At 57.8% G+C, this 115343-nt stretch carries 90 protein-coding genes and 1 pseudogene (1 of these 91 only partly in view); 23 read left to right on the top strand and 68 right to left on the bottom strand.

Annotated features, from left to right (window positions below; translation table 11 throughout):
* Positions 1 to 959: 959 nt before the first annotated feature.
* Positions 960 to 1397 (bottom strand): hypothetical protein, encoded by a 438-nt coding sequence (locus UB31_RS41715; protein WP_156175597.1) that lies wholly within the window; start codon positions 1395 to 1397, stop codon positions 960 to 962.
* A 719-nt stretch (positions 1398 to 2116) separates the two neighbouring features.
* Between UB31_RS41715 and UB31_RS28615 the strand changes: the two genes are divergently transcribed.
* Together UB31_RS28615 and UB31_RS28610 are read left to right on the top strand one after the other, a co-directional pair.
* Positions 2117 to 3457, top strand: a complete 1341-nt coding sequence (locus UB31_RS28615; RefSeq protein WP_156175596.1) for a GGDEF domain-containing protein — start codon at positions 2117 to 2119, stop codon at positions 3455 to 3457.
* 228 nt (positions 3458 to 3685) lie between these two features.
* Complete coding sequence (locus UB31_RS28610) at positions 3686 to 4060, top strand: EAL domain-containing protein (protein WP_045013288.1); 375 nt, start codon at positions 3686 to 3688, stop codon at positions 4058 to 4060.
* A gap of 293 nt (positions 4061 to 4353) precedes the next feature.
* On the opposite strand, the gene UB31_RS28605 is transcribed toward UB31_RS28610, so the two are convergent.
* The 4 genes from UB31_RS28605 to UB31_RS28590 form a co-directional block, all read right to left on the bottom strand.
* The gene (locus tag UB31_RS28605) at positions 4354 to 6438 is read right to left on the bottom strand and encodes a methyl-accepting chemotaxis protein (protein ID WP_045013287.1); all 2085 of its coding nucleotides are present in this window, start codon (positions 6436 to 6438) and stop codon (positions 4354 to 4356) included.
* A 534-nt stretch (positions 6439 to 6972) separates the two neighbouring features.
* Positions 6973 to 7905, bottom strand: a complete 933-nt coding sequence (locus tag UB31_RS28600; protein ID WP_045003288.1) for a LysR substrate-binding domain-containing protein — start codon at positions 7903 to 7905, stop codon at positions 6973 to 6975.
* A gap of 88 nt (positions 7906 to 7993) precedes the next feature.
* Positions 7994 to 8869, bottom strand: a complete 876-nt coding sequence (locus UB31_RS28595) for an alpha/beta fold hydrolase (protein ID WP_045013286.1) — start codon at positions 8867 to 8869, stop codon at positions 7994 to 7996.
* A gap of 80 nt (positions 8870 to 8949) precedes the next feature.
* A complete protein-coding gene (locus tag UB31_RS28590; protein ID WP_045013330.1) occupies positions 8950 to 10080 on the bottom strand; it encodes an FAD-dependent monooxygenase in 1131 nt (376 codons plus the stop codon).
* A gap of 369 nt (positions 10081 to 10449) precedes the next feature.
* On the opposite strand from UB31_RS28590, the gene UB31_RS28585 reads away from it, so the two are divergent.
* Entirely contained in the window at positions 10450 to 10854 is a 405-nt protein-coding gene (locus tag UB31_RS28585; RefSeq protein WP_045013285.1) for a carboxymuconolactone decarboxylase family protein, read from the top strand.
* 151 nt (positions 10855 to 11005) lie between these two features.
* On the opposite strand, the gene UB31_RS28580 is transcribed toward UB31_RS28585, so the two are convergent.
* The 9 genes from UB31_RS28580 to UB31_RS28540 all read right to left on the bottom strand — a co-directional run bounded on the left by UB31_RS28580 (position 11006) and on the right by UB31_RS28540 (position 21358).
* Positions 11006 to 11803: an IclR family transcriptional regulator gene (locus UB31_RS28580; RefSeq protein WP_045013284.1), complete on the bottom strand. Its 798-nt coding sequence runs from the start codon at positions 11801 to 11803 to the stop codon at positions 11006 to 11008.
* A gap of 188 nt (positions 11804 to 11991) precedes the next feature.
* The gene (locus tag UB31_RS28575) at positions 11992 to 14400 is read right to left on the bottom strand and encodes a xanthine dehydrogenase family protein molybdopterin-binding subunit (RefSeq protein WP_045013283.1); all 2409 of its coding nucleotides are present in this window, start codon (positions 14398 to 14400) and stop codon (positions 11992 to 11994) included.
* Positions 14401 to 14403: 3 nt separating this feature from the next.
* A complete protein-coding gene (locus UB31_RS28570) occupies positions 14404 to 14889 on the bottom strand; it encodes a (2Fe-2S)-binding protein (protein ID WP_045003294.1) in 486 nt (161 codons plus the stop codon).
* On the bottom strand, positions 14886 to 15773 hold the full coding sequence (locus tag UB31_RS28565) for an FAD binding domain-containing protein (protein WP_045013282.1): 888 nt from the start codon (positions 15771 to 15773) through the stop codon (positions 14886 to 14888). Before UB31_RS28565 ends, UB31_RS28570 begins: the two co-directional genes overlap by 4 nt.
* Before the next feature lie 31 nt (positions 15774 to 15804).
* The gene (locus UB31_RS28560) at positions 15805 to 16500 is read right to left on the bottom strand and encodes an SDR family NAD(P)-dependent oxidoreductase (protein WP_045013281.1); all 696 of its coding nucleotides are present in this window, start codon (positions 16498 to 16500) and stop codon (positions 15805 to 15807) included.
* Positions 16501 to 16760: 260 nt separating this feature from the next.
* Positions 16761 to 18128: an MFS transporter gene (locus UB31_RS28555; RefSeq protein WP_045013280.1), complete on the bottom strand. Its 1368-nt coding sequence runs from the start codon at positions 18126 to 18128 to the stop codon at positions 16761 to 16763.
* 309 nt (positions 18129 to 18437) lie between these two features.
* Positions 18438 to 19712 carry a M24 family metallopeptidase gene (locus UB31_RS28550; protein ID WP_045013279.1) on the bottom strand — a complete coding sequence of 425 codons (1275 nt, stop codon included), beginning with the start codon at positions 19710 to 19712 and terminating at the stop codon, positions 18438 to 18440.
* Between the two features lie 83 nt (positions 19713 to 19795).
* Positions 19796 to 21058, bottom strand: a complete 1263-nt coding sequence (locus UB31_RS28545) for a cytochrome P450 (RefSeq protein ID WP_082078663.1) — start codon at positions 21056 to 21058, stop codon at positions 19796 to 19798.
* Positions 21059 to 21163: 105 nt separating this feature from the next.
* Positions 21164 to 21358 carry a ferredoxin gene (locus UB31_RS28540; protein ID WP_045013278.1) on the bottom strand — a complete coding sequence of 65 codons (195 nt, stop codon included), beginning with the start codon at positions 21356 to 21358 and terminating at the stop codon, positions 21164 to 21166.
* A gap of 336 nt (positions 21359 to 21694) precedes the next feature.
* Between UB31_RS28540 and UB31_RS28535 the strand changes: the two genes are divergently transcribed.
* Positions 21695 to 22921, top strand: coding sequence for an ABC transporter substrate-binding protein (locus UB31_RS28535; RefSeq protein WP_050044874.1), 1227 nt, complete (start codon positions 21695 to 21697; stop codon positions 22919 to 22921).
* Positions 22922 to 23234: 313 nt separating this feature from the next.
* Here UB31_RS28535 and UB31_RS28530 read toward each other — a convergent pair whose 3' ends face one another.
* The 10 genes and pseudogenes from UB31_RS28530 to UB31_RS28485 form a co-directional block, all read right to left on the bottom strand.
* Positions 23235 to 24029, bottom strand: a complete 795-nt coding sequence (locus UB31_RS28530) for an SDR family NAD(P)-dependent oxidoreductase (protein ID WP_045013276.1) — start codon at positions 24027 to 24029, stop codon at positions 23235 to 23237.
* Between the two features lie 368 nt (positions 24030 to 24397).
* Positions 24398 to 24832 (bottom strand): annotated as a pseudogene (locus UB31_RS42960) (SRPBCC family protein); the annotation flags it as partial.
* A 1057-nt stretch (positions 24833 to 25889) separates the two neighbouring features.
* The gene (locus UB31_RS28520; protein WP_045013275.1) at positions 25890 to 26720 is read right to left on the bottom strand and encodes an alpha/beta fold hydrolase; all 831 of its coding nucleotides are present in this window, start codon (positions 26718 to 26720) and stop codon (positions 25890 to 25892) included.
* A gap of 14 nt (positions 26721 to 26734) precedes the next feature.
* Positions 26735 to 27145, bottom strand: a complete 411-nt coding sequence (locus UB31_RS28515; protein WP_245306089.1) for a RidA family protein — start codon at positions 27143 to 27145, stop codon at positions 26735 to 26737.
* A gap of 28 nt (positions 27146 to 27173) precedes the next feature.
* Complete coding sequence (locus UB31_RS28510) at positions 27174 to 28061, bottom strand: fumarylacetoacetate hydrolase family protein (RefSeq protein WP_045013273.1); 888 nt, start codon at positions 28059 to 28061, stop codon at positions 27174 to 27176.
* Positions 28062 to 28100: 39 nt separating this feature from the next.
* The gene (locus UB31_RS28505; protein WP_050044867.1) at positions 28101 to 29111 is read right to left on the bottom strand and encodes a VOC family protein; all 1011 of its coding nucleotides are present in this window, start codon (positions 29109 to 29111) and stop codon (positions 28101 to 28103) included.
* A 10-nt stretch (positions 29112 to 29121) separates the two neighbouring features.
* A complete protein-coding gene (locus UB31_RS28500) occupies positions 29122 to 30303 on the bottom strand; it encodes an FAD-dependent oxidoreductase (protein ID WP_045013272.1) in 1182 nt (393 codons plus the stop codon).
* Positions 30304 to 30373: 70 nt separating this feature from the next.
* Entirely contained in the window at positions 30374 to 31219 is an 846-nt protein-coding gene (locus tag UB31_RS28495; protein ID WP_082078661.1) for an ABC transporter permease, read from the bottom strand.
* Between the two features lie 20 nt (positions 31220 to 31239).
* On the bottom strand, positions 31240 to 32028 hold the full coding sequence (locus UB31_RS28490; protein ID WP_245306088.1) for an ABC transporter ATP-binding protein: 789 nt from the start codon (positions 32026 to 32028) through the stop codon (positions 31240 to 31242).
* 90 nt (positions 32029 to 32118) lie between these two features.
* On the bottom strand, positions 32119 to 33129 hold the full coding sequence (locus UB31_RS28485; protein ID WP_082078660.1) for an ABC transporter substrate-binding protein: 1011 nt from the start codon (positions 33127 to 33129) through the stop codon (positions 32119 to 32121).
* A 307-nt stretch (positions 33130 to 33436) separates the two neighbouring features.
* On the opposite strand from UB31_RS28485, the gene UB31_RS28480 reads away from it, so the two are divergent.
* A complete protein-coding gene (locus UB31_RS28480; protein ID WP_156175595.1) occupies positions 33437 to 34114 on the top strand; it encodes a GntR family transcriptional regulator in 678 nt (225 codons plus the stop codon).
* A 467-nt stretch (positions 34115 to 34581) separates the two neighbouring features.
* Here UB31_RS28480 and UB31_RS28475 read toward each other — a convergent pair whose 3' ends face one another.
* The 6 genes from UB31_RS28475 to UB31_RS28450 form a co-directional block, all read right to left on the bottom strand.
* Positions 34582 to 34905, bottom strand: a complete 324-nt coding sequence (locus tag UB31_RS28475) for a hypothetical protein (RefSeq protein ID WP_045013269.1) — start codon at positions 34903 to 34905, stop codon at positions 34582 to 34584.
* Between the two features lie 235 nt (positions 34906 to 35140).
* Positions 35141 to 36820 carry a methyl-accepting chemotaxis protein gene (locus tag UB31_RS28470; protein ID WP_045013268.1) on the bottom strand — a complete coding sequence of 560 codons (1680 nt, stop codon included), beginning with the start codon at positions 36818 to 36820 and terminating at the stop codon, positions 35141 to 35143.
* A 727-nt stretch (positions 36821 to 37547) separates the two neighbouring features.
* Positions 37548 to 38582, bottom strand: coding sequence for a PAS domain-containing protein (locus tag UB31_RS28465; RefSeq protein WP_245306087.1), 1035 nt, complete (start codon positions 38580 to 38582; stop codon positions 37548 to 37550).
* 743 nt (positions 38583 to 39325) lie between these two features.
* Positions 39326 to 40594, bottom strand: a complete 1269-nt coding sequence (locus UB31_RS28460) for an ABC transporter substrate-binding protein (protein WP_082078659.1) — start codon at positions 40592 to 40594, stop codon at positions 39326 to 39328.
* 115 nt (positions 40595 to 40709) lie between these two features.
* Positions 40710 to 41135, bottom strand: coding sequence for a Zn-ribbon domain-containing OB-fold protein (locus tag UB31_RS28455; protein WP_045013267.1), 426 nt, complete (start codon positions 41133 to 41135; stop codon positions 40710 to 40712).
* Between the two features lie 10 nt (positions 41136 to 41145).
* A complete protein-coding gene (locus UB31_RS28450; RefSeq protein WP_045013266.1) occupies positions 41146 to 42318 on the bottom strand; it encodes a thiolase family protein in 1173 nt (390 codons plus the stop codon).
* A gap of 499 nt (positions 42319 to 42817) precedes the next feature.
* On the opposite strand from UB31_RS28450, the gene UB31_RS28445 reads away from it, so the two are divergent.
* The 3 genes from UB31_RS28445 (at position 42818) to UB31_RS28435 (ending at position 46914) form a co-directional block, all read left to right on the top strand.
* Positions 42818 to 43534 (top strand): alpha/beta fold hydrolase, encoded by a 717-nt coding sequence (locus UB31_RS28445; protein ID WP_045013265.1) that lies wholly within the window; start codon positions 42818 to 42820, stop codon positions 43532 to 43534.
* A 285-nt stretch (positions 43535 to 43819) separates the two neighbouring features.
* Complete coding sequence (locus UB31_RS28440; RefSeq protein ID WP_045013264.1) at positions 43820 to 46177, top strand: xanthine dehydrogenase family protein molybdopterin-binding subunit; 2358 nt, start codon at positions 43820 to 43822, stop codon at positions 46175 to 46177.
* Between the two features lie 14 nt (positions 46178 to 46191).
* Positions 46192 to 46914, top strand: coding sequence for an enoyl-CoA hydratase/isomerase family protein (locus UB31_RS28435; protein WP_045003313.1), 723 nt, complete (start codon positions 46192 to 46194; stop codon positions 46912 to 46914).
* Positions 46915 to 46939: 25 nt separating this feature from the next.
* Here UB31_RS28435 and UB31_RS28430 read toward each other — a convergent pair whose 3' ends face one another.
* The gene (locus UB31_RS28430; RefSeq protein WP_050031651.1) at positions 46940 to 47737 is read right to left on the bottom strand and encodes an IclR family transcriptional regulator; all 798 of its coding nucleotides are present in this window, start codon (positions 47735 to 47737) and stop codon (positions 46940 to 46942) included.
* Positions 47738 to 48647: 910 nt separating this feature from the next.
* Here UB31_RS28430 and UB31_RS28425 point away from each other — a divergent pair.
* Positions 48648 to 49637, top strand: a complete 990-nt coding sequence (locus UB31_RS28425) for a Bug family tripartite tricarboxylate transporter substrate binding protein (RefSeq protein WP_197090870.1) — start codon at positions 48648 to 48650, stop codon at positions 49635 to 49637.
* A 222-nt stretch (positions 49638 to 49859) separates the two neighbouring features.
* Here the strand turns inward: UB31_RS28425 and UB31_RS28420 are convergent, their stop codons facing one another.
* From UB31_RS28420 to UB31_RS28400, 5 genes are all read right to left on the bottom strand, one after another.
* Positions 49860 to 50609, bottom strand: a complete 750-nt coding sequence (locus UB31_RS28420) for an SDR family NAD(P)-dependent oxidoreductase (RefSeq protein WP_045013263.1) — start codon at positions 50607 to 50609, stop codon at positions 49860 to 49862.
* 277 nt (positions 50610 to 50886) lie between these two features.
* Positions 50887 to 52158: a M24 family metallopeptidase gene (locus UB31_RS28415; RefSeq protein WP_045013262.1), complete on the bottom strand. Its 1272-nt coding sequence runs from the start codon at positions 52156 to 52158 to the stop codon at positions 50887 to 50889.
* Between the two features lie 318 nt (positions 52159 to 52476).
* The gene (locus UB31_RS28410) at positions 52477 to 54909 is read right to left on the bottom strand and encodes a xanthine dehydrogenase family protein molybdopterin-binding subunit (RefSeq protein ID WP_045013261.1); all 2433 of its coding nucleotides are present in this window, start codon (positions 54907 to 54909) and stop codon (positions 52477 to 52479) included.
* Complete coding sequence (locus UB31_RS28405; RefSeq protein ID WP_045013260.1) at positions 54906 to 55379, bottom strand: (2Fe-2S)-binding protein; 474 nt, start codon at positions 55377 to 55379, stop codon at positions 54906 to 54908. Before UB31_RS28405 ends, UB31_RS28410 begins: the two co-directional genes overlap by 4 nt.
* Positions 55376 to 56263 carry an FAD binding domain-containing protein gene (locus tag UB31_RS28400; protein ID WP_045013259.1) on the bottom strand — a complete coding sequence of 296 codons (888 nt, stop codon included), beginning with the start codon at positions 56261 to 56263 and terminating at the stop codon, positions 55376 to 55378. Before UB31_RS28400 ends, UB31_RS28405 begins: the two co-directional genes overlap by 4 nt.
* A 789-nt stretch (positions 56264 to 57052) precedes the next feature.
* Here UB31_RS28400 and UB31_RS43055 point away from each other — a divergent pair.
* Positions 57053 to 57319 carry an FAD-dependent oxidoreductase gene (locus UB31_RS43055; RefSeq protein WP_197090869.1) on the top strand — a complete coding sequence of 89 codons (267 nt, stop codon included), beginning with the start codon at positions 57053 to 57055 and terminating at the stop codon, positions 57317 to 57319.
* A gap of 35 nt (positions 57320 to 57354) precedes the next feature.
* A complete protein-coding gene (locus UB31_RS28390) occupies positions 57355 to 57675 on the top strand; it encodes a 2Fe-2S iron-sulfur cluster-binding protein (protein WP_045013257.1) in 321 nt (106 codons plus the stop codon).
* A gap of 217 nt (positions 57676 to 57892) precedes the next feature.
* Here UB31_RS28390 and UB31_RS28385 read toward each other — a convergent pair whose 3' ends face one another.
* Positions 57893 to 59095, bottom strand: a complete 1203-nt coding sequence (locus UB31_RS28385) for a cytochrome P450 (protein ID WP_050044861.1) — start codon at positions 59093 to 59095, stop codon at positions 57893 to 57895.
* A gap of 258 nt (positions 59096 to 59353) precedes the next feature.
* Positions 59354 to 60604 carry an ABC transporter substrate-binding protein gene (locus tag UB31_RS28380; RefSeq protein ID WP_082078656.1) on the bottom strand — a complete coding sequence of 417 codons (1251 nt, stop codon included), beginning with the start codon at positions 60602 to 60604 and terminating at the stop codon, positions 59354 to 59356.
* 637 nt (positions 60605 to 61241) lie between these two features.
* On the opposite strand from UB31_RS28380, the gene UB31_RS28375 reads away from it, so the two are divergent.
* Complete coding sequence (locus UB31_RS28375) at positions 61242 to 62207, top strand: SDR family NAD(P)-dependent oxidoreductase (RefSeq protein WP_045013256.1); 966 nt, start codon at positions 61242 to 61244, stop codon at positions 62205 to 62207.
* Positions 62208 to 62497: 290 nt separating this feature from the next.
* On the opposite strand, the gene UB31_RS40765 is transcribed toward UB31_RS28375, so the two are convergent.
* From UB31_RS40765 to UB31_RS28345, 6 genes are all read right to left on the bottom strand, one after another.
* On the bottom strand, positions 62498 to 62812 hold the full coding sequence (locus UB31_RS40765) for an SRPBCC family protein (protein WP_082078655.1): 315 nt from the start codon (positions 62810 to 62812) through the stop codon (positions 62498 to 62500).
* On the bottom strand, positions 62813 to 63607 hold the full coding sequence (locus UB31_RS28365; protein WP_045003332.1) for an FAD binding domain-containing protein: 795 nt from the start codon (positions 63605 to 63607) through the stop codon (positions 62813 to 62815). It lies immediately after the preceding gene.
* A gap of 12 nt (positions 63608 to 63619) precedes the next feature.
* A complete protein-coding gene (locus UB31_RS28360; protein WP_045013319.1) occupies positions 63620 to 64126 on the bottom strand; it encodes a (2Fe-2S)-binding protein in 507 nt (168 codons plus the stop codon).
* Positions 64127 to 64222: 96 nt separating this feature from the next.
* Positions 64223 to 65920, bottom strand: coding sequence for an FAD-dependent oxidoreductase (locus tag UB31_RS28355; RefSeq protein WP_197090868.1), 1698 nt, complete (start codon positions 65918 to 65920; stop codon positions 64223 to 64225).
* Positions 65921 to 65938: 18 nt separating this feature from the next.
* Positions 65939 to 66958, bottom strand: a complete 1020-nt coding sequence (locus UB31_RS28350) for a cupin domain-containing protein (RefSeq protein ID WP_045013253.1) — start codon at positions 66956 to 66958, stop codon at positions 65939 to 65941.
* Positions 66955 to 67824, bottom strand: a complete 870-nt coding sequence (locus UB31_RS28345) for a fumarylacetoacetate hydrolase family protein (protein ID WP_045013252.1) — start codon at positions 67822 to 67824, stop codon at positions 66955 to 66957. Before UB31_RS28345 ends, UB31_RS28350 begins: the two co-directional genes overlap by 4 nt.
* A gap of 603 nt (positions 67825 to 68427) precedes the next feature.
* Here UB31_RS28345 and UB31_RS28335 point away from each other — a divergent pair.
* Entirely contained in the window at positions 68428 to 69423 is a 996-nt protein-coding gene (locus UB31_RS28335; protein ID WP_156175594.1) for a Bug family tripartite tricarboxylate transporter substrate binding protein, read from the top strand.
* Positions 69424 to 69527: 104 nt separating this feature from the next.
* On the top strand, positions 69528 to 71012 hold the full coding sequence (locus tag UB31_RS28330; protein ID WP_045013250.1) for an FAD-dependent oxidoreductase: 1485 nt from the start codon (positions 69528 to 69530) through the stop codon (positions 71010 to 71012).
* Between the two features lie 275 nt (positions 71013 to 71287).
* On the opposite strand, the gene UB31_RS28325 is transcribed toward UB31_RS28330, so the two are convergent.
* From UB31_RS28325 to UB31_RS28275, 11 genes are all read right to left on the bottom strand, one after another.
* On the bottom strand, positions 71288 to 72094 hold the full coding sequence (locus tag UB31_RS28325) for a crotonase/enoyl-CoA hydratase family protein (RefSeq protein WP_045013249.1): 807 nt from the start codon (positions 72092 to 72094) through the stop codon (positions 71288 to 71290).
* 16 nt (positions 72095 to 72110) lie between these two features.
* The gene (locus UB31_RS28320) at positions 72111 to 74249 is read right to left on the bottom strand and encodes an acetate--CoA ligase family protein (RefSeq protein ID WP_045013248.1); all 2139 of its coding nucleotides are present in this window, start codon (positions 74247 to 74249) and stop codon (positions 72111 to 72113) included.
* A gap of 65 nt (positions 74250 to 74314) precedes the next feature.
* Positions 74315 to 75658, bottom strand: coding sequence for an MFS transporter (locus UB31_RS28315; protein ID WP_045013247.1), 1344 nt, complete (start codon positions 75656 to 75658; stop codon positions 74315 to 74317).
* Between the two features lie 339 nt (positions 75659 to 75997).
* A complete protein-coding gene (locus UB31_RS28310) occupies positions 75998 to 77188 on the bottom strand; it encodes a CaiB/BaiF CoA transferase family protein (RefSeq protein ID WP_045013246.1) in 1191 nt (396 codons plus the stop codon).
* A 35-nt stretch (positions 77189 to 77223) separates the two neighbouring features.
* Positions 77224 to 78369 carry an acyl-CoA dehydrogenase family protein gene (locus UB31_RS28305; RefSeq protein WP_045013245.1) on the bottom strand — a complete coding sequence of 382 codons (1146 nt, stop codon included), beginning with the start codon at positions 78367 to 78369 and terminating at the stop codon, positions 77224 to 77226.
* A gap of 93 nt (positions 78370 to 78462) precedes the next feature.
* On the bottom strand, positions 78463 to 79863 hold the full coding sequence (locus UB31_RS28300; RefSeq protein WP_197090867.1) for an MFS transporter: 1401 nt from the start codon (positions 79861 to 79863) through the stop codon (positions 78463 to 78465).
* A 208-nt stretch (positions 79864 to 80071) separates the two neighbouring features.
* On the bottom strand, positions 80072 to 81268 hold the full coding sequence (locus UB31_RS28295; RefSeq protein WP_245306093.1) for an ABC transporter substrate-binding protein: 1197 nt from the start codon (positions 81266 to 81268) through the stop codon (positions 80072 to 80074).
* A 65-nt stretch (positions 81269 to 81333) separates the two neighbouring features.
* Positions 81334 to 82887, bottom strand: coding sequence for an AMP-binding protein (locus tag UB31_RS28290; RefSeq protein ID WP_050044859.1), 1554 nt, complete (start codon positions 82885 to 82887; stop codon positions 81334 to 81336).
* A 1-nt stretch (position 82888) separates the two neighbouring features.
* The gene (locus UB31_RS28285) at positions 82889 to 83890 is read right to left on the bottom strand and encodes an NAD(P)H-dependent flavin oxidoreductase (RefSeq protein WP_045013241.1); all 1002 of its coding nucleotides are present in this window, start codon (positions 83888 to 83890) and stop codon (positions 82889 to 82891) included.
* Positions 83887 to 84882, bottom strand: a complete 996-nt coding sequence (locus UB31_RS28280; protein ID WP_045013240.1) for an NAD(P)H-dependent flavin oxidoreductase — start codon at positions 84880 to 84882, stop codon at positions 83887 to 83889. The genes UB31_RS28285 and UB31_RS28280 overlap by 4 nt, the downstream gene beginning before the upstream one ends.
* 30 nt (positions 84883 to 84912) lie before the next feature.
* On the bottom strand, positions 84913 to 85857 hold the full coding sequence (locus UB31_RS28275) for a LysR family transcriptional regulator (protein ID WP_050044858.1): 945 nt from the start codon (positions 85855 to 85857) through the stop codon (positions 84913 to 84915).
* A gap of 250 nt (positions 85858 to 86107) precedes the next feature.
* Here UB31_RS28275 and UB31_RS28270 point away from each other — a divergent pair, with 250 nt between their 5' ends.
* Positions 86108 to 87796: a methyl-accepting chemotaxis protein gene (locus UB31_RS28270; protein ID WP_082078654.1), complete on the top strand. Its 1689-nt coding sequence runs from the start codon at positions 86108 to 86110 to the stop codon at positions 87794 to 87796.
* Positions 87797 to 88547: 751 nt separating this feature from the next.
* Here UB31_RS28270 and UB31_RS28265 read toward each other — a convergent pair.
* The 5 genes from UB31_RS28265 to UB31_RS28245 form a co-directional block, all read right to left on the bottom strand.
* On the bottom strand, positions 88548 to 90236 hold the full coding sequence (locus tag UB31_RS28265) for a methyl-accepting chemotaxis protein (protein ID WP_045013239.1): 1689 nt from the start codon (positions 90234 to 90236) through the stop codon (positions 88548 to 88550).
* A 115-nt stretch (positions 90237 to 90351) separates the two neighbouring features.
* Positions 90352 to 92034 (bottom strand): methyl-accepting chemotaxis protein, encoded by a 1683-nt coding sequence (locus UB31_RS28260; protein ID WP_045013238.1) that lies wholly within the window; start codon positions 92032 to 92034, stop codon positions 90352 to 90354.
* Positions 92035 to 92638: 604 nt separating this feature from the next.
* Positions 92639 to 93550 carry an AraC family transcriptional regulator gene (locus tag UB31_RS28255; protein ID WP_210168183.1) on the bottom strand — a complete coding sequence of 304 codons (912 nt, stop codon included), beginning with the start codon at positions 93548 to 93550 and terminating at the stop codon, positions 92639 to 92641.
* A 400-nt stretch (positions 93551 to 93950) separates the two neighbouring features.
* Positions 93951 to 95303: an omega-aminotransferase AptA gene (aptA, locus tag UB31_RS28250; RefSeq protein WP_245306086.1), complete on the bottom strand. Its 1353-nt coding sequence runs from the start codon at positions 95301 to 95303 to the stop codon at positions 93951 to 93953.
* 66 nt (positions 95304 to 95369) lie between these two features.
* Positions 95370 to 96254 (bottom strand): GntR family transcriptional regulator, encoded by an 885-nt coding sequence (locus UB31_RS28245; RefSeq protein WP_045013314.1) that lies wholly within the window; start codon positions 96252 to 96254, stop codon positions 95370 to 95372.
* A gap of 84 nt (positions 96255 to 96338) precedes the next feature.
* Here UB31_RS28245 and UB31_RS28240 point away from each other — a divergent pair, with 84 nt between their 5' ends.
* Genes UB31_RS28240 through UB31_RS28230 form a run of 3 tightly spaced genes read left to right on the top strand, consistent with a single transcriptional unit; the run spans position 96339 to position 100261 of the window.
* Positions 96339 to 97820, top strand: coding sequence for an amidase (locus UB31_RS28240; RefSeq protein WP_082078653.1), 1482 nt, complete (start codon positions 96339 to 96341; stop codon positions 97818 to 97820).
* Between the two features lie 12 nt (positions 97821 to 97832).
* Positions 97833 to 98717 carry an alpha/beta hydrolase family protein gene (locus tag UB31_RS28235; protein WP_045013236.1) on the top strand — a complete coding sequence of 295 codons (885 nt, stop codon included), beginning with the start codon at positions 97833 to 97835 and terminating at the stop codon, positions 98715 to 98717.
* The gene (locus UB31_RS28230) at positions 98717 to 100261 is read left to right on the top strand and encodes an ABC transporter substrate-binding protein (protein ID WP_045013235.1); all 1545 of its coding nucleotides are present in this window, start codon (positions 98717 to 98719) and stop codon (positions 100259 to 100261) included. Before UB31_RS28235 ends, UB31_RS28230 begins: the two co-directional genes overlap by 1 nt.
* 64 nt (positions 100262 to 100325) lie before the next feature.
* On the opposite strand, the gene UB31_RS28225 is transcribed toward UB31_RS28230, so the two are convergent.
* Positions 100326 to 101318 carry a GntR family transcriptional regulator gene (locus UB31_RS28225; protein ID WP_245306085.1) on the bottom strand — a complete coding sequence of 331 codons (993 nt, stop codon included), beginning with the start codon at positions 101316 to 101318 and terminating at the stop codon, positions 100326 to 100328.
* A gap of 20 nt (positions 101319 to 101338) precedes the next feature.
* Between UB31_RS28225 and UB31_RS28220 the strand changes: the two genes are divergently transcribed.
* The 5 genes from UB31_RS28220 to UB31_RS28200 are packed head-to-tail and all read left to right on the top strand — an operon-like array spanning position 101339 to position 107471.
* Positions 101339 to 102502, top strand: a complete 1164-nt coding sequence (locus UB31_RS28220; protein WP_045013233.1) for a C45 family autoproteolytic acyltransferase/hydrolase — start codon at positions 101339 to 101341, stop codon at positions 102500 to 102502.
* Positions 102502 to 104085, top strand: coding sequence for an ABC transporter substrate-binding protein (locus UB31_RS28215; protein WP_245306084.1), 1584 nt, complete (start codon positions 102502 to 102504; stop codon positions 104083 to 104085). Before UB31_RS28220 ends, UB31_RS28215 begins: the two co-directional genes overlap by 1 nt.
* A 22-nt stretch (positions 104086 to 104107) precedes the next feature.
* Positions 104108 to 105052 carry an ABC transporter permease gene (locus UB31_RS28210; protein WP_045013311.1) on the top strand — a complete coding sequence of 315 codons (945 nt, stop codon included), beginning with the start codon at positions 104108 to 104110 and terminating at the stop codon, positions 105050 to 105052.
* A complete protein-coding gene (locus UB31_RS28205; RefSeq protein ID WP_045013232.1) occupies positions 105049 to 105861 on the top strand; it encodes an ABC transporter permease in 813 nt (270 codons plus the stop codon). The genes UB31_RS28210 and UB31_RS28205 overlap by 4 nt, the downstream gene beginning before the upstream one ends.
* Positions 105858 to 107471, top strand: coding sequence for an ABC transporter ATP-binding protein (locus UB31_RS28200; protein ID WP_045013231.1), 1614 nt, complete (start codon positions 105858 to 105860; stop codon positions 107469 to 107471). Before UB31_RS28205 ends, UB31_RS28200 begins: the two co-directional genes overlap by 4 nt.
* A gap of 200 nt (positions 107472 to 107671) precedes the next feature.
* Here the strand turns inward: UB31_RS28200 and serA are convergent, their stop codons facing one another.
* The 7 genes from serA to UB31_RS28165 form a co-directional block, all read right to left on the bottom strand.
* Positions 107672 to 108934 carry a phosphoglycerate dehydrogenase gene (gene serA, locus UB31_RS28195; protein WP_045013230.1) on the bottom strand — a complete coding sequence of 421 codons (1263 nt, stop codon included), beginning with the start codon at positions 108932 to 108934 and terminating at the stop codon, positions 107672 to 107674.
* A gap of 202 nt (positions 108935 to 109136) precedes the next feature.
* The gene (locus tag UB31_RS28190) at positions 109137 to 110573 is read right to left on the bottom strand and encodes an amidase family protein (protein WP_050044854.1); all 1437 of its coding nucleotides are present in this window, start codon (positions 110571 to 110573) and stop codon (positions 109137 to 109139) included.
* Positions 110573 to 111958, bottom strand: coding sequence for a glutamine synthetase family protein (locus UB31_RS28185; RefSeq protein WP_045013229.1), 1386 nt, complete (start codon positions 111956 to 111958; stop codon positions 110573 to 110575). Before UB31_RS28185 ends, UB31_RS28190 begins: the two co-directional genes overlap by 1 nt.
* 34 nt (positions 111959 to 111992) lie before the next feature.
* Complete coding sequence (locus tag UB31_RS28180) at positions 111993 to 112730, bottom strand: type 1 glutamine amidotransferase (RefSeq protein ID WP_045013228.1); 738 nt, start codon at positions 112728 to 112730, stop codon at positions 111993 to 111995.
* Positions 112731 to 112916: 186 nt separating this feature from the next.
* Entirely contained in the window at positions 112917 to 114011 is a 1095-nt protein-coding gene (locus UB31_RS28175) for an ABC transporter ATP-binding protein (RefSeq protein ID WP_045013227.1), read from the bottom strand.
* Between the two features lie 35 nt (positions 114012 to 114046).
* Entirely contained in the window at positions 114047 to 115144 is a 1098-nt protein-coding gene (locus UB31_RS28170) for an ABC transporter ATP-binding protein (protein ID WP_045013226.1), read from the bottom strand.
* Positions 115141 to 115343, bottom strand: the final stretch of a protein-coding gene (locus UB31_RS28165; protein WP_045013225.1) for a carbohydrate ABC transporter permease. It continues 658 nt past the right edge of the window; only the last 203 of its 861 coding nucleotides appear in the window; its start codon lies off the right edge, out of view; the stop codon is at positions 115141 to 115143. Before UB31_RS28165 ends, UB31_RS28170 begins: the two co-directional genes overlap by 4 nt.

Here is a 115343-nt window from a genome sequence, read left to right as displayed (position 1 = left end):
GACAGAAACGAACGATCGGATCATTGACATGATGCCGCCGACAGCAGCTGAAGATTCTCCCATCTATCGAAAGGTAGCCCAACTTGGCTAGGGACGCGCCGTCTGGATAATCCGCCCTAGAGCAGTCGCTTGTGCGCGATCAATGTCGTTGCAGCCGTTCAAAATACTTGAGGCGCGATGCCGTTAAGTCAGCCGACCGTGACTGGACTGCGCCGCTTTTCCAAACGCGCGCTAAGATTTAGGGCTTACGGGAGTTTGTGCGCAGCGATATCGGCGCTTTAAGCCTCGTTTAGGCCACAACGCATGGACCCGCCGAATGGCGGAATCAAAGTCAGCTTGATTATTCAATGATTCTAACGCGCATTTGGAAAAAAGCGCAAAATTGCGCCCCAGCAATATCAATAGCTTGGCAGTTGTTTCCAAATGAAAGAAGAGCTTCCGAGACGATCGAATATCTATCCGCAACGGCACCGTTCGGGAGCGATCCATCAGCGACAGGCAATGTCTCGGCGTAGGTTCAAATCCAGGAGGCGCAACCACCGACACCGACAATCGCTGGTGGTGGCCATTTGATGTGGGATTGGCCCCGCTCGCTGCAGAAGCGCCAGTTTCAACCGTTGGACGGAAGAATCCGAACCATGGTGGAGATCAAAATCGACCCGGATCATCGATGATTTCAATGCGAACAAAGTAGCGAACTCCACCTGAGACAAATCTTAATGTCGGTGACCGCTAAAACTGCGAATCCTTCCATCATCGAAATTGCGTCATCATTTCAAACCGAGGAGACTGATGGCAGCCGCCGTCACGCTAGGTCGTCTCACCGAGGGTGGGCGATGAAATCAAGAAGGGCCGAGCCGAACTCTTCTTCCGCGGTATTGATGTGGGCGATTGTGGATATGTGATTGTGCCCGCGCAACCAAATCACCGGTGGGCAACGCCCCTTCGCCTGTGAGATTCTATGTACGAGTTCGGCGCAGTGCACGTCTATGATGAGGATTCTCGTATTCACCCCAGGCAACGAGCGTCGGAATGGAATCCGGCCCGACGTGCGAAACCGGTGAAAGACGATCGAGCTCCTCAGGACTGGTCGTTCCGTAATAAGTTTCGACCCGCTTCGCGTTTGGATTGCCTGCCCGATTCTCCATCCTCACCCGGCCGCTGACGACGATGAGCCCCGCGAGACCAGAGCCCTCCTCGGCACCTGCCGCAGCCGCGTGGCTACAATCGACCGTGATTGCGCAACGCCGAATGCGAATAGGCAGTAAGAGTTGGTGCCGAACTGATTGAAGGCTCCACGGCGACATTTTGATCTGCGGAACTGAAAACATTGACAAAATTGGAAAGGTATTCAACGTGGTTGCCTTAATGAGATCGATCGCGCGCTGCTCGTCCATCGCACGGTACTCCTCCGCCACGTCGGCGATCCGTGCATGCACTGCATCGACACCTGCGTGCGGCCGCCGATTGTTACCGGCGCGGTGGCAACTGCTGGCGCACGCACATGGTGAAACTATCGTTGCAATCTCTGTCCTTCTCTCGCCCGCTGAGGTAACGCATGCAGCGTTCCACCGCGGCAAGATAGGCGGTCTCAAGGTAGGGATTCTATCCCTTATTAGACGCTTTGATCCAGACTTCCTTGCGGCTTTGCTGACGCGTTTGAATTGCGCGCTAAAGATTCGCCGCGGCTGGGGTCGTTCCAGAATCCCCTGCATTCTGGAAGGGCTTGCGTCTCAACGATGGACGTCATTGCGAGGAGCCGGCGGGTCGCGCGAATGCGCGCCGGATGAGAGGCTCTGAAGCAATCCAGGCTTCCTGTTGTCCGATGAATTGCGTCGCTTCTCTCGCAATGACGGCGATCGAGCTGTTTGAAATTCGAATCGGGAAATTGAGGAGCGATCACGCACCGTCGAGATCGCGCGGGTCGGCGGACGGATGGAAGATCGTCGGCAAGATGCGCGGCTGTCGATCCGTGATCGTTTACAGGTACTCTAGAACCCCTCATTCATCCCCCACCCCGTAGACTCACTGGTCTCGCCACAAGGGAAATTTAGCATTTTAGGCTCTTAATCTGGACCCTGCGGCAAGGAGCGACGCCCCAAGGGAGAAACAGGTCTTGAGATCGGCTGCCAGTAGCTTGAACCCGACGCAGCCCGACGACGCAGCGAACGTCTCAGTGACGCCTGCACTCGAAGCCGAGACGGAGCGCTTGCTGTCACAACGCACGCGCGACATCCAGTTTTCCCCCGAGATGGTTCGGGCGTATCGCGAAAAGGACTGGCCACAGCGAAGCAAAATTGCGCGCTCGTGGATGGTCTGGGTCGCGCTGATGAGCATGGCCTTCGTACCGGTCAGCCACCTTCTCGCTCCCGACTTCCTCGCGCTCGCCATCGCCATCGGCGGGTTGTTGGTTCCCGCGCTGCACGCCTGTGCCTATCTGGTCTGGCGGAAACCCCGCAGCGCGGCTGTCGAAGGCCTCTCGCTGGTGCTGCTGATGAGCAGCGTCATGATTGCCTACGGCTTCCTCGCCGTCGCGGTCGGAGGGAGCAACTATGAGCGCTTGCTCATCTGCATCATGTACATGAACACGATCGCGATCGTCGTCTTCAATGTCGACCAAGTCTGGTCGCTGTCCCTGATGCTCTGCTCCACGGGGATATTCTTTGGTTTTGAAATCGCTAATCCTGCGATCGACCTCAAGGATGCGATCGGGACGTCGATCTTTTATGCGATTGGAATCTATTCGGCGACCATCGCGCACAAGACCCAGACGATCCTCGGTCAAAAAAGCTTCCTGTTGTCCCTGCGCAACCAGTATCACAGCACCGCGCTGGAAAACGCTAACCGTCTGCTGGAAATACTCGCAACACGAGACCCACTGACCGGACTCGGCAACCGCCGTTCGGCTACCGATCTGGTCGAGAGGCTCTGGGGCGATCCCTCGATCCCGAAGGCCTGTATCGCGTTCATCATGGCCGATATCGACTTCTTCAAGCGGCTGAACGATACCGCGGGCCATGCCGCTGGCGACGAGTGCATCAGACGGGTCGCGAAAACCATCGAGGTATCGGTACGCACCGATGAAGATTCCGTCTTTCGCTATGGCGGCGAAGAATTCCTTGTCGTTCTCGCCCACGCCACGCCCGATCTTGCCTGGACGATCGCGGAACGTATCCGCGGGTCGGTCGAAGCGCTTGGTATCGTCAATCCCGGCAGGCATCCGGTGGATGGTTCCGCCGGGGTGGTGACGATCAGCTTGGGCGTCGCCTTCGCGCATGGAGATGCCGCGCCGGAGACAGTCGCAAAATGGGCCGACGACGCGCTTTACGATGCCAAGCATTCTGGCAGGAACCTCGTGTTCTTGTCGAACGCTCATGCAACCGCCGATGACACGCGTCACTCGCAGCAGCATAGCCCGGGCGATTCGACGACAACTTGTGTCAGAGTTGTCGCCTAGGCCGCCGTCTGGGCATCCAGTGAAAGCGCTTCGAAAGCCGTCATGATTCCTGTCATACAACCTCCCGCGGATTTAGCGGGTGCGCTTGGCCGTGCGCCCGCCAAACGCGTTACATGGATCACCGTCGTGAGGTCAATTGCGCCAGATAAGCCGCGACAGACCTCGATGAACATATTGTTCGCTAGGCACGCTCCGGAGCGCCCTGGGTCGACTTGGTAATTCTGAAGTTTGAGGGCGCCAAAATCTATCCGCTACTATTGCGAACCCGCTCGTCCGCGCTCCTCCCAAACTCATTCGTCGCATACCCTCAAGATCGACCGTTCCTTCGTTCGGGACCTGCCGCGGGATTCAGACGACAAGGCCATCGCCGACGCCATCATCAGCCCCGGCAAGGCGCTGGGGCTCACCATCATCGCCGAAGGCGTGGAAACTGCCGAACAGGAAACCTTCCTGCGCGAGCACGCTTGCGATGAAATGCAGGGCTTCCTGTTCAGCAAGGCGGTGCGGTCCGAAGACATCGCCGACCTACTCCGGCTTCCGCACCTGGCAGCCCCGACGCTTCAACCGGAACCTGGCGTCTCATCGGAACGGTCCGTGGCATAAGCAACGCCGCGCCGGAAATTGAACGCCGCGCCTTTACGGGACAATGCTCGGCTAGATCTGAGCAGAAATCCGAAACCCCGGCAGCTTTCACTCCGGGTTCGTCGGTTTCGGTGGTTGCGAGGATAGGGTTTGAACCTATGACCTTCATGTGAGGCTGAAGATTAGCCTCACAAAGGTTGCAGAGAGCCATGAAAGTTGCTGGGCGCCGAGGTATGAACAGCCGTCGGCTGACCATCGATTTTTAACAGAACTATCCACGTCCAGTTGGCTCTGCGTGGACGGGGGCTCGCAATTTAGGCCGCGCGGATCTTACCAAGGAAATCGTCGACTTGGCCGCGCAGTTGCTGGGTCTGAGCGCCCAGCGTCTCCGAGGCTGTCTTCACATTCTGCGCAGCGGCGCCGGCCGCATCGGCGCCGGCGCTGACGCCTACGATGTTGTCGGACACGTTCTTAGTGCCTTCCGCAGCCTGCTGAGTACTGCGGGTGATCTCCTGGGTCGCGGCACCCTGCTCTTCGACGGCTGCAGCGATCGCTGTGGCGACTTCGTTGACTTCGCCGATGATGCCGCCGATCGCCTTGATCGCCTCAATGGCCTCACCCGCGACCTTCTGGATGTCGGCGATCTGCTCCGAGATATCGTCGGTCGCCTTCGCCGTCTGGCTCGCCAGCGATTTGACTTCGGCAGCGACCACGGCAAAGCCGCGGCCGGCTTCGCCGGCACGGGCTGCCTCGATGGTCGCATTCAGCGCCAGGAGATTGGTCTGCGATGCGATGTCGTTGATCAGGCCGACCACTTCGCCGATCTTGTTGGCGGTGACCGCAAGCCCCTGCACAGTACTGTCGGTCTCGCGGGCTTGGTTGACGGCGCGGCTGGCGATCCCGGCAGCATGCGCGGCCTGCCTCGAGATGTCGCCGATCGACGCGCTCAGCTGTTCCGATGCCGATGCCACGCTTTGCACGTTCATCGAGGCCTCATCCGACGCCTTTGCGGCGATCTGCACGCTGGCATTGGTCTGGCTGGAGACCTTCGACATGCCATCCGAGGTGGCTCGCATGGCGTTGGATGCGTCGCCGAGTTGGCTCAGCGTCTGGCGCACCTGATTCTCGAATTCTCCGATATAGGCTTCGATGACCTGCTGGCGACTCGCCGCGCCGGCATTTCGCTCGCGCTCCTGCTGTTCGATCCGCGCTTTCTCGACCGCCTGCTGCTTGAACGTGGCCAGCGCACCGGCCAGCGCGCCGATCTCGTCACGGCGCTCGGTGTAGCCGGTATCCACCGTGAGGTCACCCGCGGCTACTTTCAGCATGCCATCGCGGATGGCGTGCAGCGGCTTGATGGCGCGGCGGCCCACCAGCATCATGCTTCCGGTCGCCAGCGCAAGGGCAGCGGCAAGCAACATCATATTCAGGATTAGCGATTGCCGCGCCGAAGACCACCGCATCGCGGTGTGACGCTTGGCTTCGTCGAGCGCGCGCTCGGCAACCGTGACAGCAGTGCCCAGACGCCTGATCACATCAGTCCCCCACTGACCTCCGTCCGGTTTCTCGCCGGCAATCGTCGCATTCAGCAACTGGTCGGAGGTCGCCATAAATTGCGGGTCGAAATAGGCTGCTTTGGCCGCTGTCATCGCCTCGAGCAGGCTGGCCGGTAATTGCGCCCCCGCCACCATGGTTTCCAGCGCCTTCCAAACGAACTTCGTGCCGGTGACGAATTCTGAATAGTTTTGACGCGCTTCTGGCGCCAGGCGCCCGGTGGCGAGACCGTTCGATAGCAGCAAGGCCGCTTGACCGCCGGTATCGCGGACCAGCCAGGCGAGTTGCTTGATCGCCAGCAATTGATCGACCACAGGATCGGTGTTGTCCACGGCCGCCGCGAGCTGCGTGGACAACTTATCCAACGTCAACAGCAGTGCAGTGGCGGTCTCGACATATTCCTTGGCGAGTCCAGGCCGACGCAACGCCTTCGGCTTGCTGATCGCCTCCATGCTTTCAGCTTGCAGAGCTTTGAGCGTCTCGATCTGCCGGATCAGCGCGGGAAGCAGCGCCTTTTGATCGGCGAATTCGACCATTGCGGCGAGATCCGCGATCGGTCGCAACGCCGAGTTCTCGGCCTCGCGATAGGTGGCGATATTTTTCTCCGCATCGGGAGCCAACACGTCAGCGTTCAGAGCCTGGTTCGTCGTTGCGCGGTCGGTGCGCAAATTATGCATCGCCTTGAATGCATTCGCCGAAGCCTCCGCGATGATCGATATTCGTCCGGTGGCCTGCAGCCGACCCCAGGACTCCCAGGCGGTCATGACAAGAAAGGCCACTATACAGGTGGCCATGACGGCAATCACCGACTTGAGCATCGCCGAAATGGTCAAACGATTCAGCATGGCTCCCCCCCACTATTCCGACAGTTTGGGCTCGAACGGTAAATATTCAATCTTTGAGCTGCTACGTTAAACTACGGGATTGCCGGTTTCATGCCGCCATGTGTATCGGGGAATCCCCTGGAACGAGATCGACGACGGCAGCCTTGTCAAAATGCTTGCTCGATCCTCGATCGGTTCCGAAAAGCGTATCGAACGGCTCGCGCCCACCTCGGTATGGCGCTGTGGGGACAGCCCGGAAATCCGTCAGGATAGCTTGTCTCAGACTGTACGATTCCCTGCGAGACGCTTTTTCCGATTGCTCTGAGATCCAACGCATGCAGGCAGCGCTATGTCGCAAGCAAATCGGAGCGCCGAATGTACGCGGTGAAGAACGAAGTAACCGCACGACCGATCAAGCATTACGTTCAAGGTCATCGAAACCCGTGATCTGTCCGGCAATGGCGCTCGCAGCCACCGTGTGCGGGCCGGTTCTCGTTTCAGAGCTTTGCTCTTGTTTTCAGAACGCAAAAAGTCGCGTGGAGTAGCTCGCTGCAGCTAGGGATTGGCTGTTCCCGACTTCATCGACAGCGACCAGTCGGCCATCGACCGCTCGGTATCGCGGCCTTCGCGGAGCAGCCATTCATAAAACGCCTCGACGGTCGGTGTCGGATGAACCGCATTGGCAAAATACTGACGCTGTTTGGCCGCGAGCACGCCGAACGGCATGCACAGGCTGCCTGTAATGATGTCATCGATCGCAAGGAAAAGCGGAACAAGCACGACGCCGAGTCCGTCTACCGCCGCCTGCAATGCAAAATACATTTGCTCGAATTTGAGTGAGCCGCGTGGTTTGATATCCGGGACATCCGCAGCCTGCAACCAATCGGACCACGAATAGGGCTCAGTCGCATAGCTGATCAGAGTCTGCCCCGCCAGATCCTGCGGTTTGCACATCTGTCCACCGTCGAGGAGATCGATATGGCAGACGGGAACGATCAGTTCGGTCATGAAAGGCTGCGAGACGTAGCCTGACAGAGGCTCCTGCGCTCCACGTATCGCGATGTCGTAGGCGTTGTCGTGGAAATTCACTGGAGCGGTGGACGTCGTCAGCCGGATTTCGACATCGGGACGCCTACGCTGAAAGCCGGAAATTCGCGACAGCAACCAGCGCATCGCAAAGGTCGGCGGAGCATTGATCCTGAGCACCGTCGGCGCTGTCCTATCCAGCATCTGCATCGAGGCGACCGCCAGCCGGTCCAGCATCGAGGTGACTTCAGCGAGGTAAATGCGACCAGCTTCTGTCAACGCCAGATGCGACGCGCTGCGCAGAAACAGCGGAGTTCCCAGCCAGCTCTCCAACAATCCGACCTGCCGGCTGATCGCACCATGAGTGACGTTGAGTTCGGCCGCAGCTTTAGTAAAGCTCACATGCCGGCCTGCCGCTTCAAAGGCGCGTATTGCGTTTAAAGGGGGAAGTTTCCGCACCATAGGCGATGTGTATGGGCCAAGGCCCAAGGTCGTGGCAAGTCAGTTTTTCTTACCGCGGCCGCGGCCAGACTGGTGCCGGCTAGAATAGTCAACACTCGGCTTTGTTTGCATACATATGATCGAACAGCAACTTATTGAATTTATTGGTGTCATCGAACTGCGGCAAGTGGCCGGCGTTCGCGATCGTCTCGAGACGCGCACCTTTGATGGCCTCGTGAAGTACATGCATCGGCTGCAGCATTCCGGCATCATTCTGTCCGACGATGAGCAGCGTCGGAGCGATGACCTTGCCTGAATCGCCGAGAAAATCCAGTTTCTGAATCGCCTGCGCGCCTCCGACGAAACCTTCTATAGAGGTGTCCTGGATCATTTGCGCTATCAGTCCGTAAGCGGGATGACTAACGTAGTTCGCGCCAAGCCAGCGCTCGCAGGTGGATTGCACCAGCGCACCAGTCCCCAGTTTCGTCGCCAAGGCAATTCGCTCATCCCAGCCAGCCGCGAAAGCCGCCGGTGCGTCCCCACGTGTCGCGCACAGAGTCAGGCTCTGGATTCGGTCGGGATGCAAGATACCAAAGCCCAATCCAACCATCCCGCCCATTGACACGCCGACGAGATGCGCCCGGTCGATGTTCAGCTCGTCGAAGATGGAGATGTTGTCAGCGATCAACCCCTGCATAGTATAGGGCGGCGAAAACGGTGACGAGGCGCCGTGGCCGCGGAAATCAACGCAAACAACCCGGTAGCCCAGCGCCAAGGCGCGAGCGGCTTGGTCCGTCCAGACCCGGCTGTCGGTGAGAATTGAGGTGTTGAATAGAACTGCCTCGGCATCCTCAGGCCCAGCGACATAGGCCGCCAGATACTTGCCGTTCTCCGTACCGTCGAGCCTGATGCGAGAAAAGCCGGCAGCAAGCCGGTCTTGCGCGACGACGGGTTTGTCTCCGTTTGCGGTTGTCGCGGTGGTCATATACAGCCTCCTTCAAGCACTCATTCGCAAACGTCAAAATGATAAACAGCGGCATTGCCTGGCTGCTCGGTGTGCTGCGACTATGCCGCCAGTGGCGTGGTCCAGGCATTGTAGGCGTAGACCCAGTCAGTGTCGGTCTTGTCTTTCAGCCAGGTGTTGGTGCGCGAGGTTCCCTGGACGCGGGATGTGCGCTCCTTGCGGGTCGCTTCGAAGCGGCGGAACGCATCCGCGACACCCTCCCGTTCGACGCCCTCGAGGCAGCGTGACAGCACCGCCGAGTCCTCGATCGCCATGGCCGCGCCCTGGGCCATATAGGGCGTCATCGGATGGCAGGAATCACCGAGCAGGGTCACATTGCCGGCAGACCAGCTCGGAAGTGGATCGCGGTCGACCAGCGCCCATTTGTGCACCGCCGGGCAGGCGTTGAGCACATGTTGGACCTGAGGGTGAAACCCTTCGAACGCCGCGCGCAACACTTTGACGTCACCCTTGGCTGACCATGACTCGGTGTGGAAGTCCGGCTCCGGCTGGCTGGTCACGAAGTAGACCTCACTGCGATCCGGCTTCACATAGTAGATCACGATATGCCGGTCTTCGCCCCACCACTTGGTGCATTCGTCGATCTCGAATCCGTTCAGCAGCCTGGCCGGGAACGTGGTGCGGTAGGCGATACGGCCGGTGAAGTTCGGTTCCGTTGCGCCGAACAGGATCTTCTTGACGATGGAATGGACGCCGTCCGCGCCAATCACAGCGTCGGCCACGGCGGTCGATCCATTAGCAAATGTCAGCTTTACGCCGTCGGCCCCTTCTTCCAAGCCGGTCAGCTTGTGGTTCAGCTTGATACATTCGTCTGGAACGGCGCTGGCCAGCGCCGAATGCAGATCGCCGCGATGCGCTAGAAGATATGGTGCGCCAAATTTTTTCTCGGCGGCTTCACCGAAGATCATGTCGAAGCGGATCTCGCCGGTGCGCCAGTCCTTGTTGTTCCAGGAGCGCGGATAAAACGCCTCCGAGCGCAGCTTGTTCTCGAGGCCCAGCACACGCAGGACCTGCATCGCATTACATCCAATCTGGATGCCCGCGCCCAGCCGGCTGAACTGCGCCGCTTGCTCGTAGACGGTGACGCCGACACCTGCGCGCCGAAGCGATGCAGCGGATGCCAAGCCGCCCATACCCGCACCGATAATGGCAACCGACAGTTCCTTCTTCATGGCCAACATCTTTCTTTTTCAAGGCACCATTCAGATTCGCTGGGTCAGCAGTTCACGGCGCATTGCAAAATTGATGGACCCGCGGTCGCACAAAATATCCGCTCCGTGCAATCCGATACAGGCCGACAAGACGCAACTCATGTCTTAGCCGGCAGGAACAACGCAATTCAAATAAGCTGACGCTGTGTGAGAAAAGCTGACGGTGTCCCGCAACAGCACGCCAAGCAGGTCGATCGCGCTTGAACTCCCGAGAGACCTTTGATTTTGTGACAGTCGCATCCCGAGGCGATGAAATATTGATCGGCTCAGGCCGATACTAGGGCGGCCACACCCGGCAATCGGACCCATCTAACAAAAAGGGAGAGTAAGATGAGTTACGACCAGACGATCACGCTCGGCGGTCTTTTCGATAAAGGCCTTGAGTTACGCCGTGAAGTTCTCGGCGCGTCCTATGTCGACAAGTCGATCGAGACCACCAATGATTTCATGATGGCATTTCAGCACATCACTACCGAATGGTGCTGGGGCTATGCCTGGACCAGACCGGGTCTGGATCGCAAGACTCGCAGCATGCTGAACCTCGCGATGCTGACGGCGCTCAACCGCGCGCCGGAAATCAAGCTGCACACGCGTGGCGCGATCAGCAACGGCCTCACCGTCGAGGAAATCAAGGAAGTGCTTTTGCACGCTACTGTCTATTGCGGCATTCCGGCAGGCCTCGATGCCTTCAAGGCCGCCAACGAAGTACTCAAGGAAATGGGTAAAGTTGATTGAGGATTGCGGTCCGACGACCAACGCTATCCTGGCGGCATTCCCCGCCCTTGTGCGGTTACTGGATCGGCAAGGCGGAACGCCGGGGAGCAGCACTTTCTCGCATTGGCCCGATACGTAGGCACCGAGGGCAAACCGGCCGTCTCAGGAGCGATCAAGTCACCCGTTGGAAAGAAAGAAGCGGTGCGAGCTTTGCGGCGAGCAGCTTTAGTTCCGACCCAAGCCGGGCCAGCTTGTCGCCGTGGAATATCTCGCTGATGCCAGCCGAACTGAGCGATAGGATGACTGAACCGTCAGGAGATTTGACCGGGACAGCGACGGCGTTAATCCGCGCGTTCGACGATCCCTTGCTGACAACATAACCTTGCTTCGCAAATTGGCGAAGCGCGGCGGCAAGCCTTGGTTCGATCACGGACCACTGCGTGCCCAGCGAGGCGCTCAATTCCGCAATCAACTTGTTGCGTGCGACGGTATCCAGCGCGGCGAGATAGGCCCAGCCCGTTGCCGACGTTGCAATCGGAATGCGTGACCCTACTCTTAGATCGGCCACTAAGATCGCGGATCCTTGGCACCGCTGCAAAAAGAGCATGCTCAATCCGTCACGCGCACCCAGAGAGACAGCCCCCTCATGACGGCTGGCCATCGACTGCATATCAGTCAGTGCGAGCTCGCCAATGGGCAGTCCCGACAAAACCGCTTGCCCCAGGCCAAGAAGTGAAATTCCTGGACGCATCGTCTGCCTGCCGGGGACCACGACCAGAAAACCAAGCTGGATAAGCGTGGAGCAAAGCCGCCAAACCGTCGGCTGTGGCATCCCAGTCATGCGGGCAATTTCACTTGAACCTAGTTCTGGCGTCGAAGGACTGAAACATTGAAGCACCCCGAGCCCTTTCGCCAGCGCCGCGACGAACTGCCCTTCCTTTGGATGTATGCTCTTGCCGTCTCTTGCCATTAGGGATCTAGCTGACTGCGTGAAACTGAAGTGAGATATTCGGCTGACGAATTAGTCAAGCGCGAAAGGCGAGCGCGGTGGCAAAATGAAGTTAAGGGGTGTCTCGCTTGCATAAGCTGCCTTATGACCTGATACGAGGGGAGTTCGCCACACCCATCCATCAGATGCTCGATTGGGCTAAAGCCGGACTACGCCTGTTGATCGTCGCGTAGTGCAACGTCCATCCTATGAAACAGAGGGCCCGGACGGACCGGAAGGTCCGTTATTTCGATTCCGAGAGGACGCAGCGCATCGCTAATCGCGTTGCCGAGCGCGCCCGGCACCGGCGCAATGCAACCCTCGCCGATGCCTCGCGTGCCGAGCGGATTGGTTGGATTTGGCGTCCCGGCGTCATGGTATATTTCGATACGTGGGACATCAGACGCCTTGGCGATCTTGTAGCTTTCGAGCGTCGACGTCATCTGCTGTCCCTCGTCGTTGTACACATACTCCTCGAAAAAGAAGTTCGAGATACCTTGAATGACGCCGCCTTGTATTTGCCCTTCCACAATCAGGGGGTTGATGACAACGCCGGCGTCGTCTGAGGTGACATATCTCGTAATCTTGACGCGGCCGGTTTCCGGCGAGACCTCCACAAAGGCGGCGTGCGCACTGAAGCAGACGTTTCCTCTTGTGGCCTCGAAGACTGCTCTTTGCTCCAATCCACCCGTGTCACCCGGCGGAAGATCGACAGCACCAATCACAATGCGATGAGCAAGTTCGGCGAAGCTGCGCCTCAGATTGCTGTTACCACAGTAGGTTATGTAGCCATCTGCAAAACTGAACTCCTCGTCCCCTGCAACCATGGAGGCGTCATTCGCGACAACACGAACTATCTTCTTCTTAAGATCGCGGCATGCCAGCGCCACGGCCGGCAAAACCATCGAGGCGCCACGTCCAGAGACCGTCCCAGGACTATACGTTGTCGTAAGGGTATCGCCTGACAAGACAGTGACGTTTTGGGGATCTATGCCAAGCTCCTCGGCAACGACCTGAGCGATCGTCGTCTGGGAGCCCTGACCGGTTGGTCCATCACCATAGGCAACAGTTACGTGACCTTCGGAATCCACTCGCAAATCAACCGTCGCGTAGCTCGGCCCACCCGTTGCCGTAAGGTATGATAAATTGTCGACGCCGGAGACCTCGACACCCGTGGAGATCCCCAGGCCAATATAGCGGCCCAGACTCAATGCCTCTTTTTGACGCCTGCGGAATTCCGGAATATCGACCAATTCTACCAGTCTGTCGAAGGTCTTGACAAAGTCGCCGCTGCTGTAACCCAGGCCGGTCGACAGACGCGCTGGAAACGTCGTGATGAAATTCTTCCGCAAGAGTTCCGCCGGCTCAACACCGATCTTCCGGGCAAGCATATCCAGCGCGCGCTCGAGCGCGAATCGCGGAGCGAAAATCCCGAAACCGCGTGCCGGGCATAACGAGGCCTTGTTGGTTACCGCGACTCGCAACTGAATATCGCAGAACGGGAGAATGTAGGCATTTGGAAGTCGCATTCCTCCCACCATCGGCATGGCGTAACCCCAAGTACCTCCCAGACATCCGTCGCCGGCGTCGGTTTGGATTTTGTCACGTAAGGCAACCAGCCTTCCGTTGGCGTCGGCCGCCAGCTCGATATCATGTATCTGATCCCGGCCCTGACCTGCAGCCATCAGATTCTCCTCGCGGGTTTCCAGCCACCGTACCGGGCGGCGAAGGTGCCGCGCGAGATAGGCTACGAGCAACGGTTCGCGGTAGACTGACCCCTTCATCCCGAAACCGCCGCCCTGATCGCGCGGCGCAATGACCCGAACTTTGGCCTGCGGCAACTTGAGGACTTCCGCCAGGCTCAACCGCTGCAGGTGCGGACGCTGGGTCGTCATCCACGCCGTTATCCCTTCGGTCGCGTCCCAAACAGCAAGCGCTCCCCGCGGTTCAAGCGCGGTAATTCCGCAGCGATGTGTCCGAAAACGTTGCCTCACAACAAACGGTGCTTCCGCGATCCGACGCTTCGCTTCTTCTATGTGGGCCGCGTGTTCATCGGCTGAGCGGGTCGCGCGAAAATTGGACTTGAAGATCTCGTTGTCATTCCAATCCTCGTGGACGCGGGGCGACGACGGATCAAGCGCCGCCTCCATGTCACCTACATAGGGCAATGGCTCGTATTCCACGAAGATCGCTTCGAGCGCATCCTCCGCCAAATACGGCGTCTCTGCTACGACTGCCGCAACCGGCTCGCCGTGAAACTTCACCTTTTCGACGGCGAGAGGCCAGAATTTGGGCTTCCGTCCCGGTAGCCCGCCTCCGACGCTAGGCTGAGGCAAAGGCAACATTTCATTTCGGATCATTTCGCCGGTGATCACGGCGACGACTCCGGGCAATTCCTCGGCGGCTGACACATCGATCGACAGAATGCGCGCGTGAGCGTGCGGCGAACGCAAGAACATCACGTGAAGCTGGCCGGCAATTGAGATATCGGCGAAGTAGCGCCCCTCTCCCCTCAGAATCGGGATGTCTTCCTTGCGAGGAAGGCGCGCGCCGATCCCGCCGGCATGAAGTTCTTTCAAAGACTATACCTCCTCCTCATGTGTCCTCGCACGGGCCACGCTAAGGATCGCATCCACGATGTTGGAATAGCCGGCGCACCTGCAGAGGTTGCCCGTTATACCGTGACGGACTTTTTCCTCGTTTAATTCCGAATCTTTCTCAATGAGGTCGACGCCAGTCATCAACAGCCCGCTCGTGCAATAGCCGCACTGTAGGGCATGATGTTCGTTGAAGGCGATTTGCAGCGGATGCAACTCGCTACCCTCCGCTAACCCCTCCACCGTTGTGATCCAACGACCATCACACTGGACGGCCAGAACGAGACAGGATTTGATCGCATCGCCATCGAGATGGACGGTGCATGCGCCGCAGGCTCCCTCGAATGTACATCCGACATGAGTGCCGGTGAGTCCCGCTTCATACCGAATGAAATCCACCAGCAGCATTCTGATGGGGATGCTACGTTCGTAAGCGATGCCATTTATCGTGATCGAAACTGACGTATTCATTCCCGATTACCCAGCGCGCGCATAAACGCCCTAGTGACGACGTCCCGGCCCAAGTGGCGGAATAGCACCCTTCGGTATTCCGCGTCGGCCTCCTCGTCCGAGTGAGTATCGAGTGAGGTCGAACTGTCGTTCAACGCCTCCTCGATCCCCTTTGTGTTTGAATGCGAGACGCCAATTAACGCGCGCTCCGCCGTCAGGACTCGGATAGGCCCACTTTCAAGCCCGGTAACCGAGATCCGTGCCGAAGAACAGGAACCCACGTCGTCCAGTTGCAGGAAAGCGCCGACGCCGATTACGGGAAGCCCGTCGGTCATCAGGCTCCATTTTCGATAAGCACTGCCGGCTCGCCCAACGATTTGCGGCAGCTCCACCGACAGCAAGAGCTCGCCTTCCTGGCGGCTCGTTTCCAGCGGCGCGCCGAGAAAGTCCTCAATATCGATCGCTCGCGTTTGCCCAGACAAAGAGGCCAAAGTCAGCTGCGATCCGATCGCGAGGTTAACTGCCGGCATGCAGGCCGATATATAGTTCCAGCACAGGCTGCCACCGATCGTACCGCGGTGACGAACCTGACGGTCGCCAACGTGGCCCGCGCCGTCAACCAACGCGGCGAAGGGGCCTTCCAAAAGTTCGCTATCGGCGATGTCGCAGTAGCGGGTCATCGCGCCAATACGAATGCTGGCGGGCTCCTGATGGATGCCCTGGATTACATCGATCTTCTGCAAATCCACCAGACATTTTGGCCGGACCATACGTGACTTGATGGCCTGCATGAGACTTTGGCCGCCAGCAATGTAGTGGGTTTCCTCCCCCCAGCGCGCAAACGCGGCCACGGCTTCATCCACCGTGGTCGGCGCGACGTAACCCTCGATCGGAGATGGGTACATTTATGTCCCCGCCCTGCGGTTGTTCGACATTTCAATAATAGGTTCGTCCACCATCGACCGGCAGAATGATTCCTGTCACGTAGGAGGCATCCGTCCCTAACAGAAACGCGATGGCGGTTGCGACTTCCTCGGGACGTGCGATCCGCTTGAGCGCATAGAGATCGCCGTTCAACCGGCTTGCATTTTTTATCATCGGCGTATCGACTGCGCCCGGACAGACCACGTTGACCCGGATGCGCGGCGCTAGTTCCATCGCCCAGGTCTGAGTAAGACTGAGAACGGCCCGCTTGGAAGCCGCATAGGCACCCAGTCCGGGAAACGGGTTAAGCGCGACCCCGGAAGAGACATTCACGATGCTGGCCTCTTCAGCCTGACGAAGAAACGGCAGGGCCGCGCGCGCGACATTGAGGGTGCCTGTGAGGTTGACTGCGAAGACGCGATCCCACTGAGCCATATCCGTGCTTTCGAGCGGGCGCCCGCCCGTCACGCCCGCGACATTGACGAGTCCGTCTATTCCGCTCATGCGACTGGCCGCTTCTGCGACTGCCCGCTCAACAGCAGAAAAGTCGGTGACGTCTGCTTGCGAGAAGTCCTGATTGTTTGCATCTGGCGAAGAAGCGGCATCGATAATGTATGCCTGCGCTCCACGGTCGCGGATGACGGCAACTGTGGCCGCGCCAATTCCGGAGCCGCCTCCCGTAACCAGTATCTTGCGTCCTCCGAGCATCCTTCCTCACTATCTGCACGCGGTGTGGCGGCTTCGTTCCCTGCCGCTCATTCGTTCCAATCCACACCGAAGCGCACCCTGCGCGCCCACCGATGGTGGCTATTCGCACTACAAATATTCTATTCAACGATATCCAATGCTGTGCGGCGGTTGTCAAGCTTTCAGAACGGCGAGGCGTTATTCGCGCATCGACTCGCCAACTTCGATATTCCCATAAGCGAAGTCTATTGCGTGCGCCCGGCCTGCAGCCCACAAGATCTTCAACTGACGGGTAATTCCATCGCTGTTGCCAGCTTTGAACCATCGTCATCGGCCGACCGCTGGCGGAGGAAACCAACGCCGACGATGCAGATCGCCGCCACTGTTGCCGGGATGATCGGCAACAGGAGAATCTGGGGCGCCTTCCATCCGGCGGCCAGTGCGATGCCGACGACCCAGGGACTCAGCATCGATCCGAACCGTCCTATCCCGGACGCATATCCCACGCCGGTGGCGCGAATCTCGGGCGGGTAATATTTGGTCACCAAGGCCGTCAGAGCCGACCAGGCGCCAAACGCGAACATGCCGGCTAGAAACGACGCCGGGTATAGCAGCATTAGATTGGTTCCCGAAAATGAGAGTGCCGCGCTCGCTATCGCGACGAAAGCATAGCTTGCCGACAAGGTGAGATGCGGCCCGATTCTTTCGGATATTGGTCCAAGCACCAGGGATCCCACCAACCCGCCCAAGGGGAATAAGGCTGAAGCGAAAATTGCGACTTCGATGGGATTGCCGCTCTCGCGGACCAGCGTGGGCTGCCAGAGCGCGAAGATATAGACCATCACGAACTGGTTGACCATCGACAGCCAAAGAAGGCACGTCACGGGTGCGCGGCCGGCGGCAAACAGTCGGGACAAGGAGGCCCGCCTTTCCTGGCCTATGTGGGCGATAAATATTGCATCGGCGCTTGCAACCGTCTTTGGCGAGATTCGCTTCAATATATGTCCGACGCGCGGATCGGAGGAATTGCGGGTCGCCAAAAACAACGGCGACTCCGGAAGAAGAACCTGACAAACAAGCGCCATGACCAGGCTACTCAATCCCCCGATGATGAAGATCAAGCGCCAACCGAACACCGGAATCATATGACTGGCGAGGATTCCGCCGAGAGACGCCCCAGCCGCGATAGCCCCGATAACGATCATGATGGCCGTCCTCCGCCGATGCTCGGGCGCATAATCCGCAACTATTGTCGTTATGTTAGGTAAAACACCGCCCAGGCCGACACCTCCGACCAGTCGAACCCAGAAGAGATCGTCCACATCTCGAACAAAGGCGATGGCAAGTGTACTGATGCCAAAGATGATGGTAGCGGCAATTGTCATCGGCTTGCGGCCGATCTTGTCACCGAGCTGACCCATCGCCATGGCGCCTATCATGAGTCCCAATAGGCCGGCCGTAAGCGCAGGTGCAAACGCCTGCGGCTTGACCTTCCAATCCGCGGCAATCGAGCTCAAGGCAAACGAAATGGATGAGGTGTCGAATCCGTCAATCAGCGCAACTACGACTCCCAGCGAAAGCACAAGGATCTGAATCGGACTGATTGGGGAGCGATTGATGATGTCGCCTACGTTCACATGCTGCCCCATGGCCTGTCGCCTCCCAATTTTATCTGTTTTCCTGATTACTTATTCGTAGTGGGAGAAAGGTGGGACTTCTTGTCCGGCGCCCTTCCCCTTTCCCTTCCCGACCGTCGATCCTTATCGCCCCCGGCCTCGGAAGCAGTTGAGTAACGATCTGCATCGGCGTGACACCCCGCGACGTGCGCTCGCCCGAGCGAGAAGCAAATTTCTGGAGCTGGATCGCGTCCCTCCAAGGCGGCCTAATTCAATTTAGCCACACTCGCCAACGGGCTTGTCGGGTCTGGATCCTGCGTACGATCGACCGGCGTTGCACGCTCACACCTCGACGACATGATTGGCAATTGCATTCAGTTCGACCGGCCCAGACTGCGTCACCAACACCGTGCCGCCAATGTTGATCCGGCGGTCTCCGAAGTGGCAGTTAGGCTCCATGGCAAAGGTCATGCCCGCCTGAAGGACTATTTCCTTATTTCTTGCGGCCTTTGGTGGGATGGGCGCGTAAGTGCCCGCATCCGAGAAATTCTCCATTCCAAATGTTGATAAGCCTGACAAGACTGAAATGGGATTGAGTGAGTGGATCTGCGGCGTGACAAACCAACCACCGGCCCGCTTAACAACATCGGTCATGGCGTCGTCGACTTCCCCGAAGGTGGTCCCAACGCGCATCTTTTCCAAGCCTACATCATAAGCTTCTCGGGCTACTTCGGCGGCCTTTTGGTGGACGGGATGCATCTTTCCCAACGAAACGCAGACTTGTTGCTGCGTCTCCATTAGCCCGTAGGTAGGAAACAGTTCGGACTGGACGAGGTCGCCTCGGTCCAACGTGCGGGACCGCACCGGACGCACCAACCAATCGGGAAAGCCCCACGCTGGATTGTCGGGTCCGCTTTGAATGATCAGGGCGGCCGAGTTGGCTCCGCCGATGAAAGCCGCCGCCATAGCCTGCGCATAAACGCCAGCTTCAGTCATCCCGGGCCTCGCCGCAGCCACAAATGCCTCGGACATCTTCTCCCCCGCGTTGGCACAGTGTCTGATGACTTCGATTTCTTCCTGACTCTTGACCAGCATCATGCGTGCGAGACGCCGCCAGACGTGGACGAATTTGACATTTGGGAGCTCGGCCGACACGCTTTCCCACGCAGAGTGCGACAAGAAGCTTTCTTGCCTGGGACCAGCCGGCTCCAAGCCAATGATGCCGACGCGCGCCGACATCAGACCGTTTGCTTCGAAAGCCTTCTTGACCATGGCGGCATCTCTGCCCAGCCAATGATGATCCGGTCGAATCCACGGCGTCATCCCACGCTTCGACTCAACCGCTTGACAGATGAGGTGTAATCCGGACCAGGAAAGTAAAATAGGCTCGCCTTCCCGCGGGAACACCAGCCAGCCGCCAGCGCGGTCGTTTGAGAGATAGACGTCGGGCGCAACGTTCGGGGCGCCGCGGTTTGCTTGGCCAGTCACCAGCAGTCCGTCCAAGCCCTCATCGTCCATGAGCTTTCGCGCCAGCGCCCAGCGGCGGTCCCGCTCCTTCATCGAATAACCGGGAAACGAGAGTTGTAGTTCTGATTTTGTATTCAATTCGGAATTCATTGGTTCCCCCTCGTGCCGGACCCAGCAAAACGCCGCGACTGACTGTGCTTCTGGACGAAGTTGTTCGTACGGAGCGGCAGGGGCTACCAGGTGACCGGCACGTGCTCGACGCCGTAGACCAACATGTCGTCCTTGAATTTCAACGTTTCGATCGGGGCAGCGAGCGCCAGGTTCGACAGTCGGCTGAAAAGCGTCGTGAATACGATTTGCAGTTCGACGCGTGCAAGGTACTGACCCAAGCATCCATGGACGCCGAAACCGAACCCGACCTGCTGGCGGGCGTCGCGTCGGATATCGAATTTGTCGGGATCGGAGAACACTTTGCTGTCGCGGTTGGCGGCTGATTGGAATGCGATGATACCTTCGCCAGCCCGGATAAGTTGCCCCGAGATCTCGACGTCCTCTTTGGCGACCCTTCTTTGCCCCGAATGGGCAATCGATAAGTATCTCATAATTTCTTCGACGGCCGCCGGAGCCAATCCGGGATCCCTGCGAAGGAGTTCAAGCTGGTCCGGGTACTGGAGAAAGAGCAACGTACCGAGCGCGATCATGCTCGCCGTCGTTTCGTGCCCGGCTATGAGGAGCATCCGCGCCATACTGACCACCTCATGTTCGGTCAGATGGCCGGTTCTCACATGGTCGACCACAAGACGGCTCAGCAGATCGTCCTGCGGGTCCTCATTTTTGCGCTTTAGCAGGCCCGCGAGATATTCGTCGACGAGCTCACGATTGGCGGCGAGCGCCGTTTCCATCGACACAGCGTTCGAGGTGAATATCCGGGTCCGTGATTGGAAAAACTCGTGATCCGAATAGGGTATTCCCATCAGCTCGCAGATTACGGAAGAAGGAACAGCGAGCGCGAAACATTCGACAAAGTCGGCAGGAGGCCCCTTCTCGATCATCGCATCGATAAGGCCGTCAACGATCTTCTGCAGCTTGGGACGCATCTGCCCGATACGTCTGGCGGCGAACTCTCCCGTCACCATACGCCGCTGCGCCGTGTGCTTCGGTGGATCCATGGACACGAAGGACGGATACTTCTTCCTCGATGCTTGGAGAGCGGCGCTCTGTCCTGGAAAACCCGGAGTGGTCGGATCGGCGCTAAAGCGAGGATCGCCCAGCACCGTCTTGTAATCCTCGTGGCGAGTGATCACCCACGCGATGTCGCCGTTCCAAAGCCGGACGCGGAACACGGATCGGTCATCCCCCAATCCACTGTATTCAAGAGGAGGATCAAAGACGCGCTGGCGTGGCCGCGGGAATGGAGGAATCTGCGAAGAGCCGGAAAACGGGCATCCGGCGGGTTGCGTAGCAGCGTTCGCCTGCGCTTGCGAGGTGTCAGCCATGAAGATCTCCGAGCGAGATGGAAATGATGTGGAATGAGCGATCGGTCACAGCATCTGCCGCGAGCGATATGTCCCGGGTTTCGGGACAATAAAGCGATCCAGAGGTCACGCGCTGATCGTAATCGCGCGCGACGGGCAGAGCTGAACGGCCCGTTCGACGTCCTCCCTGAACGATTCCGCCGGCTGGCTGTTCAGCACGATAACGACGCCGTCGCTTTCGCGTTGGTCGAACACTTGTGGCGCGCTTATCACGCACTGCCCGGCTCCACAGCATCTTCCTTGATCGACCTCAACCCGCATTTTCGTCCCCGTGCCGGCGCTATATCGCAATTATCGACTAGGCTCAATTTCGAATAGGCTATCCAAAATATACAATCGAGTCAATCTTTCGACCGACAGGGTTCCCATTACGAGCAGAGCACTGGGCAAGAAAATGCCCATCAACCATCGCAGCAGGCCGTATAAGAATAGCGGCATCAAGCCGCAGTAAGTTGACGCGCGGCTTCCAACGTGCCAATTCGCACGGCCAATTTATTATTCGTTTCTCGAATAGCGACCCGGATCAAGAATAGTAGAGAAATGCCCCGTGCGAAGAGAGCAACAAACAATGCCCGCACTACATCAATGGAGGACGCGTTGAACAAGCTCATCACACTTGTCACACTTGTGACGTTGACTGCGGCCGCTGCCTCGCCAAGCTTTGCTCAAGGCGAAAAAAAATACGGCCCGGGCGTAACAGACACTGAGATCAAGCTCGGCCAAACCATGCCCTATAGCGGCCCAGCCTCGAGCTTGAGTCTAATCGGAAAGGTCGAAGTCGCCTATTTCAAGATGATCAATGCCCAAGGCGGCGTAAATGGGCGCAAGATCAATTTGATCTCCCTGGACGACGGATTTAATCCGGCCAAGACGGTCGAGCAGACCCGAAAGCTTGTCGAAGGTGAGGAGGTGCTTGCGATTTTCTCCACCGAGGGGTCCGCGCCCAACTTGGCTATCGCAAAATACATGAACTCGAAAAAAGTGCCGCAACTGCTGGGGCAAGCCGGTTCGCCGAAGCTCATCGATCCGGCAAGCCTACCCTGGACGACAACATTTTACACGACGTCGTCGCTGGAGGGGAAGCAACTAGCGACCTTTTTGCTAGAGACCAAAGCCGACGCCAAAGTCGGCATCATCTATCAGAACGACGACAACGGAAAAAGCTATCTGGAAGGCATGAAGGCGGGGCTGGGTGAAAAGGGGGTGAGGATGGTGGTCAAAGAAGTCGGCTTCGACCTCAGCTATCCTACGATTGATTCTCAAATTCTTTCGATCCAGGCGGCGGGCGCGGATACGATTTTCTTTGCTACGACTACGCCAAAATTTGTAGCCCAGGGGATTCGCAAGATAGGAGAGCTTGGCTGGAAGCCGCTAATGCTGCTGACATTTCCGGCCTCCTCGATCGCAACCACATTAAAGCCGGCAGGCCTTGAACACGCGATTGGTGCGGTCACATCGATATACTCTAAGGACCCCGGCGATCCGAAATGGCGGGACGATCCCGCCGTGCAGGACTATTACAAATTCATGAAAGAGTGGGCGCCTGGCGAGCCACCGACCGACTCCACCGGAAGGATCGGATATATCGCGGCACAAATGATGGTCGAAATATTGATGCGTTGCGGTGACGACCTGACGCGTGAGAATTTGCTGTATCACGCGACCCACATCAAGGACTTTCAGATTCCAATGTTTGTCAGTGGCATCAAAATCAACGTCACACCGGAAGATCGCGTACCCTGGAAGCAGGCGCAAATGGTGCGGTTCGATGGCAGATCCTACGAATTCATTGGTGGTATCGTTACAGCGCCTGGCGACAAGTAGAGCGCAATTCTTGCCCGGCTACGTCAGCCATAAAGCGACGGTTGTCCGCGTTCGGGTATGCCGCCGCTTCAACCTCGGCAGTCACATTGAAATGGGAGCCGTCTCACGCAACGTAACTCATTGTTGCCCGTCGTGATCATTCCGCTTTCTCGTGCGATGCACGTGAAACACGGTCTTTCCATTGGCTCGTCTGCTATGGCGAAGTCACAGATGCGCATTTCATCGACCTGTTCTCTATCGGCGCAGACTTCGTGCAGCGCTCCTCCATCGCGAATCCGCGGGCTTCTCTCCGGAAAATATGCTCATTGCGCGATCAAAGTGTCGCACCGCCGGATACGCGAACGCATTCACCGGTTACATAACGCGACAGGTCGGTTACCAAAAACTCCATTACGCCGACGCAATCTTCCGGCGTACCCAGTCTGCGAAGCGGATTGGCCTTCGCCTGAGCCTCCGTGCCCAGATTGCGAGCTGCGGCTTGCGCCTTAACTCGCGCGCTTTCGATAATGCCGGGAGAGATGCAGTTGACTCGCACACCATCAGGCCCTAGCTCCACGGCCATGCTCTGAGTATATTGCAGTACGGCAGCCTTCGCGGCTCCGTACATTGCTAGGCGGCCTCCCGCCGGAGTACGATCCATCGCGTTCGTGACGATGTTGACTACCGCGCCGCCCTGTTTGCGCAGATACGGGGTCGCCGCCTGGCAACAATGCATCATACTGTAGAAATTGATTGCGAAGAGCTTTTCCGTATCGTCAAGGGAAACTTCGGACGGACGGCTGCGTTCAATCGAAGTTGTAGCACCGCCGGCATTGTTGATCAGGATGTCAATCCGCCCCAGTTCCTTCACTACCTGCACAATCGCGGCGATCGCTTGCTTCCGGTCCGACAGGTCGGCCTGCACCCCCGTACTCCGGCCTCCCAGCGCCCTCACTTCGTCCATCACCGTCGCGGCTGTGAGCGCTTCGCCAAATCTCGCTGCGACATCAAGATCGATATCGATGACAGCAACATCAGCGCCCAGTTGTGCGAGTCGTAGCGCATAAGCCCGACCGATACCGCCGGCACCTCCGGTAACAATCGCAACCTTGTTCCTCAACTTGCTCATTTCTCGATCCTCAAGCTATCCGCTTATCGCGAGCCGTTCGTTGGCACGCCACATCCGACCCACTCTTTGGCCTTTACATAGGCGGGCACCCATTAGCGAGGTCAACCATTGTAACATCGGGCAAATCCGAGAGTGGTCTATCGCGCCAGCGCATAGGTCAACATCGCTACGATGGCTACGATCCCGACAACGGCCACCATCGCCGAAAGGGCCAGCACGTTCGGGTAATCCCTTGGTCTCGCAGCTACGAGAGCCGGAGCGGCCTGGATGGATGAAGGACTGAAGTCGGTTGCACCGGACGCCGGCAATTCCGTCGATGCTGCCTGAACCGCCTCGTCCGTTGGTTTCCCGGGGTCGGAGTTCGATTGCTCGACCTCCGACGCGAAGCGCACAAAGAACTGATCCGCCATTTTCTTCGCGGTCGCATCGATCAACCTGGCTCCGAGTTGCGCGATCTTTCCGCCGACTTGCGCGTCAACGTTGTAGCGCAGCAAGGTACCGTCCTCCACGTCCTCCAACGATACTCTCGCGCCGCCCTTGGCAAATCCGGCGATTCCGCCGGCGCCTTCGCCCGCCATGACATAGCCGTTTGGCGGATCCACTTCCGAGAAAATGACTTTGCCGTTGAAGCGCGCCGAGATGGGCCCGACTTTGAATGCTGCCGTAGCGGTCATGCCCTCCGAAACTGTCCCGTCTAGCGCCTCGCAGCCAGGGATCGACGCCTTCAGGACAGTCGGCGCGTTGAGCGCCGCCCAGACCTTCTCTCGTGTAGCCGCAATCTTGCGTTCACCTTGCATCTGCATCGGTAGTTCCTCTTGTTGGGGTGGCGTGATTGCCTTTATGGCCCTCTGCAGCAACACTTTCGCCAGGTGGGACCTGTCGAGCGCAGTACCGTGAATGTCGTCGTTGAGCTGCTCTAGAGCAGAGACACTCCGCCAAGAACCTCGGGAGACCAGCGTTCTAACAATGCCTTTTCGCGTCCGTTCAGCGAAAGATGCCATTGCGAACTCCTCCGGGCGACCGCCACGTGAATTCCCGCTTGACCGTGCGAAAGCCATCAACGCCCGCAGCGTATAACGGCCGTAGGGACCGGTTGCGAAAATCGTGACAATCGACGCGATTCCGCACGGACACTGGTTTGTACGCTCATAACCGTTCCAACCCGGTCGTTGCGGATCATGTCCTTGCTTATTTGCCTGTCGAGTTTATTATTCGCATCTGACTTGACTCTGCCACAGCTGTCAAGGGTAGGTGGTCCTGCGAGGGAACCAACAGGGCACGCCTCTGCCAAGGCGATTGCGCATTTCGCAAAGCCATTTGCCTGTTTGCAATATATTGCCTGCTCATCCTCCCCCTTCGTCATCGGGGAATTTCATTTTGTGGAGAATGCGAAGGCAGTGCCCGCGCAGCCTCCATCCAAAGCGCCGAAGCCAATACGAGTCTATCGGTCGCATCCAACGTGGAGACGACCGGGAGCTTTAGATCGCTAGTCAGAGGTCGATTGCCAAATCAGGCCGCATAACCTTGCTGGCGCAGATCAAGGCACTACGAGGCGCACGAGCAAAATCGCAGGCGGCCTAATTTTGGCTTAAATGCACATCGCTATTCCGACTACCACTCATCTTCTAGATTCTATAATGGCAGCGGCCGTAACGAATCGATGCGGATCACCTGAGGGGAGAAATAAGCGCAGTTGAAGGAAAAGTAGCCGATCACAAACGCTGCAAAAATAACTCCTATCCAACAGGCCAAAAGTTGACCCACCCTGCGTTCCATCGTGCACCGTTCTCGTATCTCGCCTGAACACCTTATCCCCACTCGCCTGACGAGGTCTAAGGCGATCTTGGGCCAGGCAACTGTTCACGCTGCCCTCAGAAACTCCAGCACGATCCGATTAAAGGTGCCCACATGTTCCATGTACGGCAGATGGCCACAGCTATCGAGAATCACCAGTTCCGCACCCGCAATCCGCTCCTTGGCTTGAACATGAGATTCGACGGAAGCGCGGGAGTCCTGTCTGCCGGTAATGATCATCGTCCGCGATTTGATTGTTTCAAGTCTTCCATATACGCGGTGGTCCTCCGAATCGAGCGACGCAAGGTACCCGCTGATGGCTGATTTAAAGGCCTCGAAGCGATCGCCTAGACCATATGAAGTAAGCTGCGTAAGGAGAATCTCCTCCGCAACCGCGTTGGGATCATAGCAGATCGCTGCCAACCGAGAGCGGCAACTTTCCAGGGTTGGCTCCGACATTGCGCCAGTCGCGTTTGCCAGAACTTTTTGAAGAGTGTGACGCTGCTCATCGGTGGAGTGAAACGCCCCACCACTTCCTACGACGATCAAATCGCTAACCTTCGACGGCCTGGACAATGTCATTAGACAGGCGAGCAGACCGCCGAACGACGAGCCCAGGATGCTGTACGTACCGATCCCCAGTTGATCGAGAAGAAATTCGAGCTGGCGAACGAAGAGGGGTTGAGGCGCCCGTCCAGCGAGGTCCATCCGCTCAGTGAACCCATGTCCGGGAAGATCGGGAGCTATAACAAAGTAATCCCGAGCAAGCGCGTCGATATTGCGGTAAAACACATCCGCTGAGTGACCGATGCCGTGGATCAGCAACAAGGTGGGTCCGTCCCCCTCGCATATGTACCGGGTATTGATACCGCCGACGTTTGCAAACTTGATCTTCACGACGCTTGCTCGCCTCAGATTGCCGCGATCGTTTGCACCTCGACCAGGAACTCCTCTTTGACCAATCGATCAACGATAAGCAGAGTATTTGGTGGATATTTTCCGTCCGGAAACATTTTCGGAAACTCTCGCAACCGAAACTCCATGAAGTTTTCAATATCCTGGGAGTGAACGACATAGGTCGTGAACTGGACGATGTTTTGCCAGGATGCTCCCGCAGAGCGCAACGCTGCTTCTAGGTTCTTGAAGACCTGCTTGGTCTGCGCATGAAAATCACCTTTGCCGACAACGTTTCCCTCGACGTCCCCCGCGAGCATCCCGGCAATGAACAGAAACTCATTGGCCTTCACTCGGGTCACGTGGGTGTACTGCCCCATGGGTTTTCCGAGATCGGCGGGATTATAGATGTTGATATTCGAGGCCACTGATGTGCTCCTTTGGTTATTATTTGTGTTACGCGACGACGTTTTCGAGAACCCCGACGTCGTCGATTTCGATGCGAACTCGGTCCCCAGGATGCAGGTACTTCGGAGGATTAAAGCCGATCCCAACGCCGACCGGCGTGCCCGTGGCAATGATATCGCCGGCCTTTAGTGCGATAGACTGTCCGACTGTACGGACCAGGGTGGCGACGTCAAAGATCAGGTCGCCGATCTTCGCTGATTGGCGGATCTCGTCGTTAACCCACGTGCGAATACCGAGGGACTTGAGATCGTGGAGTTCGTCCGCTGTCACGATGGCCGGACCGAGGGGACCAAATGTATCGATGCCCTTGCCCAACAGCCACTGTTTATGGCGTTTCTGGAGCTCGCGAGACGTGACGTCGTTGAAGATCGTATATCCGAAAACAAATGACATCGGATCGTCGTCAGACGTCACTCGACCGCTTCGGCCCAGCACGACAGCCAATTCGCCCTCATAGTCGACGGATGAGTACGGATCAAGGCTGCTATCGATCGCTTTTCCCGGGCCGATGACCACGGACCCGGGCTTGCTGAAAATGATGGGATATTCTGGAACTTCATTTCCGCCGATTGCACCGGCATCAAAACCGCTCGAACCAAACTCGGCTGCGTGCTCGAGATAATTCTTCCCAACACAGAAAAGATTACGCCGCGGCTTCGGAATAGGTGCTTCGAGATGTACCTCAGGGAGCGGGCGTACAAATCGCCTCTCGGCCACGACCGTAGCGATTTCGGCCTTGAGCACGTCGTAACGCTCGATGACATCGACCATACAGCTGCTGATGCCGGCTTGCGTCAGATCGACGAACGATAGATCGTCGATGACAACGCCAATACCGACGCCGCCGGCCGTGTCAGAGTAGGAGATCAGTTTCATACCGTGTTTCCTGGATTTTGATGCCTTGTCGCGGATGTCTTAGCCGCCGGAAGACATTGCGCCAAGCTTTTGCACCTCACGGACGATCGCGGGTCCATGTTGCTTCATCAGATCGAGCGCCGGTGCGGTCGAATAGACGAGAGGGATTCCGTCGGGATCAACAACGACGAGCGCGCCGTCCTCATCATCACCGACCAGCGAGGCTCGTATGCCCTGCTTTTCGAGCCACTGCAGTCCGGTGCGAACAGGCTGCCCCTGATGCATCTGCACACCGCCAAAGAGCATCCGAACGGCAGGGAACTGCGGCATTTCCATGAGGAACACGTCGCATCCGCTGTCGGCCGCGCCGCACAGAATAGCAAACCTGATCTCTTCATTCTTGTGCTTCAGATTGAGTCCGAGCACGTCGGTATAATAGGCAATCGAGGCGTCGAGGTCTTTCACCGGAAGAGCGGCGTAGGCAACGTTCCGCGCGGGAAGAACGGCTTCCGGGCTACGATATAGCTCACCCGTATTCACTCCCTGCTGCTCCTGCAGGGGCGGCTTTGCTTCGGGGTCCCAGTGGCCACTGATCAGTTCTCCCGTATTGTTGGCATAGACGCCGCGCCAATCCTCGACAACGTCGGCATAGAATTCCAGCGTATGGCCGTTCAGTTCGCTGAGATAAAGACTATGCGCGATCTGATGATCGGTGGTCCGATTGATCGGAACGTTCTTGCTCCTCGCGCGACGGTACGCGTCAACGAGCTGCTGCTCCGTTCGCATCTCAAATCCCAGGTGGTTCAGCCCCGGCGTTCGCCCGTTGCCGGCGGCGACCTGGACATGGCCATCCTTGCCGATCCGGTTGCCAGTCGTGATCTCCATAAGCCCGAGATCATGGTGAGTGTTTCCGTTGCTCATGAAGATCATCGAGATCCCCGGCTCACGAAACACTTCCTGGAATCCACACACGTTGCTGTAGAACTGACCGGACTTCTCATAGTCGGTCACGAACAGATTGAGGTGGCCGAGACGCTGCGGCGCGATTTCGACGCCCGTACGGTTTTCCATATTCTGCCTCCTAGTTAGATGCTGTTAGCCGGGCCGACGACTTCGTGTTGGTTGCTGAAGGGGCAGCCGGAGAAGCCTGTTGATCAAGCCCTCGGTACAGTCGGCCCCAGTGGCGGCGCGTGGCGGGCGTGTTGGCCAGGCCCCAAATGACGACAGATCGAAGCCGTTCGACGCCGACCGGCCATTTATGGACAAAGTGATCCCAGTTTTCGGACCAATTTTGAACTTGCTCCGTGAGCCGACGCTCCTTGGCTTCCCACGCGGCAAGCGCATGCGGGACGTCAGGCTCGGACTCGAGGATGTGTGCGAGGCTACCAGCGTTAGAAATTGACATCCCGGCCCCTTGCCCAAGATTTGGTGGTTGTCCGTGGACAGCGTCGCCCAAAATCGCAACCTTGCCTTTGGACCACCCATTTACGTGGACCAGACCGTGCCGATGGTGAATGACGGTCGAAGGATCGACGCGAGAAAACAGGTCCGCGTAGGCCGGGAACAGCTTGCTCCAATAACCCACGTCAAAGGGAAGTTGAACGCCACGCGAATCGGACTCTTTCGCGGACGCACACAGATACATGAGCGATCTGCCAACCGGGACGCCGAGCACTCGCTTGTGCCCGACCCATTGTTCGACACTTTCGTCTTTTAGATCTCCGTCGACTTGCGGTACCAGCATGCGGCTGGAGCCATTGGGTAACCCCACGCAAGAAACTTCGAGACCCATTTTGCGCCGCGTAATGGAATTCAGGCCGTCGGCGCCAATAATGAGGTCAGCCTTATATTCTTGGCCGCCCGCCATGTTAAGTCGCCCATCAGGGTGCACGTCCACGATGTCCGCCGAGGTCTGAACGTCGACCCCCCACTTTGCAGCCAAGGTCGTGAGGTGCTGATGAAGATCGGCGCGAAGCACGGTGTAGACTCGCTCGGCAGAAATATCGCGCGCCAGCAGGCTCCGTCCATTTGCGTCCTTCAAGTTGGACTGTCGAAGTCTCGTCCCCTTGGCTATCAGATCGTCCAGCGGGCCCAGCTCTTCGAGGACCTGAAGCCCATTTTCCTTGAGAAAAATGCCGGCGCCAACTTCCCGCAGTGTATTTGCGCGCTCATGAGCAACAACCTTCCAGCCCGTCTTGGCCAGGATAGCCGCCGCTGCGAGGCCGCCGATGCCTGCCCCGATAATATGAGCTTCTTTAGCCATCTTGTAATCCTTTCATGTCTTCCGCGCGCAGGCTTTCGTCAATTGCCGGCAAACGGCGAACACTGCGAAATCAAGCGGTGGGCGTGATCTGCGAATGGTGCCAGAAGACGAACTTCCGCTCGAATGCTTCGACCAGATAGAAGAGTGCAAGACCCATCACAGAAAGCACGATAAGTCCCGCGAACAGCAGATCCGAGCGCTGCGCGCCGCTCGCAAGCTGTATAAGATAGCCGATGCCGTGGTCCCCACCGACGAACTCACCGACGACGGCTCCGATCACGGAGAACGTAATCGCGAGTTTAAATCCCGCGAAAACATTGGGGAGAGCGCACGGCAGTCGTACTTTCCAGAACACACGATAGCCCGGTGCTCCCATTGAACGCGCGAGATCGAGCATATCGGGATCAAGCCCCTTGAGTCCGACGGTGACGCTGATGAGCATCGGGAAAAATGCGATCAACGCCGCGATCAGCATTTTTGGAAATTCTCCGAAACCGAACCACACAAGGAAAAGCGGGGCAACGGCGACCTTCGGGACGGCCTGCGACACAACGATGAGGGGATTCATGAATCGTTCGAAGGTCGGTGAGTAGATAATCAATAGTGCAAGAGGCACCGCCGTCGCGACCGAGATTATGAAGCCACCGATAATCTCTCGCAACGTAGCTATCGACTCCTGCGCGAGGCTCGGCCAGTTTTCCCGGAATGAGGTGATAACGCTCGCTGGCCCCGGGATAAGATAGCTTGGGACCTTGAGGACGTTGGTCGTGAAATACCAAAGAGCGATGACACCGACTGTTGCAGGAACCATCGTGAACCAGCCGGAATCGTAGATCGCCCTCAATCCGATCCTTGCGGACATTGGTTGCCCTTTCGCATGTGGTGCTTTACCTGGCGCCGCTTCGAATACGCTCATGCTGAATCTCCGCGCCCGGACTATGAGTTTCTCTTCTGAAAGAGCAGCTCTCGGATCTGATGCAGGTGCTGCTCGAATTCCGCGCTATCCCTTTGTTCGATTGAACGAGGTCGGGCAATATCGACGATCATGTCCTTGACGATTGCCGCAGGCCGCGCAGTCATGACGATCACGCGGTCGGAGAGAAATACGGCTTCACTAATGCTATGCGTGATGAACATTACCGTCTTACGGGAACGCTCGCAGAGCCACGCAAGATCGAGGGCAATTTCGTCACGCGTCAACGCATCGAGTGCACCGAATGGTTCGTCCATCAGGAGAAGCGGCGGATCATGGATGAGGGCGCGGCAGATCGACACCCGTTGACGCATACCGCCAGAAAGCTCTCGCGGATATTTTCCGGAAAAATCAGTCAACCCAACCTTTTCGAGAAGGTCTTTTGCCTTATCGACATACTGCTTAACCGGCAAACCGCGCATTTCAATCTGTAGCAGGATGTTTTCAATTGCTGTTCGGGACTCCAGCAAAAGGTCGCGCTGAAATACGATGCCGACGTCGGTGTAGGGTTTTACGACGGCTTTTCCACCGACCTCGACCGTTCCAGAGGATGGAGGCACCAACCCAGCGACGATTTTCAGCAGCGTTGATTTCCCGCACCCGCTCGGTCCAACAACCGATAAGAATTGCCCAGAATCAACCGCGAGGTTCAGGTCGCTTAACGCAGTGACAAGTCCTGCTTTCGTTTGAAACCGCTTGGACAACCCCTTTACGGTGATCGCGTGACTGCCAGGGCTGCCGAGCAATTGCACCACACTATTCCGTTCGACTGGCGCCGCTGAAACGGCAGCGATTTGAGGTCTTTCTGATGGTTGAACCACAGCCTGGATCCTTTCGAGGAGTTACTTCGAGGCCGAGCACTTGATGAATTTGTTGGTGTAGAAGAGGTCGGGATTGCTGATGTCACCTTCGAGGCCGGCATATTCTTTCAACGTCTTCAAGCCAATGTCCCAATCTTTGGGAGACTGCCATCCCAATGGACATGCCTTGGTGTTGTTTGAGCGCAGGAAGCCCATCGTAAGCTCCCATTGCTTCTCGGTCGGCGCGCGCTGAATAAGTGGGCGGAGCTTCAGCGACGCATCGACAGCAGCGCTCGAATTTTTCTCGGAGGCTGCCACGGACTCGAAAGTGGCTTTCAGAAAGGAAGCAACGAGCTCTGGATCCTTGGCAACTGTTTCCGTGCTGGCAATGACGCAATAATCAGGCATAACAAACCCGGCATCCGACCATAGCAGCGCTCTGGACGGCTTCGCTTGCTGAACCAAAGGGTCGCCATAAGCCATCGTCGTGATCGTCGAGTCGCCAACTCCGCGGGCATATGTTGCGATCTTTTGCGCCGGGTCGACGGCCACGCGCTTCATATCCTCTGGATTTACGCCCGCGTATTTGAGCACCGCGGGAAGGAGCAAAATCTCGGATGAATTGGGCGCTACCACGACGGATTTGCCACGAAGGTCACCGATATTCTTGAACGCAGAGTCTTCCGGGACGTAAAAAGCCCAGCTGTATTTCGCCATGTAAGATGCGACCGAGACGATCTTACGGCCTTTGCTGATTGCGAGGGCGGCGGCCGCGCATCCTGACATCCCAAACTTGACGTTGCCCGCGTCTACATCGGCGATCGTCGTCAGCGATCCGTTGCCATTGACGATGTCCAGATCGATACCGTTTTTTGCGAAGACGCCAGCGTCATATCCGTAGAAAAATGGCGCGTACATCCCGCTCGGGATCCAGTCCATCCGAAACCGAACTGCGCGTTGCTCGGCCGCTACGCTCTTAGGCAACAGAGCAAGAAGCGCCGATGCTATCATCAGGCATGTGGCGAGCGCTCGACGAAATTGGTGACGGGGCATCGATCAATCTCCTTTGGTATCGGCACGTGATGATCACTGTCGGCGGCTTTAGGATCGAAAAATCAAAGTAGGGCTCGGTCAAGCAAGTAACGAATGTTTTGGATACGATTATCCAAACTGAATTCCGGACCAGAGTCAACTACCCCTTGCTTGATACAGAAACTGGTCCGTTATTCATTCCCGCTGCGGCTCCAATCTAGGAAACTCAGCGCACGGAGGGCGAAAGCTTGACTTTTAGGCACCCTGAGCTACTTAGATCAGCAGTATTGGATTTTTGTATCCACTACTGGACGCAGGAGCGCCGCTCGTGAGTGAAGTTTACACGTCAATGGATGGCGCCACGCCGCAACAGCAGGCAGGGAACTACGTGCGGGAACAGATCCTGACAGGCCGGTTTCCGGTCGGTATGCGGCTGAAGTCCGAAGAGATCGCCCAGACGCTCGGATTCAGCAGAATGCCGGTTCGCGATGCATTGCAGCAATTGCATTCCGAAGGGTTGGTTTCGATCCGCCCCAATCGAGGCGCGATCGTAACAACACTCACGGGCGATGAAATAAGGGAGCTGTTCGAAATCAGAGCCGTGCTGGAAGGATTGGCCGCCTTCCACTGCTGCGCCAATATCACCGCCGAAAAGATGGCGCGTTTCGATACGTTGCTTGCGAGCATGAATCAGGCGATCGGCGATACGCAACGCTGGTTCGATCTACATGAAAGTTTTCATGACGCGTTCGCCGAAGCCTCCGGACGACAGCGCTTGCATCTTCAAATTCGAAACGCCCGACGTGCTGTACTGCCATATGTGCGACAGTACATTGTGACCTACAATCACATGGAGATGCCCAACTCAGGGCATGACATTCTTATTTCGATTCTTCGGAACGGCAATCCAAACCTCATGGAAGAAGCGATGCGCCACCATATTTTGGCCGCTGCCGATGGTGTCGCAAACTTTCTTCGCGAACACAATTGCACTGACCGGGCCTAATCGAGGTCCGCCGCGGTTACCGGGCCGGTTTCACTTTAAATACCTTGGAGCCACATTGGCCGCAGAGCCGGGTGGGGTTTTCCTGACGAATTTTGCGGATTGCCGCGCCGGCTCTTTTTACGGGTCCTTCAGGACCGGCCAACTCGCATAGGTGAGCGCAGGTTCAGAACCGACTATCGTGGGATAACGACGCCGCTGGCAGGGCTTCGATCACGCAATGAAGTCGAGGAGTTCCAAACCAAGCGTGTCCTCCGCTGTATTGATTGGACGATCGTCGAAGTTTGATTATGCCCCCGTAGTCTTAGCGCTGGCGGGCGTCTTCCCTTCGCTTGGGCGAGGCGATGCACGAGCTCGGCGCAGTACGCGCCTCGCTCGAGGGATATGCGCAGACATAGCCAATCAAAGCCTCGGAGCAAACATCTATCTCGCCGCGACCGTGATAAACTCCCGATGAACCTCAATAGACCCTAATCCAATCTCTTCATCATACACTTAATACCGGATAGCTTCGTAAATTCCGACAGCAGCGACGCGTCTATTGATTTCAATTGCTGTTCAATTTCAACACGTGTTTCCGGATCGTCAATCATGTGAAGAATCGCATCAAGCGTCTTGAGATTTCTCTGCAATACATTGATGCTTCGGATCAATATTTCGCACGCGCTTGCGACCGCGACGATTTGATCCGTAGTCGCTTGGGGATGCGTTCGAACAGCGTCGACTTGGATGGAGCCCGCAGATGCGTAGGCTGGTTTGGTTGATCTTTTCAATAGTTTAACTACGGTACCCATCGTCGTCCCTCTATTTCCATTCAGCAAATATGCTAGCCGGCGATTCCGCCTGGAAGCCAACCATCGTCGCTGTCAAGCGGCGCGAACCGCGTTCAAGAACTTGCCAACCTCCAGTTTGAGGCGGTTGCTTTCGAGAGAAAGCGACTGCTCCGACGAAAGCCCCTCCGACGAGACCGACCCGGTTTCGATTTCTGGGTTTTGGGGTGGCTGAGCTGATTGTGAACGATGACCGGGATCAAGCCGCGCGCATCGTTGCCAGGAATTTCTCGACCTCCATCTTGAGCCTTCCGCTTTCGCCGGACAGCAGTTGCGCCGATGAAAGCATCTGACTTGAAGCCGATCCGGTTTCGCTCGCGCCACGGCTGACGTCGGCGATATTTGAAGCGACCTGCCGGGTTCCCTGCGCCGCCTGCTGAACGTTCCGCGCGATCTCCTGGGTCGCGGCACCTTGCTCCTCCACCGCTGCCGCGATGGTCGAGGAGATTTCCGAGACGATGTTGATCGTGGTACTGATCTCCTGGATGGTGGCAACGGACGCCTCGGTGGCGGACTGCATGCCCGCGATTTGCGCGCCTATCTCATCCGTGGCCTTCGAGGTTTGCGCTGCCAGCGCCTTCACCTCGGATGCGACCACCGCGAAGCCGCGACCGGCTTCGCCCGCGCGCGCCGCCTCGATGGTGGCGTTTAGCGCCAGCAGGTTGGTCTGCTCGGCAATCGCGGTGATGAGCTTGACGACGTCGCCGATACGAGCTGCTGCATGGGAAAGATCCGCGATACTGGTGTTGGTCTTCCCTGCTTGCCTGACCGCCTCACCGGCGATGCGGCTGGCTTCCTGCACTTGACGGCTGATCTCACTAACCGATGAGGTCATCTCCTCGGTGGCGCTCGCAACTGACTGTACGTTGGTCGAAACCTCCTCAGACGCCGTAGCCGCGTCACCGGAGATCCTCCCAGTGGACTCCGCTGTCGTCGACAGCGTATTGGCTGCCGCCTCCAGTTCAGTCGATGACGACGATAGCGAGCCGACGAGTTCGCCGATCGTCGCTTCGAACTGGCGGGTGATGTTGTCGACGCGCTGGGCGCGGGCGATCTTCGTATCCGCCTCCACTGCAGCAGCCTCGTCGGCGGCCTTCTTGGCAATCAGCGCGTCCTTGAAGACTTGCAAGGTGCTGGTGATCTTGCCTATCTCGGTTTTTTCGCCCAGATGGGAGACGACGGACGTCAGATCGCCCTTTGCGAGACCCTGCATCGGGATCAAAACGGAATCGATACCTCTTGAGATGTCGCGGACCATACCGACGGCCGCGCACAGTCCAAGAAGCATGGAAGCGCCGAGGACAACCATCAGCGCGCGCACCGAGATGGCATAATCGTCGTTTGCTTTTTGCCCGGCAGTTTCCGCGCCCCTATCATTCAATTCAACGAGCTTGGCCAGCACCCCGTCCATCGCGACACCCACGGGCACTGTTTTGTCCGCGTTGATTTCAACCGCTTTGGCATTGTCGCCCTTGCGGGAGAAAGCGGTCACCTCCTCTGCAGCAGAGCGATACTTCTGACAAAGCATCGCAAGTTCATTGAACAGCGCCCGCTCTTCGGTTGATTTGATCAGCGGCTCATATTTGCCGAGGGCCGAGTCATAAGCCTTGACTAATTCAGCGAGGTTTTTGTCGATGCCGGCTTTGGCCTTTTCGTCGGCGATCAGCTGATCCCTCATACGCGCGCGGTAGCGCGCAGCCTGGACACGCAATTCTCCAGCCCAGCGCACGCTGGGGAGCCAGCTAGTTTGAATTTCCTGTGCCGACGCATTGATCGCGCGTAGCTGGATTACCGAAAAGAGGCCCATCGAAGTCATCGCGACGAAGAGAAACGAGACCACGGCGATAATTTTGGTGCGAATGGAAAGCTTGGCGAGCACTGCAAGACTCCGTTGGACGTTCTAAACCGTTGAAGGATGGATCGGGAAGAAACGCGCATCTCCGCGCGAGAAGGCCGATAGCGATTTTCGATTGGGTGACGGCATGTCAGGGCCGGCCTAGCTGCCTTCCTCGTTGCAACGGACCGCAACGGGGGCTTCCCGGGGCCGCTGTTGTCCGCGATTCAGTTTCCCCATTTCATCACCTTCAGTATGAATTGCGGCACCTCGCGCAGTCGCAAATCATATTCTTTAAACAATTCGTCTCTCAAAGCTCGCCACGGCGTCCGCATACAAGACGTACAGTCAAGGAAACCAATTAGAACGGCGTTAAGCAAAAATTATCCAATTCGACAAGCGGATAGCAAAAACTACCGCTCAGCCGCGCCGGGAATAACAAATTTTACCGTCGCTCGAATGTTGCACGCCGCACAGTAAGACAATTTTGCTGAACGTCCCTCTATCCGGGAGCATATGGAAATAGAACTCAGAGAACTCGCACCAAATCAAGCAGAGCATGCTTCCGACAAGTGGGTACCGATCTTCCTGCTCGAATAGAAAGGCAGAGCGGCTTGATTAAGCTGAGGCCGATCTGCAGCCGGAGCGATCAGCACACTTTCACATGAGACGACTACGTTCTGTCTCGATCAGAATTGAAAAGAGATAATGTTATCGCGATTGCATGCCAGCAAGGGCCGCATGGATGCCTTTCGCGGAAGGCTGCTCGCAGCTATCGCGGCCGGACACCCGGCTTGCCGACTTGCGGAAACAACAGTTCGATCCCAGCGTCTGAAAATGTTTTCTGAAGTACTTCCATCAATTCGTCGGACATCGGCAATGCGCCGTCGCACTCCTCAAGCCGCCGTACCACGGCCGGCGACACGCCTGTCTGATCCGCAAGCTGCCTGACGGACCAGTTCAGAATTCCTCGGGCCGCGCGCATTTGGGCACCGGTCAGCCTGGATGGTGAAGCAGAGAGATCGAATAGTTTCTCGTTGTGCACATCGGTGGAAACGCCCAGCCACTCCTGGACGTTGCCATCCAGATTCAGGATCGGAATGGCACGACACCTGTGCCATCGGTACGTGGCGTCGGAGTGCAGCAAACGATACTCGACCGTGTAAGGCCGCCCGGTCTCCACCGAGAGCGACCATTTCTTCAACGCGGCATCGCGATCTTCTTCATGCAGCAGGTCCATCCAATCATTTACCGAAATCAGAAGCGGGCCGTCTTGCCTCGCAGCTTCCCAGTTCTGCTGCGACGTGATGCGGCCATCGGGGCCAGCGGTCCACACGAGCCCTTCCACCACCCGAATGAGTGTGTTGTAGCGCTCGGCGCCAGCTCTGAGCTGCCGTAATGATTCGCGATGATCGGTGATGTCGATCACCACGCCCAGAATCCTGGCAGGCTCACCGTCTGCATTAAGCAACAGCTCAGCCTGACTATGAACCCAACGCAGCTGGCCATTTGGCCTGATGATGCGAAATTCACGATTGAGCGGCAAGCCATCGAGCAGCATGGCGCGCAGCACGTCTTTCGCGCCGCGATTCAAACGGCGATCCTCGGGATGAATACTCCGAGCGATCTCGTCGTATGACGGAGCGACCGTGCCTGGGACCAGTCCCAGCAGCTCATAGAAGCCGCGCGACCCGTGCATTTGCCCGCTTAAGACATCGCTATGCCAGGTCCCGACGCCAAGCTTCTCTTCAATAAACCGAAACATATCAGCTGCGCCGGGGTCGCCCCCGAACCGAAACAAAATCAAGCTCCTTCATGGAAAACTCTTACAGCCGAGCAAAGATTACGGGCAATTCATTTTCTGCCTCTGATATTTGCAAATACATGTTCCAATTCTGATTGTCTCCAGCCGCGGCCAATGATTCTAGTCGTCGTTCACAGCTTTGTTCCAAGCCGGAGTTTTTGCCGCACTCAGAGAGACGCAGAGGAATCCTTACCGTGAAATCGCGGTATAATTTTTGCTAGCGTCGGGACATCGACATAGTTGGTACGACTGACGTCGCCTAGCGGACTGTAGAAAGGAGCCGTATTGTTACCGGTGTTGCTTCCACGCACATCCGCCGGTGGCCCCGGGCTTGACCGATCACTAAGCGAGGTCGGGGGACTTCATTTTCCTGGCCATTCCTTCTAATAGTTTCGAATCGGGGGGGCAGAGCCTCGCTCCTCTGATATCTCGATGCTCCAACTGCGCGGCATTCATGCGTTGAAAGAGATGCTCCAAGGTTTTAGCGATCGCGAAAAGCGCGCATGAATCGACAAACGGCAGTCTGCCATTGAACGCGACGGCATTCGCAAGTGGAACATTTCCAAGATCTGCCGGGCCAGCGCGAACGATCAACGCTTTAGAGCGCTTTGGGAAACAAACGCCGTTGAGCGATCACTGTGCGGTGTAGCTTAAGCCGCTCGGCCAAAAAAATGGAGCGCTTCGCACGAAGCGCTCCATTCTGGGAGAATCCTGTCTCGTCGAAGGCAATTAGGGATGCCACGGCATCATTGCGCCGCCGCCGGGATAGTCAGGAGGTCGCTTATAAATTCCCATCCCTTGCCATCGAATTTCGCGATGCGCGACGACCGCCATGCCACTCGATCGTCCTTCGAAATATTAAGATTGATCCCGGCGAGGAAGAGCGGCAGGTGTAGATCCTTCACGGTGGTCGCCTGCTTCATCAGATTTTCACGTGATAGATCATCACCGCAGCTTTTCAAAAGCTCGGTGATCATTTTTCCTGTCACGTAACCATTCATTGAAAACCCGTCCTCTACGGGTTCGCCAGGAGCCCACTGTTTCATGAACGCGCGATAATCCGCTATTTCAGGATCGTCCGCCCACCTCGGATCGCTTGGCTCCTTTCGCCAAACCGCCGTCAAAACTCCCGCTGAAGCCTCTAAGCCTGCGGGTTGCAGGACGTTTGAAATCTGAGCCACTGCCGTCGGAATGATTTGCAGCGGCTTCCAACCAATTTCACTGGTCTTTCGGATCGCTTGAGCAGCGAATTTGGGTGTCGTCGCGTGAAAAAAAACATCCGCTCCAGACGCCTTCAATGAAACAATTTGAGAGTCGATTGTTGGAAATGTCACATCGTAAGGTTCTTCCTTGACGATCATTTTCGATGCTTTGTCGCCTAGCTCCGCCTTGAATGCATCCAGGTATCCTCTGCCGTAGTCGTCATTCTGATAAAGGATCGCTATTTTTGCGTCCGGCTTGGTCTGCAAGATATAACGGGCGTACGTCCTTCCTTCGACATCCTGGGAAGCAAAGAATGGTACGGTCCATGGATAGTGGACTGGATCATTCAGCTTTGCTGAACCGCTTGTACCGAACAGATGCGGCACCTTTTTGGAATTGAGATACTTGGCTACCGTGACATTCGCGAGGGTTCCGACCGTACCGACAATTGCAAGGACTTCCTCGCCTTCAACCAATTTTCGTGTCTGTTCGATCGTCTTCGGCGGACTGTATCCATCATCCAGCGAAATCATATTGATCTTTCGACCGTTGATTCCTCCAGCCTCGTTTATCATTTTAAGGTAATCGTTTTCGACGCGGGCCGTCGTGCTAAATGCTGACGCCGGCCCGCTATAAGGCGCGGTCTGGCCAAGCTTAATTTCCTTGTCGGTTACACCGGGACCATACTTCGATTCCGCCTGAGCGAGCGGCGTTGCCGCAATACTCACGCCCACAATGAGCGCGATAGCGCCCGCGTATGGCAGGCGTCTCCATCCGCATAAAGAGCACGCTCTCTCACTGATTGACGCCATGATTTCCTTCCAAGGCAATTTTCGTTTTGAAAGCGAATTGCGATCACTTGCTGTGATCGGCGGATTTGTTGCCAGATTGCGGCTCGACGATCAGGTCGAGTTGACAGCCGATTCCCTAATCCAGAGGCTCGAACGTCGGCAGATTCGCGCCGTTAGCAAGCGCCAGCCACGACAGTTTTACCGGCAGTCCGATCCTGACTTTATCGAGCTCGCAATTCACGATATTGGCCATGATGTTCACCCCTTCTTCGAGTGTAACCAACGCGATCGCAAATGGAGTGTGACCGCGGAAGGGAGGATTGGCATGCGAGGCAATCAGGAATGAGAAAATCTCACCTCGCCCTGACGCCTCGCGCCATTCCAGCTGACGTCGTCCGTCATAGATGCTGGTCGGGCGCGGGATGAATTGATATTTCTTGTTGCGAGGATCGTACTGAAGCAGCAGGCGCTTCTCGCGGGTCGCATCCCAAAATGCTTTCGAGAAGCTGCGCGGCGCGGGAGGATCGCGAACGACTTCGGTCGTATTGTTTAATTGTGTCATGGTTTATCCCCTACCCGTTCGCGGTCAGCGCCATGACAGCGCTGGTTGCCCAGTTGCGCCCATATGGAATACCGCCAATTCCCGTCACGAGCGCGGTTTTCGTATCCGACACTTGCCGGCTGCCCGCTTCACCAAACATCTGTCGCACGGCTTCGACGAGGTTGGTTCCGCCACCCGCAAGGCCGCACTGGCCGGCGGATATCTGGCCGCCGCCGGTATTGAGCGGAAGATCGCCGTCGAAGGAGAAGCTTCTCTCCCTCACGTAGTCGCATCCCTGTCCGGGCTTGCAGAACCCGAGCATTTCGAGCTGCATGACAATCGCGATGATGAAGTCATCATAGGGATGGAATGAGCCGAAATCCGAAAGCTTGACGCCAGCCTGCGAGAGCGCCGCTTCACCTGCTGCTCGATGGCCGGTATCGGTGATGTCAATGATGGCTTCGCTTGCGCGAAAATTGGTACGCTCGCCGTAGCCGATCGGCACCACGATTTTCGAGAATCCCTTGCGTTCCGCATTCTTGCGGCTCGTCACCAGGACCCCTGAGGCACCGTCGCAGACCATGACACAATCGAGAAGCCGAATTGGGTCTGCGATCATGCGGGAGTTCAAGTAGTCATCAACCGTGATCGGCTTGCGCAGCTTCTCAACCGCCATGTCGTTGAGAATGGCGTGGTTGCGTTGCGCGACGGCAAGCTTTCCAAGCGCTGCATAGTCAAGGCCGAACTGATGCTCGTATCGCCTGGTGATAAAGCCGAACGCCGCCGGCGGTCCCATGTAACCAAGTGAGTTGGTCCATTCCTGCTGAAAAGCGCGCACTCTCCTGTTGTCTTCGGTCGCCTGCGTATCGGAGAACAGGCATAGGACGTTAGTACACAGGCCGGCATTGACCGCCATCACGGCTCGCGCGACAGATCCCAGCGGCGCGCATCCACCGATGTCGACGGTCTGGGTGAATTTGAGGTCGAGGCCAAGCATGTCAGCGTTGGTTTGCGACCAAAATACGCTGCCGGCAGCCGTCATCGAAGACGACAATACCAGACCATCGATTTCGTCCTTCTCAATTCCGGTCTGAATAATGACCTTCTCGAGAATCTCAGCGCTCAGTTCCCATATGTCTCTATCGCTCTTGTCGACGATTTTGGTTTCGGCGTAGCCGACAATGACTGCATCCTTTTGGTACATTTCAATCCCTTTGGCTTCCTCCCGCCCCACTTCGACGGGGGTGGTGCACATCCACAAGCCGGTGACGATGCGCGTCCGCTGTCCGCGGTCATCGAGCGGCCTTATGTGTCAATCACGCCGTTTTACGTCTAGCGGCAGCGGCGGCACATGATGTTGGCTTCATAAGATTGACATCGCGCGGCGGAGTCAATAAAAATCAAATGATGCATTTGCAATGCAAATAGCCCGACAAAAGCTTCGACTCAAGGGAGTTTTTGAGAAAAACGGGAGGTGACGCGGTGGATGTAACCAAATGTACGGTTGGGGTCGCTGTCGTGGCGATTACAGCCAAAACAATGGAATCCGCGAGCGATCCGAGAAATTTGACCGCCGGACAGACGCCGCCCTGCGTCATGCAACGGTCGGTCGACGAAGACCGGACATGCTGGCGAGCCACTATCGTTGGCAGAGCGGTTCCTAAGGGCCGCCCCTCAATCATCCTCCAACCTGGAGATAAGTTTTGTCCGCAAATCTTTCGGCGAGAACCTTCGTGCTTGTGCACGGGGCGTGGCATGGGGGTTGGGTGTGGCGCGATGTCGCCAGAAGTCTGCGCGCGATGGGGCACACCGTCTCGGCACCTACACTCAGCGGCCTTGGCGAACGACGGCACGTCAGCAGCGGGACGGTCGGTCTCGACACTCACGTCGAAGATGTTATCGCCCACATCGAAATGGAGGATCTTGCCAACGTCGATCTCGTCGGGTGGAGCTATGGCGGCATGGTCATCACAGGTGTCCGCTCGCGAATACCTGCACGGATCCGATCGGTTATCTACCTCGACGCCTTCGTCCCAACCGAATCGAAGGCGCTCATCGACTTTATTGAGCCCGCAAGGCGGGAAAAACTAGACAATGCGAAAAATGCGGATATGCCGGTGCCTCCCCCGCCTCTTGAAGCCTTCGGGCCCGCGACAGCCGCGATACTGATGTTCGTCAAGGAACGTCTGACCAACCAGCCTTGGAGGACGCTCTACCAACCCCTCCTTGGCCTGAACCAGCAGCCAGCAATTCCTACGACGTACATCCGTTGTCAAGGTTTCAACTTCCCACCATTTGCATTCTTTTTGGAGGAGATGAAGAAGGACCCAGCGGTGGAAACGCACGTTCTGGATGCGGGTCACCTGTGCATGCTGACGGCTTCAGACCAGACCAGCCGGCTGCTGGCGGCAACGCGGTAGAGGACACTGCGGTCAAGACCGAGATTGGCTCTCCCGCCTCCAAGACGCTATCGGCTACCATCGCGCGGCCGCGCTCGATGATGATGGTTTGCCCGTCGTCCACAACGAAGTCCTGCACTAATTCGCGCTTGACAAAGTCGCTTCGTAGGCAAGGTATAATCGGATAGATTATTCGAATTGAGAATTGAAGGCCACATTCCACCAAATTGGTCGGATTTTTCAGCCGCGTTTGACGGCGGCGGGATCGGGCCAGGAGGTGGATGTACGCTGCGACGGGATGAACTGATGGAAGTCAAGCTCGATAGATGGTTGCCGAGGCTGGAAGACGTCCGGCTTATCCAGGGCAAGGGGCGCTATACGGACGACCTCGCGCCCAAGGGCGCGTTACGCTCCTTTGTCGTCAGATCGCCCCATGCACATGCTGCGATTAAGACGATATCTGTGCACGCGGCTCGGGATGCTCCTGGTGTTCGCGCGGTTCTGACGGCTGCAGACTATCGTGCTGACGGGCATTCCCCAGTTAATCATGCCTCCAATCCGCCCGGAGCCATCGATCCATCCGCACCTTGGTTTACAGCAGCGCCAGATGCAGTGATCCGCGAATGGGGGCAGCCACCACTCGCGGAGCATCGCGTCCGCTTCGTCGGCGAGGCGGTCGCGTTCGTCGTCGCCGATACGCTGGCGCAAGCCCGCGATGCAGCAGAACTGGTGGACGTCGATTACGATGTACTGCCCACCATCGTGCGCGAACTCGACGCCTACGCGCCAGATGCGCCTCAACTCTGGACGGATGCGCCTCGAAATCTCGCGCTGTCCGCGACCATGGGCGACAAGGCAGCCGTCGAGCGCATTTTCGCCGAGGCGCATCTCGTCCTGGAACGCACGTTCCGAAACCAACGCATCGTGAACTGCCAGATGGAGCCGCGATCCGCCTTCAGCTCCTTTGACGAAAATGAAGGATATACGGTCGTCGCAGGAAGCCAAGGCGTCATGAGGCAGCGGCGTGCTCTTGCCCAGGCGCTTGGAGTTCCTCCGAACAAGATGCGCGTCATATCGCCGGATGTCGGCGGCGGATTTGGGCCTCGCACGGCGCTTAATTTGGAAGTGGTGTTAGTTGCCTGGGCATCGCGAAAACTCCAACATCCGGTGCGCTGGACCAGCGATCGGACCGAAGCTTTCCTGGTCGATTATCAAGGCCGTGGACAAACCACGCGAGCGACGATCGCCCTCAATGCAGATGGTCGCATCCTGGCGATGAAATCCGAGCAATTCTTCAATCTCGGTGCTTATCCAGTTTCATTCGCACCGGCCGGCAACGGCCAGAGGATTGTTCCGACGTGTTATGACATAGGAAGTGTCCTGGTCGAAACCCGGGGCATCCTGACGAACACCACGTCAACGTGCCCTTATCGGGGCGCGGGACGACCCGAGGCCCATCTCGCGTTGGAGCGTTTGATCGACGTAGCGGCAGAACGCCTAGGCATCGATCGCATCGAAATGCGCCGCCGCAACCTTATTCCCAAATCGCGCATGCCATATCGCTCGGCGACCGGTCTTACCTATGACAGTGGCGATCTGATCGGCAATATGAATCAAGCTTTGAAAGCCGCCGATTGGGATGGCTTCGATAAACGCCACACCGACAGCGCATCTCGAGGTATGCTACGTGGCATTGGTGTAGCAAATTATATCGAATCGCCGGTGGGAGCCCAACGGGAGCGGGTCGTCCTGACGGTCAAGCCGGAGGGGATCGTCGAAGTTATCTGCGGCACCCAGTCTTCGGGCCAGGGTCACGAGACAACTTTCGCTCAGGTAACGGCAGCTTTGCTCGACATAGACGTGCATCATGTCCGCCTCCTCACCGGCGATACCCGCTTTGTGTCGGAAGGGGGCGGATCGCATTCGGACCGTTCAGCAAGATTGATGGGCGCACTGCTCGACCGCTCGTGCCATAAGCTGATCGAATTAGGAAAAGACGTCTATGCCTTGCTGGTCAACGTGAAACCCGAAGACATAAGGTTCGAGAAAGGTCATTTCACCAGGACTGGCTGCAACAAAAAACTGAGCATCTTCGATATCGCAAAGCATCTCGAAGACGGTAGCCTTCCCACACAGATGGGAAACGCCTTCACGGTTACTGAAACCATCGAAGTCCGCATTCCCGCCTACCCTACCGGCTGCGCTGTTTGCGAGCTGGAGGTGGATCCCGAGACAGGTGTGATTGAGATTCAGAACTACACAACGGTCGATGACGTCGGACAGCCGATCAATCCTCTTGTGGTGGACGGTCAGGTGCACGGTGGCATCGCACAAGGCGTCGGACAAGCACTACACGAGGGCATCGAAGTCGACGCAGCGACCGGCCAGGTGCTCGGGGCGTCGTTCATGGACTACGGCGTGCCGCATGCCGACAATCTCCCAAGTTTCAACGTTTTTCTGGTGGAAGATCCAACTCCACACCCCGACAATCGCCTGAGGATCAAGGGTGGCGGCGAAGGCGGAATAACCCCCGCCACCGCGGTGGTCATGAACGCGCTCATCGACGCTTTGAAGTCGTCCGGCGTTGAGCATATCGAAATGCCCGCAACCCCGGCAAGGGTTTGGGCCTCCATTCAATCGGCGCGCGCCGCCCAGATATCATAGAACCGGAGATTCCGATGCCGTCTTCAATCGTGATCGAGCAGAAGGACGCCGTCCTCGAACTCGTGTTGAATAGCCCAGAAACCGGGAATATCGTCACCGAGGACATGGCGCAGATCTTGGAGCAAACGCTCAGAAATGTCGGCTCCGAAATCAAGCTCTTGCGCCTGCGCGCAAACGGCGATCATTTTTGCCGCGGCCGCAAATCTCCTCCCATCGATCGCGCCACCGCGACAGCGCTAGCGTTTCGCCAGACGATTGCCGAGGGGCCGCTTCGTCTCTATCAGGCCTTCCGCGCGTGTCGCGCGCCCATCATCGGCGTAGTGCAAGGCGAGGCCCTCGGCGTCGGCTGCGCCCTGGCGGCGCTGTGCGATCTCACGATCGCAAGCGAGAGCGCGGTGTTCGCCGTCCCTGAAATGGACCACGGTATTCCGCCGACGCTGGTGATTTCTGCGCTGGCCGGACGGATCCCTTACAAGGCAATCAGCCACCTCGTCTATTCCCGACAACGACTTTCCGCGCGGCAGGCCGCCGAGATCGGAATTGTGGGTCAGGTAGTGCCGTCGGATTCGCTTGGAACGGCAAGCGACGAACTGGTGGATCTCATGCTGAAAAATACCGCCGCCGCATTGCAAGGGGTCAAGGAGTATCTCCGTCACGCGGCAAGACTGGAGCCGGACGCACAAGTCTCATTGGCCTCAAGTATTATTGCCACGGTCCTGTCTTCGCAGAATCGCTAGAGACAGAGTGAGGCCACAACAGCAATCAAGTCGTCGGCTGGTAGGACAGCAGTGGTCCGAGCTTAGTGGCCAATACCTTGAGTTCCGAACCGATTTCCGCCAACATTTCCGAGTTGAATAACTCGCTGATGCCACCCGAACTGATAGACAGGGTGATGGAACCGTCAGATGATTTGACCGGGACCGCAACGCTGTTGATCCGCGCGTGCAGCGATCCCTTGTTGACGATATAGCCCTGCTTCTCGAATTGGCGGAGTGCGGTCGTAAGTTTCGGTTCGATCGTAGACCACTGTCTGCCCAGCGACGCGCTCAGCTCCGCCATCAACTTGTTGCGCTCCGCAGTCTCCAGTCCGGCGAGATAGGCCCAGCCCGTGGCGGAAGTCGCCATCGGAACACGCGATCCCACTCTCAGATCTGCCAGGATAATTGCCGAACCTTGGCATCGCTGCAGGTAGATCATGCTAAGTCCGTCGCGCGCTCCCAGCGAAACGGCACCTTCGTAACGGCTGGCGATCGATTGCATATCCGGTAGTGCGAGATCGCCTATCGGCAACCCCGCCAGAACTGCATGACCAAGACCAAGCAGCGGGATCCCGGGACGCATCGTCTGCCGGCCGGGGAGCACAACGAGAAAGCCAAGCTGGATAAGGGTGTAGCAAATCCGCCAAATTGTCGGCTGCGGCATTCCCGTCATGCGGGCTATCTCGCTTGCCCCCAGTTCCGGGGTCGAGGGGCTGAAGCATTGCAGGACTTCTAACCCCTTCGCGAGAGCCGCGATGAACTGTCTATCCTTCGGAAGTCTCTTCTTGCCGGCTTTTGTCATATGCAGACCTAGAATCGGAACAGTACGAACACCCAACTAAGATATTCGACGGGCGAATAAGTCAAGCCTGCATATATCGGGCGTAGGGCGCAGCCCCAAATTCCGCGCCGATCGATGATATCGCACGGTCAGTTCTTGAGATGGCAGAGCAGCTCCGAACCGCCGGTCGCTGTGGGGGGCAACCTCTCGCATCACCGATGCGCTTTCGGTATTCCTACGGCAAACCCAACAATGAGCTTAGAAATACTTCCCTGGTGGCGGACGCGATCGGCACCAAAATGCGCCCTGGGTTCCGCTCTATTTTCACTGCGAATATCTTATTTGCAATATCGGCCAGCTCCATTTGTCGAGTCGAGCCTTCGCCTGCCTGACAGCGGTGAAAACATTGGAACCCGTCGGGTTGGGGCACTTCCAAAGAAATTACGGTCGTCGTCCAAGCCGTTAAGACCTGCGTCACGGTCCCGTCCGAGCGCAGATAATCATCCACGTCCCACGAAGGTAGCGCGATGGGCCTTACGGCCCTCTCGAAGACCAGCGCTTATCGAGGCAATCATTGCAATCATTCTTCTGCGGCGTCATGCGCTCCGTCGCCGGGCGATTCCCCGAGCACGATCTCTGTCGCCGTCACGCTCGGGTGTTGAACGTTCGCGATGATACCTTGCGATCTGCCGTCGAGCGCAAGCGAGTGGCAATCCAACCAGCGCTGCCTTGTACCCGACTGCAGTCGCACGTAACCTGCTGCCTAACGGCTAACGCGGCCTGCATTGCCCGCAAGCACCCAAATTGACTTCATTCCGGCGTTGCCATATTTTCAAATACTCTATTTGTTTAGCAAATAATCAACCAAGGTAGCCTCGGAACGGTATGACGTACAATTTTCCGAAGAGGCACCAACAACCGGAGGAACGCAGTGAGTGCAAATCGATTCATCACTCAAACAATTGCAGCGACTGTGCTCCTAACGGCATCACTCTCGGGCCAAACTCGGGCACAGTCAGATGCTGAAGGTTATCCGCGTCGCAATGTTTCGATCACGGTACCGTACCAGGCAGGCGGTACTGCCGATTTAGTTACAAGGAAAATCGGCGAAAAGATTCATCAGCGGTTGAACTGCGCCGTGATCGTCGAAAATCGGCCTGGGGCATCGGGATCAATTGGGTCGAATTTTGTCTACCGAGCACAGCCGGACGGGTACACTCTTCTAAGTTCGCCCCCCACTCCGATTATAGTCAATCAGTTCATTCAGAAGTCCATCGCATATGAGCCCGAAAAGCTTCGTTCAATCGCTCTGTTGGCGGTCGCCCCGCTTGTATTGACCGTGCGGGCTGATTTTCCCGCCCGCAACATGAAGGAGTTTGTCTCGTACGTAAATGCCAATGCGGAAAGGATAAGTTACGCCTCGAATGGCATCGGCGCTCATGTCGCTACCCTCCTGCTCATGAAGGCTGCCGGCATAATTGGACCTGTTCATATTCCCTATAACGGCGCGGCGCCGGCACTGCTGGCCGTGCTCTCGGGCGATGCGCAGTTTTTTATCGACAACATGTCTTCAACGTTGCCGTTCGTTCGAGAGGGTAAAATGCGCATTTTGGCCATCGGCTCCAAGGAGCGTTCTTCCTCTTTACCGGATGTCCCGACTTTCGAAGAGACTGGCTACAAGGGTCTCGTCCTAACTACCTGGTTTGGATTGTTCGCGCCGCCAAATACCTCAACTGCGGTTATGGAAAAGCTCAATCAGTCAGTAAACGAAGGGCTGCAAGATCAGGATATCGTCAATCAATATGCTGAATTGGGCCTTCAGATCGAACGAATGACGCCAAATCAAATGGAAGCGGCGGTTGCAGCCGAACGGGCCAAGTGGCGGGCGATAATTGAAGAAGCCAACATTTCTGAAAACTAGGGCTCATCCAAGTTTCTCGAACGGGCGTCTCGCGAAAGCGAACCAACACACAACTGAAAAACTACTACCTCGAGCCTCGTATCGGCTTGTTTGCGCGATCATTGACATCGCAAGCGCGGGATCGACCTCTAGACTAGCGGTGTCTGCTTGGGCAACGATTTCGTGCACTCGACGGTCAAGTATTCTACCCAACAGCGGCTCTAATGCCGCTTACCAAGATGCTCATCTATAGGCTCCGTCGAGGCGGATGGTTTCACCGTTTAACATTCCATTCTCGACAATGTGAACAGCGAGTCCGGCGAACTCCGAGGCATGCCCAAGCCGCGCCGGATGAGGCACAAGTTCACCGATACGCTTCCGGTACTCCTCCGGCAGACCCAGCAACAGAGGAGTTTCGAACGAGCCAGGCGCAATCGTATTGACCCTTATTTTGTACTCGGCGAGGTCACGCGCGGCCGGCAGCGTAAGGCCGACCACCCCCGCTTTCGAAGCCGCATAGGGAATCCCATCGCCCCGACCTTCGAAGGCGGCAACGCTCGCGGTATTGATGATAACGCCACGCTCCTCACCAATAGCCTCGACTGACACTAGGCGTTGAGCGAATAGCCGCACGCAGTTGAAGGTGCCGCCTAGGTTGACACTGATAATGCGAAGGAACTTCTCGAGCGGGTAGATGATGCCGTCCCTGTCGAGCAGTCGCTGCGTACCGCCGATGCCAGCGCAATTCACCAGCACACGAGCAACGCCATGCGCGGCTTCTGCCTCTGCCAAGCCAGCCTTCACTTGCTCCTCACTGGTGACGTCTGCCTCGATCGCGACCCCCCTCAACTCGGTCGCCACTTTTTCCGCATTTCCCTTGCTTTGGTCGAGGACAGTTATTTTCGCGCCCTTCGCGGCCATCGCACGGGCGGTAGCGGCCCCCAGTCCGGAGCCCCCACCGGTGACGAAAACGGCGACACCGTTCAACTGCATCCTGCACTCCGAAGCTTGAGCAAACTGGTAGGCTGGAGCGCGTGCTCGCGTCAGCCTCGCGAAGGGGGCCGAACCTCACCGCAAATTGGATATCTGGTCAGGTTACGAACGCGGAGCCGCCGATCCCTAAGCGAATACTGAGATGTGCTCTGCGGTGAGCTAAAGTGACAGGCTAAGCCGGATGTGACTCTCTGCGATGCGCTCTGTCGCAAGCGTCGCAATGAAACACCTGCTCAAGATCATCCGGCTTAGCATTTCCTTGCGCGGCCGGCCGTCTCTAGGCCGGCTTCATCACCATGCGATTGGCAACCTTATTGAGCTCGATCGGTCCCGCGTCGGTGGCCAGAACGGTACCACCAATGTTAATGCGCCGGTCGCCGAGATGACAATTCGGTTCGAACGCAAATGACATTCCTGCCTTGATGACGATATCAGCGCCAATCATGGGTTTCTCAGCCACCGGCGGATATCGGCCAGCTTCAGAGAACTTGTCCATTCCATAGGAGGAGAGACCCGCCATAATTGCGATCGGGTTCAGTGAATGAATATGCGGCGTGACGAACCAACCACCAACCCCCTTGACGACAGCATCCATTGCCTCACTAACCTCACCGAAGGTAACCCCGACACGGAGCTTCTTCAGCCCGACCTCGTAAGCCTGCCTCGCCACTTCGGCAGCCTTCAGATGATCCGGATGTACGTCTCCCAAGGCTACGCAAACTTGCTGCTGGGTCTCCATGGTTCCGTAGCTTGGAAACAACTCGCATTGCACGATGTCGCCTTTCTGGAGTGCTCGCGGCCGGACCGGACGCACGAGCCAGTCGGGGAATCCCCACGCAGGGGTATTCGGGCCGCTATGGATGATAAAGCCGGAGCAGTTCGCTCCAGCGTCAACGCATGCGGCCATCACGGCTGAATAAACGTCAGTCTCGTTCGCACCCACCTTAACGGCGTCAACGAACGCTTCAGACATCCGCTCTCCAGCGTCCGCACACTGTTTGAGAACCTCAATTTCCTCGGAGCCCAATTCTACGATCATTCGAGCAAATTTATGCCAAACCTTGACGAACTTGACGTTCGGCAAGGCCTCCTGAATATTTTCCCAGGCGGATTGGGAAATCGCGCTTTCTAGACGCGGTCCGCCTCCATCAAGGCCAATGATGCCGATCCGCGCCGACTGCAGGCCCTCAGCCTCGAAGACTTTCTTCAGATTTTTTGGATCTTTAGTCGGCCAAAAGTTTTCAGGCGTAATCCAAGGAGCATGCCCAAGTTTCGTTTCGACCGCATGGCAGAGTATGTGCATGCCGTTCCACGACAGCAATGATGGAACGCCCTTGCGCGGGAAGATTAACCAGCCTCCGGCGCGATCGTTGGAAAGGTACACGTCCGGAGCCACGTTCGGAGCCCCCCGGTTCGCTTGCCCTGCGACCAAAAGCCCATCCAACCCCTCTTCATCCATGAGCCTTCGGGCCAACGCCCACCGGCGATCGCGCTCTTTCAGCGAATAGCCGGGATACGAGGGACGCAGACTGGGCTCATGCTTATTCATGTTTCTCTCCTTGTTTTGGGGCTCCTTTGCTCGGAGCCCTCTTCTCAACCCAGCAAGATTGCTGCGGCTCTACGAGTTATGGCTTGCAGCTTGCTCGGGCCAGCGACTTGCCACAGCTAGCAGCCCGTAGTGATGGCAGGCCCGGAAAAGGCGACCCGCAAATGCTTGGTTCGGACAGCTTTTGAGGCTATTCTACATACGAATAGCTTATTTGCATTTTCTGTCAAGACGGTTTCTGTCTGCAAGACTCCACTTCGAACGTTCTCGCAGCGGATGAGGGCCTGCAGGTCGCTCCATCGCGTTGGCAACCAGGTTTGTTCACGACGCTTGCTGTTTGCGCTGGCGTGAAGCATCGATCTGGCGGAATAGCGTCGGCGGGCGGACGGGCAGGTCCGTGATCTCGATACCAAGAGGACGCAGGGCGTCGCTGATCGCGTTGCCGAGTGCACCAGGCACCGGCGCAATACAACCCTCGCCTATCCCCCGGGTTCCGAGCGGATTGGTTGGATTTGGCGTCCCCGCATCGTGGTACATCTCGATCCGTGGAACATCGGCAGCCGTTGCAATCTTGTAGGCTTCCAGCGTTGAGGTCATCTGTTGTCCCTGATTGTCGTAGACATACTCTTCGAAGAAGAAATTCGAAATACCCTGAACCACCCCCCCTTGGATCTGTCCCTCAACAATCAGAGGGTTGACGACCACTCCGGCATCGTCCGACGTAACATAGCGCTCGATCTTTACACGCCCCGTTTCCGGCCAGACTTCCAGAAAAGCAGCATGTGCACCGAAGCAGATATTTCCTCTGGTCGACTCAAATGTCGCTCGCTCATCCAACCCTCCGGAATCACCCGGCGGAAGATTGATCGGTTTCATTACGATGCGGAATGCAAGCTCAGCAAAACTGAGCCTGATATTGCTGTTTCCACGATGCATCACATAGCCGTCCGCAAAGATAAAATCGTCTTCGTCGGCTGCGATCGCGACATCGTGGGCTAGGACGCGCACTATCTTCTTCTTCAAACTCCGGCAGGCCATCGCAACGGAAGGCAACACCATTGCGGCTCCGCGCGAAGCAACTGTTCCGGGAGCGAAGGTGGATGTTTGCGTGTCGCCCACTATTATGGACACGTTTTCTGAATCGATGCCTAGCTCTTCAGCGACGACCTGAGCAATCGTGGTCTCCTCACCCTGACCGGATGGGCCGTCACCGTAGAAAATCTGAACATGACCTTCTGGATCTACTCGTACTTCGACCGAAGCATAGCTGGGTGTTCCCATCATCGACACATATGATAGACTGTCGACACCCGAGACTTCTGCGCCCACGGCGATGCCGAGCCCGAGAAAACGTCCCTGACTCCAAGCTTCTTTCTGCCGCTCGCGGAAAGCGGCAATATCCACGGTTTCTATCAACCTATCGAACGTCTTCAGGAAGTCTCCGTTACTGTACCCAAGACCGGTCGATAAACGTGCCGGAAACGTTGTAATGAAATTTTTTCGTCGGAACTCCGCCGGCTCCATACCGATCTTCCATGACAGCATGTCGATAGCCCGCTCCAATGCGAACCTTCCCGGATAGATCCCAAGACCGCGGGCTCCGCATAACGCCGCCTTGTTGGTTACCGCTACGCGTAGTTCGATGTCGCAAAATGGTATCTCGTAGGCATTTGGCAGCCGCAAGCCCCCGACGTTCGCTATCGGAAAGGCCCAACTACCGCCCAAGCAAGCGTCGCCGGCATCAGCTACTATCCGGTCAGCCAAAGCAACGAGATTTCCCTCGGCGTCCGCTGCCAGTTCGAGGTCGTGTATCTGATCACGCTCCTGCCCGGCACTCATCAAGTTCTCTTCGCGAGTCTCCAGCCATCGCACAGGACGCCGCAGGCATCTCGCAAGATGGGCAACCAACAGTGGCTCACGGTAAACTGACGCCTTCATTCCAAAGCCGCCGCCCTGGTTTCGTGGAGTAATGACACGAACTTTAGAAAGGGGTAACTGAAGCACGTCGGCAAAACACGCTCTTTGCGCATGAGGCCGCTGCGTCGTCATCCAAATTGTCAGTCCGTCTCTGTTGTCCCAGACGGCCAGCGCTCCCCGCGGTTCAAGAGCTGTAACGCCACATCGATGCGTCCTAAACCGCTGCTTCACTACAAACGGTGCCTCAGCGATCCGGCGCCTAGCCTCTTTGATGTGAGCCGCGTGCTCATCCGCCGTTCGGAGCGCCTGATAGTTAGATCTAAAGATCTCGTTATCTTTCCAATCCTCGTGAACAAGTGGTGATGACGGCTCAAGGGCAGCCTCCATATCTCCTACATATGGCAAAGGTTCGTACTCGACCGTGATCCCTTCAAGCGCGTCCTCGGCCAGATAGGGCGTCTCCGCCACAACCGCCGCGACGGGCTCTCCGTGAAACTTCACCTTGTCTACGGCAAGCGGCCAGAATGTCGGAAGTCTCCCTGGAAGTCCGGCCGAGGTACTTGCCTGCGGAAGAGCCAGGATTTCGTCCTGGAGCATGGCGCCGGTAACCACAGCAACTACTCCCGGCATCTGACTTGCCGCCGACGTATCGATAGACAAAATGCGCGCATGAGAGTGTACCGAGCGAAGGAACATCACGTGCAGTTGTCGTTCGACCGCAATGTCCGAAAAATAGTGCCCTTCGCCCCTAAGGATTGGAATGTCTTCCTTGCGAGGAAGCCGAGCGCCGATGCCGTCTGCCTGCTTATCTTTCAATTTATTATTGCTCCCGCTCATGATCCCCGCTCCTGCGCAACGTCCAAGATCGCATCCACGATGTTGGCGTATCCCGCACATCGGCAAATATTTCCCACGAGCCCATGCCGGACCGTCTCCTCGCTCAGTTCAGGGTTCTTCTCGATAAGATCTAGGCTCGACATCAACATCCCGCTCGTGCAGAATCCGCACTGGAGAGCATGATGCTGGTTGAAGGCAACTTGCAGCGGGTGCAGCTCATTCCCCTTGGCCAAACCTTCCACGGTCGTGACGCTTCGGCCATCTGCTTGGACCGCCAGCATGAGACACGCTTTGATCGCGTCACCATCGAGGTGAACCGTACACGCGCCACAGACCCCTTCGAACGTACATCCAACATGCGTGCCGGTGAGCCCCGCTTCGTATCGAATGAAGTCAACCAGCAGCATTCTGATTGGAATAGTCCGACTGTATGCAATTCCGTTTATCGTGATCGAAACTTCTGCTTTCATTTTTTACTCCCGAGCGCGCGATCGAAAGCCATAGTGACCACTTCGAGACTCAGCTGACGGAACAAAACCTTTCGGTACTCTGCGTCGCCAGCTTCATCTGAGTGGATTTGGAGCGAGCTTGCACTGTCTTTCAATAGCGTCTCTATTTCCGCACGATCCGAGCCTGCTAGGCCCAACAAGGCACGCTCCGCTGCGGGCACTCTCGTAGGCCCGCTTTCAAGGCCCGTCACCGCTATTCGAGCCAGCGCGCAGCGGTCGGTCTCGTCGAGTACGAGGAAGGCAGCAACCCCGATCACGGGAAGCCCGTCAGTCAGGAGGCTCCATTTCCGGTAGGCGCTGCCGGCGCGCCCAGCAGGCTGCGGCAGCTTGATCGACAGCAGAATCTCACCCTCATCACGACTGGTTTCCATCGGCGCGCCGAGAAATGCGTCGACGCCGAGTTCGCGAGTTGCTCCGGATAGTGAGACCAAGCTCATTTGCGATCCGATTGCGAGGTTACTCACCGGCATGCATGCGGAGATGTAGTTCCAGCACAGACTGCCGCCGATTGTTCCGCGGTGGCGAACCTGACGATCGCCGACATGGCTTGCAGCATCGACCAGGGCTGCAAAAGCTCCGCCCAGGCGACGACTACTGGCGATGTCGCAATAGCGGGTCATCGCACCGATACGGTGGCCGGAACCGTCCTCATGCAGCCCCCGGATCGAGACGATCTTCTGCAAATCTACCAAGCACCTCGGGCGGATCATGCGCGATTTCACGGCCTGCATTAGACTTTGGCCGCCCGCAATGTAGTGGGTTTCTTCACCCCACTTCGCAAAGGCCTCCGTAGCCTCCTGAACGGTGCAAGGCGCCACGTAACCCTCGATCTCGGATGGGTACACTTAATTCCTCTCCTTGCCTGTTCTCGCTTCAGGCCCTGCCGCGTAGATTGATCTGCAATGCATCTAGGTCCGAAATTGAGAGGTGCTTATCTTCGTGCGGCGATTCATCGTAGCATCCGACCGGCAAGCGATTGATGAGAAGAAGAGGATCGCGCCGGTCGCCTATGACCACAGCGTCCAGGGAAAGAAGCAAATGCTACGAAGGAACGATCCCTTGAGCGACGACGCTCGAACCGCACAAGGCCAAAGAATGTCTGCGCGCTGCGGCTCTTGATGGACCGGGAAGGAAGCCCCTAAAATCCTGCCGCTCGACACTCTCTCTTCTAGTCGATCCGGTAACAGAGGTGCGACAATCGCGCACCGCGCGCGGCATCTGGAAGTTCATATTTTGCCCGGTCGCGGCATCCACACAAGGCGTCATCCCCCATTCTATTTTGTGAATAATCTATCCACATTTCATGGCAAGTCAACTTGCGCGCACTTTGCATCGCATGAGCGGATTTATTGATCGAAACCGCGAGGCTTTAAAATTGAGGCGGCAGATTGTCGTGCACATCGGTCAAAATCTAATGCGACGAGAGGGGAACCTTGACCGACGACGACATTACCCCTCCTGACGCAAGACGATACGAGCCTGTTTTGCTTCCCGACCAAAAGTACTGGACAAGGCAGCCAATTGGGGAGATTGTTATCGACAGTTTGCTATTCGAGTAGCTTATTTGCATTGATCGACTTCACCCATGCGCTACTTTCAAAGACGTATCTTATCGAGGGGCGCCTTCCATCGAGTTGCGTCGGCGAGCCTCTTACTCGGACCAGGCGATCGAACTCAACCTGGGTAAGTCTTTTAAACGCATTGATCGAACGCGGAGAATGATCGTAGCAAACTCGCTAAGGGAATATGGGAATGACGATCTGACACTCGCCGTTGGTGCGCGAGGCCGATCTCTTTCCGTGCCTGGAGAGCCCCCTCCTGGGGTCTTTCAAATACGCACCCTCGATGAAGCGCGCGTCTTACGCCAGGTGCTGAATTCCTCGTCGATCGTGCTCGTCTAACTATATAGCATTGTGCGAAAGAGAGCGGACGCGTCATGACTAAGATTATCTACGTCGACCCAAGAAACGCTACTCAGACGGTTGACCTCGCGGATGGTACATCGCTAATGCAGGGCGCACTCGCGAGCGGGGTTGATGGAATCGTCGCCGAATGCGGAGGCAACGCTATGTGCGCCACTTGCCACGTTTATATCGAGCCAGAGCGTATGGCCGATCTTCCGTTGATGTCAGAAGAAGAGAGTGCCTTACTCGAAGGCGTAGCGGCGTCAAGGAAATCGAACAGCCGCTTGAGTTGCCAAGTAAAGGTACATGTGGGCTTGGAGGGGATGACGATTTATGTCGCTCCAGCACAATGACTGCAGCGACAGCTGCTACGCATAATCAGAGGATAGCTATGTATCCAGAGCTAGGACTTTAAACCCCGCCGCAATTAACGCCGTAACCGCACAAACACAAAGATGGTTGGAAGGAGGTCGACTCATCACATGTCCCTTCTGACGATTCAGCGTTGCCATGAACTGCTTTAGAAACTTGCTGGAGACTTTCGGCCAGGAACGTTCCGATCGCGTAGCTTCATTTTGCTTGTACCGAGACTGGAAGAGATGAGAAGACGCGCAAGGCAGTGGTCGGTCGCCACACTGGCTCGCCCGCCAATTCGATCGATTTGACCCGGCTCGCCAGAGCTTTCAGCAGTGCTTCGCCCTCCATCCTTGCCAGCATTTGACCAGCACAAGTGTGAATCCCTGTCCCGAAGGCAATATGCCCCGGCTTGCGTCTAATGTCGAAAGCGTCCGGCTCTTCCCATCGCGCTTCATCGCGATTGGCAGACGCCATCAGCAGCATGACTTTCTCGTGCTTTGCGATCCTAACGCCTGCATAGTCCGTTTCGTCAGTTGTCGTCCTAAACTGTGCATGGCCTGGCGTCTGAAATCGAAGCACCTCGTCGAAGGCACTTCGCGCGAGCGAAGGATCTTCGGTTAGGACCGCCCATTGTTCCGGATGTCGGACAAAGCAATTGATAGCCATGCCGATACTACTGATTGTTGTATCCAAGCCGGCCGACAAAAAGGATCTAACGAGGAGGGGAGCTTCCTCCGGCGTGATCTCTCCGGCGTCCGCTGCTTCGTAGATCTGCGCGCCAAAGCCGTCGGGTCGCAACGCATCTCGCCGGCACTTCGACTCGATCCACGGAAGTACGGTAGATGCGTGTGACATCGCCTCGCGGGAGTAGTCGTCTTCTGGACCAAAAATGGCGAACACCATTGCGCCATATGTGAGTAACATCTCATCGTTATCGCTGTCGATCCCGAGCGCCTGGGGGAATACCGATAGCGGAAAGACCTCTGCGAGGTCCGTTACGGCGTCAAACTTGCCACGCTCTATTAGTTTTTCGACCAAAGTTTCCGCCTCTCTTCGAAAGCCGTCTTGTAGCTTCCGCAAAGCGACCGGAGTCATGGTGCGAACCACCACCGCCCGTGTTCTCGTGTGAAGAGGTGGATCCGTTTCGAGCAATAAACTTGGCGTTCGCCAGGGCTTTTGCTTGAAATAGTTAGCAAGCCCCGTGCCGCCGGCACTACTAAACACCGCGGAGTTCGACAGAACTGCGTTGACATCGGAAAATCGAGATATTGCCCACACCCCATACTTCTCGAGACGGGCGATAGGACCGATTGTCCGCAATCGCCCATACTCGGGGTAGGGATCAATCATGGACTTCCTGCAAAACGGATCGAAGTCACTGATGAGACAATTCGAGTGCTTGGCGCCGTCCACCATGTTTCCTCCAATAGCAAAGTATTTTTCTAAGTGACCATAGTCCTTTAAGTGAAGTCGTCCCGACCATGGAATGGCGCGACGTTGCCTCGAATAGGTCTCCGACGGCATCACGGTCGCGCCACCCTTAGCGAGACCGGCCGCCCCGCCCTCGCGCGAGATCTTGTAACCGCCCCGCGGGGGTCGAGTTCATTGATCGTCACCTGGCTTATCGCTCAAGAAGCGACCAGCCCTCCTTCTTGATCAGAAAGCCCGGGAGGACTACGGACGCGGCGGGATGGTCATAAGATCAGTGACGAACTGCCAGCCCGTGCCGTCGAATTTGGCCATATGAGCCGAGCGCCAGGGAATTCGATCCTCGGGCGAAACATTGATCGTAACGCCAGTTAAGTTCAACGGGAGACGAAGGCCCTTGATGTTCGTCGCCTCCATCATGAGGTTTTCCCTAGTCAAGTTGTCGCCGCATCGCTTGAGCACCTCAGCGATGATTACCGCCGTCTGATAGCCTTGCGTCGAATCATTAAGCGAAAACTCTGGCACCCATTGCCTGATGAACGCACGGTATTCAACGACGTCGGGGTCATCACTCCACTTCGGATCGTCGACGTCTTTGCGCCAGAGAGCCGTCAATACTCCCTTAGAGGCCTCCAGGCCAGCAGGCTGAAACACGGATGAAATCGACGCCGTCGATGTCAGAGTGATCACGGTAGGATGCCAAGCAAGCTCGTAGATCTTTCGGATCGCCTGTGCAGCAAATTTGGGGGTGACCGCCAGATATACTAGATCCGCTCCAGCGGCCTTCAAGGACACAATATACGAGTCGACCGTTGGCGAGCTGATCTCGTAGGGCTCCGCCTTAACGATCATCTGGTCGGCTCGTTCGCCGAACTCGCTCTTGAATGGATTGTAATAACCCTTCCCGTAGTCGTCATTCTGATACAATACGCCGATCCGTGCCTTCGGCATTTGATCTAGAATATAGCGTGCGTACATCCTCCCCTCGACATCCTGACTCGAAAGAAATGTCGTCGTCCATGGATACGCCTTAGGGTCGTTCAGCTTGTCGGTACCTGTCGTTCCCAGAATCTGAGGCACCTTCTTGGAGTTCAGATATTTTGCAACCGAGACGTTGGCCAGTGTGCCAACCATGCCGACGATCGCAAGTACCTCGTCGTCCTCGACCAGCTTTCTGGTCTGTTCAACAGTCTTGGGTGGAGAGTAGGAATCGTCAAGCGATATCAGGTTGATCCTCCTACCGTTGATGCCCCCCTGCGTCTCATTGAGCATCTTGAAGTAGGCCAACTCGACTTTGGCGTTAATACTGAATATTGAAGCTGGCCCGCTGTAAGGAGCGGTCTGACCAAGCTTGATTTCCTTGTCACTGGCGCCAGGCCCATACTTTGGCTCTGCGCGAACGGTACCAACCCCGAAAAGGGCAACCAACGCGGCGGTCGCCACCGTCCTTGTGAGGTTAGGCAACAGGCAACTAGACTTTACCGGTGAATACGGCATTGCATTCTTCCTCCCGTCTTCAGTAGCGCTGCTTTCATCGCATTGAGTTTGCGAACATTCAAAGCGCTGGCTACCAAGCGTCACGGTCCACTGGGCTTCTAAAGGAACCCTATCGGCACCGTCCGCCGTTGCCGGATAGTATCGATTGGCCGTTCGCTATGCAAATAGTTTATTTGACATGCGATTTCGGAGATTCTTCCAAGGCCTGGGCAAGCGATCTAGCGCCGAAGGCCTGAGGGGCGCTTGTGCGCCGCGAAGTCGACGCCTGGAAAAGACTGGTTTGACCGGCCACGTGCATCGCCAAGCATTTTTTGGAAGCGGATACCACGAGTTGCCGCGGCGGAAACATTCGTATTCGGGTAGCGAGCGACGAACCGGTGTTAGCGTAGTCGGCCGCCGTCTTTCGCGGAACCGAAATGCGCTCTGCGGTCACAACGGTGGGGGCCAAGCAGCGATTACATTCGAGTAAGCTATCTGCATTGTGCATTACCTTACGTTCTGCAATACTCCCTCCATTCGGCTACGGACAATTTCGCGGTGCAAGGAAGATCAGAGCTTGCTTCATCCCACGATGATTGAGCGGCCAGAACAACAGAGAGCTCTCTAAAGAGAGACATAGACGGAGGAAGTAGTCTCAATGAAAGATTTTGCCGGAAGGATAGCCGTAATAACCGGAGGCGGCTCAGGAATGGGCCGCGAGTTGGCGCGCCAGCTCGTCGTGGAAGGTTGTAATGTGGCGATTTGTGACGTCTCGACTGAAGCAATGGACGAAACGAAACGCCGATGTGAAGCGCAAAATCCGGCGCAAGTTCGCGTGACCACCCATTTCGCCGACGTGTCGGTCGAAGATCATTACAAGCGCTTTCGCGAGCAGCTCATCGAGCAGCATTCGACCGACAAGATCCACCTCCTGTTTAACAACGCCGGCATCGGAGGTGGTGGCAGTGTTGTGACCGACCCACGCGAAGAGTGGGAGCGTACCTTCAATATTTGTTGGGGTGGAGTGTATCTGGGCGTGCGTACCTTCTTGCCGCTGTTAATCAAAGCTGACGAGGCACGCATCATCAACACATCAAGCATCAGTGGCTTTTGGGCAGCGATCCGCCCTAGCCAACCTCACACTGCTTACAGCGCCGCAAAGTTCGCGGTGAAGGGCTTTACCGAGGCACTGATCAATGATCTTCGATTAAATGCGCCTCACGTCAAATGTGCCGTGGTCATGCCAGGTCATGTTGGGACCGCTGTGAACGCTAACACGCGCAAGGTACTGAGCGGAGCAGATTGCGACCAGCTCAGTGCCGACGAACTCGCGAAAATGCGTCTGACATTAGCGCGCACGGGGGTGGATCACGATGCCATGTCGGATCAGGATATCCAACGAATGATGGACGACCAAGACCGTGCTTTCCAAGATAACGCTCCCCTCACGGCCGCGGCGGCCGCAAAGATCATCCTCGACGGTGTCAAGTCGGATCGGTGGCGTATATTGGTCGGCCACCACGCCAATATAATCGACGAACTCGTTCGTCGAGCGCCGGAGCAAGCCTATACGCCGGAGTTCTACGACAATTGGATCGCCACGCGGGCGATCATCCCGAAATAACGAATTCTGGCGCCTTGCAGTCCAAATGCTACGTTCTGCAGTTCCTGAGTCCCTATGGGCATCTCGGCGCGAGCGGAAGGCGGTTTGTCGCCCGGGTGCGATATCGTGGAGCGCACTTGTAGACGTCGAGATGCACGGTCGAGGGGCTTTTTGCCAGACGCTCCGATCTCACGAGATCGCAGGCCACGGGTATCGCACTCGAAAGATGGAACTGGAGCGCGTTTCACAATTGGACGGAGGCATATCCGGCGCTGACGAAGTAGTTCCGGGATTCGTGGGGCCTATAGTCGTCAGCGAGGCAAGGTCTTTACAACCTGTTCGGAGAATCGATCGAAGAATTGACCCGCCAGACTCTTTGCGGTCGCATTGATGCGGCGCGCCCTGAGTTGTGCGACCTTGCCGCCGACATCCGCCCTCACCGTATAAGCAAGAAGCGTCTCCTGACCAATCTCAGCAAGACTGACATCAGCGCCTCCTTTTGCGAACCCTGCTACACCGCCTGCTCCCTCACCTTCGATCGTGTAGCTGATGCGAGGATTGAGATTTGAAAGGGTTACCCGCCCTGTTGCTTTCTCCGATAGCTTTTGTGGATTGTTGCGATTTATTCACAAGGCGCCTGCCACCGCGCGCCGCGTCATCACGTTCACCAAGTGGGCGCGGTAGGCTGCGCTTCCATGGTGGTCGTCATTCAGATCGTCGGAAGGCGTCTCAATTTCGGCCACGGCATCGGCAGACCAATCTCGGCTTAGGGCAAGCTCCATCGCCCGGTGCCTGAAGACACCATTGCTGCTCGCGCCGGTGACGGCGACGCGTACGCCTGAGCCGGTCTTAGCGACGAACACGCCGACCATCGCGTATCGCGACGCCGGATGGCGAAATTTCGCATAGTTTGATTTTTCAGGAATGGGAAACTCGACGGCTTCGATGACTTCATCAGGCTCGAGCGCTGTGGTGAAGAGGCCATCGAAGAAGTCGTCGGCGTTGATTGTGCGGCGATCGGTCTTTATTGTTGCGTTCAGCGCGAGCACTGCGGACGGATAGCATGCCGTCGGATCGTTGTTCGCGAGCGATCCGCCAATCGTGCCACGATGGCGAACCTGACGGTCGCCGATCCAGGACGCGAGTCTGCTGATTCCCGGAATTCGCTCGCCGATGACGGCATGGGCGGCAACAGTCGCGTGCGTCGTCATCGCACCAATGACGACGCGATCGGACAGGACTGAAATGCCCGCGAGGCCAGCCCCTGAGAGATCGATCACGTGCGATGGTCGGCTCAATCGCTGCTTAAGCACAGGAATGAACGTCTGTCCGCCGGCGAGAAGCTTGCTCTCCTCATGATCGCGCAACATCGCAACCGCTTCGGCAACACTATGCGGCGACAGAAATTCGAAATCATACATCGCAGATTCTGCCTATGCGTCAGCCGATTTGGCAGAAATCTCTCGGTCGCCCGCCATCATCGCGGCAGCAGCAAGAATGGCCTTGACGATATTGTGGTACCCTGTGCAACGACAAATGTTGCCCTCCAGACCGTGGCGGACGTCACGTTCGCTGAGCTCTCCGAAGCTTTTATGAATCAAGTCGACTCCACTCATAATCATGCCCGGCGTACAAAACCCGCATTGCAAACCGTGATGCTCCCTGAACATCGCCTGCAGAGGATGGAGCTCGCCGCTGTCACCTGCCAATCCTTCGATGGTCGTGACCGCACGGCCGTTCGCCTGCCTTGCAAGCATCGTACAGGATTTAACGGAATCACCGTCGACGTGAACCACGCACGCGCCACATTGGCTGGTGTCGCAACCCACATGGGTTCCGGTCAGTCCGAGCTTGTCACGGAGCAGCTCGACCAGAAGAGTTCGCCCTTCGACGTCGACTGAACGAACCTCTCCGTTAACGCGCAGTTGAATCGCTTCCATCATGATAGTCCCCGGCTTGACGCGCCACTGCACCCGGATGGCTCGCGGCTCGTGTCACCTGCGGCCTGAACCAGCGCCTTTTACCTCACGTGGCTGTCAGGACGAATCCGCGATACCCGCGAGTGTGTCAATCAACGTTTCACCGGCTCGTTTCTGTAGGGACGGATTTTTGCGGACCTGAGCGGTGACTTCGCCGCGAACTCGATCGATTATCCCGAGAGGATTTGCCGGAACTTTGTCTGAGCGCCAGCACACAAAGCCGTCCGGCCGCACCAGCACCAACTTGCTGCCGTAGCAACTTTTGACTTCGGGACGTCGCAAATCGACGACCTTGAGCGGCACATTCCGCTGCTCCGCCGCCCGCACAAATGGCGATACATGTAATCCGGTGTCGAACTTCAGCAGCACAAATTCCCGGCCGAACAGATCGAGCGTGGAGCGGTCGGACGACAGCCAGACATGTGGCGCGCGAGAGCCCGGACGCGCCGTCTGGGTATATGTCGTGACAGGATCGTCAGGAGCAGGCGTCCCATCCGGCCAGATGATCGGCGAGTCCTCATAGATGTACCCGAGATGAATGTGCAAGGTGAACCACTCTCGCTTCATCATTTCGGTGTAGGCATCGCCGAATTCTCTCCGAGCAACGTCTCCGGCAGCACCCGTCGCGAATACCGCCGGCGACAGCTTAAGGCGAGGCGAGAGCATACGACGAAGGTTTTCGCTGGCCTCCTCAACATTTCGTAGCGCAACCGGCCGCCGCTCCGGCTCATAGGAGGCGAGCAGATGCTGCCCTCCCCAGCCCTCAATCATTGCCGCGAGCTTCCACCCGAGATCGACGGAATCTTGCATCCCGGTATTCATACCAAACGCCCCGGTCGGTGAATTCAAGTGAGCGGCGTCGCCGGCAATGAAAACGCGGTTCGTGCCGTAGCTGTCCGCCACCAACTCCCGGCGGACCCACGGCACGATCGACAGGACCTCGAAGTCGAATTCCTTGCCCATGGCGCGCACGATGAGCGCGCGAACATCGGCTTCCGAAAGCGTACGCTTCGTCTCGTCGCCCACCACAGAGAACCTGAAGCGATCGTGGCCGTCAATCGCAACGAGTGTGCTCCAGGTCCCTTCCGGACCGATGAAGATGAATCGGTAGCCTTTCTTCTTGTCGTGCAGCTGCCAGAAATTGTTGCACTTGAAGATGACGTTGGTCGTGTAGGTGAGCGCCGGTTTACCGGTCATTTCGATGCCGAGCGACTGACGAACGATACTGGCTCCGCCATCCGTTCCCACCAAATAGTCAGCCTCGACCGTCTCTTCTTGCCCGGCTGCGTTGCGTAACTTGGCGGTTACGCCATCCACCTTTTCGGTGAAGCTCAGTAATTCAGTGTGATACCGCAACGTCGCCTGCGGCAAGCCTTCAACCCATTTCTTGAGAATGGGATCGAACATATCCTGCGGACATCGTTCCCGTCTGACGGGACTTTGCGCTGGCGGTTTGGCGTCTCGTGGCGCCGGAAAGGGCTCACGTCCGAACTCGTATCCGGTGAAACTTTCAAGCCAGACGTTGTCCTGTGGCTGGTCGGGATTGTAAGGGCAGTCGCGAACCTGGTCGGCGATGCCCCAACGGCGACAGAACTCCATCGTCCGCGGCCCGATCAGATCCATCTTCGGCTGAGTGATGCTGCCGTCCGTACGTTCGATCAGCGTGCAGGAAATTCCACGCCATGCAAGATCGCCTGCAAGCGCAAGTCCGATCGGGCCAGCGCCGACGATTAAAATCTGAGTTCGGAAGGTCACGACAATCACCCCAACAGACTATTTCGACTTCGCCGCGACCCATTCCCAGTCCGCCCCCGCCTCGGACTTGACCTGGGCGCGGAGTAGATTGAGCTTAGACATCACCGGCTCGTCGCTGACACGCAACAGCACCGCGCCGCGCTCCGAGCGGTGCGAATGCGGCCGCCAAGAAGGAGCCACGAAGACATCTCCTCGGTTCCACTCGATCTTTTGCTCGTCGATTTCGCTCTCGCCGGCGCCTTCGACCACGGCGTAGACATTATTCACCGTCGTGCGAAGCGTCTGAGTTGAAATCGCCGGCGCCAGCTCCATCATGGCAAGACCGATCGTCTCCATGGCTGGATCGCCGAGCGCGATCGACGTGGCATAAGCAGCCGCAGGCGTCTTGCTTGTTGCTGCCAGTCGCTTCTGCGTTTCCGTCCAGGGGAACCACATCGGTGAGTTCGACACGCTGCCTTTGATCGGCTCGTACGTATCAGGATGCTGCTCCAGGAACATCGGCTCCAGCAACTGAATCAACGGAGCGTCGAGGAAGTCGATCCAGTAAGCCGCCGCCGCACCATCGTTGCCATGACCGTGCCAGCGCCAGTTCGGCGTCAACAGCACATCGCCCGGCAACATCGGCAACTTCTCGCCGTCGACCACCGTATAGGTACCCGGTTCAGCATCGACGATCAGGCGGAGCGCATTCGGCGTGTGCCGGTGCGACCGCGCCTTTTCGCCAGGAAGAATCATCTGATAGGCCGCGATCAATGTACGTGCGGTGGCGTAGGTGTTGCCCTCCAGAGGGTTGGCGAGAATGAGATTGCGCCGCTCGGCCAGCTTGGTGTCGATCAACCGGCCTGCGGCGTCGAGCGCAGCCTTGCCCTGCTCATAGGACCAGTGAGCGGGAAGAAACGTCTTGTGCGGAGCCGGCCAAAGCGACGGCGTCGGCTTCGCCCAGCCCGCGCCGACCGATAGCGGCGCCAGCATCTGGTAGAGAGTTTCGAGATCCGGCGCCTTGGAGAGACTTGCCGGTGAGGAGACCATTCTGTTCATTGCGTTTTCTCCTTCTTGATCGCGAGATTGAATCCACCCTCTCCCTGCACGACCGGGATCTCCATCCGCCCCACGCGCTCGATCTCGATTTTGACGGTATCTCCGGCCCGAATCGGGCCGACGCCAGCCGGCGTACCGGTAGCGATGATGTCCCCGGGCTCCAGCGTCAGAACCGACGCTGCAAGAGTGATCATGTTCGGAATGTCGACCAGCAGATCCTTGGTGTTGGCATCCTGCTTGAGTTGATCATTCACCCACAATTTCATGCCCAGGCTGGAGGCGTCACCTACCTCGTCCTTGGTGACGATTGCAGGGCCGATCGGCGTGAACGTGTCATACGATTTTCGCATCACACGTTCCTCCTGGCCGCGCACCGTGCAATCAATCAAGCAACAGTATCCGAAGACGTAATCCAGCGCGTCGGCGAGCGCGATGTGGCGCCCTCTCTTCCCGATAATCAGACCCAACTCGCACTCGTGATGGATCTCCCGCGACGGCACGTCCGGCAGAACGATTGGATCCCGCGGGCCGCTGATCGAGGAATTCGACTTCAGAAAAAAGCCGTTAATATTGGCGCGATTCTTCGAGTTCATCTCGTGACCGTGCGCAAGGTAGTTGACGGGGTAGGCCAGGAGCTTATGCGGCCAGACCAGCGGAGCCTCCAGGCCGACGCTGTCTACCGGCCTGCCTTCGCCCTTCAGAGCCTGTTCAAGCTTGGGTCGGAGCGCCTCGTAATTCGCGATAAGCTGAACCATGCCGGTCGGCGGCCAAGCTTTCGGATCCGCCCCGACCGCATCCGTCGCGTCGTAAACCTTGCCGTCCTGCAATACACCGATGCGGCCTCCGCCGAACCTAACAAGCTTCATGATTATCCTACTCTGAGGTTGTCTCGTAGCGCGAGGCGCTCGTTTCATCGGCGGAAAGCCTGGGAAGGAAACTCGCCAACGGCCAGTCTTCTGCATGTCTGACGATGACGAAGCCGTCGGACCCGTACGCCACGGCCATCGTCATCGAGACCCAGTCCAGATCTAACAGCCGATTCAGGCGGGTCCGGAACATCCCTTGCAGCATCCCTTGCCAGCTCTATTTGCTTGGTGAATATCCTATTTGCAATATCTGCCGACCAACGCTCGTTGTCAAGTCGAGCCTTCGACTGTGACGGCGGTGAAAGCACCGGAGCCAGCCAGGATGGGGCACTTCCACAGAAATTACGATCGCTGTCTGAGGCGGTTAAGACCTGCGTCACGACTCCGTCCGAGCGCAGATAGTCACCCACGTCCCACGAAGGTTGCCCGATAGGCCCGCTGCCTAGCGGCTAGAGCGGCCTGCATTGCCCGCGTGCACGTAAATTGACTTAATCCCGACGTTATCGCATTTTGCAAATAGTATATTTTCATCGCAAATAATGGTACCTCGGCGCGGCATGACCTAGAGTTTCCCGAAGAGGCACCAACAACCGGAGGAACGCAGTGAGTGCAAATCGATCCATCATTCAAACGATTTCAGCGACTGTGTTCCTGGCGGCATCACTCTTGAGCCAGGCTCAGGCACAGTCCGATGCTGACAGCTATCCGCGTCGCAATGTTTCGATCACTGTGCCGTACCAAGCAGGCGGTATAGCCGATTCGATTACAAGGAAGATCGGCGAAAAACTTCATCAGCGGATGAACCGCGCTGTGATAGTCGAAAATCGACCGGGGGCATCGGGATCAATTGGTTCGACCTTTGTCTACCGTGCGCAACCGGACGGGTACACTCTTCTAAGTTCACCCAGCTCCCCGATTATCGTCAATCAGTTCATTCAGAAGTCCATCGCATATGAGCCCGAAAGGTTTCGCTCAATTGCTCTCTTGGCGGTCGCGCCGCTCGTATTGACGGTACGGGCTGATTTTCCCGCCCGGGACATGAAAGAGTTTGTCTCGTACGTAAATGCCAACGCGGAAAAAATCGGTTATGCCTCGAATGGCATCGGCGGAAACGCTCATATCGGCACCCTCTTGCTCATGAAGGCCGCCGGCATAACTGGACCTGTTCATATTCCCTATAACGGCGCGTCGCCGGCACTGCTGGCTGTGCTCTCGGGCGACGCTCAGTTTTATATTGACAGTATGTCTTCTACTTTGCCGTTCGTTCGAGAGGGTAAAATGCGCGTTTTGGCCGTCGGCTCCAGGGAGCGCTCTCCCTCCTTACCGGATGTCCCGACTTTCGAGGAGGCGGGCTACAGGGGCCTCGTCCTAACCACCTGGTTTGGATTGTTCGCGCCGCCGAATACATCATCTGCACTCGTGGAAAAGCTCAATCAGTCCGTAAATGAAGCACTACAAGATCAAGACATCGTCAATCAATACGCTGAATTGGGCCTTCAGGTCGTCAGAATGACGCCAAGCCAAATGGAAGCGACGGTCGCAGCTGACCGGGCCAAGTGGCGAGTGGCAATTGAAGAGGCCAACGTCTCTGGAAACTAGGTCTCACCAAGTTTCTCTATCAGAGCGCTTGCGAAAGCGAACCAACATACGACTGAAACAATTGACCGATCGAGTATTTGTGGCGGCTCTCCAGAAACACCCGAATGAATGCTTCTCCTGAAATGTCGATACCGCATATGGAGACTGATGTCCTGGTCATCGGCTACGGCTTTGCAGGAGCCGTAGCTGCAATTACTGCTCACGATTGCGGCGCGAAGGTCGTGATTGTTGAGAAGATGCCGAGAGCAGGTGGCAATTCGTGCTATAGCGCGGGCAATTTTGGCGTCGTTCGCCCCCGCGCCTCCGCTGCATTCGCCCAATATCTCGACCGTCTAAACCTTGGCATGACACCGTACGATGTCTTCGAGGCCTATGCCCAGGGTTCAGAACAACTCGAAAAATGGTTTTCTGCGCTTGGTGGTGAATTGGTGCCTCGTATCAGCGCGTTGGCGAATACATTTCCAGGTGTCGTCGAAGGTCCTGCCTTTCCAAAGATCGCGCCATCCCGCAAGATGTTCGATATCCGCATCGCCAAGGGGCCGGCGGAATTACCACCCGCCCTTCGCATGTGGGATTTTCTATCGCGCAATGTGAGCAAGCGAGGTATCGAGATCCAGCTGAGTTGCAGAGCGCGCGAACTGACACGCGCTGCGGATGGCGCAATTGTCGGAGCAGTTGTCGAGCACAACGGACAACTCCGAAGAATTTCCGCCAATCGCGCGGTGGTTCTAACATGTGGCGGATTTGAAAATGCGCCTGAACTGCTGAATAACTTCGTGGCGTCCAAACCCATCATGTTCGCTGGTAGCCCGGGAAACACGGGAGATGGTGTGAAAATGGCTCAACTTGTCGGCGCCGACCTTTGGCACATGGCGCAGACTGCAACGTTGATTGGCTACAAAGCCGCTGAATATGATGCGGCGTTCTGCATTTTCTTCCGCGCTCCCGGCTTCATCTATGTAGATAAGTACGGAGAACGCTACATAGATGAGACCGCAATCGAGTTGCATGACTTCGATCGCGTCTTTTCCCATTTCGATCCGGTTAACATCGAATATCCGCGTATCCCGAGTTGGGCGATCTTCAACGAGAGGACTCTGAAAGCAGGACCGCTAACCTGGTCGATCGCTGGATACAATCGGGATAAATATCAATGGAGCGCGGACAATCAGGCCGAGATTGATAGAGGCTGGATCGTCAAGGCCGCAACACTTGATCTTTTGGCAGAACGGCTTGGCCTTCGTTCAGAAACCCTCAAGCACACCTTCTACACCTACAACACCGCGTGTGAGACTGGAAAAGATTCCGTATTCGACAGGGAGCCCACCTCGCTTGAACTGCTTAGGCCTCCATATTATGCGATTCCCTTGCATCCCGTGATGGTCAATACCCAAGGCGGGCCGAAACGCGACGCAAGGGCCCGAGTCATCGATCCCAACAACAACCCAATACCCCGGCTATATGCAGCTGGCGAACTTGGCTCGATCTGGGGACCGCTCTATGATGGTGCGGGGAACCTCACGGAATGCTTGGTATTCGGACGCATCGCTGGTCAGAATGCTTCGGGCGAAACGCCGTACGACAGCTAGCAAAGCGGATAGAGGGTAATTTGGCTAGCTAGGCCGGTTGAAAAAATGCTTGCGGCTTGACTTATTGCAGAGCGCTTATCGTCTCTTCCTGGCTGGAGAGCACGTCCCTGCGTTTGCGACGAAACGATCGCCACACGCAGAATGTAATCGTCGATGCCCGCAATCGGGGGCGTGATGATGACGGCAGGCCCGGGCGCTCGGCTCCGCGAAGCGGGAGAAACAGCCCCCTCAATCCAGGAGCGCGTTCGATCTTTTTCATTCGAATGGTCCAGCCATCATTTTGACGACAGATTTCCGCCCTTCGGCTTGTCCAGCGGAGCGGCTCGCTTGTCGAGGAATGCGCGCAGCCGGTCCAGCGATTCCGGGGGTTTGGTCATCGCGGAATTCATATATTCCATGAACAATCCATCGTCGTGCGACATGTCGTTGATGCGTGGAAGCACGTTGGTAATCTGCCAGTTCGTCTGGGGCACGTTCTGCGCGATCTTCCCGGCGAGCTCCTTGGCCTTCGCGAGCGCTTCGCCTTGCGTCACGATATACTGGACGAGTTTTGCCTGCCGCCCTTCCTCGGCCGACAACAGCCGTCCCGTCAGCATCATGTCTGCCATGGTCTCATATCCGACGATCCGTTGAATCCGAACCGAGCCGCCTCCGCCCACGAAAATTCCGCGCTGACCTTCCGGCAACCCAAAAAAAGCGGTGTCGTCGGCAACGCGGATATGTGCGGCTGCCGCGAGCTCTAGCCCTCCCCCAATCACGGCACCTTGCACAGCCGCAACGAAGGGAATCGTGCCCCGCGAGATTAGATCGAAAGTCGTGTGCCAGGAGTGCGGGCGCCGCTTGCGCGGACGCTGAGCTTCTGGCGCTATTCGCTCGGCTAACTCTGCCAAATCAAGGCCGGCCGAAAAATTCTGACCATGCCCGAACAAAACGCCGGCATCAGCTTCGTCTCCGGCTCGAAGCACGGCGTCGCGAAGTTCAGTAATGACAGCTTCGCTAATGGCGTTGCGCTTGTCAGCCCGATTGAGGCCGATGAGGGCGACCTTCCCTTCGACGTCGTATGTGATCAATCCCGTGGACATTCGTGTTGCCTCCCTCTTAGTTCGTCACGACGAGCGCATCGAGAGCGACCGCTCCCTGCCCCTTCCCGTAGACCATCAAAGGGTTGACATCGATCTCAGCGATTTCCGGATGCGTCAGCATCAAGCGTCCGATTGCCATCGCGGCCTTTGCAACGGCCTCGCGGTCCACGGGCGGAATGTTGCGAAAACCATAAAGCAGCTTCGCCGTCTTCAATTTATCAAGCTCGCAGAGAATTTCGGATTCCGTCGCATCGGGCGCAAGCAATCGTACGTCCTGTAGAGCCTCGACCAGCACTCCGCCGAGTCCGACAAGCACCACCGTCCCCCATTGCGGATCTCGTCGCGCACCGACAACGAGTTCGAGGCCGCGCGGCGACATGGTCTCGACGAGGACGCCGTCGAGCTGCAGACCAGGTTTCGCGCGCTGAACGTTATCGTGCAGGTCTTTCCAGGCGACGCGGACATTATCGCTATCCTCAAGATTCAGGATGACGCCCCCCGCTTCGGTCTTGTGAGCGAGAGCGCCAGCTTGAGCCTTGAGCACGACCGGAAAGCCGATCCGGTTTGCGATCTCGAGCGCTTGTTCCACTGTCGTGGCTAGATCGCCCTGCGGCACCGATATCCCTGCCGCGCTGAGTACCTTTTTCCCAAGCCATTCGGGTTGCGTTCCCGAAGTCATCCCGTGCATCTCGTCGAACGGGATCGCCCGAGGCGTCGGAGCCAGGTCAGAATGATTGCCGTAAGCAACGACCTTGGCCATTGCTCGCAGTGTCCGATCCGAGGAACGCGACAATACGACCTTGTTCTCGCGTGCGGTGTCCATGAACTCCGGCGGCAGCGTCGAGGAGTCACCCAGCATCGCAAGCATGACAGGCTTGTCGCTCTTGCTTTTGGCGGCAACGATCTTTTGGATAAACGTGTTGGCGTTGGCCGGAGCCGCGGGCGGAATCGAAATCGCCACGCCTCCGATCGCCGGATCACTCAGCAACGCCTCGACGCCGATCTGGACAAGTTCGGGCTGCCAAAGCGGCTGCGTCCCCAGATCAAGCGGATTCTTCGGTGGAATAAAGGCCGGAACCTGCGGCTTGAGTGCCGCTTCAATCTCAGGAGACAGTGATGGTACCTCAACACCAAGGTCTTCGCAGATATCATGGGCGATGCTGCAGAATGCGCCTGAGAAGGACACGATCCCGAGCCCTCCCTTTTGCGGTTTCGGATAGCGTGACAGGATTTCGCTGACGTCCAGGAGTTCATCCATGGTTTCGACGAGGATAACGCCGGCGCGTTCCACTTTGGAACGCATGACGGCATAGTTACCGGCGAGAGCGCCGGTGTGGGATTTTGCCGCCTCCTGTGCACGCACTCCACGCCCGGTGTGCAACATGACGATTGGCTTGCCATGTGCACGCGCTTCCTGCGCCGCCTGCAGGAAGGATCCCGCATGGCGCACCGATTCAGCGTAGATCGTGATGACCCGAGTGGCCTCGTCGTGGATGAGATAGCGAACGAAATCCCCAAGTCCGAGATCCGCCTCATTTCCAGTTGCAATCGAATAGGTCACAGCCACTGAGCGTGACAGCAGCGCCAATCGTAAATGACCGACAAGACCGCCACTCTGGGCAACCAAAGCCACACCGTCGCTGGTACCGGGTGCGACACGAGGAAGTTTGGTGACGCCCGTGAAGCTAACCAAAAAGCCGTTGACGTAGTTGTTGTAGCCGAGGCAGTTGGGACCAATAACGCCGATCCCGCTGTCACGGGCCAACTGTCCGATCTTTTCTTGCTCGCCGCGCTCTTTATCGCCGAGTTCCGCGAAGCCGCCCGCAAAGACGACAGCTGAGCCTACCTTGCGCGAAATGCAACCTTGAAGCGCCTCGCTCACACCGGCCGCCGGCACAGACAGCACTGCAACGTCCAGATGTTCCGGAAGATCAGCGATGTCTGCATGAATCGAAAGACCGTCGACTTCGCCGGCACTGCGGCCAACCAGGTGGATGTCGCCGGTGAACCCATTCGCCCGGATGTTTTGAAGAACCAGATGCCCGACGGTATTGGGCTTGGTCGACATGCCGATGATCGCGACAGACTTCGGCTGCATCATGCGCTTCAGCACCGCGTTGCGGCTGGTGCCTTGCAGGTCGCTAGGTCCGGACATTCCCACGAGTTACTCTCCTGATTTCTTTTCCAAAACTAGAACTGGCAACAGCTACAGCGCGCTTCCTAGACTGCGGCTGGTTGCAAGATGCCTTTCCTCGCTCTTGGTATTGCGAATACGCAGACGGTGCCAAGCAAGATGCTGCCGGCGACAAAGACGAGACCGGCAGCAAAAGTCCCGGTGTAGTCCTTGAGCCAGCCGACGGCGATCGGACCGACCGTCGTACCAAGCATTCCGATGGTGTTGATCATCGCGATGCCAATCGGCCTCGCCTCGGTGGACAGGAAAGTTGCGGGCAACGTCCAGAAAATTCCTTGGGCGGAAAATGTTCCAACTGCGCAGAACACTAACCCGATGAGCCTACCGGTCGGATTATCGAGCAGTGCGACGCAGAGCCAGCCCAAGGCTGCAAGACTCATGGGAAGCACGATGTGCCATCGCCGTTCCCGATGGCGATCGGAATGCTTTCCCCAGAACGACATTGTCAAGATGGCCGCGAACGGTGGAATTGCCGCGATCAATCCGATGGTTGCGAAACTTCCATCACGCACAACAGCGCGCACGATCTGCGGCACCCACGTCGAGTTCGTGATCAATGACACGACGAGACCAAGATATGTAAATGCAAGGAGCAGAACCGGCAGGCTCATGAGCTCGCGGAAAATCCCGCCTTGCGAAGCGACCGAACGCGATTTTTGGATATTTGTCTCGTCACGTGCGAGCGCCCGTAGCAACACCTCTCGCTCGCACGGCGACAACCATTTCGCAGTTTCGGGCCGGTCGGCAAGATAGAAATAGGCGATGACGCCGAGGACGACTGCGGGCAATCCTTCGAGCAGGAACAGCCATTTCCACCCGGCTAGGCCGAGGAAGCCGTGCATATCGAGAATCAGTCCGGACAAGGATGAGCCGAACATGATGGTAATCGGCTGCGCCATGATGAAAAAAGCGGTGGCACGCGCGCGATAGGAAGAGGGAAACCAATATGTCAGGTAGAGCAGGATGCCCGGCATGAACCCAGCCTCGGCCAGACCGGTCAACGCGCGCAAGGCATAGAGGCTGTAGGGACCGGTCGCAAACATCGTCGCGGCGGACGCCAGGCCCCAGGTAATCATGATCCGGGGTATCCATATCCGGGCACCGAACCTCGGCATCATCATATTGCTGGGGATTTCCGCGGCGATGTACGCAACATAAAAGATGCTGCTCGCCAGCCCAAACATCGTCGCCGTGAGATTGAGGTCCCTGTTCATCGCCAGAGCAGCGAAGCTGATATTGATGCGATCAAGATATGAGCAGATGAAAAGCAGGATCAGAAACCACACCAGCCGCCGGTAAACTTTGCGGACAACTGCATCCTCGTCCGCGGAAAATTCCGTAGCCACCTTCACTTCACGTACGTTGCCCATCGTGGCCGTTCCAAACCCTGCGTTTCGACTGAACGACTCGTGGTGAGCGATCGTCACATATTGTTCTAAGTGAGCCGGCGGTTCCCGCGGCCATCGGCGGCAAACAAGCTTACTCTCATTATTTGCATCGCGAGTTGCTTATTTGACACCGATCATTAGTCATCGAGAACAAGATGCATCTTGTCAAGCGCGTGTTTGCCAAGTTGGCTCCAAATGCTGCCCGGAGCGATGAATCTGCCCATCAGCAGGTCCGCCAGAACGAAAATGCCGAAGCGTCGTCTACCCGCTGTCGGGATTTCTACCGTCCACATCATCGGAACATGGCAGGGCTTCCTTGCATCAGCCGACGATGCCGGCCTCGCGCAGCTTGTGTATATCGTCGGCACTGAGACCGAGCTCCGATTGGAGGACCGCCTCGCTGTCTTCCCCTAGAGCCGCGATCTTATTGCGCGCCAATGCGCGGCCCCCGGAAAATCGAAACGGTGGGTTGGTAACGCGGAAAGACCCGGCAGCATCCTCGACTTTCTCAAACGTTCCTCGATGTAAAGCCTGCGGATCGTCCAGCAGATCACTGACCGAATTATAACGCGAGCACGGCACGCCGTGACTGAGAAAGTGCTCCTCGCAGACCTTGGCCGCTCTGGTCGAAGTCCACTGCTCGACAATTTCCATGAGCTCCGGCCAATGCTGTTCCCTGATATGTTGTTTCGTGAAACGGACATCAAGTTTCAGGTCGGGCTGGTCGATTGCATCGCAGAACTGCTCAAAATTGCGCTGGCTCGTCGGGGCGATCATGAGAAATCCATCCGACGCGCGACAGGGCGTGAATAAAAAGCGACGTTTTTCCTGCGGAAACTGTGCCTCCTGCACTTCGTAGACCAGCATGCTGAGCATCGCCTCCATCATCGACACGTCGATGCTTTGGCCAACGCCGCTTTTTTCACGGTGCAACAGCGCCGACTGGATCGCCGAAAACGCATAAACTCCCCCCAGTACGTCCGCGATGAATGTCCCACAATTCAGAGGTCGCTCGAGACCATCCTGGTAGTTGAAATTGGCGACATCAAAGCCGCTTGCCGCATGTAGCACGGGCGCATATGCGGGGCGTTCCGCGTACGGCCCGGTTTGTCCGAACCCGGAAATCGAGCAATAGACCAGCCGGGCATTGGACGCGGAGAGTTCCTCGTAACCCAGGCCCAACCGTTTCATCACCCCTGGCCGAAAGTTCTCGATCACAACATCTGCCCGCCTAGAAAGGTCACGCGCCAGCTGCCGCCCCTCCCCGCTCTTCAAATCCAGTACGATGCTCTTTTTGCCACAATTCAAATTCGCAAAATATGAACTGGCCCCCTCTCTGACGGGCGGCCGGTGCCGCATCTGGTCGCCCTCGAACGTCTCGACTTTGATGACATCCGCACCGAGGTCCGCCATCAGGCGAGTGCAGAACGGACCGGCCATTACCGAAGAAAAGTCCAGCACCTTGAATTGGCCCAACAATTCGTTGGCGGACTCTCTGTTACCGTCAATCATGGCGCCTCTTCTCTCAATTCCGTCCGTGGCGCCTGTTACGCGACGAGTTGGCGGGATATGATGACGCGCTGGATCTGATTGGTACCCTCCCAGATCTGCGTTACCTTTGCGTCGCGCATCATTCGCTCGACCGGATAGTCTTTCATGTACCCGGCACCTCCGAATATCTGTACGGCATCGGAAGTCACCTTGTTCGCCATGTCGCTGGCGAAGCATTTCGCCAGCGATGCGGTATACGCAAGCTGGTCCCCGCACTCACCAGAATGGATTTTCCTGACGCATTCGTAGAGCAGCGCCCTCGCGGCCTCGATCTGCAGCGCCATATCGGCCAGCATGAATCGGATGCCCTGGAAGTCCGCGACGATCTGACCGAACGCCTTGCGCTGCTTTGCATAATCGAGAGAGACATCCAGCGCTCCCTGAGCAATGCCGAGAGCAATCGCTCCAATGCCAGGCCGATTGAAGTTCAGCACCTGCATAATGGATTTGAACGCCGCTCCTTCCTCGCCGATGCGGTTCTCCTCGGAAACCCGCATGTCCTCGAAGAAGAGTTCGACGTCCGGAATGCCTCGAAGGCCCATCGTCCTCTCGTGCTTTCCCACTTTGAATCCGGGCGTCTTGGTATCGACAAGAAACGCGCTGATGCCGTCATACCCGGTGCTTTCAGATGTCTTTGCGAGAACCAGTACATAATGCGCCAGGCTTCCCATCGTGATGAAACACTTTTGGCCATTGATGACGTATGAGCTTCCGTCGCGCCTCGCTCTGGTTCGCATGGCCCGCACATCCGATCCGCAATGCGGTTCGGTGATCGCCAAGGCCGTAAGTAACCGCCCTTTGGCGAACTCCGGCAAGAAACGCTGACGCTGGGCCTCGCTCGCCACATGCAACAATGGAAGGACAGCGCCCGCCGAGTTTTGTCCCGCAAGGATGGCCATCGCCGCGGAGCATTTGGCGATCTCTTCCTTTGCGATGCATTTCATGATGATGTTGCCGCCAGGTCCACCATACTGCTCGGGGACGAGGATCTGGAGGAGCCCCATATCGCCGAACAACTCGAGGAACCGCTCGACCGGGAAGCTGTCGTTGTCTTCGATTTGCGCGGCGATCGGAGCAACCTCCTGCCTCACCAGCTTCTGTACGGCGCTACGAAACTCCGCATATTCGTTGTAGGCATTCACTTAGGCGATCCTTTTTTGATCAAACGATGCATCGCAGGGGTTCGGTTCAACAACGACTTCGCGACTACCGCATCGCCCAGAACTCTAACGAGCTCAGCCAGGCCCCGAATTATGTCCAGCGGATAGGGTGTTGATCGGCATGGATTCGAGATGGCGGCTAGCGCCCTTGTCATCATCGATCGCAGATTTACGAAGCACGCCTATCATGACGACGCAGATCGCGGCCAGACAAGCCGGCACTACTGGCAGCAACAAAACCTGATGGGCTTTCCACCCGACAGCCAGGGCCCAACCGACGATGATTGGGCTCAGCATTGAGCCGATGCGTCCCAATCCCTGCGCGTAACCGCCTCCCGTCGCACGGATCTCAGTAGGGTAGAATTTCGCTACTAAAGCGCTCAAGGCCGACCACGTGCCGAACGCAACGATGCCGACAGCAAACGACGCAGCGTAGAGCAACGGCACATTCGTTCCGGATCCGGAGAGAACCACGCTGATCGCAGCGACTAGAGCGTAGCTGGCCGCCAAGGTTATGTGGGGACCAATCCGCTCCGAAATCGGGCCCAGGAGGAAAGAGCCTGCCAGCCCCCCCAGGCTGAAAAGTGCGGATGCGAGCAGCGAGACATCCACTGGATTGCCGTTCTCTTTCACCAGAGTAGGAAGCCAGAGGCTGAAAATATAAACCACGATCAGTTGCGCTATCATCGCAACCCAAAGAAGGATCGTGACGGGCGCTCGTCCGGCGGCGAACAAGCGAGAAAAGGACGCTTGCTTCTCCTGTCCCAAATGAGAGACGAAGCGAGTTTCGGGGCCAATAGAAAGACGTGGCGCTATGCGAAGCAGCAGCGGCCCGATGCGAGGATCTCGACCGTCCCGCGCGGCGAGAAACGTCGGCGATTCTGGTAGCAGCGCGAAGCAGATCAACGCCGTCAAAAGACTGAGCGCACCGCCGATTTCAAAGACAGCCCGCCATCCGAACATTGGAATGACTGTTTTGGCGAGAAGTCCCCCAAGGAACGCGCCGGCCGCAAGTGAGCCTATGACGACCATTACCGCCGTGCGCCGCTTCGCCTCCGGAGCGTAGTCGGCAACAATCGTCGTGATATTAGGAAATAGTCCACCGAGCCCGATGCCGGCGACGAACCTAATCCAGAGCAGGTCGTCGAGGCTTCTGGCGCTGGCGATCGCAAAGGTGCACACGCCAAAAACGATCGTAGACAGGATCACAAGTGGTCGTCGACCGTACTTGTCTCCGAGTTGCCCCATGACCATCCCGCCTATCATGAGCCCGGCAAGGCCAATTGTGAGGGCTGGTGCGAAGTCTTGGGGTCTGACCTTCCACTCGGATGCCATAGAGCTCAGCGTGTAGGTGATGGCCTGGGTGTCGTATCCATCGACGAGCGCGGCCGCGACGGCGAGAACGAACACCCTCGCCTGCAGACCACCGACCCGTGATGAATCAACAACTTGGCCAACGTCAATCGCGTCACTCATAGATATTTCCCTGGACATCAATTTTCGAATTAATTATTCGCAAAATGGATTAATGGGCGAGCGCTGTCAATCGCCGTCTGCCGCTATGCGGAACGCTCGGCCTGCCGTTCGGCAGTGATCACGCCCGGTTTCGTTGGCATGACGTTCGGTATCTTTTCGGTCGGGTGTCGCTATTCACACTCTAACTTTCGAGAGCCCCGACGGATTTCTAATCAGCGATAGCGATTTTACCTGCATCGATGATGTCACCAAAGAGCGCCCAGTGTTCGCCTGAAAATTTGACAAGCTGCATCTGCTCGATCGGATAGTGGTCGGTTGGAGACGTCTTCAGCTGGATGCCGGGCAACAGCATGTCGAGCTGGTTGATCTGGAGATTTGAGGCGACATCCATTACGCGTTCACGCGTGATATCTCGGCCTAATTCGCCTAAGATGCCGGTGAGTATCTGCGCGGTACTGTATCCGCTCACAACAGTCAGATCGTGCCGATCACCCGACGGATAATATTTATCCATGAATTCGCGCCAGCGCTTGACGCCGGCATCGTCGCTCCACTGCGGATCATCGGGATCCTTTTGCGTCGTCGCGGAAACCACGCCTTGAACATTGCTGAATCCGGCGGTCTTCATGACAGCGCCCACTGACGAGGACGCGCCAGCGAGGATCCTCAAGGCATCCCAGCCGATTTCGGCGGATTTACGCAGAGCTTGCGCACTGAACTTATTCGAAGAGAACAAGATGAAAACATCGGCACCTGATGCTTTTAGTCTAACGATCTGGGAGTCGATCGTTGGCTCGGCCGTCTCGTAGGGCGCCTCTGCGACGATCATTCTGGAAGCCCTATCTTCGAGGCCGGCCTTGAGACCCGTGAGATGATCCTTTCCGAAATCGTCGTTCTGATAGAGTACCGCGACTTTGGCGTCGGGCTTCGTTTTCAGAATATATTTCGCGTAAATCTGCCCTTCGCTCTGATAGCTCGGCCGAAAGCCCATCGTCCAGGGGCTCTTGCGATAGTCGCCGAAGATCGTCCCTCCGCTGACGACGAAAAGCAACGGCACCTTCTTGGCATTCATGTAACGCATGATCGCGACATTGGTGGGCGTACCGAAAGTGCCGTACAGCAGCAAAACCTCATCGCTCTCGATGAGCTTACGGGCTTGTTCTACCGTCTTCGAAGGACTGTAGGCGTCATCATACGAGATGACCTTGATCTTGCGGCCGTTAATGCCCCCCTCAGCATTGATCTTGTCAAAATAGGCGATCGAGGCCTGTCCGCTGACACTGTAAGATGACGCAGGTCCACTAAAGGGAAGGATGGTCCCGAGCGTGATCTGCTGCGGCGTCACACCAGGTGATTGCGCATATGCAGCCGGTGCCACCAAAATGGCTGCGAAAAGCGACGCCATCTTCACTCGAAGTCTCATGCTTCATCCCTTCAGTCTCTTTTCATTGACGTGGCAGGCGTGCTGGGTCATCCGACCATGCGACCGTGCGCGGACCAGAACGACGCCCGTATCGCCTTCTTGTCGATCTTGCCCACGGCCGTCATGGGAAGTTGCGCGACAAAGGACACTTCTTTCGGCGCGTGCAAACTTCCCTTGCGCTCTTTGACGAGCGCGACGAGTTCGGCTTCGCTAACGTCGCTGTCCGGCTTGCGGACAATGAGCGCGAAAACACTTTCGCCCCATTTTTTATCAGGCACGCCTATCACGGTAGCCATGCTGACACCCGGATGGCTGGCCAAGACATCCTCGACTTCGCGTGGGTAGATGTTGAAGCCGCCCGAAACGATCATGTCCTTCTTGCGGTCAACGATATAGAGACGGCCCTCAGCATCGGCACGCGCGATGTCGCCGGTATGCAGCCAGCCACCCGCGAGCGCCAACTCGGTCTGCTCCGGCTGACGCCAGTAGTGACTCATGACCATCGGGCTGCGCACGCAAATTTCACCCGGCTCGCCGGGAGGAACATCTTGGTTGTTGTCGTCAAGCAGCCGGATCGAACAGGCCGCGGTCGGGAAGCCACACGCCTCGAACAATTTTGGCCGCGCCCGATCGTGATCGCCCTTGCGCAGCACGGCAATCGGATAACATTCGGTCTGGCCATACAACTGGGAGAAAATCGGCCCGATTCGTTCTATGCCTTCCAGCAGGCGGCCCGGCGACATCGCCGCGGCGCCATAGAGAAGCAGTTCCAGCGAAGACACGTCGTGTTTTTCAAGCGTGGGATGATCGAGAAGACCGTAGATCATTGTCGGAACCATCAGCGTGAAATTAATTTTCTCGCGCGCGATCGTCGATAACAATACATCGGGGTCGAACCGTTCGAGCAGATGGACGGTGCCACCACGCAAAAGCGTCGGCACCACGTTGGTGCCGCTCACATGGCTGATCGGTGCAATTGCAAGATAGCGCGGCCTATGCGGCAGCTCGAACTCTGCCAGCACACTGAGCGTCACCGCGACCGAACCGGCGTTTGAGCGCGCGACACCCTTTGGCCGCCCGGTCGTGCCGCCCGTGTAGCTGAGCATTCCGATATCCTGCGGTGAGGAAATGTCTCCGAGCCGCGCAGTGCCGGCGCTCTCGACCAGTTTGAGCGCGTTCTTTCCGTATGGCGCCTCGCCGAGCGTGAGGATGATGATGCCAGGCAGCAACTCCGCTAGTTCTACGCCCCGCGCGAGATAATTGGTGCTGTCGAGGATGAGTACCGAGACTTCCGCATCCTCGAGCTGAAAGCGATGAGCGTCGGTGGAACCCATTGAATGAAGCGATGTGACCGCAGCGCCAAGTCCCTGCGCTGCGACACCAAAACACCACGAATCGACGCGATTGGCGGTCAGCAGTGCGACCTTGCTGCCGGTCTTTATTCCATTTCCCGCGAGTACCCGCTGTGCGCGCGAGATGAAATCCAGCGTCGCCGTCCCGGTCCATTGTACGGTCCGGGTCTTGAAAGCCATGTGATCGCCGCAAAATGTGAGCGCGCGCGCTGTCAGTGAAAAAATTGTGGGTAATGCTTGAATCGACATGTCAGAGCTCGTCCTGATTGAAGTGTGTTCGGGACGACGACACCGGACGACCTTTCTCAGGAAGGCGGCGGGTTGCCTGTCGCGCGGCGGCATATTCCTCGAATGTCTGCCCGATCAATTCGTGTACGGTCGGGATTGAGCTAACGCCCGAAACCGAATGTCCTGCGCTACAGGCGTCGTGCCCGCGCTTGACACCGGACGTCGCGTTGCGGCCGTAAAGCTCGTTGGCGCGCTCATTTATGTCAGTGGGTAGATTTTTATTGTCGAGACCGGCCGCAACAATTGATGGGATAAGTGTATTGGTCTCAAGGCCGGTAAGCGCTTTCGACAACAAAACGTCGTCGAGCAGCGAGGATACGAGCATGGCCTTATATTCCTCCGACGCCATGCTCTCTATCGTCGCAATGAACTTCGTTCCCATATAGCAAAGGTCGCAACCCAATACCTCAGCGGCAAATACCGCGCTTCCGTCCGGAATCCCTCCGGCCAGCACGATGGGCCCGTCGTAGAACGATCGCACGGCGCTAACAAAGGCAACGCCGTTGGCCCAGCCGGTCTGCCGGCCCCTGTCCGCGGAGAACAGGACCAGGCCATCGACGCCGGCGGCGATGGCCTTTCTCGCGTGGCGGACCGACGCAACATCCGCAAATAACAGGCATCCGGCTTCATGTAGCGGCCCGACTACCGCGTCGGGGGCCCCCACGCTTGTGATCACCATCTCGCACCGATGACGCACCACGGCAGCAACATCAGCCCACAGCGACTCTCGGCGAATGATCAGATTGGGGCAGAACGGCGCATCCTGCGGCCGCAGTGCCGACTTTATGATGCGGATCCATTGGTCGAACTCGTGAGGCGTTCGACAGTTTGTGCTGGGAAACGAGCCGACTACACCGGCACGGCAAGCCGCAATGACGAGGTCCAGACCTGACACACGATACATCGGCGCTGAGATCAGAGGTATCTTCAGCCGGGGTTTGATATCGGAAAATGAAGTCATCATGCCCGAACGTTCGGCGCGGGCGCGGGATACTTGTGACCGAAACTCGCGACCGCCTTGTCGTAATCCTCCCGCATGGTCGCAACGACCCGCGCCACCGCCGGGGCATCCTTGATGCCGCCGATGCCCTGCCCCGCGCTCCAGATATCCTTCCAGGCTTTCGCTTTGGTGTTGCCGCCCGAGCCGAAATTCATCTTCGATTTGTCGGACTGAGGCAGATTGGCCGGATCGAGCCCGGCGGCGACCAGCGAGGGCCCCAGATAGTTGCCATGAACGCCGGTAATCAGATTGGTGTAGACGATGTCGCTCGCTGCATGATCGATCAACATCTGCTTATGGACGGACGTTGCATTCGCTTCTTCGGTGGCGATGAATCGCGTTCCGATATAGGCCATGTCCGCACCCAGCATTTGCGCCGACGCGATGCCGTGACCATCGGAAATTGCGCCCGACAGAAGAACGGTCTTGTCGAACCACTGGCGAATTTCTCGCAACAGCGCGAAAGGCGAATGGGTGCCGGCATGGCCGCCCGCCCCGGCACAGACCAGGATGAGACCATCGACGCCCATCGCCGCTGCCCGACGGGCGTGCTGGATGTTGGTGACGTCGTGAAACACCAGCCCGCCATAGGAATGCGTGGCATCGACGATCCACTGCGGCAGTTGAAGGCTCGTGATGACGATCGGGACGCGATGCCGCACACAGACCGCCATGTCCACTTCCAGGCGATCATTGGAGGGATGGCAAATCTGGTTTACCGCGAACGGCGCGACCGGCAGAAGTGGGTTTTGGAGGGCGTATTCTGTAACCTCTTCCTTGATCCGAACCAGCCAGTCGTCGAGCATTTCGGCAGGCCTCGCATTCAAGGCCGGGAATGATCCCACGATTCCCGCTTTGCATTGTGCGGCCACCAGTTCGGGGCCGGACACGATGAACAGCGGCGAAGCAACAACGGGAAGCGACAGCCGACCATGGAGAAGCTCGGGAAGAGACATCGGGAGTTCCTTTGCATCAAGGAGCTGACCCTAGCGTTTCCTCACGGCGCCGTGTTTACCAGATCTGGAATCTCGTAACTCCAGAGTTGGATCATGACCGAGAAGAATGGCGGCATCGCGTCTCGCGCAATTTGCGATAAAATTCAGAACGGCGCGGACCTGAGGCGCATCGGCAAGATCAGGATGCGACAACAGCCACAGATCCGCAGCGCGATGCAATTTGACGGGAAGTATGCGCACCAGATTCGGCTCTTGATCCGCGGTGATGCAGAGCAAGGGCGCGAGTCCCAGGCCGGCCTTGGCGGCAGCGACAACGTCGGTGTGGGACGAGCATTGAAGTACCCGCCGAGACGTCCCTGCGACGCTGTTGAACCAGCTCATTAGCGGGATATCGGCGATCATGCCTATAGAGCTATGCCTCTCCCATTCTGCGCGGGATGCCGGAAGGCCATGGTCACGCGCATAGGATCGCGCGCAGTAAATTGCCACGCCGACCCGGCCGATGCGACGGCCGACCAGGTTTTCTTCACCCGGCCCAAACAACCGCAGAACGATATCGGCTTCCCGGCGGCGCACGCTTGCGGGCCAGCCGCTAACGCGAATTTCAAGATTCAGGCTGGGAAACTCCTCGTAGAAGGAGGTGAGGTGCCCAAGCAACCACGGGCCGGACAAAACCTCATTTATCGAGATGCGGACCACACCTGCCGGCGTATGCTTGGCCTCGGCCATTGCCGTCTCGACCTTGTTCGCGATGTCCCCCATGCTTTCGATGCGCGCGCGTAATTGCTCGCCCGCAGGTGTGAGTGAATGACCAACGCGGCTGCGTGCCAGCAATTTAAGGCCGAGGCCATCCTCAAGCTCCGCAACGCGTCGGCTCACCGTCTGGGCGCTCAGCTTGAGACGCTTGCTGGCGGTCAACAAGCTTCCGGCATCCGCGACTGCCAGGAAAATTCGATAGAGATCCCAATCCATCATTTCACTGAGGCACCATAATTGTCACGGCCAGGGACGGTCTAATTATTTGCTATGCGAATTCAGAACCCATTGTTTGATAGGGATCTCCTCTATTTGGACGGATCTGTGAGTGAAATTCTTCTATTTCCCCCTCGAGATACATTCGCATCGCAAATAAAGCATCTGTTTTGTCTTTTATGAACTTAACGAGACTTTTAGCAAAACGTCGGAGATTGGCTGGCGAAAACTCACCGTAAGGCATTTGGGTTTCATGAACATCATCAACATGATCAGAATACGGACGAAGTTGCTGTTAGTCCTGCTCCTGACAGCGGGATCTCTGGCCGCCGCCATCGGTGCTTCGACTTCCATCCTCCATCAGCGAATGATGCAGGACCGCATCGCTAAACTGCGTGCGGTCGTCGAGGTTGCTTCGGAACTGGCCCGGTATCTCGATGGAGAAGTCAAAGCTGGAAAGCTAACGCGAGAAGTGGCAATTGACCGTTTCAAGAGCGACACTCGAGCCATGTGGTACGATGATCATCGCAGCTATATCACCGTTGGCGGTCTTGACGGCCTCTGGTTGATGAACGCGGCGGTGCCTAAGGTCGACGGTACCCATGGAACAAAGATGCCCAATGGAAGATATATTCTCGATGATCTCATCGATGTCGTACGAAATCGCGATGAGGGAATGTCGCTGTATGATTATCCTAAGCCCGGCGGCACCGAAGCACTGCCGAAGTTGACCTTCATCAAGAAGTTTGCTCCTTGGAATTTGATCATCGCGACCGGTGTCTGGGTGGATGACATCGATGCAGATTACCACGCTGCTCTGTTCCGATTGGCGGGATTCGGCCTCGTTCTTCTCCTGATCTCGGGCGGCGCGATCCTTTTTCTGAACCGAAACATCAGCCGATCACTGATAAGTCTGAGGGATAAAATGGCGCGCCTGGTCGGTGGCGATCATTCGGTCGACATCAGCGAAGCCGACCGTAGGGACGAGATCGGCGACATGGCGAAAGCGGTGCAAGTCTTCAAGAGCAACGCCGTCGCGATGCAAGATCTTCAGGCCGAGCAAGCGGAGATCGCCGATCGCGCCGAATGGCAGAAGAAGCAAGCTCTGCGGGAAATGGCGGACGGATTCGAAGCTCGAATCGGCAGCATCGTTGGTGCGGTATCGGACGCCGCAGCAGCGATGCAAAACACCGCTAAGGCGATGTCGGTCAATGCCGAAGGAACCCAGCAGCGCACCAGCGCTGTAGCTGCCGGCGCCGAGGAATCCAACGTCAATGTCCAGACCGTTGCCGCCGCCTCCGAAGAGCTGGCGGCGTCGATCTTCGAAATTGGCCGACAGGTGACGCAAGCCTCCGTGGTGGCCCGCAAGGCCAAAGAGGAGAGCGACAAGACCAATGCCAGCGTGTCCAGCCTTGCCGGCGCGGCACAGAAGATCGGCGAAGTGGTCGCCTTCATCACCCAGATCGCCAGTCAGACCAATCTTCTGGCGCTGAACGCGACCATCGAGGCTGCGCGCGCCGGGGACGCCGGCCGCGGGTTTGCGGTGGTCGCATCGGAGGTCAAATCGCTGGCCACGCAGACCTCAAACGCGACCGACGACATTCGCGCGCAGATCGAGGCCATTCAGGCCGAGACAGCGGAAGCCGTAAATGCGATCCAGCGCATTTCGGCTACCATCGTCGAGGTCAACGAGATCTCCACGACGATCGCATCGGCAATGGAGGAGCAAGCGGCCGCCACGAAGGAGATCACTCGCAACGTCCAGGAAGCCGCCGATTCTGCCAAGCACGTCTCTGAAAATATCAATGGCGTCAGCACGGCGGTCGAAGGGACCGGACGGGCGGCGTCGGATCTCCTCGGCGAGGCTGACAAGCTTGCGAGTCAGGCCGACACGCTGCAGGCCGAGACCCGTGACTTCGTAGCGACTGTGCGGGCAGCTTAAGGGCCTATTTATAGCTGGCGATGGAGGGACGTACATCGTCGCAGAACGCTACCGCCGACTGATCGTCTGACTACTTCCTCCGCGCAGATTTTCGCAAGCTTTGTGTTCGACCTGTCCTATTTCTACGCCATCGTCGCCGATTTCCGCCTGCGCGTTCAGTACCTCTTCTCCAAACCGAGATATTCGGTCTTGATGAGCTCGCACGTCAGTCGGTCTCGGTCGGTGCGGAGAATACGACAGCGCATCACGAGACATGCGAAACAGTTGATCGAAAAGCGAGCATCAGAACGTGTAAAGCAGCCCATTTGTCAGAATGAAACCCGACCCTCTCGCTAAGTCCATGAAAAGATTGGAGCGGGTGAAGGGAATCGAACCCTCGTATTCAGCTTGGAAGTCTCGAAATACTGTAGAGTTTTCAGCGTCCGTTCTGACATTTTCGGTGTTTTTTTGCCCATTGAGAACATTACAGAATTTCTCGTTGTCAGAATGGCAGTGCGAGCCCTATGTGCGTCCTTTTCACATCACCTATCAACCGGCCATTTTAGCGGCGCCATGAGCCAACCAGATTCAAATGGTCGGCTGGTGCCCGCCTTGGAGCGCATACCGGACTAAAGTCGGACATCGCGCGAGGTCCAATAAGTGCCGGGAACAGCCATCAATTCTTGACTTGAAAATCGCCGTACCCTCGACAACTGCGCTTTGAGGCCTCCGTTCTGACGGATGCCGACATCAGGGAATGCTGTACCCGGCGTTATGCCGCGTGCTGTCCGATTGTCGCAGCCTCGGCAGCAGCACGCTGCATACTCGACGACATTTCTCCCGTGACGGTACTCTGTTCCTCGACCGCCGCCGCGGTAGACGTCACGTACTCACTGACGTTCTGGATCGCGCCCTTGATCGAATTGAGGGCTTCCACCACCTCGTCGGAAATTCCGTTGAGTGATCCGATCTCGTCCGTGATTTTGTCGGTCGCTTGCTTCGCCTGGTTTGCTAGGTTCTTCACTTCCGCCGCCACGACGGCAAAGCCACGGCCGGCTTCGCCCGCCCGCGCGGACTCGATCGTCGCATTGAGCGCAAGCAGGTTAATTTGTCCCGTGATGTCGCCGATGATCTCGACGATGCCGCTCATTGACCCGGCCGCGGAGCTGAGTCGCTTGGCCTGCTCGCCGGCTCGTTCAACACGCTGGACCGCATCCGTGGCCGTTTCCCTGGACTTCGTCATCGCTTCGGATATCTCGCGGACCGAGGCGTTCAATTCTTCCGCACCGGCCGCGACCGATTCCATCATCCCGCGCACCTTTTCGCTTTTCATGCGGGCAATGACTTGCACCGTGGTGTCGGTCGCATATTTCACGACCTTGTATGGCTTGCCGTTCAAATCAAGGATCGGATTATAGGAAGCCTGAATCCAGACCTCCTTGCTACCCTTGCCGATCCGCTTGTATTCGGCTGCCTGATACTCTCCACGATTGAGCATGGCCCAGAACTCCCGATACGGCGCGCTGTCGCGCTCGGCGGGGTCGACAAACATGCTGTGGTGCCGTCCCCGAACTTCCTCCAGCGCGTATCCCAAGGCACCGAGGAAATTGCTGTTCGCGCTGATGATTGTACCGTCCATGTTGAACTCGATCACGGCCTGTGACTTGCCGATCGCGGCAATCTGGCCGGCGAGATTGGCGGTGCTCAGTTTCTGGTCGGTAACATCGGTCGCGAACTTGACAACCTTGAAAGGCTTTTTCCTTTCATCAAGGATCGGATTGTAGCTGGCGAGAATCCAGACTTCCTTGCCGGACTTCCCGACCCGTTTGTATTCTGCCGCCGTGTATTCGCCGCGACCGAGCTTAGCCCAGAATTTCAGGTATTCGGCGCTCTCACGCATCGCCGGCTCGACGAATATTCTGTGATGCTTGCCCTGGATTTCGGCAAGCGTGTACCCCATCGTCTTAAGGAATTTCTCGTTCGCCAAGATGATCGTGCCGTCCATGGTGAACTCGATGACGGCCTGAGCTCGGAGGATCGCATCGATCTTTCCGGCATCCTCCATACTTCGGATTTTCTTTTCCGTGATGTCGGTCGCAAACTTCACGACCTTGAAGGGCTTGCCGTCGGTGTCAAAAATTGGATTATACGAGGCCTCTATCCAGACCTCTTTGTCGCCCTTGCCCATACGCTTGTATTCGCCTGCCTGATATTCACCACGATTGAGCTTGGCCCAAAACTCGCGATATGAAGCGCCGTTGCGCTCGGACGCTTCGACAAACGTGCTGTGGTGCCTGCCCTTGATCTCGGGAAGCGAATAACCGAGTGCCCTGAGAAAGTTCTCGTTGGCGGTGATGATCGTGCCGTCCATGTTGAACTCGATGACGGCCTGCGATTCGTTGATCGCCGCAGCTTGCGCCGTTGCATTCCGTGCTGCCGCGTTGCTTCGCCACGAGAACATCTGAAAGCTCCTATTCGTATTACGGGATGGCTCACTTGCGACGGAGCCTAGCAAGATTTCTATTCGCAAATGTGCTAGACACCGAACCCTCGATGGGGCCGGGCCATTGTCGCCATCAAGCTGCACGCACCGTTATCAGGAATTTTTCGACCTCTATTTTGAGCCTTGCGCTATCGCCTGACAACGTTTGCGCCGACGAAAGCACCTGCGAGGAGGCAGATCCGGTTTCGCTCGCACCACGTTGCACATCCGAAATATTCGAACTGACCTGCGCGGTGCCTTGCGCGGCCTGCTGCACGTTGCGGGAGATCTCCTGCGTCGCAGCGCCTTGCTCTTCGACCGCGGCTGCAATGGTTGATGAGATCTCCGAGATCCGGCCGATAGTCCCGCTGATCTCCTTGATCGCTACCACCGAGTCCTGCGTCGCTGTCTGGATACCAGCAATCTGGTGACTGATCTCGCCGGTCGCTTTCGCAGTTTGCTCAGCGAGCGCCTTGACCTCGGATGCCACCACGGCAAAGCCGCGGCCAGCTTCCCCGGCCCGCGCCGCCTCAATGGTCGCGTTCAGGGCCAGGAGATTGGTTTGTCCCGCGATGGTGTTGATCAGTTCGACAACATCGCCAATGCGAGTTGCCGCCTGCGACAACGCATTGACGCGATGATTAGTCCTTTGTGCCTGTTCTACCGCAGCGCCGGCGATCCTGGCCGCTTCCTGCACCTGGCGGCTGATCTCATTGACTGACGAGGCCATCTCTTCGGTCGCCGAGGCGACCGATTGCACGTTGGTGGAGGCTTCTTCGGACGCGGCCGCAACCATGGTCGAAAGCGTCTGGCTATTCTCGGCGGTCTTGGACAGGCTACCGGCTGAGGCTTCCAGTTCGGTCGATGACGACGACAGCGAGCCGACCAGTTCGCCGATCGTCAACTCGAACTGGCGGGTGATGGTATCGACGCGCTGACCCCGAGCGATTTTGGCGTCCGCTTCCGCTGATGCAGCCTCGTCGGCTGACTTCTTTGCGATCAGCGCTACCTTGAAGACTTGCAGCGCATCGGCCATCTGACCAATCTCAGTCTTCTCTCCCTGATGCAGCACGGGTGCGGTCAGGTCGCCCTCGCCGAGCATTCGCATCGGCGTAATGATCGAGTCAATGCCACGGACGATGTCTCGCACCAGATAGATGCCTGCACCGACGCCAAGGACGATGGCACCAGCAAGAATGCTGACGATCACGTTGAAGGCCAGTGCGTAGCTGTCCGCCGCGTTCTGCGTGGCGGTGTCGGCGCCCCGGTTGTTCAGGTCGATGTCCTTTTTTAGAGTCTCATCAATCTTAAGCCCGAGCGACGTGAGGTTCACGATGAGTTCGCGCGCCTTGATGATGTCATTGTCCTTGCGGTTGATATCCAGGATCTCCCGGGAGCGAGGCACATATTCCTTCCACGATTGCCAGAAATCGTCCGCCAGGACGCGCTCTTCCGGCGAGGTCACCAGCGGCTCGTAGACCTTGAATAGCCGGCCTATCTCTTGCGCGTTGTTCTCCATCGTCTGCTCCACGGCGGTCTTCCGCTGTGGGTCAGCTTCGATCACAAATTGCCGCAAATTGAGCCGATAACGGTTGACTTCGGAGCCCATGTCGCCAAGCACCCGCACGCTCGGCAGCCAGTTCGTCGCGATATCGACGGTGTGGCCGTTGAGCGTCTGCATCTTGGTGATGGCCAGCAGACCGGTACCAGCCAGTACGATCAGCAGGAATGAAATAATGACGATCAATTTGGCGCGAATCGAAAACTTGGAGAGCATGGCAAGACTCCTCGGATTGCTTTAACGAGTTGAAGGATGGAGCGAAGCGCAGGTCCAAGCGCTGGCAGGGCGCCTACTTGTCACGGCGCACCGAAGATCCGCCGTATCCATCTGGCTGCCTTTTTGCCGAAAAATTGAAAAACGCCGGTCATTTTATGCCCGTTGATGTGCTATTCGTGCCTTTTGGACTTAGCCCGACGGCGCCCGACGGGCGGACTCATCATTCCGAAGCACTATCCGCGGCTGCCCTGCTATTAGATGCAAATATATTTAAATTACCTCGAAGCCCTGTAGCGCCATCTCACACACCGAGACTGCCAAAGCAGGTCGCCTTATTGCGACCCGCAGGGAAAACCGCGCAGGCGAGGTCTCCAAGATAGTTTAGCCGCCCGTTCACGATATGCCTGTCGGCGCTCTCCGCGCGTCGCTCGGCGCCGAAATAGCCGCCGACGTCGCAGCGCCTGTTGCGATATCAATGCCAATTCGCTCGCTGTCGCAACGCTATGTTTCTCATCGTGACGGGAGCCGCCGCTCCCATCGAAACTCGAACTTGCGGCCGCGCAGTGCGGCCCCTGGTAGACGCATTCCTGGAGGCCGATGACTGTTAGCTGTGTTTTTTTCGGCGACGGAGGGTGTCGATAGGTCGCTCTCCGAAGAGCTGCGAATAGTGTCGCGCAAAGTGCGCGACATTCGAAAAGCCGCAAGCGAGTGCGATACCCGTGACCGTGTCACTTGGCCCCGCAGAGGCGAGTCTTTGGTTTGCGTGTCTCAACCGGGTCCGACGGAGAAATTCCATCGGCGTTTCTCTCCAGTGCGTTCGAAATGTTCGAAAGAGCGTGCGGAGGCTCGCGCCAGAGACATTTGCAAGCGCGCTCAACTTAAGTGGCTGGTGCCAATTCGCCTCAATGTATTCCGCTACGAGCTTGACTTGCCGTGGGGCGATTTTAGGAAGAACGCCATCGGCGTCGTCTAGTAGACTGCTTTCCGTGGCCTGCAGAAACGATACAACGATCAATTGAGACAATTCATCAAGAACCAATTGCGGAGTATTTCCGCGTGTCGCATCCAACTCTGCACAGGCAAAGCTGATTGCGCGAACCAACCTGAGCGATCGCTCAAGAGTCATGTCGACAGCCCCAAATATGATCGGACGAGCATCCGAGTCGGGACCGACGATCGCCTGAAACTTCCTAAGCAAGGTCTGTTCGTCGATATATAGGACTAGGCTGCGAAAGTGAGGTCCGTGCGCCAGTACCGATTCTTCGTTCGCCGGAACTATTGCGGACAATGTCGCTGAATGTTGAAATGATTGACCGCGGCATTGGAGTTCTGCCACACCTCGCAACGGGATCAATTGTCGGAACGTAGGATGCCCGCGGAAATGAAACTTGATGCCGTCGAATCCGCTCGACGAGGCAATCCTAACACCGTTGAGATCGACGTGTTTGAACAGGGCCGGTTCGGTCAGCTTGCGCTTAGGGAGCCACATTCTAATCGGATCGCAAATTCCGATCATTTGTCTCCGCACTTGAGCCATAGTAGTGGCGTTGGCGGAGATCTCGAAAGGGATTCCTGAGTTACCGAACAAATATCTCTCGAGCATCGCGAGTGACCAAGTCCAGCGGTTTGACGGAGGAACAACCCATGCGGTTGTTAGATTAATCCAAGCGAAAGCTGTGTTTGCTTGCCCTATTCAAAATTCGGCTTTCTCTTTTCTACGAATGCCAAGATTTCCTCCTTGCCATTCCTCGTCGCCGCTGCATGGGCGATCGCGCGCGGATCGAGGCGTTGTATGATCTTTTCGCGGCGAGTTCGTCAGGGTCAACGCAAGGCTGCCTAAACTCATGGACGCCGACAGGCTGCGCAGTCTCCTTCATATCGAGCTCCCAAATGTCCGCCACCATCCCAGTGTGCCTTTAGGCGCAGTGTTGCAACGCGTCGGCGATCGTACCGAATATTCGGTCGATCTCATCTTCCTGGATGATCAAAGGCGGTGACAGGACGATAGCGTCGCCGGCAGGGCGAACAAGGACACCTTTCTCAAAGCAATAATTGGCAGCGAACGCGCCTCGTGCGCCGGGCTCGCCCGCCCGTGGCGCCAGCTCAATCGCCGCAAGCAGCCCGAGATTGCGGATATCGATGACGTGAGGGCATTCGCGAAGACCATGGGCGGCTTCCTCCCAGATCGGCGCCATTCGGGCAGCCCTCTCGAACAGCCCGAGTTCCTCATAGGTCTCAATCGATGCGAGCGCAGCCGCACAGGCTAGCGGATGGCCCGAATAGGTATAACCATGCATGAGCTCGGACATGCCCACAGGGCCATTCATGAAAGCATCGTGCACCTTGCCGCTGACGATCACGCCGCCCATCGGCACTGCTGCGTTCGTCATGCCCTTCGCACATGTGATGATATCAGGCGTGACTTTCAGCGCGACTGAAGCGAAGGATGCACCAAGACGTCCAAACCCGGTGATGACCTCGTCGAGGATCAGCAGGATTCCATGCTTGTCGCAGATCGCGCGGAGTTTCTCGAGGTAGCCCAGCGGTGGCGGCAGGACTCCCCCGGCGCCCGTGACCGGTTCAACGATCACCGCAGCGATCGTCGACGGGTCGTAGATGGCGCAAAGATTTTCCAGTTCATCGGCGAGATGAGCGCCCCAGCCGGGCTGGCCGCGTGAGAACGCGTTATGCTCCAGGTTCCGCGTATGGGGCAGATGCGCGACATCGGGCAGCAGCGGGCCAAAATCTCTTCGGTGCGGCGCAATTCCAGCGACGGACAGACCGCCGAAGCCAACGCCGTGATAGGCCTTGGCGCGACCGATCAAGCGGGTTCGATGCCCCTCGCCACGGGCCTTGTGATAAGCGCGGGCGATTTTGAGCGCGGTATCGACCGCTTCCGAACCGGAATTGACGTAGAAGACGTGATCGAGCCCCTCGGGCGCAATTGAAGTCAGTCGTTCCGCCAGAGTAAAGGCCAGCGGGTGGCCCATCTGGAACGACGAGACAAAATCGAGTTGGTCGATCTGGCTCTTCATCGCCGCGGCGATGCGCGGCTGATTGTGCCCCGCATTAACGCACCAAAGGCCGGCCATGCCGTCCAGGATGCGGCGCCCATCGGCCGTGACGTAGTACATGCCATTGGCGCTGACAAAAAGGCGTGGATTGGCCTTGAACTGCCGGTTTGGCGTGAAGGGCATCCAATACGACTTCATGCGCTCTTCGGTCAGCGGCTCGTTGGCGGCATGGTTCGGCAGAACGGCGAAGCTCATGAACAGTGTCTCCCCAATGCAGGGTACAATATTTGTATTATGATATCTTAAAAAACACAACCCGAGTCATGATTCCTCCGGCCGCGCCAATATGCTGGCCCGTTCGAGGTGCTTGCGAAGAAGGGCGGCGGCGATATCCCGCTCGTCCCGCTCCAGCCGATCGAGGATTTCCAAGTGTTCGTTGCAGGATGTCACGACGCGGTCGTAACCGTAGGACCAGTCATAGTTCGCAAATCGCCGCAGCCGGTTCTGCTGCTGCACGGCGTTTTGGAAGTGCCTGTTGCCGGAAGCGGCGGCAAGGCCTTCATGGAAGGCGGCGTTCATTTCGAACAAGGGGATGCTGAGAGTCTCCCGCCATTCCGCAGCCAGCATCGCGACGTGCCGCTGACGCATGTCGTCAATCCAGTCTGGAGCGAGATGGAATGTCGGCAGTAGGAGCCCGGCCGGCTCGATCGTCAGGCGGAAGGCGTAACTTTCGAAACGGCCTAGCGCATCATCTATTTTCGGGGAAAAAGCCCAGCCGTGCCCCAGTTGGCGCTCGGTCAACCCAACTGCGGACAGCTTGCTCAGAACCCGCAACAGAAAGGGCCGACTGATCCCGTAGCGGCGCATCAAGTCCGCTTCCGACACCCGGCTTGGGAGCCTGTTCGACACGCGGTCAGCGGAGATCCGCAAGCAAAGCTGATCAATCTCATCGACCGCCGGCAGCGGCGGAGCGGTGCTATCGGCAGTGCCGGACATACTGAACGAATACCCGCCGGAGGCGCGCTTTTGCAGCACCCCTTTCGCGGTCAATTGTTCGAGCACGGCACGGACAGGCGTGCGCGAGACTTGGAGCTTGCGCGCTAGATCAATCTCCTGGATGCGATCGCCCGGCTGAACTCGTTCTGTCCGGAGCAGATCTATTATCTTGGGCGCGAGATCGCGCTGAAGGCGGCTGGGCTCTTGCAAATCCAAACTCTCTGGTGTTTCTTAATGTAACAAAGAACATTTATAGATTGGTATTCAAGAGATGGCCAGTCAGAAAGACATCCAATGGTAGCTCTCCGGCCGGAATCGGATGCCGGCTGCACTAACCCCACACAAGCTCATCACGCGCACCCCGGGCGGGCAGAACTCTGGCGGCTGAGTGCCACGGAGATTGCCGGCCTTATTCGGCACGGCCTGGTTTCGTCCACGGAGGTCGTGAAATCATCCTTGGATCGGCTCCGCGAGGTCAATCGGCACATCAACGCCGTCGTTCGCATTCTTGATGAAGATGCGTCCCGCCAAGCTGCCAGCGCGGACACGGCGCAACGGCGGGGCGAAAAGCTGCCGCCGCTTCACGGCGTGCCGGTGACCATCAAAGTCAATATCGATCAGGAGGGATTGCCGACCGACAACGGCATCGCTGCCTACAGGGAACTGATCGCTAGCGAAGACAATCCGGTCGTCCGCAACTTTCGCGACGCCGGGGCCATCATTGTCGGGCGCACCAACACGCCGGGCTATTCAATGCGCTGGTTCACCGACAATGCGCTGCACGGATTGACGCTGAACCCCTGGAATGCAGGGCGAACCGTGGGAGGATCAAGTGGCGGCGCCGCGGCATCGGTCGCCGCCGGGATCGTCCCGATCGCACACGGAAACGATATTGCCGGTTCGGTTCGATATCCTGCTTATTGCTGCGGTCTGGTCGGGCTGCGCCCAAGCTATGGCCGTATTCCGTCCTTCAACGCGACGGCTACCGGAGCCGCCTCGATTTCCTCGGCGCTGATGGCGGTGCAGGGCCCGCTGACTCGCACTGTCGCGGATAACCGGCTGGCGTTCGCGGCGATGTCGCGGGAGGACGTTCGCGATCCGCGGTGGGTGCCACCCTATCCGCCGGCTCCGATTCGCCGGCCGTTTCGCGTGGCGCGGGTGACGGAGGGGTTCGGTGTCCCGTTCCACCCCGCGGTGCAGGCAGCACTCGGGGACGCCGGACGCGCGCTCGCCGCTGCCGGCTATGAAATCGAAGACATCGCACCGCCCTCGCTGCTGGAATGCGCTGAACTTTGGCCCCAACTCGCGATGCCGGACGTCATGACGATGCTCGAACCGTTGGTTACGAAAAACGGCGACGAAGGCATCAAGCGTGCGCTCGCGCTATGGAGCGCAGCCTTCAAGAAATACGACGCACGCGATGCGCTCGCCGCACTTGGCACGCGTCTGGGATTGTTGCGCCGATGGCGGATATTCCTTGCAGATTACCCGCTGGTGCTGCTGCCGATTTCGACCCAACTCCCTTTTCCGGTTGGGCTCGATGTCAAAAGCGAAGAAGCAACGGCCGCTATCATTGCGGCCCAAGCGCCGATGATGGCGATCTCGGTATTGGGACTGCCGGGGCTCGCCGTTCCCACGGGAACGCACGAAGGCATCCCCGTTGGTGTTCAGCTTGTCGCAGCTATGGGTCAGGAAGATCTGTGCTTCGACGCCGCTGAAACGATCGAGGCGCATTTCCCAATGGCCACGCCGCTCGACCTCTTGAAGAAACCTTAGGGAAAACACGATATGCGACGCGAGCCTGGCCATGGAGATCGTCTCTCATACTATGATTTCGGCCGCACGACGGTTTACGCGTCGGCCCACGATCCGCGCTTCTCATACTGTCTCTACGTGCCCGACAGCTATGAAGAGGCCGGATCTCGGCGTTACGATCTCCTGGTTACAATCCATGGTACCGCCCGCGATATCGCCGGTTGCCGAGAGCAATTCGTTCAGTTGGCGGAGCGACATGATCTTATCGTGCTGGCACCCCTGTTTCCAGGTGGCATCTCGAAGCCGATGGAGCTGTCGAGCTACAAGTTGCTGAGCGCAAACGAATATCGGTACGATCTCGCGCTATTGGCGATGATCGATGAAATCGCCGCGCGCTACCGCATCCGATCGGATCGGTTCTCTTTGCAGGGTTTTTCCGGTGGCGGACATTTCAGCCATCGCTTCCTCTATCTGCACCCTGAAAGGCTCTCGGCCGTCTCGATCGGCGCGCCCGGCATCGTCACGTTGCTGGATTTTGATCGAGATTTCTGGGTCGGCGTGCGCAATTTCGAACAATGCTTTAGAAAGCCGATCGACCTGGAGGCCATGCGCGAGGTCGCGGTGCAGATGGTTATCGGCGCGGATGACACCGATATCTGGGAAATTACGGTCTCGCCGCAAAATGTCCTTTGGATGCCCGGATGCGAGCAGGCTGGCGCCAACCGCCTGGAGCGATTGGTATCGCTGAAATCAAGCTTCCAACACAATGGGATTGCGGTCCGACATGATGTCGTGCCCGGCGTCGCTCATCGAATGGCCGGTCTCGCTCCGGCCATCAACGCATTCTTCGACGTGTTCTACACGCAAAGGAAAGCCGGTCCGCCGCTGGACTACAAAGCCGTAGGGACATTACCGTGATGCGAACGTTCTGGATCATTGTCCTAACCGTGATGGCGGCGGGATGGGCGCGCGCTCAAGAGCAGCCGCATCGCGGCGGAACGCTCGTGGTCCGTCTGAATTCTGATATCCGCAGCCTCGAGCCCGGCATCAATCGCGATGGCCAGACGGATACCGTGGTGAATCAAATCTTCGAAGGGTTGGTCGCCTACCGCTCCGATTTGAGCGTAGGGCCAGCTCTGGCAGACTCTTGGACCGTTTCCGACGATGGCAAGATCTATACGTTCAAGCTGCGGCCGGGCGTCCGTTTCCACAATGGCGCGCCGTTAACCTCAGCTGACGTGAAATGGAGCTGGGATCGGCAGGTCGCCAGCCCCGGCTGGCTATGCCGACGTTCGTTCGATGGCGGGCAAGGCTTGAAAGTCGAGGCGGTGGAGACTCCCTCGCCGGATCAGATCGTCTATCGGCTGGCCGAGCCAAACGCGCTGTTTCTTGGAAACCTCGCCAACATCCAATGCGGCGTGCTGGTCAGCAATCCCGCCAGTGCGGAGGGTGCCAGTTGGACACCGATCGGGACCGGGCCGCTAAAATTGAAAGACTGGAAGCGCGGTGAATCGATCACGCTCGAACGGTTTGCGGACTACAGCCCAAGCAAGGCCGAACCAAGCGGCTTTTCCGGCGCTCGCGTCGTGTATGTCGACAAAGTCGTGTTCCGCGTCATTCCCGATGACAGCGTTGCGGAGGCCGCCTTGCAGACAGGCGCCATCGACGTCACGCCGGAGATCGCGCCGGAACGGGCGCCGAATCTCAAGCAGCGCGGGGTCACCATCTTCAATACTCCCGGCTTGAGCTGGGCCGCTTTGCTCGTCCAGACGACCGATCCGTTGTTTTCCAACCCCAAGATGCGGCTGGCTCTGGCGCATGCGATAAACCGCGCCGAACTGGCAGAGGTGGGCACGGCCGGCTTGAGCCAGGCTAACTCATCGAGCGTCAGCGACTCCAGCAGTTTCTACGACGACAGTTTTGCGGCATGGCCCACCTATGATCCGAAACAGGCACAGGGACTGGCCCGCGAGGCCGGCTATGCCGGCCAAACGATCAAGATCCAGACCAACAAGCGCTATTCCAGGATGTATCAAAATTCCATCCTGATACAGGCGATGCTTGCGCAGGCGGGATTCAAGGCAGAGCTTGAGGTGCTCGACTGGGCCACCCAACTTGACCGCTATCTCAAGGGTAATTTCCAGCTCCAATCGTTCGGCTATTCTGCTCGCTTCGATCCGAGCCAGATGTATGCCTCCTGGATCGGCGACAAGTCTGCAAATGCCTGGGCTCAGTGGGAAGACCCCAACGCGATCAGGATTCTCGCCAGCTCCACTGCTTCAACAAATGCTTCCGATCGCAAGGCCGCGTTCAAGAAGCTCCACGCCATGGTGCAGGAGCAGGTGCCGATTGTCGGCCTTTATTATGATCCCGTGATTGAGGGTGTGAGCCCCAGCGTGAAAAACTACAAGATCTGGGCTGCGAACAAGACGATGACATGGGGGGTTTGGAAGGATCGGTAGTACCCCCGCGCCGGCGATGGCGATACCACATCAAAACTCTGGGGTTTCGCAGTCGATCCATGCGTCAGGTGATCGCCGCGCGAACTCTCCTTCCAATGAGCGAACTGCCGGGAACGACGCCATGGATGGCGAGTTTGGCCGCTGCATCGAGGTGCTGACGCATGAGGGCTGCGGCGCTCTCGCGGTCTTCCGTTTCGAGGCGATCGAGGATTTGCAGATGCTCGCGGCAAGAGACGACGACCCGCTCGTGGCCGTGCGTCCAGTCATAGTTCGAGAAACGCCGCAGCCGATTCTGCTGCTGGATCGCGACCAGCAAATATCGGTTGTGCGCGCCTGCCACGAGCCCCTCATGGAATTGCGCATTCATCTCGTAGAGCGCAATGCTCGTCGTTTCACTCCACGGCGTTGCGAGCATGTCCTGGTGCCGCTCGCGCATATCTTCGATCCAGCCCGGCGCGAGCCGATAGCCCGGTTCGAGCAGCGCCGCAGGCTCGATGATCCGGCGAAGGCGATAACTTTCCGCGCGCGCCTTCGGATCCGAAATGGTCGGCAGGAATCGCCAGCCATGTCCCGGCTTGCGCTGCACGGCGGTGACTTCGCTGAGCCGCACCAGCACCTGCTGCACGGTGGCCCGCGTCACATCGTAACGACGGATCAGATCGCCTTCGGACACCTCCTCGAGCAATTTACCGGCGCGGCGATCCCGCGCGATCGCCAGAAACAGTCGGTCGGCGTCGGTCGGCCCTGGTTGCCGTGGCGTCGTCTTGCGGGCGGCAAGTGCCGCTTCGGCAACGAAATAACCGCCACGCTTGCCCGGCCGCACCAGCCCGCGCCGCGCGAGGTGCACGAGTGCCGCACGCACCGGCGTCCGCGAGACCTGCAGACGCTCCGCCAAAGCAACTTCACCAAGCCGCGCGCCGGGCTCCAAGAGGTCGGCCCTGATGACCGCGAGAATGCCTGCCCGCAGTTCATTCTGCAGCCGAGACGGTGCAATCCGCCGCGCTAAACTTTTTTGTTTCATGGAATGACAAAATACATTAGGCTTGCCCGATTGCAACCCGAAAGCGGGCCGTGTCGATGGTTGAACCGTTTCCCCTGATCGAGATTTCCGGACCGCCCCGTGAGCGCGGCCAGCAATATGGCCGCCAGGCTGCCGAACGCATTCGCAAGGGAACGTCGCACTATTTCGCTCAGCTGAAGGAGCTCTCGCTTGACAGCGCCGGCGTTGCCGCGCTGGTGCGAGACTATCTGCCGGTCATCGAAGCCTTCGAGCCGAGCTATATCGAGGAGATGCATGGCATCGCCGAAGGCGCGGGCGTGCCTTTCGAGGATGTGGTGTTGCTCAACGCCCGGACCGAGATCCTCAAGCTCGCCGCCCGCCCGGACCTGCGCGCACGTCTGGCCGCCAATGAAGACCCTGACGGCTGCACCGGTGTTGTCGTGTTGCCGCAGGCGACCAAGGCCGGACGCTTGATCCATGCCCAGAACTGGGACTGGAAACGCGAATGCGCCGAAACCGCGGTCGTGCTCAAGGTACGCCGCGACGATGGGCCCGACCTTATGACCTTCACCGAGGCCGGCGCGCTCGGTCGCTGCGGCTTCAACGCCGTCGGCATCGCCATCACCGCGAATTACCTGGAGTCCGATCGCGACTATCGCGAAGTTGGCGTTCCGCTCGCGCTGATCCGCCGCAAGGTGCTCGAGTGTGAGCATCTGGCGCTTGCCATGCGCGCCGTCTACTGCACCAAGAAATCCGCCGCCAACAACATGATCGTCAGCCATTGCGGGGGTGTCGCGATCGACTTCGAATGCGCTCCCGACGAGACGTTTCAGGTGCACCCGGATCGCGGGCTCTTGGTGCACGCCAACCACTTCGTCAGCCCCGTGGCGCTTGGCAAGCTGAAGGACACCGGCATCGCCAACACCCCCGACAGCCTTTATCGCGACATCCGCGTGCGCGGAATTCTCGAACCGCAGATCGGGTCCATTACGCTGGATGCCGTGAAGGACGCGTTGTTCGACGATTTCGCGACACCCTGGGCGGTGTGCCGGCCACCGCGACGCAATCTCAGCAACAACCTCAGTGCCACGGTGGCGATGATCCTGATGGAACCCGCGCGTGGCGTAATGGAAGTCGCCCCCCTGCCCGCGCTCAATCGCCAGTTTACGACCTACACGCTTGACGTGGCCAGGGCCGCCCTCCCGGGCGGCGACCCGCAAGCGACGACCAAGGCCGTTTGATGCGCAGCAACCGGGGCATCGCCGCATTCACTACCCTGGCGATGTCGGCCGGCTTGGCGCTTTCGCTGACCTGTGTGGCGGCAGTTCCGGCGCTCGCGGCCGGAGGCGTGCTGCGTGCACGTTTCAACGCGGACATCCGCTCGACCGATCCCGGTACCAATCGCGACGCCAACACGGATGGCGTGATGGGACATGTGGTCGAAGGTTTGGTTGCATTCCGCGAGGATACCTCGATCGGCCCGATGCTGGCGGAAAGCTGGGACACCTCCGAGGACGGCAAGACCTACACATTTCACCTGCGCGCGGGCGTCAAGTTCCACAACGGCTCGATCATGACCGCCGACGACGTCGTTTGGTCGTTCAAACGTTGGCTCGATCCCGCGACACAATGGCGTTGCCTGTCGGAGTTTTCCGATAGCGGCATCACAAAGATCATCGGCGTGGAAGCAACCGATCCTCGAACCGTAGTGATCAGGTTGGAGCGGGCGACGGCGCTGTTCCTCGGTACACTGGCGCGGCCCGATTGCGGACAGACCGCGATCCTGCACCGCGACTCGGTCGGGCCTGACGGCAAGTGGAATGTGCCGATCGCCACCGGTCCCTTCAAACTGGGCGAATGGAAGCGCGGTCAATACGTCGACCTGATCCGTTTCGACGATTATGCCTCGCGCACCGAGCCGCGCGATGGCTATACGGGTGCCAAGAAGGTCGAGGTCGACAAGGTCCGCATCAACATTATTCCCGACAGTTCCGCCGCCAAGGCCGGGCTGCTGAGCGGCTCGCTCGACATCATCAATAGCCTGTCGATTCCGGAACTCGAAGAGCTGAAGACCCACGCTGATGTAAAACTCAGCGTTACGCCGGCGCTCGGCCTCACCGGTATCCTGTTGCAAAGTAATGATCCGCTGCTCAAGGACGTCCGGATCCGCCGCGCGCTGGCGCTCTCTCTCGACACCAAGGAAATTGCCGATGTGGTGATGCAGGGTACTGCCAGTGCCAACAACTCGGCGCTCCCTATCGGCAGCCCGTTCCACGGCGCCGTCGAAGATCAGGGCTACACCCAGGATATCGCACAGGCCAAGAAACTGCTCATCGAAGCTGGCTACAAGGGCCAGCCCATTAAAATGATCGCCAACAAGCGCTACAGCTTCGTGTTCGACTCAGCCGTGCTGGTGCAGGCGATGGCGCAAGCCGTCGGGCTGAAAATCGACATCGAAGTGCTCGACTGGGCGACGCAGCTCGACCGCTACAGCAAGGGCGACTACCAGGCGATGGCCTTCGTCTATTCGGCCCGTCTCGACCCCTCGCTCAGCTTCGAAATGCTGACCGGGCCGAAAGCGACCCAGCCCCGCAAAGTCTGGGACAATCCGGAAGCCCAGGAAATGCTGCGGCAGTCGATGCTGACCATCGACACCGCCAAGCGGCAGGCGCTGTTCGATGACATGCACCGCCGCTTTATCGCTGACGTGCCGATGATCGTGCTGTTCAACGGTTCGGAACTCGCGGCGCTGCGCAACAATGTGAAGGGCTATGCCGGCTGGCTCTACCCGGAGCCACGTTTCTGGGGTGTCAGCCTGCAATGACGCAGGCGATGGGACGATGCTGATGTTGGGGTATCTCGTCAGACGGCTCGCGATGACCATTCCAACCTTATTGCTGGTCGCGATCGCCGTGTTCGCGCTGGTGCGTCTGATCCCCGGCGATCCGGTGCAGGTGATGTTGGGCGACAGCGCAGATCCTGCGCAGGTGGACGCGCTGCGCCGGCAAATGGGGCTAGATCAGTCGATCCCGGTTCAATTCGGCTATTGGCTTGCAAAGGTCGCAGTCGGCGATTTCGGTCATTCGATCACCAATGGGCTCGCCGTGCTGCCCTTGATCCTCGAGCGATTCCAGGTCAGTGCGATCATCGTCCTCGTCGCGGTGACGATCGCCGCATGCGTGGCGGTACCGGCCGGGCTGATCGCGGCGTGGCGACAGAACAAGGCGGCCGACCTTGCCATCACCGCAGGCGCGACCCTGCTGCTGTCAATTCCGAGCTTCTGGCTGGGACTGTTGCTGTTGCTGCTGTTCGGCCTGAAGCTGAAATGGCTGCCGGTGATCGGCTACGTCCCGTTCAGCGAGAATTTCGGCCAGGCCATTACATTTATCATCCTGCCGATCGCGACGCTCGCGATGATCGAGATCGGCGCGCTGACCCGCATGTCGCGCGCCAGCTCGATCGAAGTGTTGCGGCTGGAATACGTGACGCATGCGCGGGCCAAGGGCGCGCCGGAATGGCGGGTGCTTGCCCGTCACGTGCTGCCCAACGCCTTTGCCCCAACCTGGACCCTGATCGGCCTTGTGCTTGGTCATCTGCTCGGCGGTATCGCCGTGATCGAAACCGTGTTCACGCTGCCCGGGCTTGGCCGGCTGCTGGTCGATTCGATCTTCGCTCGCGACTATCCGGTCGTACAGGGCTGCCTGTTGTTCACGGCCGTGATTTACGTCGTCGTCAATCTCGTCGTCGATCTCTGCTATCCCCTGTTCGATCCTCGGGTGGCCGCTGAATGAAGATGCGCGCCAATACCGCCATCGGCGGCTTGCTGATCGGCGTTCTCTTCGCGACCGCCGCCACGGCTGCGTTCTGGACCCCGTTCGATCCACTGAAGGTCAATCTGCGCGCCCGCCTGCAACCGCCATCCGCGCTCTATTGGCTCGGCACCGACGAGTTCGGCCGCGATATGCTCAGCCGCATCATGGCCGGTGCCGCAACCAGCGTGCTGGTATCGGTGCTGACGGTGACCTTTGCCGTTATGATCGGCGCGGTCATCGGCGTGCTCACCGGCTACCTGCGCGGCTGGACCGATCGCGTCATCATGGCCGCCAACGACGCCCTGTTGGCCTTTCCCGGCATTCTGCTGGCGCTGGCGGTGATGATCGTGACCGGCGCCAACAAGTTCGGCATCGTACTGGCGCTCGGCATCGCCTACATCCCCTCGGTGGTGCGGGTGGTACGCGGCACCGTGCTGTCGATTCGGGAAAAGGAATATATCGAGGCCTCCCGCGTCATCGGCAATTCCGAACTCTATTCGATGGCGCGGCACGTGCTGCCCAACAGCCTCGCTCCGGTCGCCGTGCTCGCAACCAGCATGTTCGGCTGGGTGCTGCTGGCGGAGAGCGCACTCAGCTTCCTCGGGCTCGGCGTACCGCCACCGGCGCCGACCTGGGGCAATCTGCTGGCGGCAAGCCGCCCCTATATGGAGAGCGCCGCCTGGCTCAGCATCGCGCCGGGTCTCTGCATTGCCCTCACCTTGCTTGGCATTAACCTGCTCGGCGACTCCCTGCGCGACCGCCTCGATCCCCGGATGGTGCAGGGATGACCACACCGCTGCTGACGGTCGAGAATCTTCGTATCGAGGCTGCACGTACCGGCGAGGCAGTTGTCGACGATATCTCCTTCGACATCGCGCGCGGCGAATTCCTGGCGATCGTCGGCGAGTCCGGCAGCGGCAAGACGGTCGCGGCGCGCACCGTACTCGGTTTGCTTCCGCCGGGCTTGCGTCAGAGCGGCGGGCGCATCGCGCTCGACGGCGAAGATCTGGCAAAGCTCTCGCCCAGGCGGCTACGCGCCTTGCGCGGACCGGTGGTCGGCATGGTCTTTCAGGAGCCGATGGTGTCGCTCAATCCGGCGATCAGCGTCGGGGCACAAATGGCCGAGGGGCTCGGCCTGCATACGCCGTTGCCAAAGAAGGAAATCAAACAGCGTTGCCTCGACATGCTGGAGCGCGTGCAGATTCGCGATCCCGCGCGCACCTTCGACGCCTATCCGCACGAATTCTCCGGCGGCATGCGGCAACGGATCATGCTGGCATCGGTGATGTTGCTGCGGCCAAAACTCCTGATCGCCGACGAGCCGACCACTGCGCTTGACACGTTGACCCAGCGCGAAGTGCTCGACCTGATGGTCGGCCTGGCCACCGACCATGGCACCTCGGTGATGCTGATCACCCACAACCTTGGCCTGGTCGCCCGCTATACCCAGCGCGCCGTCGTGATGCAGAAGGGCAAGGTGGTCGAAGCCGGCACCACCGAACAAATCCTGACCGCGCCGCGCGAAGCCTACACCCGCCAACTGATCGATGCCCTGCCGCGGCGCGAAACAAACATGGCGCGACGGCCAACCGGCGAGCCGCTGATGAGCGTGCGCGGGCTCAAGGTCGAATTCGCAGGGCGTCCGCAGTTTTTTCGGCAACGATCCGGCATCCGCGCCGTCGATGGCATCGACCTCGATATTGACGCCGGCGAGACGGTCGCCGTAGTCGGCGGCAGCGGCTCCGGCAAGACTACGCTCGGCCGCGCGATGCTACGGCTGATTCCCTCGGTCGCGGGACAGATTCGCTTTCGCGGTAGAGAGGTGCCGGCCGCAGCCGACAGGGACTTTCGGCTTTCCTCGCAATTGGTGTTCCAGGATCCGTACTCCTCGCTGGATCCCCGCATGCGCGTCGGCGAGATCGTCGCCGAACCGCTGCGGCATGTGGCTGATCTGGCGCCAAGGGAGCGCATCCAACGCGTTGAAAAAATGCTGGACGAGGTCGGCCTGGCGAATTTCGCCAAGCGCTGGCCGCACGAATTGTCGGGCGGACAGCGGCAGCGCATCGCGATCGCGCGCGCGATCGTGCGCGGCCCGCTGTTTGTCGTTGCCGACGAACCGGTGTCCGCGCTCGACATGACCATCCAGGCGCAGGTGCTGAAACTGCTTGAACGGCTGCAGGCGCAATATGGGTTCGCCTGTCTGTTCATCAGCCACGATCTCGCCGCCGTCGAGCAGGTCGCCGACCGTGTGGTGGTGATGCAAGCTGGCCGCATCGTCGAGCAGGGATCCCGCGACGATATCTTCGACCGTCCCCAGCACGATTATACCAAGGCGCTGCTCGCGGCGACGCCGTTGGTGGATTTTGCCAACCCCCGAGTGACACACGTGCCCGCGTAAAGTTGGAGGCAGCATAGTGAGACGTTTTACCGTTGCCCGCCTTCCCCGCATCCTGTTGAGTTCTGTCTAGATCGAGTGAGCATTCTACCGACTGAGCTCTTAAAGCCGGCGATCTACTCGTCCGGTTCGCCCTTCCTGACGCTACGAGCTGGGCCTTGCCACAAACGATGGGCCTTGAGAAACCGCCAAAACTCCTTAGCTCAGCGCTTATGTTCGTAGAGTAACCGCGCGCGGATCGTTCCTTCGAGCGCCCGGATATCGGCGAGAACACGATGGCTGTCCGCCGCCGAGGCGTCCGCGTCCAGTACCACATAACCCACATCGGCGTGAGTCTCGTAATATTGAGCCGCGATGTTGACGGCGTGACGCGCCAGCACTTCGTTCAGCCGTCCGAGCATGCCCGGCAGGTTGCGCTGAACTTGAATGAAACGCGTGCCGAGCGGTCGAGCCGGCAATTGCACGAGCGGAAAGTTGACCGCCCCCATCGTGGATCCGGTATCGCTGTAGTCGGCGAGCTTCCGTGCGACTTCGGCGCCGATGCGCTCCTGCGCCTCCTCGGTCGAACCTGCGACGTGCGGCGTCAGAATGACGTTTTCCAGCCCCTGCAACGGCGATGCGAAGCGTTCCTTGTTTGAGACCGGCTCGACCGGAAAGACATCGACAGCCGCGCCGCGCAGCCTGCCCTCGCGCAACGCATCGGCAAGCGCGTCCAGATCGACGATACTGCCGCGGCTGTTATTGATGAAATAGGCACCTGGTTTGATCGCCTGGATCTCCTCCCGACCGATCATTCCCCGGGTCGCGACCGTTTCGGGCACGTGCATGCTGACGACGTCGCTCTGCGCCAGGAGTTCGTGCAGGTTGGCGGCCGGCTCCGTGTTGCCGTGGCGAAGCTTGTCGGTATGGTCGTAGAAGATCACCCGCATGCCCATCGCTTCCGCAAGATATGAAAGCTGCGAACCGATGTTGCCGTACCCGACGATGCCGAGTGTCTTGCCTCTGACCTCATGGCTGTCGGTCGCTGACTTGTCCCATTGGCCATCGTGCGCGGCATTGGATCGTGAGACGATCCGACGCAGCAGAAAGACAATCTCGCCGATAACCAGTTCCGCCACGCTTCGGGTATTGGAGAACGGCGCATTGAAGACCGGAATCCCATTCCGCCTGGAGGTTTCGACATCAACCTGGTTGGTGCCTACGCTGAAGCAGCCGATCGCGATGAGCCGGTCCGCCGCCTCGAGAATGTCTGCGGTGATCTGCGTGCGTGAGCGGATACCGAGCAAGTGCACACCCTTGATGGCTTCCTTCAGCGCCTCCCCATCGAGGGCCCTCGACAGGCGCGTCACGCTGGAATAGCCCGCGGTCGTCATCGTGTGCACGGCACTGTCGTTCACACCTTCGAGAAGCAGAACCCGAATCTTGTCTTTGGAGAGCGAGAATTTCGGAGGAGACTGGATTTCCATCACGATAGAGGGTTTCCTGAAGGGGTGAGTCAAGCGCCGGCTGAAGCCCTACTCCACCCGAAGCTACATTTTCTGGTTCAGATTCTATTCGATTTCAGAGTGCACATGCGGCGAGCCTGCGGCGCAGCATTTAACCGTTAATTCGAAACCGATTTCGCCCTTTTCGAATGTGACCGAAGCGCAGCACAGTTGAGCGACGGCGCTATGGATGTCTGCGTCGCTCGATCGCTGCGGCCGCGCGCAATACATTTTCTTCACCCCCCCAAGGTCCAACGATCTGGACCCCGACAGGAAGTCCCTCCGAAGTGACCCCAATGGGAACGGACGCCGCAGGCTGTCCTGTCATGTTCCAGGGAAATGTGTATGGACACCACCGCCAATCGTCGGCGGCGAATCCTTCCGGCACATCGTACTCTACAGGCCACGCAGCGGTAGCAACGACCGGACAAACAAGAAGGTCGAAACGATTGAAGAACGCCCGCGACGCAGCAGTTATCTTGAGTCTCTGTTCCATCGCGCTCTGGTAGGCCGAAACACTCACCATCCGTCCGGCCTCCGCGGCCTTCAGGATAGTTGGGTCGAGCAAAGATCGTTTTTCCTGTGTGAAGCCGTCGACCGTCGCCATGCAAACGGTATCCCAGAATATCCGGAAGGGTTCGACAGGATCGACCGGCCAGACTGGATCTTCTGCGAGGACCCGGACGCCGGCACCGGTGAGCAGAGGGATAGCCTCGAGAACGAGTTCGTCGACCTCGTGATCTTCAAGCGGAGCCCTGCAGCCCATGCGTGGAGAGAACGCCACAACCAATTCGCGTAAATCAGGGTCGGCTAGGTCGTCCGGCACGCAGAATGGCACGGGCCACGCAAAGGCATCGCGTGGCTCTGAGCGGCTCATCACAGCCAACATAGCGGCGGCGTCCTGCACCGAACGCGACATCGGACCGACGACCGAATGAGGCATGTCAATGTCCGGCGGGAAGGCCGGCACGCGGCCAAAGCCCGGCTTCAGCCCAAAGACATTGGTGAGCGAGGCCGGGATCCTTATCGATCCCGCACCGTCGCTACCGACCGCAAGCGGGCCAAATCCCATTGCGAGGGCAGCGGAGGCGCCTCCGGAAGACCCTCCAGGTGTTTTCGTCAGATCAAAGGGATTCAAAGTCACGCCATGCGCGGCGCTACGCGTTACAACCTTGCACCCGGAATCTGGCGTAGCGGTCTTGCCGAGAAACACCGCGCCTGCTTCGCGCAACCGCGCTACACACGACGTGTCCTCAGCGCAAGGGGACAGCCCATCAAATGCAAGCGAGCCGCGTCTTCGCGGCCAACCTGCTATTGACGATAGGTCCTTCACCGTGACCGGAACGCCGTCGAGTGGAGAGAGCACGCTTCCGGAAATGTAACGTCGCTCGGCAGCCCGTGCCATCTCAAGCGTCTTCTCACGGTCGAGATGGACAATCGCATTAACTTGCGGATTGAGCCGTTCGATGCGATCCAACAGCGAGCCGGCGACTTCGACCGGTGAGAGTTCGCGATTGGAGAAGGCTCTGGAGAGAGCGAGCGCATCGAGAGAGGCGATTTCGTCGTCTTCGTGAGTCGCACAAAGAGCCCCGCGAGCGCCCGCTGTTTCCGTCATCGTCATCAATAGAGCTCAAAATATTCGTTTATTTCCGCGGGCGGGATTTCATCCCTCAGGCGCGCCATCTCCTGCCGCTTCATCGAAAGGTAAACCTTCACGAATTCCTCACCCAGCATTTCCCGGAGCGCGGTATCGGATTCAAATGCGTCGAGAGCATCGTGCATTTCGGTTGGAAGCTTGGCGTAGCGGTCATCGTCTTCCTTGGGGCCGGTGCCGGCCGGCATCAATTGCCGTTGCTGCTCGATGCCGAGCAGCCCCGCCGCTATCGTCGTGGCGGCCACAAGATAAGGATTTGACATGGCCGAGGGGACGCGGACCTCCATATGGGTCGATTGGTCACGGCTTGCCTTCACCCTGATGCTGGCGGAACGGTCCTGTACGCCCCAGGAAACGTTCGATGGCGCGTAGGTCTTCGGACGAATCCGGCGATAGCAGTTAGGCGTCGGATTCCAGACCGCCATTGCCGCGGGCATATGATCCAGCACCCCCTGAATGAAGCGCTTAAACGTCTCGGACATACCGTCGTCGCCATCGGTATCAAGGAAGGCGTTCGATCCCGTCTTGCTATCGAGCAGCGAGATATGGAAGTGGGAGCAACTTCCCGACAGTCCCTTGTAGGGCTTGGTCATGAACGTCGCGAGCAAGCCCTGTTTGATAAGATATTCCTTGACGGTACCCTTGAACACGAACGCCCGATCGGAAGCGGCAACACCGTCAAGTGCACCGTAATTGATCTCGACCTGACCCGGTCCGTGCTCGACATTGTACGTAATAATATCGATACCCTGACTCTGCAGAACGCGAATGAGGTCGTCGATCGCCGGCACCTGATGGGTGCGAGACGTCACGAAGATCGGTTGTCCGCCGAATATGGGTTCGCGCGTCTTCGCATCGACAACATAGAACTCGTATTCGTGTCCTATTTTGGCGGTGTAACCGAGCGCCGCTGCGAGGGAGAGCATCTTCTTGAGCAGAAGACGCGGAGAGGCCATTTGAAGCCGCCCGTCGTACCACATCGTATCGCAGATCACGCGGCCCGTTTTCTCCAGCCAGGGCACCGGTGTCAGTGTGTCCTGGTCGACCACCATGACGCAGTCCTGGTAGTTCATTTCTTCATTGTAGCCGGAATCGCGAACTGGGATCGAATTACTGTCGAGAGCGACGGCGCCGCCATAGAGGTTCAGGCCCGATTTCATATATCCGGCTATATGACCAACCGGGATCGTTTTTCCACGGCTGAGACCCGCCATGTCCGGCAGCTCAAAACGGACGAAGTCAAAGCCGCTGGACTTGACCTTTTCGACAAACGCATTTGCCTCCTCCGGGGAAGCTAGCGCGAGTGTCGGCATCGCGTGATCGTGAGGTCCTTCTTCGACGACTTTCAACATGGCTAAACTCCGTATCTTTCTGTCTTCTTCGTTGTTATTTTTGAGCGGCCGCGACCATGTCCGTCATGACCGCGAATAGATTTTGGCTGAGCAGCTCGGCGGAACGGCGAAAGTCAGGCAACCGCTGTGCAACGACGTCCCCTAGCCTCTCGGCTTCTTCCTCACCGAGCGCCTGGATCAGACTCGCCTTGTAGGCAGGAATACGCTCCCAGTCGCCGACGGTCGTCGAAACGATCTCGCAGTGATACTGAAAGCCGTAGGCATGGGGACCCCAGCGCATCGCCTGCACCGCGCAGGCTCCATTGGACGCGAGAACGACAGCGTCCTCCGGAAGCAGGGAAACCTCCGCGCCATGCCACTGAAAAGTATCGAAACGCCGATCGAAGCGGGCGAGAAGCGCATCCTGCCGACCGATTTCGGTAAGCTCGACCTCGGCGATCCCAACTTCCGGGCGCGACATCATCGTAACTTTGCCGCCGAGAGCTTCCGCCAGTAGTTGGTGGCCGAGGCAAATACCAAGATAGGGCCGCCTCAGCTCAACCACCCACCGGCGTATCGCAGCTTTTTCCGGCGCCAGCCACGGGTGGATATCCTCCTGCCAGACATCCATCGGGCCGCCCATCACGACCAGCAGATCATACGGCGACAAATCGGGGATCTGGTCCCCCTCATCAAGTTCGATCTGCTCCAGAGAATGGCCGCCTTGCGACCACAGCTCCCGGAATACTCCAGGATGTTCGACGGCGACGTGCTGAAAAACTAAAATGCGCATGACTGCTGTCACCATCCTGTGCAGATGGTCGACCGATAGCTAGTGGTCGGGCGCCAATCGGCTGTGGCGTTCTTCATTGCTCTCATCGATTCCATCATCCTGATCCTGACCTCGGTGCCGATGGGTTGAAAGGTCGTCTTGAATATTTGAGGAAAAGCCGTCATCGCCGAACGCTTTCGCTTGTTCTCAAGCCAGTCGGACGCCGGAGACGGCATCGAACGCCAAGAGGCCCAGATCTACCAGGTCAAGTCCCACCACATCGCCAGCACTATATCGGCCAGCGACGTCGGTATCGACGATCAGGCGCATTTCTGACTCCTCGTTTTTGACCGTCACCATTGATTTAAGGCCGAGCGGTTCGATGTCGAAAACTCTGGCTTTGATCGGCGCTTGTCCTGGCGGCAACAATTTCAAATGCTCCGGGCGAATGCCGATCTCGAATGGGCCGCCGGCTTTGGGAAGCGCATTTCGCAGCTTTTTCAGTCCGGCGAACGACGCTCCGGCAACCTGGATCGACCCTAGGATTCCGGGTTCATAAACTGCCTTCATCAGATTGATTTCCGGCGCGCCAACAAATCGCGCCACCTCGCGGTCAACGGGGTCGTCATATAACGACTGAGCCGTCGCGATCTGCACGACGCGACCAGCCCGCAACATGACGACAGTATCGGCGACGGCCATCGCTTCGGCGAAATCCGGGGTGGCAAGCAGGAATGTTGCGCCTAGGTCGCGTTGCAATCGCTTGAGCTCGGCGCGCAATTCGATCCGTAACATCGCGTCAAGGCTGGACAAAGGCTCGTCCAGCAGGAAAAGACCTGGCTTGCGGATCAGCGCCCGTCCCAGTGCTACCCGCTGCCGCTCTCCGCCGCTCATGGTCTTGGGCAGGCGATTGAGCACGTGAGCTATCCGCAACGTGCTTGAGACTTCCGCCACCCGCTGTTCGATCTCTGCCTTCGCCGTACCGCGAATCGTCAGCGAGCTGGCGATGTTGGCAAATCCCGTCTTGTTCGGGTAAAGGGCGAGATTGTCGAAGATCATCGCGATATCTCGATCCTTCGGTTCGAGCCCCGTCACATTGCGCCCGCGCATCAGAACTCGGCCGGCATTCGGTCGATCGACCCCCGCGATCAAGCGAAGTGTGGTGGTCTTGCCAGCACCTGCCGATCCCAGCAGAACCGTCAACGACCCCTCGGGAATCGCAAAATCGAGATCGCAGACTGCTGCCTTGTCTCCAAAGGCTTTGCAAAGTCCACGGACTTCGAGCGCCGCTGGAGCAAGCATGGAGTCAATCCGCAAGGGCTTCAAACCGGCCTCCCTCAAGACGCAAGCCGGCGGCCAGTTTCGCCGCTGAAGAAGACGAACGATGAAGGGGCAGCCAAGAGGCCTATGTCCGCACCTACCTGAGGCCGCTCGGCGGTAGGGACTACGGCCTTAAGCGAAACGGTGCCGGATTCAACGGTCACGACAGCTTCCGGCCCACGCGGCTCGACAACCGCTACCTTTCCCGAGATAGTGGCATCGTGGGCAGCCGCGAGTGTCAGGGATTCCGGTCTCAAGCCGAGAATGATCGGCCGACCGACGTAATCGGAAACGAACGCCTCGCTTGAAGAAAGCCCGATAAAGAGCCCGTCACGCCTGAAACCCACCGACGCGCCGTTTCCAGTGATCTCGCCACGAAGGAGGTTCATCGGTGGTGAGCCCATGAAACCCGCGACGAAGACGTGATCAGGCTTTTTGCAGATGACCGAGGTTCGTTCGATTTGCTGCAGCTTTCCGGCATTCATCACCGCAATTCGGTCCGCCAGGGATAGCGCCTCGACCTGATCGTGCGTGACATAGATGATTGTGAGCCCAATCTCCGACTGCAAACGCCTCAGTTCCCGGCGCATTGCGAGGCGTGCGGATGCTTCCAGGTTCGACAAGGGTTCGTCGAGCAGCAGGATGGCCGGCTTGGTCACTAGCGTCCGTCCGATCGCCACTCTCTGCAATTCAGATCCGCCGAGCTCAGAAGCCGATAGGTTGAGGCTATTGCTCATACCCAGCAGTTCGGCGACATCGTGAACTGCCTTGGCGATTTCGGCTTTGGCTCGACCACGAATGACCAGACCAAACGCCAGATTTTCGAACACCGTCATGTGGGTGAAGACGGCGTAGTCCTGAAACACCAGACCCACATTGCGCTTGCCGGGAGGAATACCGATGACCGAACGGCCGTCGATTCGGATATCGCCCGAGGTTGGCTGCTCCAGGCCAACAATCATATTGAGCGTCGTCGATTTGCCACAGCCGGAGGGCCCGAGAAGGGCGACGGTCTCGCCGGCCTCGACGGCGAAGTCGATGCCGTCCACAGCCACGAGGGATTCATCACCGAATAATTTTCGTAGGTTGACGATTTCAAGCTTCGGAATGGTCATCGCTTCACCGCGCCAAACGTCATTCCCCGCGCCAGATGCGACTGGATGAGCAGGCCCGCTAAAATCAGAGGAAGCATCGCGAGAACGGCAAGCGCCGCCTGAACGCCGTAGAGCGTGCCCGCCGTCGCGGTGACATATCGAGCGAGCTGAACCGGAATCGTCGTCACGTTGGAGTAGGACAAAACCAGCGCGAACATGA

This window comes from Bradyrhizobium sp. LTSP849, from assembly GCF_000938255.1.
Lineage (GTDB): Bacteria > Pseudomonadota > Alphaproteobacteria > Rhizobiales > Xanthobacteraceae > Bradyrhizobium.
This window is presented reverse-complemented; position numbering and strand designations above follow the sequence as displayed.

Coding starts and splice junctions, on each gene's coding strand:
- UB31_RS41715 (WP_156175597.1), bottom strand. CDS start 1,397: ATGGACGAGCAGCGCGCGATCGATCTCATTAAGGCAACCACGTTGAAT.
- UB31_RS28605 (WP_045013287.1), bottom strand. CDS start 6,438: ATGCTGAATCGTTTGACCATTTCGGCGATGCTCAAGTCGGTGATTGCC.
- UB31_RS28600 (WP_045003288.1), bottom strand. CDS start 7,905: ATGGTGCGGAAACTTCCCCCTTTAAACGCAATACGCGCCTTTGAAGCG.
- UB31_RS28595 (WP_045013286.1), bottom strand. CDS start 8,869: ATGACCACCGCGACAACCGCAAACGGAGACAAACCCGTCGTCGCGCAA.
- UB31_RS28590 (WP_045013330.1), bottom strand. CDS start 10,080: ATGAAGAAGGAACTGTCGGTTGCCATTATCGGTGCGGGTATGGGCGGC.
- UB31_RS28585 (WP_045013285.1), top strand. CDS start 10,450: ATGAGTTACGACCAGACGATCACGCTCGGCGGTCTTTTCGATAAAGGC.
- UB31_RS28580 (WP_045013284.1), bottom strand. CDS start 11,803: ATGGCAAGAGACGGCAAGAGCATACATCCAAAGGAAGGGCAGTTCGTC.
- UB31_RS28570 (WP_045003294.1), bottom strand. CDS start 14,889: ATGAATACGTCAGTTTCGATCACGATAAATGGCATCGCTTACGAACGT.
- UB31_RS28565 (WP_045013282.1), bottom strand. CDS start 15,773: ATGTACCCATCTCCGATCGAGGGTTACGTCGCGCCGACCACGGTGGAT.
- UB31_RS28560 (WP_045013281.1), bottom strand. CDS start 16,500: ATGCTCGGAGGACGCAAGATACTGGTTACGGGAGGCGGCTCCGGAATT.
- UB31_RS28555 (WP_045013280.1), bottom strand. CDS start 18,128: ATGGGGCAGCATGTGAACGTAGGCGACATCATCAATCGCTCCCCAATC.
- UB31_RS28550 (WP_045013279.1), bottom strand. CDS start 19,712: ATGAATTCCGAATTGAATACAAAATCAGAACTACAACTCTCGTTTCCC.
- UB31_RS28545 (WP_082078663.1), bottom strand. CDS start 21,058: ATGGCTGACACCTCGCAAGCGCAGGCGAACGCTGCTACGCAACCCGCC.
- UB31_RS28540 (WP_045013278.1), bottom strand. CDS start 21,358: ATGCGGGTTGAGGTCGATCAAGGAAGATGCTGTGGAGCCGGGCAGTGC.
- UB31_RS28530 (WP_045013276.1), bottom strand. CDS start 24,029: ATGAGCAAGTTGAGGAACAAGGTTGCGATTGTTACCGGAGGTGCCGGC.
- UB31_RS28510 (WP_045013273.1), bottom strand. CDS start 28,061: ATGAAACTGATCTCCTACTCTGACACGGCCGGCGGCGTCGGTATTGGC.
- UB31_RS28505 (WP_050044867.1), bottom strand. CDS start 29,111: ATGGAAAACCGTACGGGCGTCGAAATCGCGCCGCAGCGTCTCGGCCAC.
- UB31_RS28500 (WP_045013272.1), bottom strand. CDS start 30,303: ATGGCTAAAGAAGCTCATATTATCGGGGCAGGCATCGGCGGCCTCGCA.
- UB31_RS28495 (WP_082078661.1), bottom strand. CDS start 31,219: ATGAGCGTATTCGAAGCGGCGCCAGGTAAAGCACCACATGCGAAAGGG.
- UB31_RS28485 (WP_082078660.1), bottom strand. CDS start 33,129: ATGCCCCGTCACCAATTTCGTCGAGCGCTCGCCACATGCCTGATGATA.
- UB31_RS28475 (WP_045013269.1), bottom strand. CDS start 34,905: ATGGGTACCGTAGTTAAACTATTGAAAAGATCAACCAAACCAGCCTAC.
- UB31_RS28460 (WP_082078659.1), bottom strand. CDS start 40,594: ATGGCGTCAATCAGTGAGAGAGCGTGCTCTTTATGCGGATGGAGACGC.
- UB31_RS28455 (WP_045013267.1), bottom strand. CDS start 41,135: ATGACACAATTAAACAATACGACCGAAGTCGTTCGCGATCCTCCCGCG.
- UB31_RS28450 (WP_045013266.1), bottom strand. CDS start 42,318: ATGTACCAAAAGGATGCAGTCATTGTCGGCTACGCCGAAACCAAAATC.
- UB31_RS28440 (WP_045013264.1), top strand. CDS start 43,820: ATGGAAGTCAAGCTCGATAGATGGTTGCCGAGGCTGGAAGACGTCCGG.
- UB31_RS28435 (WP_045003313.1), top strand. CDS start 46,192: ATGCCGTCTTCAATCGTGATCGAGCAGAAGGACGCCGTCCTCGAACTC.
- UB31_RS28430 (WP_050031651.1), bottom strand. CDS start 47,737: ATGACAAAAGCCGGCAAGAAGAGACTTCCGAAGGATAGACAGTTCATC.
- UB31_RS28420 (WP_045013263.1), bottom strand. CDS start 50,609: ATGCAGTTGAACGGTGTCGCCGTTTTCGTCACCGGTGGGGGCTCCGGA.
- UB31_RS28415 (WP_045013262.1), bottom strand. CDS start 52,158: ATGAATAAGCATGAGCCCAGTCTGCGTCCCTCGTATCCCGGCTATTCG.
- UB31_RS28410 (WP_045013261.1), bottom strand. CDS start 54,909: ATGAGCGGGAGCAATAATAAATTGAAAGATAAGCAGGCAGACGGCATC.
- UB31_RS28405 (WP_045013260.1), bottom strand. CDS start 55,379: ATGAAAGCAGAAGTTTCGATCACGATAAACGGAATTGCATACAGTCGG.
- UB31_RS28390 (WP_045013257.1), top strand. CDS start 57,355: ATGACTAAGATTATCTACGTCGACCCAAGAAACGCTACTCAGACGGTT.
- UB31_RS28385 (WP_050044861.1), bottom strand. CDS start 59,095: ATGGTGGACGGCGCCAAGCACTCGAATTGTCTCATCAGTGACTTCGAT.
- UB31_RS28380 (WP_082078656.1), bottom strand. CDS start 60,604: ATGCCGTATTCACCGGTAAAGTCTAGTTGCCTGTTGCCTAACCTCACA.
- UB31_RS28375 (WP_045013256.1), top strand. CDS start 61,242: ATGAAAGATTTTGCCGGAAGGATAGCCGTAATAACCGGAGGCGGCTCA.
- UB31_RS28365 (WP_045003332.1), bottom strand. CDS start 63,607: ATGTATGATTTCGAATTTCTGTCGCCGCATAGTGTTGCCGAAGCGGTT.
- UB31_RS28360 (WP_045013319.1), bottom strand. CDS start 64,126: ATGGAAGCGATTCAACTGCGCGTTAACGGAGAGGTTCGTTCAGTCGAC.
- UB31_RS28350 (WP_045013253.1), bottom strand. CDS start 66,958: ATGAACAGAATGGTCTCCTCACCGGCAAGTCTCTCCAAGGCGCCGGAT.
- UB31_RS28345 (WP_045013252.1), bottom strand. CDS start 67,824: ATGAAGCTTGTTAGGTTCGGCGGAGGCCGCATCGGTGTATTGCAGGAC.
- UB31_RS28330 (WP_045013250.1), top strand. CDS start 69,528: ATGAATGCTTCTCCTGAAATGTCGATACCGCATATGGAGACTGATGTC.
- UB31_RS28325 (WP_045013249.1), bottom strand. CDS start 72,094: ATGTCCACGGGATTGATCACATACGACGTCGAAGGGAAGGTCGCCCTC.
- UB31_RS28320 (WP_045013248.1), bottom strand. CDS start 74,249: ATGTCCGGACCTAGCGACCTGCAAGGCACCAGCCGCAACGCGGTGCTG.
- UB31_RS28315 (WP_045013247.1), bottom strand. CDS start 75,658: ATGGGCAACGTACGTGAAGTGAAGGTGGCTACGGAATTTTCCGCGGAC.
- UB31_RS28310 (WP_045013246.1), bottom strand. CDS start 77,188: ATGATTGACGGTAACAGAGAGTCCGCCAACGAATTGTTGGGCCAATTC.
- UB31_RS28300 (WP_197090867.1), bottom strand. CDS start 79,863: ATGAGTGACGCGATTGACGTTGGCCAAGTTGTTGATTCATCACGGGTC.
- UB31_RS28295 (WP_245306093.1), bottom strand. CDS start 81,268: ATGGCGTCGCTTTTCGCAGCCATTTTGGTGGCACCGGCTGCATATGCG.
- UB31_RS28290 (WP_050044859.1), bottom strand. CDS start 82,887: ATGTCGATTCAAGCATTACCCACAATTTTTTCACTGACAGCGCGCGCG.
- UB31_RS28285 (WP_045013241.1), bottom strand. CDS start 83,890: ATGATGACTTCATTTTCCGATATCAAACCCCGGCTGAAGATACCTCTG.
- UB31_RS28280 (WP_045013240.1), bottom strand. CDS start 84,882: ATGTCTCTTCCCGAGCTTCTCCATGGTCGGCTGTCGCTTCCCGTTGTT.
- UB31_RS28275 (WP_050044858.1), bottom strand. CDS start 85,857: ATGATGGATTGGGATCTCTATCGAATTTTCCTGGCAGTCGCGGATGCC.
- UB31_RS28270 (WP_082078654.1), top strand. CDS start 86,108: ATGAACATCATCAACATGATCAGAATACGGACGAAGTTGCTGTTAGTC.
- UB31_RS28265 (WP_045013239.1), bottom strand. CDS start 90,236: ATGTTCTCGTGGCGAAGCAACGCGGCAGCACGGAATGCAACGGCGCAA.
- UB31_RS28260 (WP_045013238.1), bottom strand. CDS start 92,034: ATGCTCTCCAAGTTTTCGATTCGCGCCAAATTGATCGTCATTATTTCA.
- UB31_RS28255 (WP_210168183.1), bottom strand. CDS start 93,550: ATGATCGGAATTTGCGATCCGATTAGAATGTGGCTCCCTAAGCGCAAG.
- aptA (WP_245306086.1), bottom strand. CDS start 95,303: ATGAGCTTCGCCGTTCTGCCGAACCATGCCGCCAACGAGCCGCTGACC.
- UB31_RS28240 (WP_082078653.1), top strand. CDS start 96,339: ATGGTAGCTCTCCGGCCGGAATCGGATGCCGGCTGCACTAACCCCACA.
- UB31_RS28235 (WP_045013236.1), top strand. CDS start 97,833: ATGCGACGCGAGCCTGGCCATGGAGATCGTCTCTCATACTATGATTTC.
- UB31_RS28230 (WP_045013235.1), top strand. CDS start 98,717: ATGCGAACGTTCTGGATCATTGTCCTAACCGTGATGGCGGCGGGATGG.
- UB31_RS28220 (WP_045013233.1), top strand. CDS start 101,339: ATGGTTGAACCGTTTCCCCTGATCGAGATTTCCGGACCGCCCCGTGAG.
- UB31_RS28215 (WP_245306084.1), top strand. CDS start 102,502: ATGCGCAGCAACCGGGGCATCGCCGCATTCACTACCCTGGCGATGTCG.
- UB31_RS28210 (WP_045013311.1), top strand. CDS start 104,108: ATGTTGGGGTATCTCGTCAGACGGCTCGCGATGACCATTCCAACCTTA.
- UB31_RS28205 (WP_045013232.1), top strand. CDS start 105,049: ATGAAGATGCGCGCCAATACCGCCATCGGCGGCTTGCTGATCGGCGTT.
- UB31_RS28200 (WP_045013231.1), top strand. CDS start 105,858: ATGACCACACCGCTGCTGACGGTCGAGAATCTTCGTATCGAGGCTGCA.
- serA (WP_045013230.1), bottom strand. CDS start 108,934: ATGGAAATCCAGTCTCCTCCGAAATTCTCGCTCTCCAAAGACAAGATT.
- UB31_RS28190 (WP_050044854.1), bottom strand. CDS start 110,573: ATGACGATGACGGAAACAGCGGGCGCTCGCGGGGCTCTTTGTGCGACT.
- UB31_RS28185 (WP_045013229.1), bottom strand. CDS start 111,958: ATGTTGAAAGTCGTCGAAGAAGGACCTCACGATCACGCGATGCCGACA.
- UB31_RS28180 (WP_045013228.1), bottom strand. CDS start 112,730: ATGCGCATTTTAGTTTTTCAGCACGTCGCCGTCGAACATCCTGGAGTA.
- UB31_RS28175 (WP_045013227.1), bottom strand. CDS start 114,011: ATGCTTGCTCCAGCGGCGCTCGAAGTCCGTGGACTTTGCAAAGCCTTT.
- UB31_RS28170 (WP_045013226.1), bottom strand. CDS start 115,144: ATGACCATTCCGAAGCTTGAAATCGTCAACCTACGAAAATTATTCGGT.